A 115,093-nucleotide genomic window follows, 5' to 3' on the forward strand; every position below is an offset into this window, starting at 1 on the left:
GCGGGGACCGGCCCGGGTTGTCGACGACCTCGAAGCGGCGTGCGTCGCCACCGGTTTCGACGCCGTGCTCGCCGAGCTGCCGGACGGATGGAACACCATGGTGGGACCCGGCGGTGTCGGATTGTCCCTGGGCCAGCGCCAACGGCTCGCGCTGACCAGGGTGCTGGCCGCCGACCGCCCGGTCCTGCTGCTGGATGAGCCCACGGCGCATCTGGACGCCACCGCGGAGGCCGCGGTACTGGCCGCGCTCCAGGTACGAGCTCGCGCGGGCGCCACGGTGGTGGTCATCGGGCACCGTCCGACCGTGCTGGCCGCGGCCGACCATGTCGTCCAGGTTCGCGCCGAGCACGCCGAGGTCGTCGGATGAGCACGCGGAACATCGGTCGCACCACGTTGCTGGAAGATCTGCGCCGAATGTGGGCGCTGCTCGAGTTGTCCCACTGGCGGGTGGCGGTGGCGATCGCCTGGGGTGTGCTCGCGTTGGGTAGCGGGCTCGGTCTCGCCGCGCTGGCCGCGTGGTTGATCGCTCGCGCCTGGCAGATGCCGCCGGTGCTGGACCTGAGCATCGCCGTGGTCGCGGTTCGCGCCCTCGGTATTTCGCGGGGACTGTCCCGGTATATGGAACGCCTGGCCACGCATGATGTCGCCCTGCGCGCCATGACGACGGCCCGCACGACGGTCTATCGAACGCTGGCCCGCTCGGACTTCTGGCTGCGTCGGCCGGAGCCGTCGAACAGTGGTGCCGACGGGTCCGGCGCGGGCGGAGGTTCCACTCCGCCGCGCCGGGGTGATCTGCTCGTTCGGGTCGGCAGCGACATCGATGATCTCGGGGCGGTCGTGGTGCGGGTAATCGTGCCCGTCGCGGTCGCCGTCGTGCTCTCGCTGGCCGCGGTCGGCCTGCTGGCCACGATCTCGGTGGGTGCCGCCGCGATCCTGGCGGGCGCGCTCGTGCTGTCCGGTGTCGTCGCTCCGTGGCTGTCGGCCAAAGCGGCGCGTGCGGCCGAGCGCGCCGTGCGCGCCGATCGCGCCGAGTTCACCGCGCGGTCCCTCACGGTCCTCGACCACGCGGCCGAGCTACGCGTCGCCGGGCGGCTCGATGCCGCACTCGACATGGCGGCGGACTCCGCACGCCGGGCCGTCGCTGCGGAGGACACCGCGGCCTCGCACAGCGCTTGGTCGGCAGCTGCCACGCCGCTGTCGATCGGCGCCAGCGTGCTCGGCGCTTTGCTGATCGGCATCACCCTCTACGGCCCCGACGGCGGGACCACAGGTGCGATGACGCCGATGGCGCTCACCGTGCTGGTCCTACTGCCCCTGTCGGCTTTCGAGGCGGTCGGTCCGTTACCCGCTGCCGCGCAGACACTCACGACCGCCCGCGCGGCCCTGCATCGCCTGGCCGGATTCGAAGGCGATCCGGCGACCATGGCCGCGCCGAACCTCGGCACATCGCCGACCACACACACCGCCGCAACGACGGTTACTCGAACCGGCGATGACGCAATCGCCGCTGCGCACCCTCGCGGAGACGATTCGGCGACGGCGACTCGTCCGCTCGAGGATGGAGCGGCAGCCGTGGAGTTCGATGAAGCGGCAGCACCCCGCATGGGTGAGCCGATGGCAGGGCGCTGGATAGGGATGGTCGGTTCGGGCCGTGCGACAGGCGTCCGCGTGCCGGAGCTGCCGGCGGGGCGACGGATCGCGGTGGTCGGGCCGAGCGGCGCCGGGAAGACGACGCTGCTGATGGCATGGGCGGGTCTGTTCGGCACGCCGCGCCCCGGCGTCACCTTCTTCGCCGAGGACGCGCACCTGTTCGGCACCTCGGTGCTGGAGAATCTGCGGGTCGCGCGCGGCGATCTCACCGAGGCGGACGCCGAGAAAGCCTTGCGGACAGTTGGTCTCGGTGCCTGGCTGGACGGACTGCCAGAGGGAGTGCACACCGATCTGGTCGGGGGAGCGGCGGCCGTGTCCGGCGGTCAGCGCCGCCGCATCCTCCTCGCGCGTGCCCTCGTGTCATCCGCTCGTGTGTTGCTGCTCGACGAACCGACCGAGCACGTCGAGGCCGAGGCCGGGGCGCGGCTGCTGCGTGCCCTGCTGGACGTCGACAGCGGACTCGTCGAACCGGATCGCGTCGTGGTCGTCGTCACGCATCAACTGCCTCTGGATCATCGGGCCGACGCGGTGCTGCGTATCGATGCATCAGGGCAGCTGACAACCGATTTCGCGGCCAACGGCACCCGGGGCGGCGCCCCCGATTCCGCCCACCGAGAAATTCCGTTGCCGACCTGCTGACGCCTCGCTAGATTCGTTCGTACACGAGGAAGGAGGTGGTTCGAAGAATGAATATTTCTAGGACACGTGAGGTGGCTGTCCGCTAGCGCCACCGCTGCAGGTGGATTTCGCCCGCGCGAGCGCTGAGCGAATTCCAGGCAGTCACCCGGCCCCCGAGCCCCGGTCTGTCCGACCGGACTCGTGCGTATAACACCGCACCGGTTACGGCTCGGGGGCTGTTCCGCCTCTCCGGGTCTTTAGGCCGTACTAGTTAGGTGCCACACGGGCTGGTGACAGGTCCTGCGTTGGGTGCAGCGTGAGTTCTGGGCGTACCCGGTGAGTTACCTATGTGCTTGCGAAAGCTGTCCCGCCTCTCCGGGTATTCAGGCCGTACCAGTCGGTGCCACCGGATCCGCGTTCAGGTCCTGCGTTGGGTGCCGCTCGAGTTTTGGGCGTTCCCGGTGAGTTACCCATGTGCTTGCGAAATCAGTTGTCGCGTCGGTCTGTAGTGGCACTGCTTCCGTAGCTCAGCGGTATTTACCTCAACCGATGTAGCGCTGCAAGCGGGCCGAGAGGCGGGGTTCGAGGGGGCCGTCGGCTACGACGCGTTCTTCGACGTAGGCCAAGTCGCCGCCTTCGACGATGCCGTAGAGGCGCTTGGCGCCGCCGACGACGACGCCGGACTGGCTGCGGATCACCACATCGGTGGCCAGCTCCCAGGACGACTGGGTCAGCGCCTGTCCGTAGAACAGCTCTACGATGCCGCTGCTGTGGGTGAGCAACAGCTCGATGACCTCGTCGTTGCCGTCGATGCCGACTCGCCAGAAGCCGCTTTCGCGCAGATCGGGACCGCCGTAATTGCCTTCGGCGTCGATGACCCAGGACTTGGATTCCCAGGAGAGGAAGTCGCCGCCGTCATGTGAGACGACGATCTGCTGGCCGAATCGGTAGTCGCCGCGCTCGGGATCGTTGCCCTCGCCCTCGCCGCGCCAGACGCCGACCAGCGGCAGCAGCGCGAGCATCGAGGCGCTCAGATCCGGCCCGAGCCGCAGATTGGCGGTCTCCTCGGGCAGCGGTAGATCCGGCAGGACCGGGATATTGCGTGCGCTGGTCGATTTCGCCCGTTCGGCCGCGTCGGCCACGGCTCGGTCGCCGCTGCGGCGAGCAGCGGTGTCGGCCGGAGCGCTCCCGTTCAGTTGTTCACTCGCTCGCTCGGCCGGATCGGAACCTTCGCTCGCGAGTTCGCTCATGATTCGGTGAACAGCCGGTAGAAGACGTACAGGCCGAACCAGCCGATCAGCACGGCCACAGCCACCAGCAGAATCTCGAAGAAGAGGACCACGTTTTGAAGTTTAACGACACCCGCACCGCCACACGCAAACGGCCCCGGCGCTTCCCTGGAAGGAAAGCGCCGGGGCCGTTCGGCGGGTGCGGTGTGCTACTTGGCGACCGCGACGTCGACGGCGTGGATGCCCGCGCCCTCGGGGCGCACCTCGGCGGAGCCGTTGCCCGCCGAGGACAGCGCGCGCACGGTCCACGCGCCGGGAGCCGCGAAGAACCGGAAGTCACCGGTGCCCGAGGCGACGACCTCGGCGGTGAAATCACCGTTGCCGTCGAGCAGGCGCACGAACGCGCCGCCCACCGGCTGGCCGTCGGTGCTCAGGACGCGGCCGGTGATGACCGTCTCCTTCTCCACATCGACGCCGGCCGGAATGGCCTGACCCTGTGTCGGTGCTGCACACATATTGATTACTCTCCCAACTCGATCGGTGCGCCGACGAGAGAGCCGTACTCGGTCCAGCTCCCGTCGTAGTTCTTGACATTCTGGTGGCCGAGCAGTTCCTGCAGGACGAACCAGGTGTGCGAGGAACGCTCACCGATCCGGCAGTACGCGATGGTCTCCTTCTCGCCGTCCAGCCCGGCCTCTTTGTAGATCTCGGCGAGTTCGGCGTCGGACTTGAAGGTGCCGTCCTCGTTCGCGGCCTTGCTCCACGGCACGTTGATGGCGCCGGGGATGTGGCCCGGACGCTGGCTCTGCTCCTGCGGCAGGTGCGCGGGAGCGAGGATCTTGCCGGTGAACTCGTCAGGCGAACGCACGTCGACCAGGTTCTTGGTGCCGATGGCCGCGATGACCTCGTCGCGGAAGGCGCGGATCGACAGGTCCGGCGCGGCGGCCTTGTACTGGGTGGCGGGCCGGTTCACCGGCTCGGTCGACAGCGGGCGGCCCTCCAGCTCCCACTTCTTACGGCCACCGTCGAGCAGCTTGACGTTGTTGTGGCCGTACAGCTTGAAGTACCAGTAGGCGTACGCGGCGAACCAGTTGTTGTTGCCGCCGTACAGGATGACCTCGTCGTCGTTCGAGATGCCGCGCGCCGAGAGCAGGTCGGAGAACTGCTCCTGGTTCACGAAGTCGCGACGAACCTGATCCTGCAGGTCCTTCTTCCAGTCGAGCCGGACGGCACCCTCGATGTGCCCACCGTCGTAGGCGGAGGTGTCCTCGTCGACCTCGACGAAGACCACGCCGGGGGCGTTGAGGTTCTCTTCGGCCCAGTCAACGGAGACCAGGACATCGGAGCGAGCCATTGTTTTCCTTTCAGAGATGACGTGCAGGGTTCAGTTCGATGCCGGGGACCCGGCGGTGTTCGCGTCAGGGCCGGAGGCGGAAGCTTGCGCAACCTCGGAGGGTTCGCGAACCCCGCCGACCGGACCGGTCCGGCGGAGCCGGGCGACCAGCGGATAGATCTGGCAGCCCAGGCAGATCCCGAACGCCGCGTTCAGGAACGCCGCGAACAGGGCGAAGCCGGCGAATACGGCGCCGACGACTGTGGAGCCGAGCGCGAAGCCCAGCAAGCTGGCGGCCGCGAAGACGAGGCCGAGCAATTGTGCGAACCGCAGCGGAGCCACCGGCTCGGTCGCGCCGGCGGGCGCGAGCCTCGGCGCCACGAACGCGGCGTAGATCCGGCCGTAGGGGTGGCGGCGTGGACCATAGGCGGCGCCGATGGCGAAGGCGATCGCCTGCAGGGCGATCAGCACTGCCGCGGTGACCGCGGAGAACGCGGCGGCGACCAGGACCAGAACGAGGACCCCGGTGGTGACCCACGCGGTGAAACGGGGTCCGCGGACGTCGACCTGGTCGGTGGAAGTGGGAGCTATTCCGGAATTATTGCGGATCTGGGTGGACATTATGCGTACTCCTGCGCTGAATAAGTCTGATAACTGGAAAATTGCCAGTTCGCCGGGGGATCAGGGATCACTCGCGCGGCGGACAGCGGTCGGCGTCAGGGAATTCGGGGAGGCCGACCGATCAGCGGCACAGGCAGCAACAACCACCGAGCCGACACAGATCCACTGTGCGGCGTCGGGTGAGCATCAGCTCGTGGTTGGCAAGCACGGGAAGGAGTTTACCCAATTCCGCGGGGGAATTGGACCCGGGGGGCGTCACATCCGTCGAGAGGCCTTGTCCTCGCAGCTCAGACGGCGCGTCTTCGTTCGGCCTCAGGCGGCCGCGGTGAGTGGCTCCAGCGCGGAGTGCAGATCCGTGGCCTTCGGCACGCCGGAGATGCGGAACCGTTCCCTGCCCTCGACGTCGAAGACGAAGGTGGTCGGCAGCGAGAGCACGTTCAACTCGCGCGCGAGCGCGGGCTCGGCGTCGATATCCACCTCGATGTCCTGCGGCGGTTGCGGCGATCCCTTCAACTGGTCCGTGACATTGGCGACCACCCGGCGAACAGCGGCGCACGGTCCGCACCACTCGGCGGAGAAATGCAGCACCGCGGGACCGGCGCCGGTCACGCCGACGGCCGCGAGCAGTTCGGCGCGCGCCGACTCGGTCAGGTCGATGGCGTTCCCCGCGCGTACCTTGCCGTGACGGCGGCGCAGCAGGACGCCCACGGCCAGCGCGGCGAGCAGTACCACTGCCAGGATGGTGAATGCGGTCATGGTCGGTGCAATCGGTCGAGGTCGATCGTGACGTTCACGCCCTTGCCCTCCACGACGATCTGGCCGCCCTGGGCGGAGACCTTGGTGGGCCGGACACCGAACGGCAACTCCTTGGTGTCGATGGTACGGGTGAACCTGGCGAGCACGGCAGGGCGATCGGCCTCGGTGATCACCGCCACCGGCACGGTCTCGGTGCCGGGGCTGCCGCGATAGAAGCCGGTCGCCACGATCTTCACCTGGTCGCCGTCGAGGAACAGATCGGCCTGCACGCTGACTTTTTCGCCGCCGTACTGCGCGCCGGGGGTCTCCGGCAAGGTGCCGGTGAGCACCAGCGCGCCCGTGGTGGTCATGCCGGAGCCGCCCGATCCGCCGGTCCCGTCGGACTTGTCCGCCGGACGCGAATGCACCTGTAGGTCGGGAATGGTGAACAGTCTGCCGAGCTCGGTGGGCTCCACCCGCAGCCTGCTGTCCACCCGCTCCACGGGGACGCCGCGCAGACTGCCGTCGACCAGTTCGCCCAGCGGCAGCCGCACCCCGGTCAGCGTCGCCTCCAGCGCGGTCTCGCCGGGGATGTCGTCTCGGTTGGCCCGCGCCCGGATCTCGACGTTGTCGTAACGGCTGTCCCACGCCTGGCCGAGGAATGGGAAACCGTGAATCGTCACCTCGGGGTCCGCGGTGAGATCGGCGCCGTCCCGCAGCGCCCGTGACACGCGGTACTCCGAATAGGCGGCGGTGCTGAAGTCGACGACGATCGCGAATCCGGCCAGGCACAGCAGGCCGATGATCAGCTTCCGCATGCTCCCCCGTCTCTCCGGGTCTCGGGCCGCGCCGGTCGGGCGCCGCGCGGCACGCGTTCGAATTCCGCGCCGGGCAATCCGCGGGTGCTGGGGCTGCCCGACGTGTAACCCATGTAGGCACCCTATCGGTTGGCCCGAACCCGGCTCCGGCGTGTCCTCCGGTCCGGGGCCCGACCCCGGAATGCGTGGTCATCCGGGGTTACGCGCTAATCTTGCATCCGATTACCTGTGATTAGCGACGTGGCTACAGCAATGCTGCCGCATCCGCGACGCTACGAGATGGGAGGAGGGCCTGTGGAGCTGCTCCTGCTTACCTCCGACCCCAACCCCGAGTCGGTGTTGCCGTCGCTGGCGTTGCTCGCGCACAATGTGCGCCCCGCGCCAACGGAAGTGGCCTCGCTGCTCGAAGCCGGCACCGCGGATGTCGCCCTGGTGGACGCGCGGACCGACCTGGCCGCCGCCCGTGGGCTCTGCCGTCTGCTCGGCAGTACCGGCTCCTCCGTGCCGGTGGTCGCCGTGCTCACCGAGGGCGGTCTGGTCGCGGTGAACGCCGACTGGGGACTCGACGACATCCTGCTGCCCGGTACCGGACCGGCCGAACTCGACGCCAGGCTGCGGCTGCTGGTCGGGCGCAACGGCGGCGTGGCCAGCCCGGAGAACACCGGCAAGATCACCCTCGGCGAGCTGGTGATCGACGAGGGCACCTATACCGCGCGGCTGCGCGGACGCCCGCTCGACCTCACCTACAAGGAGTTCGAGCTGCTGAAGTACCTCGCGCAGCACGCGGGACGGGTGTTCACGCGCGCGCAGTTGCTGCAGGAGGTGTGGGGTTACGACTTCTTCGGCGGCACCCGCACGGTCGACGTGCATGTCCGGCGGTTGCGCGCCAAACTCGGCAGCGAGTACGAGTCCCTGATCGGCACCGTCCGGAACGTGGGCTACAAGGCGGTGCGTCCGTCGCGGGCCGCGGGCAAGGGCGGCGAACCGGTGAACCTCCCGGACGATGAGAACGAGGGCACCGACGATTCCCCTTTCGCGCCGATCAACGGTTCCGCGCCGTGAGTCCTCGCGGCCGGTGGCCGCGTTCTCTCCGCTAGCCCTCGTATCGCGATCGGCCGATATCGAAATGCGGCCGGCTCCCATGACGTTGCCAGGAGCGGAACTCCGCACGGAGTCCGATGGCTCGAAGAACGGAGGCCGATGAGCGGCGTGACGACCCTGTGGATCGATCGTCCGGACGAGGACATGGCGCGGGCGATCACCGATCTGCTCGCGCGGGCCACGGCCGCCGATGGCGTCGCGCCGATCTCGGAGCAGGCGGTGCTGTCGATGACCTCCGGCGACCACACCGCTGCGCGTCATCTGCTCGCACGGCGCGGCGGCGCGATCGTCGGATACGCGAATCTCGTTCCCGCGCATGGCGAACACCCGGCGATGGCGGAGGTCGCGGTCGACCCGCTCGCCCGCGGTCAGGGAGTAGGTACCGATCTGGTCACGGCCGCGCTCGCGGCAGGCGGTCCAGGCGCGCGGGTGTGGGCACATGGTGATCGGCCCGCAGCCAAATCCCTCGCCGCCGGTCTCGGGCTGCGTACGGTGCGTGAGCTGTGGCAGATGCGGCGGTCGCTGGCTACATCGGAGCTACCCGACCTGGCCGTGCCGGACGACATCGTGCTGCGCAGCTACGCCGGTCCCGCCGACGACGCGGAGTTGCTGCGGGTGAACAAGGCCGCCTTCGCTTGGCATCCCGAACAGGGTGGTTGGACCGAACGCGACATCGAGATCCGCCGCGCCGAGCCCTGGTTCGACGCGAAGGGCCTGTTCCTCGCCTTCGACGCCGCCGCGCCCGGCCGCCTGCTCGGATTCCATTGGACCAAGGTGCATTACGAGGAGCGCCCGCCGCTCGGTGAGGTCTATGTGGTCGGCATCGACCCGGCGGCGCAAGGGCGGGGGCTCGGCCGTCTGCTCACGCTGGCCGGATTGCGCCACCTGCGCGACCGTGGTCTAGCCGAGGTGTTGCTGTATACCGAGGCCGACAATGCCGCCGCGGTGCGCACCTATACCCGTCTCGGGTTCGCTACGGCTCATGTCGACGTCGCCTACGCGGCGGCCGAGGCTGAATAGCAGGCGGCGGACCCGGTGGCCTGGAGTAAAACTGGGGCAAACGTCACATATACCGGGTGCAATCGCGCCGGGCTGTTCACCCTCCGTTCACCCAGGTCGGTCCAACTGTCAACCACATGACCCTACGTTGAGTGAGGGCAGCACACTGCTGCCTGGTGCGCAAGTTCCCCGCGAACAGCACCACATCACCCGTCCGGGCCGGTGAGGGACCGGACGAGTAGAACGCCATTCCGGAGGAATAGTGAATTTCAAGCGCAGCAGCGCCCTCGTTGGTGTGCTGGCCGTCGGCGCCATGACACTCGCGGCGTGTGGTAGCGACGACAACACCTCGACCGACTCGGGGAACGTGGCCAAGGTCGACGTCGCGTGTGGCGGTAAAGAGGCGCTCAAGGCCAGTGGCGCGTCGTCGCAGAAGAACGCGATGGAGCGCTTCATCGCCGCTTACGAGAAGAACTGCGATGGCGCCACGCTCAACTACACCTCGAGCGGTTCGGGCGCGGGTGTGAGCGAGTTCCTCGGCGGCCAGACCGATTTCGGTGGCTCCGACTCGCCGCTGAGCTCGAAGAAGGACGAGCCGAAGAAGGCCGCCGACCGCTGCGGTTCGCCCGCGTGGAACCTCCCCGCGGTGTTCGGCCCGGTCGCCATCACCTACAACATCGACGGCGTGACCGACCTCGCGCTGGACGGCCCGACCGCCGCCAAGATCTTCAACGGTGCCGTGACCACCTGGGACGCACCCGAGATCAAGGCGCTGAACCCGAACGCCAAGCTGCCGTCCGAGCCGATCGCGGTGGTCTTCCGCAGCGACGAGTCGGGCACCACGGACAACTTCCAGCTCTACCTGGATGCCGCTTCCGACGGCGCCTGGGGCAAGGGCGCAGGCAAGGCCTTCGCCGGTGGCGTCGGCGCCGGTTCGAAGGGCAACGAGGGCACCTCGGCCGCGGTGAAGAGCACCAAGAACTCGATCACCTACAACGAGTGGTCCTTCGCGAAGGCGCAGAACCTGTCGGTCGCGCGCATCATCACCCCGGCCGGCAAGGACCCGGTGACGCTGAGTGTCGAGTCGGCGGGCAAGGCGATCGAGTCGGCGAAGATCTCGGGTCAGGGTAACGACCTGGTCATCGACACCTCCTCGTTCTACAAGCCGACCGCGGCGGGCGCGTACCCGATCGTGATGCCGACCTACGAGATCGTGTGCTCGAAGTACGCCGACGCCAACACGGCGAAGGCGGTGAAGGCCTTCCTCACCTCGGCGGTCACCAACGGCCAGCAGGGTCTGGACGAGGCCGGGTACATCCCGATCCCGGAGCAGTTCAAGACCAAGCTGACCACCGCCATCAACGCCATCTCCTGATAGCGAACCCATGACCGTGCACGACGAAGTTGCCGCCGCTGGACAGTCGGATTCGACTGCCCAGCGGGCGGCCGGAGATACTGCGCTCATGCCGAGTAAGCCGAGCACCGAACCGGCCGGAGCCGGGCGCCGTCACAGTCCGCGTGCGGAGATCATCTTCCGCTCGCTGGCCACCGCGGCAGGTGCGATCATCGTCGCCTCCATCGCGCTGATCGCGCTGTTCCTGTTGATTCGAGCGGTGCCTTCGGTACTGGCGAACGACGCGAGCTTCTTCACCAGCGCCGAGTTCAACACTTCCGACGCCGACAACCTACGGTTCGGCATCCGGGATCTGTTCATGGTGACGGTGCTGAGTTCGATCTTCGCCTTGGTGCTGGCCGTTCCGATCGGCATCGGCATCGCGCTGTTTGTCACGCACTACGCGCCGAAGACATTGGCGCGGCCGTTCTCGGTGGTCGTCGATCTCCTGGCGGCGGTGCCTTCGATCGTGTTCGGTCTCTGGGGAATCCTGGTTCTCGCTCCGCAGCTGGAGCCGGTGCAGACGTTCCTCAACGACAACCTGGGCTGGCTGTTCCTGTTCTCGGACGGCAATATCCCGCTGGCCAGCGGTGGCACGATCTTCACCGCGGGCGTCGTGCTCGCGGTGATGATCCTGCCGATCATCACGTCGGTCAGCCGCGAGGTGTTCAACCTCACTCCCCGCGCGCACATCGAAGCGGCCCAGGCGCTCGGTGCGACGAAGTGGGAGGTCGTCCGGATGACCGTGCTGCCCTACGGGCGCAGCGGCATGATCGCCGGGGCCATGCTCGGCCTCGGCCGCGCGCTCGGCGAGACCATCGCCGTGCTGATCGTGCTGAAGACGGCCGCGCAGCCGGGGCAGTGGTCGGTGTTCGACGGCGGCTACACCTTCGCCTCCAAAATCGCCTCGGCCGCGGCGGAATTCAGTGAGCCGCTGCCGACCGGCGCGTACATCGCGGCAGGCTTCGTGCTGTTCGCGCTGACCTTCGTCGTGAACGCGCTGGCGCGTCTGGCCGCCGGCGGAAGGGTGAACGGGTGATGACCACGTCGACATTGGACCGGCCGGTCAAAGCCCCCACCTTCCGGCATGTGAGCCTGAGCCGGCGGGTGCGCAACAATCTCGCGACCGGATTGGTCTGGCTGGCCTTCGGCATCGCGCTGGTGCCGCTGGGCTGGGTGCTGCTCATGGTGGTCACCAAGGGTTTCGACGCCGTGGTCACGGCGAACTGGTGGCAGAACTCGCTGAAGGGCGTGCTGCCCAATCAGTTCGCGGGCGGCGTCTACCACGCGATCTACGGGACCATCGTGCAATCGCTGGTCGCCACGGTCATCGCGGTGCCGCTCGGCATCATGGCCGCGGTGTATCTGGTCGAGTACGGTCGCGGAGCCCTGGCCAAGACCACGACGTTCATGGTCGACATCCTGGCGGGCGTGCCGTCGATCGTCGCGGCGCTGTTCATCTTCGCGCTGTGGATCGCGACGCTCGGGTTCCCGCAGAGTTCGTTCGCCGTGTCGCTGGCGTTGGTGCTGCTGATGTTGCCGGTGGTCGTTCGCAGCACCGAGGAAATGCTCAAACTGGTGCCCGACGAGCTGCGTGAAGCGTCCTACGCCCTCGGCGTCCCCAAGTGGAAGACGATTGTCCGCATCGTGGTTCCGACCGCGCTGCCCGGCATGATCAGTGGCATTCTGCTGGCCATCGCCAGGGTGATGGGTGAAACCGCTCCGGTGCTGGTGCTGGTCGGCTACAGCAAGTCGATCAACACGGACATTTTCGACGGCAATATGGCGTCGCTGCCGTTGTTGATCTACCAGGAGCTGGCCAACCCCGAAGCCGCCGGACGGGCGCGGGTCTGGGGTGCGGCATTGACTCTCATTCTCATCATTGCCCTCCTGTACCTGGCGGCGGCGGTCGTCAACCGGCTGCTCACGCGGAACCGATAGAAGCGGAACGGATTACCGAAAAATGGCCAAGCGGATCGACGTCAAAGATCTGAACATCTACTACGGCAAGTTCCATGCCGTGTCCGAGGTTTCGCTGACCGTACTGCCGCGCAGCGTGACCGCCTTCATCGGTCCCTCCGGCTGTGGCAAGTCCACCGTGCTGCGGTCGCTCAACCGCATGCACGAGGTAACCCCGAACGCCCGGGTCGAGGGCGCGGTGCTGCTGGACGGCGAGGACATCTACGGCACCCAGGTCGACCCGGTCGGCGTGCGCCGCACCATCGGCATGGTCTTCCAGCGGCCGAATCCCTTCCCCACCATGTCCATCCGGGACAACGTGGTCGCGGGGCTCAGGCTGCAAGGTGTGCGCAACAAGAAGGAGCTCGACGAGGTCGCCGAGCGCTCGCTGAAGGGCGCCAACCTGTGGAACGAGGTGAAGGACCGCCTGGACAAGCCGGGCGGTGGTCTCTCCGGCGGTCAGCAACAGCGTCTGTGCATCGCGCGTGCCATCGCGGTGTCGCCCGACGTGCTGCTGATGGACGAGCCCTGCTCGGCGCTGGACCCGATCTCCACGCTGGCGATCGAGGACCTGATCACCGAGCTGAAGAAGGAATTCACCATCGTCATCGTCACCCACAACATGCAGCAGGCCGCGCGCGTGAGTGACCAGACCGGCTTCTTCAACCTGGAGGCGCAGGGCAAGCCGGGCAAGCTGATCGAGATCGACGACACCGAAAAGATCTTCTCCAACCCCTCGCAGAAGGCCACGGAGGACTACATCTCGGGTCGCTTCGGCTGATTCCCGCCACCGAACGCGTCCCGGTCGACGCGGCATAGCACGGCGAAAGTCCTGGGCAGCATGGCTACCCAGGACTTTCGTATGCCTGCCGTCATCGAAACGGAAACGTTGCCAGCCACTCGCCGTGGGGGTTCGGTGTTTCCCGTAGGCAACGCCCGCAGGCGTGATCGGTCGGAATCGGGTATCCGAGCGCCGCCGTGGGCGCCGGCTACCGGAGTCCTTTACCGACCCTACGAATGGCGGGTTCCGGTCGCACAAGGCTCTCGGTTACGACTCGGCATCCGGGTCAGGGGGAAGCACGCCGGTGACCAGGAAGATGACCCGGCGGCCGATTTCGACGGCGTGGTCGGCGAAGCGCTCGTAGTAGCGGCCGAGCAGCGTGACATCGACTGCGGCGGCGACGCCGTACTTCCAGTCCCGGTCCATGAGCAGCGTGAAGAGGTGACGGTGCAGGTCGTCCATCGCCTCGTCGTCCACGTTCAGTTGCGCGGCGCGCTCGGGGTCGCGGGTCTCCAGCACTTCCCTGGCGCCCGCCCCCATGTTCACCGCGATGCGGCCCATCTCGGCGAAGTAGCCGTTGACCGCCTCGGGCAGCGCGTGATTCGGGTGGCGCCTGCGCGCGACCTTCGCCACATGTAGCGCGAGCGCGCCCATCCGGTTCACGTCGCCGACGATCTGGATCGTGCTCACCACCTGCCGCAGATCACCCGCAACCGGGGCCTGCAGCGCGAGCAGGGCGAAGGCCTTCTCTTCGGCGTCCTGGATCAGCTCGTGGATCCGGTCGTACTCACTGATCACCTGCTCCGCCAGAGCGAGGTCGGCCTGGAGTAACGACTGGGTCGCCCGCTCCATGGCCGAGCCGGCCAGGCCGGCCATCTCGCCCAACAGATTGGCGAGTTCGGCCATTTGCTCGTTGTAGATGACACGCATGAAAACTGACACTAGTTCGCCGCGCTGACCAAGTCACGAACATGGAGTGAATGACCGGTGCGAACAGTTAGCGCGTATGTTGCCGCCAGAGGAAACCGCGCCAGGTCCGCGTCGCCGATCCTGCTGCGGAGCGTAGAAAATGTGATCCGCATCGCACAGCCAACGCGATTCTGGGCGGGGGTGCCGGTAGCTTCCGTCCATGGCTGGATCGCTGGTGTTTGCAGTCATCTGCTGTGTGATGTGTCCGGATCTGAGGTCAGGCGACCGGTGTCACCCCGAGAACTCCAGTGATGACCGGCTCGCACAGTCACCACCGAAGTTCGGCTGGAACTAGCTGTAAATGCGGAACCCCCAGGCGTCGCCGTCGCCGAACGAACTGCCGTTGGGGACGAATTCGCACCTGTCGCTTACGCGGCTTCCCTGGTCTTTATGCCACTGACGGTTCCGTTCACAGGTCTGTTCCGTGTCGTACTGCCACCACCCGTCGGCTTGGGCAGGACCTGCGAACAATGCCAAGGCGGCTGCCGCTGCAGTTGCTCCGAAGATTAGTTTGCGTACCACTGAACTCCCCTCCTTGTTGATGATCAACGTTCTGGACGCTAGCACCCGCCGAACCGAGGTATCGACCGAATACTGTTGCGGGATAACGGGACTCGATATGAAGCTGAGCTCTGTCGGTGAGTTGGTGCCTAGCGGAGCGCCCGTCGCCTACTTGCAGATCTCTTCGGCCGCGTTGACGTGTTCCAGGTCCGAGGGCAGCACGGTCGGCGTCGAATCCTTCGAGGTGCTGGTCGCAACGTTGGTGATCGTGTCACCGACCGGGGTCGGTGCCTTCACGGTGACGCCGGTCGTCGAGTCCGCTCCAATGACGACCTCGACGATGCCGCCGAGATCGTCGGCGGCCTCGATGGTCGCGCCGGGGATCGCGGTGGCCACGGTGGCGGCCTCGGCTTCCAGGCCTGCGGCGTAGCGGACCTTCGTCGTCGCGGAGTTGCCGTTGGCGTAATTACCGGTGTTGTAGATCGTGAAGCCTTGGTTGCCGAGCTTGGTGGCGGCCGTGCGCGCCAGACCCTCGTATCCGGAGCCGTTGGACACCAGCAACGAGACGGTGGAGGGATCCACCGCCGTGTATTTCGTCGGTGTCGGCGTGGCCGGGGTAGGAGCGGGTGTGTCCTTCGGGACGGTCGGCTTCTCTCCCGGCAGCGGCTGATCATCGCGGATCGCCTTGAAGATCGCCTTGATGTCGGATTCGCGGGGGATCTCGTTGCCGTAAGAGGTGGTGCCCGCGGTCGGGACGGTGATGAAGGTAACCGTGCCCGCATCGATCTTCTGCAGCGAGCGGCCCAGCATCAGCAGATCCTCGGGCTTGGTCTTTTCGTCGACCACGGTGTGATCGGTGAACTCTTTGATGAAACCGTTCAGTTTGCCCAGATCGAAGAGCACCTTGCTCGCCAGTGCACCGCGCAGCAGCGAAGCGAGGAAGCGTTGCTGCCGGTTGATCCGGTCGTAGTCGCTGCGTTCCTCGCCGTAGACGTGCCTGGCTCGCACATAGTTCAGTGCGGTCTCGCCGTTGACGCGCTGTTTACCCGGCTTCTCAAGGATGGTGCCGAGTACATCGTCGACCAGCGGTCTGGTCGCGCAGACCTCGACGCCATCGATCGTATTGACCATTGTCTCGAAGCCGGCGAAGTCGATGCCGATGAAGTGGTTGATCGACGCGCCGGTGAGACGCTGGATCGTGGAGACGAGGCACGGCGGGCCGCCGAGATTGTAGACGGCGTTGAGCTTGTCGCCCATGGCAGACGGGTACTTCTCGTCGGTGCTTCTGTTTTTCTCATTGTCCCACCCGGTGCACTGCGGCCTGGTCACGTCCAGGTCGCGCGGGAAGGAGACTACGACGACCCGACTTCGGTTCTTCGGGATGTGAACGAGCATGGTGGTGTCGGCGCGGGAGCCCTCGGCGTCGTCCAGCGTGCCTGCGCCGAGCTTGCCGTTGGCGCCTGCGCGCGTGTCGGTACCGACGAGCAGGTAATTCTCGTCGCCGAGCTGGGCATTGGAATCGACGATGTCCTCTGAGTTCTCGTCGAGGGCGGAGACCTGGGTGAAGCTGTCCGAGGTCGACCGCATGTAGCTCCAGCCGCCACCGGTCGCCAGGAGAACCAGGACGGCGACCACCGCCATCCCGGCTCGGCCGATGGTCCGCAGGCGCTTGTTCCGGCGTTCGCGGGCGGCCGCCAGGCGGGATTGCGCGGGTGTGCCCACCGGCTTCGGTTGGGCTTTGCCTTCCTTGGTCGGCCAGCCCGCGCCCTTGCGCTTGGCGCGGGTCGGCTCGGTGAGCGGGGGAAGAACGTCGGTGACTTCTTCGGCCTGTTCCGGCTCCGGGCGGGCGGGGGGACCGGAGCGCTCGGCTGGACGACGGTTCGCGGTGCGCGAGGCAGGGGCGGCGTGTTCGCCCGCGATGTCCTGGACCACCGGAGAACTGCCGGTGGGTCGTGCCGCGGGCGTGTCGGGGGCGCGGCGTGGGCCTGCCGCGGCGCCGCGGCCATTGGCGGCGTCCGGAGGGCGGCGGGCGGGCTCTGGGGAGCGTCGGGGAGCGTCCTGGCGTGGCGCGGGCTCGGCGCGATGGCCTCGTCCCGGTGCGGGGCCCGCGTCCGGTAGTGCCGGTTCGGCGCGGCGGCCACGGTTCGGCGCGTCACCGTCCTGTGGCGCGGCCGCCCTGCGGCCCCTTCGCCCGGCACGCTCGTTGTCGACCCGCTGGACGAGATCCTGGACCGTGAGCGGTGCGGAACCCTGGTCGGGAGTGGCGTCGGTGTGCCGCGAGCGCCGGGACGTCCGTGTGGCGTCTCGTTCGGGGTTATCCGCCGCGGGATACCGCTCCCACGGGGCACGACCTCCGGGCCGTGGCGAACGCCCGTGCCGATCGTCACCCACCAACGAACCTCGCTTTTCGTCTTACTTTCCGCCTCAGCCGTACTCGACCGGCAGCACCGATTCCGCAATGATAACGATTCCGCCACGGCGAGCCACCCGAGTGCGAAACCGGCGAGGTCACAGCGGTGTTTGGCAGCGCGGTTCGCTGCGGGATTGCCCGATCATCCGCCGCTGTGCATCACATCGGCGGCTTGCGGCACCGCTGGATCGTCGGGGTCGTCGAGCCAGCCGTGCGGCAATGCGACCTTTCCCGGCGAACCTTGGCGCCCGCGTGGGCCTTCGGCGTCCTTGGGGAAGGGTGCGGTCGGGTCGAGTTGTCCGACAAGGTCTTCCAGTTGGGTGAGGCTGCCGACGGTCGCGAACGCGCGCCGGAGATCGGCGCCGACCGGGAATCCCATCAGATACCAGGCCATGTGCTTGCGCAGGTCGCGCATGGCTTTGTCCTCGCCGACATGCTCCGACAGCAGCGTGCCGTGCCGATACAGCACGGCGCCGACCCGGCCCAGATCGGGGGCCGCGGGCAGCGGCTCGCCGCGCAGCGCGGCTTGCAGTTCGGCGAACAGCCACGGTCGGCCCAGACAGCCACGCCCGACCACCACGCCATCACAGCCCGTTTCGTCCATCATGCGAACGGCGTCGGCGGCCGAGAAGATGTCGCCATTGCCGAGCACCGGGATTGTGGTGACGGCCTCCTTGAGCCGCGCGATGGCGGTCCAGTCGGCCTGGCCGGAGTAGCGCTGCGCGGCCGTGCGCGCGTGCAGGGCCACCGCCCGCGCGCCTTCGGCTTCCGCGATGCGTCCCGCGTCCAGGTAGGTGAGGTGCTCGTCGTCGATGCCGATTCGGAACTTCAGGGTCACCGGCACGCCCGCCGGTTCGGCCGCGTCCACCATGGCGCGCACGATGCGGCGGAACAGCGTCCGTTTGTAGGGCAGCGCCGCGCCGCCGCCCAGCCGGGTGACCTTGGGCACCGGGCAGCCCAGGTTGAGGTCGATGTGGTCGGCCCAGCCTTCGCCGACGATGATCCGCACCGCCTCGCCGAGCGTCGCCGGGTCCACGCCGTAGAGCTGCATCGAGCGCGGGTACTCGTCGGCGTCGAAGGACATCATGTGCAGCGTCTTCTCGTTACGCTCCACCACGGCGCGCGCGGTGATCATCTCGCACACGTAGATCGAGGTCGGGCTGCCGAATTCCCGGCACAACTTGCGGAAGGCCAGATTCGTGATGCCCGCCATCGGCGCCAGCACGACCGGCGGATCGACCGGATACGGCCCGATCCGCAGCGCTGCCTTCGCCTCGGTAGTCATCGTCACGCCGACCAGTGTCTCATTTCCGCACGTAACTCGGCCGGTACGGGTGGCCGGGTCGGGAAATGTCCTGAGGAGCAATGTCACCGGCTCGAACCCAACGTTCGGACAACGCCGCAAAGCGCCGCCGTCCGAGTCCGGACGGCGGCGCGGTTGCGTCAGTGTGGTCAGCCGACCGTGCTGCCCGCCATCTGGCGCTCGCGCTTGGCGGCTTCGCGGGCGAGCATGCGGTCGCGCTGCTCCTCGAACTTGATCACGTCCTTGGCCAGCTTCTCCAGGAACAGGCCGAGGCGCTCGCGGACCGCTTCGCCGCGCGCGGTGAAGTCGGTGCGTTCGAAGATGCTCCACTTCTTCAGCACCGGCTGGACGACCTCCTCCAGGTGCTGGCGCAGGTCGTAGATGCCGTGCTTGGCCATCAGCACACCATTGCGGCGGAAGTTGGGCATGCCAGCGCCGGGCATCTGGAAGTTCTCCAGGATCAGCGTGATGGCCTCGATGGCCTGGTCGGGCGCGAGGTCGAGGGCGGCGCCGCACATGTTGCGATAGAAGATCATGTGCAGGTTCTCGTCGGCGGCGACGCGCTGCAGCATGCGGTCGGCGATCGGGTCGTCACAGACCTTGCCGGTGTTGCGGTGGCTGACCCGGGTGGCCAGCTCCTGGAAGGTGACATACGCGACGGAGTGCAGGAATCCGGCGTCGGCTTCGGCCGGGGAGGCGAAGCCGTTGGTCATGTGGACCATCCGAGCTTCTTCCAAGGCGACCGGATCGACGCCGCGGGTGACGACCAGGTAGTCGCGCATGACGATGCCGTGGCGGTTCTCTTCGGCGGTCCAGCGGCCCACCCAGGTGCCCCAGGCGCCATCCTGGGAGAAGTTCTCGGCGATCTCCCGGTGGTAAGAGGGCAGGTTGTCCTCGGTGAGCAGGTTGGTGATCATGGCCGCCTTCGCGACCTCATTGAGGCGGGACTGCTCGGGATCCCAGTCGATGCCACCGAGTGCCGCGAAATTGCGGCCGTCGTCCCACGGGACGTAGTCGTGCGGGTGCCATTCCTTTGCCAGAGAAAGGTGCCGGTTGACGTTTTCTTCGGCAACCGGCTCCAACTCCGTCAGAAGCTCGAGTTGAGTCAGATCCCTTGCCATGTATGAACCCTTCAGTGTGTGCGTCCGGTCGTGCTGGTCATCCCAAGGTAGACCGATACCGATGCGGCCATACCTTACGGCACCGTAGGTGTGATGCGAAACGCATCTTTTGGACGATCGATGCCCTGGTGATACTCGTCATACGACGTCTCAGCCGTTCAGTGATCCACACGAGTGTATGGGGTCAGCCCGCACTAAGGGGACTATCGGCGCGCTGTTCGTGGCGTTAGCTCGAGTGCGGTAACGCACAATCCACTGGAATCACAAACGCCCCGCCGCCGCGGACCGCGGTGGGCCGTGCCGTGCACGATCAGGTCCGCGTGCTCCCGAGTGTGGTCGGCGGCGAAGTGGCGTCCTCGCCGCCATCCATTGCTCCCGGACCGGCAGTGCATGCGCGCTCGCGATTCGGGCCACGGACCAACCGGGACCGCTCCTCCACCCGAAGTGCCGGCGAAACCGGTCGCGCATGGCTGAACGAGCCGAGTTCTAGCTCATGCGAACCGCCCATCTCCTCGGCCGGCCGCACCATCCGTTTGCTTCCGCAGGGCACGTGTCCGCCGCCGGACAGTCAGCGCACCTTTGTGCCTTTCCTCACAATCGGACCGGTCGCCACTCGTCGCGAATCCTCATAGCTCAGGCATTCATGGTCGCGGTTCGGCGTTCCGTCCGGTGGCCCGGCGACGGGGCTTGGGGTGCCGTCGGCATCCGAACGGGCATTGGCCGGAGGGCGGTCGGCACGGCTGACGCCCGGGGTGGCATGTGTTCGCTGATGCACGGTGCAAGAGCTGGAGTCGGCATCGGCGTGTCCCCATTAGTAAGGGATAACGAAGCGGAGAACTCCTGAGAAACCAGGTCGGGCGCCCGGATGACCCGGACGCCCGACGAGTGTGCCCCCAGTAGGGCTCGAACCTACGACCTGCGGATTAAAAGTCCGTAGCTCTACCAACTGAGCTATAGGGGCGCGGAGGACCAGTGTAGTGCGATCGGGGGCCGATGCCCCAATCGGGGGAGTTCGTGTCGGTGGGGTGTGGTGGATGGGTGGGGTCGGCGGGCGGTGTGGGTGCGTCGCGCGATGCCGCGGGCGGGGTAACGCGGCGCGCGCAGGCGACGATGCAGGCGGTAAAACATTTGCCACCCAGCTTTGTTCATCTTACCCAGATCTGGATATCATCCAATCATGTTGGCTGACAATGTCTTTGGATTTGCAGGGGGTGAAGGGCCCTGGCCGGGCAAGGCTCGCGGACCGGGTTGGCCGGTGCGGCGTCCGGGGCGATCGGTCACTCGGTCTGCCGGCTGGCTCGGGTGAACATCGCTGGGCCGCTGGCGAATTCACGCGGCCGCCGGACGATGAGGTTCGGTTGCGGAATATTTGCTGTAACGGAAAGCGGAATCGGATGGCTGCCTGACTCTTCGGTTTGCCGCGTGTCGCATCGAGATTCCGGGTACGGTGACGCCTTGGTGAATTCCGAAAGAATCGCCGACTCGGTCGGCGCGACGGAATTCAGCTTGTCGTTGCTGTGTCCGAAGGCGTCGCGGTCGGCTCGGTCGGCCACGGCTCGGCGGAACTCGATGCCGCAGGAGGAGGCAGATCCGAGACGAAGAAATGCCCGGATGCGCACCCCCTGCGGCGCACCCGGGCAGGAAAACTATACCAGCCGGTGCGTTTCAGGTTTTTCGCGAGTTTTCGTACCGAAGGTTTGAAATCGGGCGGAAACCCGGTTTGCAGTATTGATAAAACTCATGAATTCGTGCCAAGGGACCGTTCCTTTGGGAGTGGCTGCTTGGCGGCGAGTAGGCTTCGGAGGCGTTTCGAGCATGGCACGGCAGCAAGAGCGGGCCCGCCGGACACGGGCGGCGATTATCAGGTCCGCCGCCGTTGAGTTCGGGAAGAGCGGCTATGCCGCTGCATCGCTCAACCGCATACTGGAAGGGTCGCGTGCCACCAAGGGCGCCATGTACTTCCATTTCGATTCCAAGGAAGACCTCGCGCGCGCGGTGCTGGAGACCGCCGTGGAGCGCTACCGCGTCTCCGCTGAGCGCTGGCTCGCGCGAGCGGATCTCAGCCCGCTGGACATCCTGCACGGGATGGTCGACGAGATCGCGTTGCGGCTGGAGCACGACATCATCGTGCAAGCCGAGTATCGCCTGATCATCGAGCCGGATTTCTACCGCGACGTGCAAGCGGGCGGCGGGCGCATCCTCGGCCGCACGACCAGGGTGCTCACGGTCCGCGCCATCGACCACGGGCAGCTGCGTGCCGATGCCGACCCCGACCGGTTCACCCGCACGCTGGCGGCGGCGCTGGCCGGTCAGCGGTACATGGTGGACCTGCTCGGCGGTCAGGTCGATCTGCGGTCGCGTTTCGAGGAGGCGCTCGAGGTGGTGGTTGAGGCGATGGCCACCCTGGAGTGGCTGCAGAAGTTCCGCAGCGACGGCTGGGGCGCGCAGGCCCGGTTGGAGGAGCTCGGTTTGGGGCTCTGACCAGCCGGTTTGGGATTCGAGTCCGGTCTGTCATAAGCTATCCCAGCTCCCAACGGACAGCCGTTGAAAGCCGGTCCGGAGAAATCCGGGACGAGCCCCCTTCGTCTAGCGGCCTAGGACGCCGCCCTTTCAAGGCGGTAGCGCGGGTTCGAATCCCGTAGGGGGTACGATCTGCGGATCGTTGGTAGCAGAGCATGGCCCTGTGGCGCAGTTGGTTAGCGCGCCGCCCTGTCACGGCGGAGGTCGCGGGTTCGAGTCCCGTCAGGGTCGCAGTTGAGCGCCGGATATTCCGGCGTTTGGCGTATGGCATTCACCTCGGGTGCCTGCGGCCAGGTAGCTCAGTTGGTACGAGCGTCCGCCTGAAAAGCGGAAGGTCGCCGGTTCGATCCCGGCCCTGGCCACTCCGCTCATCGTCGGCTCATGCTCATGGAGAGCATGAGCCGTTTTCGCTTCGTCATGTCTTGTGGGGGTGCAACCCCCACACCTGCCCGGCGGGCTTCGCCCCGGACCCCCCTTCCAGTGGTTGCGTTGCGCGGGTCGGTCCAGTTCGAGTGTTCCGTGGTTGCATGGGGTGGGCGGTCCCATTCGAGTGTTTCTGCCAGGCCAATCGAATACCGCGATGGGGACACGGTCAGAAGGTCTGGTTATCGGAGTGCGCGACTCGCCGCGCAGGTGGATCATGCAGCCGTGGCGTGCGTCGATCGAGCTGACCGACTCGCTCGCTCGCGGGTGTGGCGAATCGCATAGTGCCGCAAAGGGCTTCATGACAGGGGCGACGGTGGTCCACCGCGGCGCGGGTAGGCTGGCGCGGCCATGTCGATCCTTCTCCTCGCGCTTGCGGGGTTCGCCTTCCTCGATTCGCTGGACGTGCTGCTCATCGGCGTCACCACGGCCGTCGTCTACGACAGCAGGCTGGTTCGGCGCTCGCCGCTGGTCGGCGGTCTGAGCCTGCTTGCGGGCGTCTTCGCCGTCACCACCGCCTTCGGGATCTGCACGATCCTGGGAATCGGCTTTCTGAGCGATCTGGTCGACTTCGAGATCACCCCGGGGGTGCGGTATTGGGGCGAACTCGCTGTCGGCGCGGTACTGATCGCCCTCGCGGGCATTCGGATGACCGGAACGGCTGACCCGAAACGGGGGACGGCATTGCGACGGCAACCCTGGTTACTCGCCGTGCTCGGGGTGGCGATCGGTATCGCGCAGGCGCCGACGGCGGTTCCTTATCTGGCCGGACTCGCGATGATCTCCGCACGCGATCCGCTACCTACCTTGTGGCCGCTGATCATCGTCGCCTATTGCGCGCTGGCATTGCTTCCGCCGTTGCTGATTCTCGGCCTCGCCATGCGGCGCACGATCACAGCGCGCCGTGTGTATCGAAAGGTCGTTCGCATTCTCACCACATATGGACCGACTTCGGTGCGGATACTCTTCGTCGTGTTCGGTGCGGTTCTGATATGCGACTCACTCATCTATTACCGAAGTCTCTGGTAGATCTCGGCAGCGAATTGCGGTCACCGGCACACCGCTACGGATGGGCGAACACGAAATCGGGATGCGGTGCGGTGCTGGGTGGGATGCTGGAGGTATGGCTGAGCGCTGGTATTACTGCTTGAAGCATAAACGAGCCGAACAAGGACGGCAGTGCTGGTTCCGCGATCGAATGGGGCCTTATCCGGACCGGGCGACGGCGGAGCGCGCGCTGGAAATCGCGCATGCCCGCAACGAGCGCGAGGACGCCCGGGATCGCGCCTGGCGCGAGGGGAAGTGACGCGCGCGGCGTCGGAAGTTTGCCTGTGCGGCAATAGATTTCGATCTGTCGCGGTGGATGGCCCGCCGCGCTGAATCGCTCGCGGTGAATTCCCTTGTGGACCGGCGGCACGGCGGGGGAAAGTATTCCCCGGTCCGGCGAAGTTGATCTTGAGGCGCAGGTCGGAGGGCCGAGCGGCGTCGCGCCGGGTGCGGCCGCTCAGCCCGCGGTCAGGGGTATCGAGTACGGTTCTCCAGAACTCGACGAATGCTCGGTGGTCCTGGCGTGGGCTGCGAGCGGAAACCAGGATCAGCAGGGAGGGCGACCCTTGAGGGTTACCGTTGTTGTGCCGACCTACAACGAGCGGGAGAATCTACCGGTTGCGGTGGAGCGGCTGACCACGCTGCCCGTGCCCGACCTGCACGTGCTCGTGGTGGACGACAGCTCGCCGGACGGCACCGGTGAGGTGGCGGACAAGCTGGCCGCCGAGCTGCCGAACGTGGTCGGTGTGCTGCACCGGACCGAGAAGGACGGGCTCGGGCGCGCGTACGTCGCGGGCATCACGCGCGCGCTGGACGAGGGCGCGGACGTGGTGATCCAGATGGACGCCGACCTCTCGCATCCCGCCGAAGTCATCCCGGCCATGCTGGAGAAGCTGACGACCACCGATGCGGGCGTGGTGCTCGGTTCCCGCTACGTCCCAGGCGGTTCGACCGCCGCCGAGTGGAAGTGGTACCGCAAGGCGCTTTCGGCCTGGGCCAACTTCTACGTCAACCTGATTCTGCGCTTGGGCGTCAAGGACGCCACCGCCGGCTTCAAGGCATGGAAGGCCGACACCCTGCGCGCCATCGACGTCGCCTCGATCCGCAGCAATGGGTACTCCTTCCAGGTCGAGATGAACTATCGCACGATCAAGAAGGGCGTCACGATCGCCGAGGTTCCGATCCGGTTCGAGGAGCGAACGCTCGGCGCCTCCAAGATGAGCCTCAAAGTGCAGCTCGAGTCGGCACTGATGCCGTGGAAGCTGCTGTTCGGCCGCACGCTCTGAGCACTACCCATATCCTCAGCCCGAGGACGACCACCGGCGCCGACACCGCGTGCAGGGCCGACCGGGCCAGGGTGGCAGGGGATCGAGACCGCAACGCCGCCGACGATCGCGATCGGGCGATTGGCGGCGGGAAACGCGGCGGGTGGCCGGCGCACACCTGGATGATCACTCGGGCCAGTCCAGGAGCGTGTCGATGAACAGCTGTCGCACCCGCTCTACGTTCTCGTCCAGGTCGTCGGGGTCCCATCCGCTGACATCGATGGGCTCGAGGATCGCCACGTCCACGGTCCCGGGCCGGGCCACCATCGCGTTGCGCCAGCAGATCTCGCCCGCGTTGCGGATCACGACCGGGATCACCGGCACCCCGGCCTGGATCGCGATGTGGAACGCGCCTTTCTTGAACGGACCGACCTCGGGGGTGTAGGAGCGAGTTCCCTCGGGGGACACCGCGATCGACAGTCCGTTTCGCAGGGTTTCCACAACCGGTCGTAGCGCCGCCTTCGCCAGCGCGGTGTTCGAGCGATCGATGAACGTCACCCCGGCGAAGCGCATGAGGGGCCCGAACACCGGATTCTTGGTGAGCTCCTTCTTCCCGATGCCGGTCACGCCGCCGCCGAGCACTTTCGGCACGATGATGATGTCGAACTGGCTTTGGTGATTGAACAGGAAGACGGCCGGTCGTGGTGATTTCGCGTGCTCGGCGCCGGTGACCCGGAGGTGCACCCCGGCTATGCGCAGCGTATTGCGCGCCGCCTGCGCCATCAGTGCGTCGGCCATCTGCTGGCGGTCTTTGGTCGGAGCCTTCGACGCGACGCCGAAGAGCGCGCCGCCGAGCAGTCCGGCGAAGCCGGCCGCGGTGCGGGCGTAGTCGCTCGCGCGCGGAGAGCGGCGCGGCCGGAAGCTCAGCTTCGCCCAGCGACGCCGGTCGGCGATTTCGGCCAATGCGTCATCGGGGTTCACCGCCACCGGATGGCCGACCAGCGACAGCAGCGGCAGGTCGGCGATGGCGTCGGCGTAGGCGTAGCTGCGTTCCAGATCCACGCCCTGCGCGGCGGCGAATTCGGTGACCGCGTCGGCCTTGCCGCTGCGCCACAGCGTCTTTCCGTCGGGGTAGCCGGTCAGCACGCCGTCGTCGGCGGCCATCGGCGTGTAGCGGACGTGCGCTATGCCCAGCTGCGTCGCCGCGGGCAGCACCTGGAACCTGGTCAGCGAGCTGACCAGCAGCACCGTGTGGCCAGCTGCCCGGTGGGTCCGGATCAGCTGCCACGCTTCGGGATACAGGTGTCCGTAGCTGCTCCGCCGGAACAGCTGCCTGCCCAGCTCGTCCAGGTCTTCTTCGGAGCGCCCGGCCAGCACTTCGGTGAGCTGCCGCAGGAACCGCGCGTACTCGCCGTCGGTCATGCCGTTGCGGATGCCGCCGAGCAGTACGTCCTCGGGCTTGCGGCGGCCGAGCGGCAGGCGTCGTCGCCCCGGGCCGTCGATGACCGTGCCTGCGAAGTCGAAGACCGCGGCGACGGTGGGGCCCTGCGGTCCGGAGCGGATGGCGGCGACCGCGGCGTCGAGGTCGGCGGGACGATCGCTCACCGCGGTTCCATGTTGCACGGGTCCAGCGCGACGGCTTGGGCGATGCGGACACCGATGACACGCAGGCGATCGGCGAATTCCGTTCTGCGCTCGGTCAATTCCGCGCGACGCTCCGAGTCGTCCGACACTGTCGCCAAGAGGTCGTAGTTGTCGGCGAGCTTCAACGCGCTGGTGAACAACTCGGTGGAGACCGACTCCGGGCTGTGTAACCGCTGCTGCAGCATCATCTGCTTGCCGACGGCCACGCATTCGGCGATGAACTCCTTGCGGTCGATCGCGTCGCCCGGGTCCCGGGCGGCCAGCCGTTCCGCCACCACGAGTTGCGCGTCGAAGAAGGAGCGCAGTACGCGGTGGGCCATCATGAACCCGGAGGCGGTGAGCTTCCCCAGGATGTCCGAGCTCCGCGTGTCGCGGCGGGTGTGGTTGTACCAGTCCGGGTCCACCAGGAGCATCTCCGCGACCATTTGGTCGGCGAACTCACTGCGCTCGGGGAAGAAGAACTCGAATTTGAGCAGGTCACGCAGCCGGAACGCCTCGTCCCAGCCGGTTTTCAGCGCGTCGTCGTCCGCACCGATGTCGACCCCGGCGAGGATGGACAGCTCGAGAATCGCGCGGTTGACGAACCAGTGCACGGCGCTGTTGCGGTAGAACGCGGCCTCGAGGTGCGCGCCCGATTCGATCGAGTACACCGGTTCCAGCCCGCCCCGGTACACCGTGACGACCTTGGCCAGCGAGAGCTGCTCCAGCACGACGGCCAAGCCCTTGTCGTCGCGCAGGGCGTCGAGTTCGCCGCCGGGCAGCTCGCGTTTGTCGATGTAGCCCAGCACCGGCGCGAGCACGGTACGCACCTCGCCGAGGGTGAGGGCGCGCCCGTCTACGCCCAGCAGCGCGAGGGTGACCAGCGCGTTGACCGTGATCGGCGTGACCGCGTTGATCCCGACCGCGACCTCGAACGCCAGCCGCTGCACGGCCTTGCGTTCCAGCTCGGTGACTTCCGGTGGTTCGTGGTCGCCGACGATCCCGGCTTCGGTGCGGCTCGGCGGGATCGGCTCGATCCGGTGCAGTGGGATGGTCAGCGGAGGGGTGGTGAGTGGGTCACCGTGTGCCGCGAGCCGATCGCGGGCGGACAGCGGCTCGCCGAAGCGCACGTACACGTGCCCGGCGGAGTGTTGCTGGTTGCGGATGTAGCGCGCGAGCCAGGCCAGCCCCTCGGGTTTTTTCGTGCCGCCGACCTGCTCGGTGGCGATGGCGCCGAGTTCGTTGAGCCGCTCGTAGGTGATCGAAACCGGGACCAGCATGACATCGTCGACGCGATTCGTACGTACCGCCGCGGCTAGATAGTTCAGCAAACCGTAGCGCGGCGGGCGCAGCTTCCCGGTGCGGGTACGGCCGCCCTCGAAGTACCACTCCAGGTTGAAGCGCTTGGCCAGCAGGTAGGCGAAGTACTCCTCGACGACGGCCTTGTAGACTTCGTCGTCGCCGAAACTGCGCCGGATGAACACCGCTCCGGTGCGCCGCGCGATCGGGCCGATCGGCCAGAAGCTGAGATTCGCGCCACCGATCACATGGTTCGGCGGAAAGTCGTTGCGGGCCAGTACGTCCCCGAGCACGAACGCGTCGACGTATGACCGGTGCGAAGGCAGGAAAACCAGCGGGAAGCGGCGGTTCAGGTCGCGCAGCCCGGCGAGGCCGGACTCGTCGGAGTCCACCTTCCAAGTCGAGGCGTGCACCGGTCGCATGGCCTGGGTGAACAGATCGGAGACCAGCCTGCTCTGGGCGGCGACGAGTTCGCCCAGTGCTTTCTCCGCGCGGCGGTACACGTCGTGCGGACTCTCCCCGATCTGGTCGGCGATCAGCTCCAGCCTGCGCAGGAAGTCGGGGGAGTCGAGGATTTCCTCGGTGACCAGCCGGGGCACCTTGTACCGGTCGCCGATGATGGTGCGTTCGGCACGTTCGAGCGCCACTACCGCCGCGCGCACGATGGCGCGGGCAAAGGGCTCGGCGGTGCCCTTGTCGAACAGCGCCGCCGCCTCCGGGTTGTTCGCCCGCAGCTCGCTGAGCCGGGCGGGCGCGCCGGTCAGCACGACGTATCGGTCCGGCGACTTGCCGAGCAGCCTGCGCTGCGCCAACCGGTTGGGGTGGCGGGGGTTGGTCAGCAGAGCCAGGTCGCCGAAGGTGACGCGCCGCACCCCGTCGCGTTCCGGTGGCAGCCACAGCACCCGGATCGGCACCACCAGCGGATCGTCGCGCCTGCTGACCAGCTGGGCGGCGACGGCGCCCGCGTCCAGGTCCAGCTGGGTGACCGGGGCGTCGGTGCCGAACTGCGCGCCGATCCCGCCGTCGGCGAGCCACGTGCCGACGAGTTCGCGTTCCACCCCCGATGCGGCCTCGATCAGGGCCACCACCGACTGCGGTGCGGTCCCGGGTCGGGCGGTCGCGGGTGAATCGCCGCGGTGATCGATCATCGATGTTCTTCCCTCCGCAGGTGACGCTCTCCACTATTCAATCCCGCCGGGTCGATTCCGCGCAGGCAGTCGGGGCGGCGAGTTCGGGTGGGCATGGTCCGAGCATTGTGCGTGTGTGGGCGGCCCCGGGGCTCCCCAGTCGCGGTGAGCACAACAGCTTGCGGCGGAAGCAGTGGCCGGTTGACGGCCATGATGACGGGGTTTCTGTTGTGGCCCAGGGGATTACGCCCTAGTCCGCTGGGTGGCGGTTTCGAGATCATGTGGTCCACGGGTTGATCGGGCGGTTCACTGCTGTGGCCGCGAGCCCTCCGTACCGTTATACAGGTAATGCTAACCTTACCTGCACAAGTTAGGTCAGGGTAACCTTTGGAGGATCGTTGTCGACCACGGAACGCCTGCGGGTTGAGTATGTGACCGATCCGGCGGCAGCGATGTCCCAGCTGGCAGGGTCGGATCGGTTCGGCGAGTACGTGATGTACGAGCGTCCGGGGGAATGGGTGTTCGCCGCCGATCCGGTCGGCAGTGTCGAACTCGATGTGTGGGAGCTGCGGGTCACGTGGGAGGGGCAGAGCACGACCAGCCGCTGGGAAGGAAACCCGGCCGGGGTGATCGACCGCGCGCTCGGCGCGTTGCCCCTCGAAGGGCGGAACGCGTACGGCTGGATCGGATTCGAGTTCTGCGCGTGGGCGCTCGACGCCACCGAGTACCTCGATCCGCGTACCGCGCTGGCACACCTGATGATTCCCCGCATCGAGGTGCGCGTGGGCGAATTCGGTGTCCGGGTATCCGGAGCGACCCCTGCCGAGACCGGCGACATCCATGATCTGATCGCGCAGTCGCAGAGCACCGAACTCCCGCGGGCGCACCCGGCCGACATCCGCATCGACCCCACCGGCTACCGGGATCGGGTGTCCGAAGCGGTAGGCGAGATCCAGGCGGGGCGGTACCAGAAGGTCATCCTGTCCAGGAAGGTCGACCTGCCGTTCCCGGTCGATGTTCCGGCCACCTATCGGCTCGGGCGCGCGCACAACACTCCGGCGCGGTCGTTCCTGTTGCGGCTCGGTGGCTTGGAGGCGGCGGGCTTCAGCCCGGAACTGGTCGCCTCGGTGGACGACGAGCGCGTGGTGACCACCGAGCCACTGGCGGGCACCCGCGCCTTCGGTCGCGGCGCGGCGGCCGACCTGGCCGCACGAGCGGACCTGGTCACCGATCCGAAAGAGATCGTGGAACACGCGATGTCGGTGCAGACCTCGTTCGCGGAGATCGCGGCGGTGGCCGATCCGGGCACGCCCGCGGTGTCGGATTTCATGGCCGTGCGTGAGCGCGGCAGCGTGCAGCACCTGGCCTCCACCGTGCGCGGGCGGCTGGCCGCCGACCGGTCCAGCTGGGACGCGCTGGAAATGCTGTTCCCCTCGGTCACCGCCTCCGGTATTCCCAAGCGCGAGGGTGTCGACTCGGTGTTCCGGCTCGATCACGATCCCCGCGGTCTGTATTCCGGTGCGGTGCTGACCGTTTCGCCGACCGGTGCGATGGAGGCGACGCTCGTGCTGCGTGCGGTGTACCAGAACGCCGAGGGCGCCTGGCTGCGTGCGGGCGCCGGGATCGTCGCTCAGTCTCGGCCGGAGCGGGAGTTCGAGGAGACCTGCGAGAAGCTGGGCAGCATCGCGCCCTACGTGGTCAAGGCCTGAGCGGCGAAGCGAACGGGCAGCACACCGATGCCGCGCTGCCCGCCGGCTTTCCGGCCGAGTGCTGCTCACCCCGCGGCGCGCAGCGCCTTCTTGTCGATCTTGCCGACCGCGGTGATCGGCAGCTTGTCGCTGCGGCGCAGCACATCCGGCAGTTTGTAGGTGGCAAGCCCGCGGGCGGCGAGAAAAGTCTTGATCTCGGCGAGGGTGGGCATTTCGCCGTCGACGACGAGAACGGCGCAAACCTTTTCGCCCAGCGCGGGGTCGGGCAGTCCCACGGCGGCGGCATGCCGGACCGCGGGGTGGGCGAGCAGGTGCTCCTCGAGTTCGTCACAGGAGATGTTCTCGCCGCCGCGGTTGATCACGTCTTTGATCCGCCCGGAGACCACGAGATGACCGCTGGGCAGCCGGCGCACCAGGTCGCCGCTGCGGTAGAAGCCGTCCGGGGTGAACGCGCGCGCGTTGTGCTCGGGCGCCCGGTAGTAGCCACGTATCGTGTACGGACCCCGGGTCAGCAACTCGCCCTCCTCGCCGGGCGCGACTTCGTTGCCGTCGCCGTCCACCACACGAATCTCGTCGGCGGGTGACAGCGGCCTGCCCTGGGTGGTGTGCAGCAACTCGACCGGATCGTCGAGCCGGGTGTAGTTGAGCAGACCTTCGGCCATCCCGAACACCTGTTGCAGGGTCGCGCCCAGCGCGGGAGTCACCTCCTTCGCGTTGACCTCGGCCAGCCTGGCGCCGCCCACCTGAAGCAGACGCAGTGAGCTCAGGTCGGCCGCTTCCCATTCAGTGGCGGCACACCAGAGCTGGGCCAGTGGCGGCACCACCGCCGTGACCGTGACGCCGTGCCGCTCGATGGCGGCGAACGCGTTCTCCGGGCTCGGATCGCCGACGAAGGCCACCGCGCCACCGACGCCGACGGTGCCGAGAATGCCGGGGCAGGCCAGCGGAAAGTTGTGTGCGGCGGGCAGTGTCGCGAGGTACACGTCGTTTTCGGTCAATTCGCATACCGCGGCGCTGGAGGTCGCGTTGTAGACGTAGTCGTCATGCGTGCGGGCGATCAGCTTCGGCAGTCCCGTGGTACCGCCGGAGACCAGCATCAGCGCGATATCGCTCGGATCGATCTCGGGCAGCTCGCCGCCCTCGCGCGGAATCGAGTTCAGGTCCGTGAAGGGTCCAGGATCGCCGAGCACCAGGACGTGGCGCAGCGAGGGCACCGCGTCCCGCACGGTCGTGGCCAGTTCGCGGTAGTCGAAATCGCCGACCCGGTCGGCGACGATGTAGCCGGCCGCCTCGGAAAGCCCGGCCAGATGCTCGATCTCGGCCCGCCGGTGCGCGGGCAGGCTCAGCACGGGGATGATCCCGGCCCGCAACAGCCCGAACAGCACGGTCAGGAACTCCGGCACGTTCGGCAGCTGGACCACCACCCGGTCGCCGGGTGTGATGCCCAGCGCGAGCAACCCGTGGGCCATCCGGTCCGCCGCGGCGTCGATCTCGGCGTACGTACGCGGGCCTCCGGCGTCGAGTAGCGCGGGGCGCAGCGGATGCTGTCGTGCGGTCGCGCGCAGCAGTTCACCGAGCGGGCGACCGGTCCAGTACCCGGCGGCTCGATAGTCCGCGGCCGTGTGCGCGGGAAGAGGGACATAGCCGTCGCGATGCGGTGGCGACGCGATGGGTGTCGAAGTCACGGTCTGCCTCACAGAAAGTCGAGCCGAGGGTTACCTTAGATAGGTTAGGCAACCCTATTTCAATGCGATAGGCTACCCGCCGAGCAGTCTCGATCCGCCGGTTTCGGCGGCGACCAAGGAGTGACAGCGCCAGATGGAGTCAGCACAGCGACCAGGGGCCGGGGCGGGGAAAGCGGGAAACGTGGCAGCCGCCGGGTCGGTGGTGGGACGGGACGAAATCCGCGCGGCCATCGCGAACCAGCTGGACATCCCCGCCGACTCGATCGCCGACGACGCCGACCTGATCCAGCTGGGCTTGGACTCGATCCGGACGATGAAGCTGGCCGGAGGCTGGCGCAAGCGCGGCATCGACATCAATTTCGCGCTGCTGGCGGCGAACCCGACCGTGAACGGCTGGCACGGGCTGCTCGGCGGCGCGGATGGGCCGGAGGCTGTCGAAGCGCCGAGCGAGCCGCGACCGGACCAGGCGGAGCAGGACGACGACGCGCCCTTCGCGCTCGCGCCGATGCAGCACGCCTATTGGATCGGCCGTTCCGAGTCGCAGGAGCTGGGCGGCGTCGCGGCCCACCTGTATGTCGAGTTCGACGGCGCCGGGGTGGATCCCGACCGCTTGGAGCGAGCGGTCGAAGCGCTGGTGCGGCGGCACCCGATGCTGCGCAGCCGCTTCCGGCCGGACGGCACCCAGCAGACCATGGCCCGCCCGGGCCGCCCGGTCTGGACACTGACCGACCTGCGCGCACTGTCGCAGGCGCAGGCCCAGGACGCGTTGGAGTCGTTGCGCGACCGCAAGACGCACCAGCGGATGGCCGTCGAGGACGGTCAGGTCATCGATATCGCGCTGACCTTGCTCGCCGACGGGCGGACCCGGCTGCATCTGGATGTCGACATGCTGGCGGCCGACGCGATGAGCTATCGCATCCTGATCAGCGATCTGGCGCGCCTCTACCACGGTGAGTCGCTTCCGGAACAGGGATACACCTTCCGGCGCTACCTCGCCGACCAGCCGAATGGACGCGGCGCCGAGCGCGATCGCGACCGGGAATGGTGGCAACAGCGGCTTCATGAGCTGCCCGGTGCACCGGAACTGCCACAGGCACAGAGTGTTTCGGGCACGAGCCGGACGGTGCGCTATCACCGGTGGCTCGCCCCCGAGGCGAAAGCACGGTTGTTCGAGGCCGCGCACGCACGCGGCATCACTCCGGCCATGGCGCTGGCCTCCGTGTTCGCCGAAACCATCGGAGCGTGGTCGGCACAACGGCGTTTTCTGCTGAATCTGCCACTCTTCCACCGCGAACCGGTGCATCCGCAGGTCGACGGGGTGGTCGGCGACTTCACGTCCTCGGTGCTGCTCGAGGTCGACGTGACCGAGCCGGCCACCGTGACGGAGCGGGCCCGCGCCTTGCAGGCGAGTCTGCACGCCGCCGGTGCGCACGCCGCGTACTCCGGCCTGGAGGTGCTGCGCGATCTGGGCCGCCTGCACGGCGAGCCGGTGCTCGCGCCGATCGTCTACACCAGTGCGCTCAACCTCGGGGAGTTGTTCGCCGACGTGGTCACCGAGACCTTCGGTGAGCCGGTGTGGATCATCTCGCAAGGCCCGCAGGTGCTGCTGGACGCGCAGATCACCGAGGTGCGCGGCGGTCTGCTGCTGAACTGGGACGTGCGCGAAGCGGCCTTCCCGCCCGGTGTGATCGACGCGATGTTCGCGCGGTACATCGACGCGATCACGCGCCTGGCGGGCGACGGCGATCGGGCAGCGGGCTGGGACGCCGAGGCGACGCTGCGGATTCCGGTCGAGCAGGCGGCCACCCGGGCGCGGGTCAACGCGACCTCGGGTCCGGTGAGCGGACGGTCGCTGCACAGCGGATTCTTCGCGAACGCGGCGGCGGAACCCGATGCGCCTGCCCTGATCTGGGAGCCGGACGGCGAGATGTCCTACGGCCAGTTGGCGGCCGAAGCGCTGGCCGTCGCTGGCGCCCTGCGCGAAGCTGGTGTGCTGCCGGGTGATTCGGTCGCCGTGCAGTTGCCGAAGGGGCCGGACCAGATCGTGGCCGTCCTCGGTGTGCTCGCCGCCGGGTCGGTTTATGTTCCGATCGGATTCGATCAGCCCGCGGCCAGGAGGGCGGAGATCCTGCGCACCGGTGACTGTGTCGCCGCGCTGACCGTCGAAGGCGTGGAGATTTCCGGGGTGCGGACCGTCGCCCTCACCGCGGCGCGTCGTCATCCGGAACCGTTGCCGCGTCCGATCTTCGGTTCTCCCGAGAGCATCGCTTACGTGCTGTTCACCTCCGGCTCCACCGGCAAGCCGAAGGGTGTCCAGGTACCGCATCGGGCCGCCATGAACACCATCGACGACCTGAACGAGCGTTTCGCCCTCGGCTCGGCCGACCGCTGCCTCGCGCTCTCGGCGCTCGAGTTCGACCTGTCGGTCTATGACATCTTCGGCCTACTCGATGCGGGGGGCGCGGTGGTGACGGTCGACGACGCGCAGCGCGGCGAGCCCGCGCAGTGGGTGGAATTGGTTCGCCGCCATGGTGTTTCGCTGATCAACTGCGTGCCCAGCCTGCTGGACATGCTGCTCGCCGCCGCGGCGGGCGCGCGCCTGGACTCACTGCGCACCGTGCTGCTCGGCGGGGACTGGGTGGATGTCGCCCTGCCGAGCCGACTGGCGGAGGTGGCGCCGGACTGCCGGTTCGTCGCGCTGGGCGGCGCCACCGAGACCGCGATCCATTCCACGATCTGCGAGGTGGTCGGCGCCGACGTTCCGGCGGACTGGACCGCCGTGCCGTACGGCACTCCCTTGCGCAACGTGCGGTGCCGGGTGGTCGGCCCCACCGGCCACGACTGCCCCGACTGGGTGACCGGCGAGCTCTGGATCGGCGGCGACGGCGTCGCGGCGGGCTACCGCGGCGATCCCGAGCGCACCGCCGAGCGGTTCATCGTCCACGATGGCATGCGCTGGTACCGCACCGGCGATCTGGCTCGGTACCTCCCCGACGGCTGCCTGGAGTTCCTCGGCCGCGCGGACCATCAGGTGAAGATCCGTGGTTACCGTGTGGAACTCGGTGAGGTGGAGAGCGCGTTGCGGTCCGTGCCCGGTGTGCGTCGCGCGATCGCCGCGGTCGTCGGCACCGCGGCGCCCAAGCTGGCCGCCGCCGTGGTGCTCGAGGCGGCCGCCGAGATGACCGTGGCGGCGTTGCTGGACGCCGTCGCGGATCTGTTGCCCGCCTATATGCTTCCCGCTCGGGTGGAGATGCTGCCGGAGCTGCCGCTGACCCCGAACGCGAAGCCCGACCGCAAGGCGATCCACGCGGTGCTGGCGCGCGGCGACGACAACGTCGAATTCATCGCTCCCCGAACCGATCTGGAGCGAGCGCTGGCGGACGTCGTCGCGACGGTGCTGAGCACCGAGCGGGTCGGCGTCACCGACGACTTCTTCGCCCTCGGCGGCGATTCGGTGCTGGCCACCGCCGTGATCGCCCGGGTGCGGGAATGGCTGGACGCGCCCGAAACGGTCGTCGCCGACCTGTTCGCCGCGCGGACCGTCGACGGCTTGGCCGCGCGCATGATCGATCGGGAACGCCAGCAGGGAACGGCAGGACGACTGGACACGGTAGCGGCGCTCTACCTGGAGGTCGCGGCGATGTCGGACGACGAGATCCTCGCCCGGACGTAGCGTCGGCCGCTGCGTCCGAACCGCTCGCTCGGCCGCGGCGCGGACTAAACTCGCCGCTATGACCAGGTGGGATACCTCGAACATCGCCGACCAGAGCGGTCGGACGTTCATCGTGACCGGCGCCAATAGCGGCCTGGGAGCCGAGACGGTGCGGGCGCTGGCCGCCGCGGGGGCCGAGGTGGTGCTGGCCTGCCGGAACCTGGCCAAAGGGGAGCAGGTTGCCGCCGAGGTCGGGGAGCGAGCACGGGTGCGCAAGCTGGACTTGGCCGATCTGGCCTCGGTGCGCGAGTTCGCCGAGGGCATCGACCGGGCCGACGTGCTGATCAACAACGCCGGCGTGATGGCGCTGCCCGAGGGGCGCACCGTCGATGGATTCGAAAAACAGATCGGCACAAATCATCTCGGCCACTTCGCGCTCACCGGGCTGCTGCTGGGCAAGATCTCCGACCGGATCGTCACCGTCTCCAGCGGCGCGCATCAAATGGGCACGATCGAGCTGGACGATCTCAACTGGGAGCAGCGCAAGTACCAGCGCTGGTCCGCCTACGCGCAGGCCAAGCTGGCCAATCTGATGTTCGCCCGGGAACTGCAGCGCAGGTTGACCGCGGCGGGTTCGCGGAAGATCTCGGTGGCCGCGCACCCCGGCTACGCGGCTACCGAGTTGCAGTCGCACACCGAATCCTTCCAGGACACGCTGATGGCGCTGGGCAACCGGCTGTTCGCGCAGAGCGCCGCGATGGGTGCGCTGCCGACTTTGTACGCCGCGACCGACGACGTGGAGCCGGGCGGTTTCTACGGCCCGACCGGGTTCGGCGGCATGCGGGGTTACCCGGGGCCGTCCGGCTCGTCGAAGGCGTCCAGGGACGAGAAGGTCGCGGGGGAGTTGTGGGAGCTGTCGGAGAAGCTGACCGGCGTCACCTACGACTTCACGAAGTAGCCGACCGCTGTCTTCAGGCGTTGTGACGCAGCGCACACAACGCTATGTCACACTCGGGCGAACCACGCCGTCGTCTTTGTGAACCCAACAGGAACGAACAAAGGACGGACATCATGGAACGCCGCTTCGACCTCTACGCCAACCCGGTCGCAGGCAGCTTCGTCAAGCGACTCACCATGGCCTCCAAGGTGATCAGCGACTCCACCCTGCCCGCCGCCACCTACGAGCTGGTCAAGATCCGCGCCAGCCAGATCAACGGCTGCGGCTACTGCACCGACATGCACACCAAGGACGCCGCGCACGCCGGCGAGACCTCGCTGCGGCTCAACCTGGTCGCCGCCTGGCACGAGGCCACCGTTTTCACCGAGGCCGAGCGCGCCGCGCTGGCGCTCACCGAAGAGGCCACCCGCATCGGCGACGGCCGCGCCGTCAGCGACGCGGTGTGGCAGGAGGTCCGCAAGCACTACGACGACGACCAGATCGCCGCCCTCATCGCCGCCATCGCGACGATCAACGCCTGGAACCGGATGAACGTCATCGCTCGCACGCCCGCGGGCGACTATGTGCCCGGCCAGTGGGGGTAGGAACTCGCAGTAGTTGGCGCGACCCGCGAGGTAAGGCTCGCACCGCGTACACCTGCGACGCGATGAACTGCGCAACGCAGCCACATCACCCCCACTCCAGGTTTCGAGCGAAGCGAGACCGAGCATTGCCCGTTCGCGGCCCGGCTCGCGTCCGAGTGGCCGACGCGCAAGCGACGAAGTCGCCACCGGCCGCCCGAGCCAGGCAGGGCCAAGGGCGAACACGCAGCGCCGCAGGCGCTGCAAATTGAACACAGCGTTAAACGCACCACTCCGCGTTCACGGCGTGGTAGTGGGCTGGTACTGTGCCTGACGTGCAGCGCGTGTATTTCTGGTTTAGCAAGCCGGCCCTGGGTGGGCTGGTCTGCGGCAACCACGTGCGCTGACGACATTCCACCCCGAGCCGGATGATGGACCGGCTCGACGGGTTTCACGTCCGTGGGTCGGCCCCGAGAAAAGGAAACCCACGACATGACAACCGCAGCCGACGTCGACGCTCGGCATTCCGATCTGGACGATCAACGCACCCTCAACATCAGCCCGCTGCGCTCGCCGGCGGAGGTGCGTCGCGTGCATCCGATCAACGATGCCCTCGCCGACACCGTCCGTGCGGGCCGCAAGGCCACCGTGGACGTGCTGAACGGCGCCGACGACCGCCTCATGGTGATCGTCGGTCCGTGCTCCGTGCACGACCCCGCCGCCGCCTTGGACTACGCCCGCCGTCTCGCGGCCAAGGCCGCCGAACTCGACGATCGGCTGCACGTGGTGATGCGGGTCTACTTCGAGAAGCCGCGCACCAGTCTGGGCTGGAAGGGCCTGATCAACGACCCGCACCTGGACGGCTCGTTCGACGTCAACACCGGTTTGGGCTTCGGTCGCAAACTGCTGGTCGACATCACCGCGCTCGGGCTCCCGGTGGCGTGTGAATTCCTCGACCCGATCACCCCGCAGTACATCGCGGACCTGGTGTCCTACGGCGCGATCGGCGCGCGTACCGCGGCCAGCCAGGTGCACCGGCAGCTCAGCAGCGCGCTGTCGATGCCGGTCGGCATCAAGAACGGCACCGACGGCGATGTCCAGGTTGCGGTCGACGGTGTGCGCGCCGCGGCGGCGAGTCACGTGTTCCCCGGCACCGACCTCGACGGCCGGTCCGCGCTGATCCGCACCACCGGCAACCCGGACTGCCATGTGATCCTGCGCGGCGGCAGCAACGGCACGAACTACGACGCGGCTTCGGTCGCCGAGGCGTGCCTGCGGCTGGAGAAGTCGTCGCTGCCGCAGCGGGTCGTCGTGGACGCCAGCCACGGCAACAGCAACAAGGACCACAACAAGCAGGTGGATGTGGTCACCGACATCGCGGACCGGCTGGCCGCGGGCGAAGCCGGTGTGGTCGGCGTGATGTTGGAGAGCTTCCTGGTCGCGGGACGTCAAGATCTCACCCTCGGCCGCGCCACCGACCTCACCTACGGCCAATCCATCACCGACGCGTGCCTGGACTGGGAGACCACCGCGCGTCAACTGGACCGGCTGGCCGACGCGGTGCGGCAACGCCGCGTGCGCTGATCAGGAGCCCGGGCTCGCGTCCGAGTGGCCGTCGCTTTCGCGAGGAAGTCGCCAGCGGCGGTTGCTCAGGCGCGAGCCCTGCGGCACCGCGAATCAGGCCGAGCAGATCAATCCCAGCAGATCGCCGGAGGAGATGATGCGGACGTCGAAGCCCGCCTCGGACAAGTGCTCGGTGAGCTTGCCCGGCGGCGGTTTCGGACTGGTCGGCTCGGACGCGTCGGGCGTGCCGTAGCCGTAGAACAGGCACAGTGTGCCGCCGGGTGTCAGTAGCCGCCGGATCAGGGCGAGTTCGGCACTGGGCCTTTTGGTCCAGAACAGGTTGACGTTCACCGCCAGGATCTTGTCGAAACCCCCTGTGCCGGGCCCGATCTCGCCCAGCAGCTGGTCCGGGTCCGCGTTCGCCAGGTCGGCGTGCACCAGGCGAACCCGGCCCGAATCGAGCTGGGCGGCATACTTTTTGCGCGCACGGGCGACGGCCGTGCCGGAACGCTCGACACCGACGATCGTCCCGTCGGTCACCTGTTCGGCGAGGCAGGCGATCGACTCGCTCGAGCCGGGACCGATCTCCAGGACCCGGTCGGCGGGTCGCACTTCCATGGTCCGCACTATCCAGGTGAAGCGCTGGTCGGCTGCCATCCTCGCAATCTACGACATGCCGTCCGCGATGCCGAGTGCCGTCGCGGCCGTCGTCCGGCCGCGGTGGAACTCGGCGGGCCAGCCATCGGCCGGGCCGGGCGGGTCGGTGCGCAGCCGCGCGGCGAGCCAGTGGTCGCGGCGTCGGCCGCGCTGCACACTGCCCAGCCGGGACAGGCCCTCGTACCGGAATCCGGCGCGGCGCGCGACCGCGGCGGACGCGTAATTGCCCACGTACGCGCGCCAGCCGATCCGCTCCAAGTCCAGCCCGTCGGCGCGGAACCCGAAGTCGCATACCAGGTTCACCGCTTGCGTCATCAGGCCGCGCGACCGCTGCGCTGGGATGAGCCAGAACCCGATCTCGGCCGCGCTCTCGTCGCGTTCTCCGAGGCCGACCGTGCCGACGACCGGACCGTCGGGGCGCAGCCGCACGGCCCAGGTGGGGCTGCGAGCCGCCCAGCCGGGGATGACGATGTCCTCGATGAAGGTCACCGCGTTCGCTCGCACGTACGGCACCGGGATGGTCACCCATTCCCCGATGGACGGCTCCTGGCAGCATTCGGTGATGGTGTCCACGTCGTCCATCGTCGGCGCCGACAGCCAAATCGTTCCGTTCGTCAGCACGTGATGGTCCATTCGGCCATGCTGTCACGGACCGGCCCGCCGGATCATCCGGTTTATCCATCGCCCAACGACCGGATACCGCGCGGGAACGTGCCACCGCCGGACCGTAGACTTCCCGGTGATGGTTGCCGCGCTGCTTTCCGACCTGTTCGAGTCACATCGGGCGCATTTGCTCTCGGTCGCCTATCGGCTGACGGGCAGCGTCGGCGATGCCGAGGACGCGGTTCAGGAAAGCTGGCTGCGTCTGGCGGGTGCGCACCAGTCCGAGATCGAGGATCTGCGGGCCTGGCTGACCACCGTCGTGAGCCGCATCTGCCTGGACCGTTTGCGTAGTGCGGCGGCGCGCCGGGAAAGCTACGTCGGCCAGTGGCTGCCGGAACCCGTGGTCACCGCCCGAACACCGTCGACTGCGCCCGACCCGCTGGAGGCGGTGGTGCGCAAGCAGGAGTGCCGATTCGCGGCGCTGGTCGTGCTGGACACCCTGACGCCACCGCAGCGGGTGGCCTTCGTGCTGCACGATGGACTTTCGGTGCCGTTCGACGAAATCGCCGACATCCTCGGCATCTCCGCCGACGCCGCACGTCAGCTGGCCGTGCGCGCCCGCAAGGCGGTGGCGCGGACGCCGCAGCCGGTACCCGATGTCGAGCACGAGGCGGCGGTGCAGCGTTTCCTCACCGCGTTGAGTTCCGGTGACGTGACCGCCGTGGCGGCCGCGCTGCACCCGGACTCGGTGATGATCGGCGACGCCAACGGCACCACGGCCACCGCGGTGAACGTCCTGCACGGCGCGGATCGGATCGCCCGCTTCTACTTGGGGCTGGTGCGCAAGTACGGGCTCGAGGACGCGCCGTCGGTTTACGAATTCGCCTCGGTCAATGGGCAATTGGGCCTTGTGGTCGCCGGGCGTCCGGCCGAGGACGGTCGTGCGGGTTACCCGACCCGGGTTATGGGGTTCACCGTCCGTGACGGATTGGTCTGGGGCACTTACGATCTGGCGAATCCAGCCAAATTGGGCGGGGTTCGGCTGGGTTGAGTCCAGCCGCCTGTCGCCAGCCTGACATCGGCTGAGATGTGTGCAGGCCGGAGACGATGCCGACTCCCGGTTTACCGATCGAGGGCGGGTAGCCCCGGCCAGATGTCGCCGAACCGATCAACCAGGTGCCGCCGACATCGTGCAACAAGTGCAACAGGGACCGCAGTACGTGCCCGACGGCGGGCAAGGTTCGGGTAGGACTCTGTAAAAATTCCGTTTCGAGATATGCCCGCAGCCTGTGGGCCAGAACATAGCGAGGCTGGCTGCCATTGGATCGGCGAACAATTCCGCAGGTGAATTGCCTGGTCAGCGCCCGGAAGAGGCCAGCTATCACTTAGCAACAAACGCTTTCTCTGGGCTAGTCTCCGGGTATGTCCTCGCAACCCCAGACCGTTGCCCGCCTGCGCCCCTTCGCCTCGACGATCTTCGCCGAGATGACCGAACTCGCCGTCCGGCACGACGCGGTCAACCTCGGCCAGGGATTTCCCGACACCGATGGGCCCGCGAGCATGCTGGAAGTGGCGCGCCGCGCCATCGCGGACGGCTTCAACCAGTACCCGCCCGGGCGTGGCGTGCCGGTGCTGCGCCGAGCCGTCGCCGACGACCGAGCCCGGCGCTACGGGACCGACTACGACCCGGACACGCAGGTGCTGGTGACGGTGGGGGCGACGGAGGCGATCAGCGCCGCGGTGCTGGGCCTGGTGGAACCAGGTCAGGAGGTCGTGCTGATCGAGCCGTATTACGACTCCTACGCCGCGGCGGTGGCGCTGGCGGGCGCACGGCGGCGCACGGCCAGGCTGGTGGCCGACGGTGACCGGTTCGTCCTCGACCTCGACAGTCTGCGTGACGCGATCACCCCGGCGACCCGGATGCTGATCGTCAACTCGCCGCACAACCCGACCGGCACGGTGCTCGGCCGCCAGGACCTCGAGGCGATCGCCGAGATCGCCTGTGAGCGTGATCTTCTGGTGCTCACCGACGAAGTCTACGAACATCTGGTCTACGACGGGGCCGAGCACATCAGCTTGGCCACTCTGCCGGGCATGGCCGAGCGCACGATCGCAGTGTCCAGTGCGGCAAAGACTTTCAGCGTCACCGGATGGAAGACCGGCTGGGCGTGCGGCCCCACCGACCTCATCGACGGCGTGCTCGCGGCCAAGCAGTTCCTCACCTTCGTGGCGGGTGGTCCGTTCCAGCCCGCGGTCGCGCACGCGATCAACCATGAGCTGGGTTGGGTCGCCAAGTTGCGGGATACGTTGTCCGAGAAGCGGCTTCGCCTCTCCGCGGCTCTTGCCGACACCGGACTGGGCGTACAGACCAGTGCGGGCGGGTATTTCGTCTGCGCCGACATCACGCCCCTCGGCGCCGCGGACGGTCTGGCGTTCTGCCGGGAACTGCCGAAGCGCCTCGGCGTCGCGGCGGTGCCGGTCAGCGTGTTCGCCGACGACACCGCCGCCTGGAACCACCTGGTGCGTTTCACCTTCTGCAAGCGCGACGAAACCCTGGACGAGGGCGTCCGCCGGTTGCGCCTGGGTTGACCGCTACCCGTCACGTCAGGCCGACGACGCGCCGACCCGGCCGAGATGCCGAGCGAAGAACCGGGTCGCGCTGTCGACCTCGAACCTGGGCACTTCGCCATGACCACCCGCGTTGGCGTGCAACGTCTTTTCCTTCGAAGCGAAGGCATCGAACAACGCCAGACCGGATCGACGGTCGACCAGCTCGTCGTCCCACTGGAGCAGGAATTCGATCGGGGCGGTGATCTGTGCGGCCGCCTCGGTCAGGGATTCATGCCCGAGACAACCGAAGACCGCCGCGCTGATCCTGGGTTCGACCGCCGTCAACGGCACCCCCATCCCGGTGCCCTGCATGATGCCCCAGAAGCCGACCGGTCCTTCGGCGCCGATCTCCGGTAGTTCCTGCGGGGCGTCCAGGGTCGCCTGCCATTCCGGCACGGCACGTTCGGCCAGGTAGGTGTGCAAACCGGCGATGATCGGGCCGATCGGGTGGCACAATCGGTCACCTTCGGTGGCGGCGCCGACGTGCGCTGCCTCACGTCCTGGTGCTGAGGGGCCGGAAGTGTGACATGCTTGCTGGTGAGCACGAGCTGTTGAAGTGATCGCTCGGCTTGCTACAGAAAGCAATACAAAGTAAATGACGCAAGGCATTGTGAAGTGGTTTAACGGCGAAAAGGGCTTCGGGTTCATCGCGCAAGACGCTGGCGGTCCCGACGTTTTCGTTCACTACTCCGAGATTTCCGGCTCCGGGTTCAAGTCCCTCGACGAGGGGCAGCGTGTCGAGTTCGAGATCGGCCAGGGCCAGAAGGGTCCGCAGGCCCAGAGCGTCCGCGCCATCTAGGAGCTGACAAACCTGAAACCCGCGCCACGGCGCGGGTTTCTTGCTTTTCCGGGCCTGCTGGCGCCCTGCATTCACCTGCGCCCCGGCCGGACGTGCCGGTTGTTCCCGGGTCGGGCAGAGCGCGGGACAACCTCACCCCAGGCAGGTCGGCCACATCCCGCATCGCACGCCCGATACCGTGCCCAGCGCTCACCGGCCTACTCCGCACTTCCTGAAGCTTCCCAATTCCGAGCCCTCGCCGGTGCTCGCGCCAATGCCACTCGATGCCGCACCCGCTACTGGCAGGGCTGATCGGGCCGCGACGGCGCCAGAAATTCTGCACTGTCGACTGTAGACATTCTGGGAGACGCGGTATACAGTCGCTGTCGTTGGAGATGCAAAGTCTGGTTGGCCGGGCAGGTGAACTGCCCGGAAGCAAGATCCACCGTCCCCTCCGGCGGAGAAGAGAACCTGGTGCAGTCGGCCGGGCCGCCGGAGGGGATGACGAAATACCTCAGGCATGTCCGTCGATGCGGGAGGTGGTCGCTGAGATAGTTACCAATACCCTCCGCGCCCGGGAAGAAGTGTCGGGCGCGGTGTTCGACGCCGACTCTGCGGGTCGGCAGATGGAATTGAAATCAAACCCCTCGATCCCGGGCCCCGGGCGCATAGCGCGCCGGGGCCTGGCGGCGTTGACCCCCGAGAGGTGTTGTGCAACAACCCGAACCGAATCCCGTTAGCGGCTCCGGTGCCGCGGACCGGCTCGATGACGAGGACTACCCCGCTTACAGCATGGGCCGGGCCGCGGAAATCCTCGGCGTCACCCCCGCCTTCCTACGCGGCCTCGACGCTGCCGAACTGCTGACACCCCAGCGCTCGCAGGGCGGGCACCGCCGCTACTCCCGCTACCAACTGCGTATCGCCGCCCGGGTCCGCGCGCTGGTCGACCAGGGCACACCGCTGGAGGCGGCGTGCCGGATCATCGTCCTCGAAGACCAGCTCGCCGAAGCCCTCGAACTCAACGCCGAACTCTCGCGACAAGATCCACCCGCACCGGACCCGGACAGCTGACTTCAACAGCCGCCGCACCGGGTGCCGAGTTCCGCCCACACCGTTTTGCCGCCGCCGTGGTAGTCGACACCCCAGCAGGTGGCGATCTGGTCGACCAGCATCAACCCGCGGCCGCCGCTGTGGTCGGGCCGGCGGATCTGTGCTTGCGCGGGTGAGGCGTCATCGACCTCCACACGGAACCGGCCGTGGCCGGCCACGATCAACCGGCAGCCGCGCGGTGCCCGGGCATGGAGGACAGCGTTGCTGGCCAATTCATCGCACACCTGCACCGCGTCCTCGACCTCGATACCGGCGACATGCTCGAGCAGGCGCCGTACCGCGGCCCGCACCTGCCCCAACGACATGACCTCGAGGTCCAACTCGACAACAGCGCCGTTCACGCGTTGATCGGCACGTGCCGGATTCAGTGTCGAAGCGCCCACCCTGCACCCCTCCTCCCGCTCGCCCAGTACCCCGACCTCCGCCGGGAGACAGCACTACCTTGGCGACGGCATACCCCCGCCATACCACGCGAAAACCGCCGCCGCGTCCACCACCACACTCCTCGCACGCCGGTGAACCTGACAGCGGCCAGTGAAACTCCCCACGGACGGCCAGTTCCGATTCGTAGGTGGTGAGTTCGCGTATGGCATCCGGCCACGGAGCCTCCGCGAAAACTCGTTGGCGGACCGCGGTGACCACTGCTACTTTTCCGGAGGCCGTGCGAGAGAACGAGGAGGTGGTATCCGTGAACGCAGTATCGACATGGGTGCTCCCCTCTGGGGTCACGGTCGGGCGATAGGTCGTCCGGGAGCGCCGTTCACGAGCACTCCCGAAAGGCACGACCATGCAATTCACTGCCGAACAGCGCCTCGACGACGGCGTCCTCGAGCGCGAATTCACCCTCGGCGAGATCCCCGGCATCCTGTGGACGCCCGGATCCGCATCCGCACCGGCGCCGTTGATCCTGGTCGGCCACCCCGGCGGACTGTGTCAGATGTACCCCCGACTGGTGGCCCGGGCCCGGCACGCCGCGGCGGAGGGCTTCGCCGCGGCCACCATCGAGCTCCCCGGTAGCGGTGACCGGCCCCGTTCGGCCGCCGCCGAGCAGGCCCGCGCCGACCTGCACCGGGCGCTGGAGGCCGGTGAGCCGGTCGACGACGAGATCGTCGACCGGCTCGTCCTGCCGCTGGTCGAAAAGGCGGTCCCGGAATGGCGGGCCGCCCTGGACGCCCTCCTTGCGCTGCCCGAGATCGGCGGCCCGGTCGGGTACGCGGGAGGGGTGATCGCCATCGGCATCCGGCTGGCGGTGGTCGAGCCACGCATCTCGGCCGCCCTTCTGTTCGCCGGGAGTTTCGTGCCCCGCACCATGTTCGAGGAGGCCCGGCAGGTCACCATTCCGCTGCAGGTCCTGCTGCAGTGGGACGACGAAGGAAACGACCGGCAGTTGGCCCTGGACCTGTTCGACGCCTTCGGTTCCAAGGAGAAGACGCTGCACGCCAATATGGGCGGGCACACCGGCGTCCCGCAGTTCGAGGGGGACGACGGGAACCGATTCTTCGCCCGGCACCTGACGTGAGGCCGGCCCGTCGGGCCGGCAGCAGACGATAGGAGCTGTCAGCCAGGACGCCGCTTCATCGAGGACGGGTCCCGGCCCTCCTCGATGGCGGTGGCCAGCAGATGCATAACCGCCCCGATCGCGGCGGTACCGGCCATCGGCGGTCCGGCCGGTCGGGGCGGCGCGTCTCAGGATCGACGTCGGTGAAAATCCCGCTATAGCTGCCCGCCAAGTGGCCGCGAGTGGGGAATTCCAACTGGCCGCTGACAGTGAATCAGAGCTGACCACCATCTTGAAGGATGGCTTTTACACGCGGAGCAATTCCGCCACCCCCTGGACCGACGACCCGAGATAGCAACCTGGACCGCGCCGCCGTGTGTCGCGGAAAGGAACGCCGCGGCCGAACACTTCGCAATGCGAGGTGCGGTTCGTCGCCGGTCAGGCGGGCGCGGGGCGGGTGCGGTCGGTAGCGAGCAGGGCGGCGATGGCGCCGAGCATGGTGCCGGTGATGTAGCGCTGCGTACGCAACCACAGGGGCCGCTTGGTGAGGAAGGTCGCGAGGCCGCCCGCTCCGAGGACGATCAGTCCGTTCACGGTGAGCGCCACACCAATCTGCACCGCCCCCAGGCACAGGCTCTGCAACCACACTTTGCCGTGCTCCGGCGTCACGAACTGGGGGATCAACGCCATGTACATGATCGCGATCTTCGGATTCAGCAGATTGGTAACCAGGCCCATCGTGAACAGCCGCCGCGTCGGATCGGCCGACAGCGCCGCGGGCGCGAACACCGAAACCCCACCCGGCCGCAACGCCTGCCACGCCAGCCACCCCAGATAAGCGGCCCCAGCCAGCTTCACCGCCATATACAAGCCCGGCACCACCGCGAACACAGCTGTGATCCCAGCAGTCGCCGCCGCCAGATAAACCCCGAACCCAGCCGCCACCCCACCCAACGACACCAGCCCGGCCCGCCGCCCCTGCGACACCGTCCGCGACACCAGATACATCATGTTCGGCCCGGGCGTGAGCACCATCCCCAACGCCGCCACCGCAACCCCCACCACCGCCGCCATCTCGATCATGCCCCCGATCCTCGCCTGTCCGGTTCCCCGCCGTCTCGGTCCAGTTGGCGGTCGCTGGTCCTCCGGGCGAAGGCATCCTTCGCGAGTGGCACATGGCTGCGGCGAAACGCGAGAAGACCTCTCCGTGGCGTGCCACTCGCGGGAGATCCGGTGGCTCGTCACGCCGCAAGCAGTGTTCGCGCCCGTTCGTTGAAGTCGGCGACCAAGGGATGTGGCCCGAATGCCATCATGCGTTGCCGTACGTCACGGACCGCTTCCACAGAGCGAGAGGACTTGACCCTCCGGGAGAGATCCAGAGTCCGCAGACCGGCGGCGTGGGCGGCTTCGAGGTCACGCTTTTGGATATGTGTGACGGCCAGGGCCGCATGGGACAGCGCGCCGCGCCGCGCCCGATTCTGACTGCGGGCATATGAGATTGACCGGCGCGCGTGCGGTTCGGCTGCGTCCGGCTGTCCGAGATCACGAAAGGCGTTCGCCCACTCGCCACAGATGTACGCCTCATCGATGAACCGCGCCCATTCCGGCTCTCGGTCGGGCTCGACAACGGCGAAGGCGCGCTCTGCGGCGTTGATGGCGTGCGCGACGCCACGCTTGTCGCCCATGACTGCCAGCGACCGCGCTTCGAGCGTCCACAGGTCCGCCAGGCAGGCGGGCGCATTCACCTTCGACAAACCTTGGCGACCGGCCTGCGCAAGTCGTCGGCCTTCGTGCGGATGCCCCAGCAGCGTCGCCTGATCCGCCATCCCGGCGAGCACGTGAGCCCCGAGCGCGGGGTCTCGCGACTCTTCCGCGAGGCGGAGCGCCTGAATGAGATACCGCTGTGCCGCACCGTGCTCTCCGTTATCGAACGCCATCCACCCAAGAAGATAGGTCTGTTCTGCTGCCGCACCGTACAGCGCCAAACGGACTTCCTCGGTGTGCGTCCGTCGCAGCAGCGGGTACACGTGCTCGTTCATGTATGCCGCCAAGACGAGGCGGCCTGAGCCGCCGCCTTGGAAGATGTCCATCTCCTGGAACGTACTGAACATGTTCTGCACAGCGGTGACGTCCCCGAGACGCACCCGTTGCCGTTCAACGGGGAGTTGGTCGAGCGTATTGAGCAACCAGTCCCGGGACGGTCCAACCGCCGCGACGGCCGCAAACGACGCCGTGGTCAGGAATTTCCTACGATCCACGTCTGCTCTCCCAAGGTCTGCGACTGCTTCGACTGTCTGTGTCCACGATGGGTGGTAGACGAGTGCACGGTCAACGGTCGACGCGTCGCCTAGACCGAGATCGTATGTCGTCACGCGGTAGCCGAACCGCGCGGAGAACAAGTCAGCGAGAATCGCCGGAACCGGCGGGCGGGGATGCTCTCCCTCGTCCACCCAGCGACGCACGCTCGACGCGTCCGGCCTGATCTGGGGTTCGCCCCATTCGATCGCGAGGGCACGCACGCGGCGCGCCAGTTCCCCACGGCTCCAACCTGAACGGGCCAGCCACTCGGAAAGGTGCATGTTCGGACTGTCCATCACACCTGCCATTTCGTCACCGGGAGAGGTCGATCCACCACCTTTCAACACCCGCTGCGACCTTACTCTTGGCGCGTCCGAGGTGTGTGCTGAATGCGCGTCCGATCGAGAGGTTCTGTCCCATCTCCGGGGACCATTTCAGGGGGATGGCGGTGACGGGCGCACCCAAGGCCACCGATACAAGCAGAGGTCTTTCCGATGGACCACATAGCTTTTGGGGACACGCCACTGTCCCGCGTCAACTACTACCGGCAGGTGTGTGACCTGCCCGCAGTCATCGACCCGCCCTGCATGGGCAGGATCATCATGAAAGCAACCCACGTTTGGGGCATCATCATGCCCGCCCCACTCGGCGCGGCAGTCAGAAACCATATGCGGCAACAGCATCCGAACGTTGGGCCGATCATGTCGCACCCGCGGTCCGAGCGGTGGACCATCCTCACCAGACCCGACCTGCCGGACGAGGTACGGCTGTTCGCCGAGCTGTATCGGCTGAACGTGTCGATCGTGCGGACCGGAGGGACGATCGCGCTGCCGAGCCCGGATCAGCGGTCGGCGCATTTGCGGCTGTGGGTCGAACCGCCGAAGTGTCCGTTCCGCCTGTCTGGCCTGGTTGTGGTCGACGCCATCCGAGCCTGCGCCGGACCCGGCAAGCCCCCGAGGACGGCGGCGCGTGTCTGAATTCAATCTGCCCAGGTCGCTGCGGTTGTCGGAGTGCATCGGCGCTGTCTTCCGGAACACAACCGACACGCTGATGTACGTCGGCTGTCCGCAGTGCCGTCACGTTGCCCCGGTACATGACGACGTGATCAGCGAACACAGAGGCGTGTTCGGCCGCGAATGCTCTACCGCCGGGCTCCGCGTGGTCGATGACAGGTCCGATTTCGTGATCGGCGGTGGACGGTGATCGGCAGCGGTGAACCCACAGACCCGCACACGTCCCCCAGACCTACCGAGACCGATGTCCGCCTCAGCGTCTTCTGGCACGGCCTGCACCTCGAATTCGCCGCCTGCACGACAGCCGCGCGGGCATTCGTCAAGGAATGGAGGACAACCCACTACAGCGACGCGGTGGAAGTCTTTCCGGACGGCGCGGAGGGCCTTCCCCGCCTTCCGTGCGAACGGCTCTACCTTGAGCCATAATCCGAGAGGATGCCTTGCTGGCCTGCGCTGTCGTTGTCGGCACGTGCGAGGCCGGACGTCGCCCGGCGGGCAGTGACTTGCGGTTGCGGCAGCGGCGGTGTGGTGGCGCATCGGCATTTCCGACAGGCGGTCGGTCAGGCCTGTGGGCAGCTCATCCTGGCTGGCTCTGTTGCGGCTGCTTCCTCTGATTGTGGCTCTGGGCAAACGTTAACCAACGCAACGACTCTCGCGTCCTTATACTCAATGGCCGTGCATTGGGGTGTGGTGGCGACGGTGAGTGCCAGTTCGACTGCCGCGCTTGCTGCGGTGATCTTCGGCTGGCTTACAGTTCTCCGTGCACAATACGAGCGCGTGCTGAACGTCGTTGACTACATCTCGTCTGATCGAGTCGCGGAGGCTCGTCACCAGCTCGGATCCGTTATCTATGACAGGGGCGGCATCGTGACGTCCAGACAAAGACGGGAAACCCTCGAGAATCTCTTTGTGGTTCTGTGGGCCGCCCGTCGTGTTGCAGTCGTCCGCGAAACCCTGCCCCGGATCGCGCGGAACAACTCGCCGTGGTCGGGACCTCATCGACTGCTGCGAAAGAGCACCGAAGACTGGGTGAAGTTCTGGGTTCGGTACTACGAGGTAGTGGCAAACGAGACGGGCGCTGACACCGCGGGCTCGGACCGAGGGCTGATCGAATTGGCTATCGCGTGGGGTTTGACTGATCGGAGCGAAGCCGAATTCGTAGCTTCCAACCGGTTGCGTATTGCTGGGTCCAGCGCAGTAGCCGGAACGGACGGCAGAGTCGGATACGACCACCCTGTGGCCACGCCACCGGATATCCTTCCGCTGAGGCTTCCCGATCCTCCGACACCCTCTTAGTCGTCGAGCTGATCGGGATCTTTGGGATGGAGCAATGCCTGACAGTGAGGCGTCGGGCTAGTGGCGGAGCCGGTTCGCCGCCTCCCCGGCCCCTCTCGGTCCAGTTGGCGGTCGCTGGTCGTCGTCCGGGGGAAGACACCGCGCCCTTCCGTTGTTACATCCAGTCGCTGCCATGCCCCATGTCGCCGAGAGGGCCCGGTAACCTGCGGGGTTGTCGGTGGGGTCGGGGAGAATGGCGGGGGAATCGATACGAGGAGGGACTGTGACCGACGGTCCGCTGATTGTGCAGAGTGACAAAACGCTGCTGTTGGAGGTCGACCACCAGTTGGCCGACGCGGCGCGGCAGGCGATCGCGCCGTTCGCCGAGTTGGAGCGGGCGCCGGAGCATGTACATACCTATCGGGTGACGCCGCTGGCGCTGTGGAACGCGCGGGCGGCGGGGCACGATGCCGAGCAGGTGGTGGACGCGCTGGTCAGTTTCTCCCGGTACGCGGTGCCGCAGCCGTTGCTCGTCGACGTGGTCGACACCATGGCGCGCTACGGGCGGTTGCAGCTGGTCAAGCATCCCGCGCACGGATTGACGCTGGTCAGCCTGGATCGCGCGGTGCTGGAGGAGGTGCTCCGGCACAAGAAGATCGCCCCGATGCTCGGCACGCGCATCGACGACGACACGGTGGTGGTGCACCCGTCCGAGCGCGGCCGGATCAAGCAGATGCTGCTGAAGATCGGCTGGCCCGCCGAGGACCTCGCCGGGTACGTCGATGGCGAGGCGCACCCGATCGAACTCGACTACGTGACCGACGGCTGGCATCTGCGCGACTACCAGCAGATGGCCGCCGACTCGTTCTGGGCGGGCGGGTCCGGCGTGGTCGTGCTGCCCTGCGGTGCAGGCAAGACGATGGTCGGCGCGGCGGCGATGGCCAAGGCGAAGGCGACCACGCTGATCCTGGTCACGAACACGGTGGCGGGCAGGCAGTGGCGCCGCGAACTGCTCGCGCGCACCTCGCTCACCGAGGATGAGATCGGCGAGTACTCCGGCGAACGCAAGGAGATCCGCCCGGTCACCATCGCCACCTATCAGGTGATCACCCGCCGCACCAAAGGCGAATACAAGCACCTGGAACTGTTCGACAGCCGCGACTGGGGCCTGGTCATCTACGACGAGGTGCACCTGCTGCCCGCCCCGGTCTTCCGGATGACCGCCGATCTCCAGTCCCGCCGCCGCCTCGGCCTGACCGCGACCTTGGTCCGCGAGGACGGCCGCGAAGGCGACGTGTTCTCCCTGATCGGCCCGAAGCGCTACGACGCGCCCTGGAAGGACATCGAGGCCCAAGGGTGGATCGCCCCCGCCGAGTGCATCGAGGTCCGGGTCACGCTGACCGATGCCGAACGGATGACGTACGCGACCGCCGAGCCGGAGGAGCGCTACAAATTGTGCTCCACCGCGCACACCAAAATCGCCGTGGTGGAGTCGATTCTGGCCCAGCATCAGGACGCGCCGAGCCTGGTCATCGGCGCCTACTTGGAACAGTTGGACGAACTCGGCGCCGCGCTCGACGCCCCGGTGATCCAGGGTTCGACGAAAACCAAAGAGCGCGAGGAACTCTTCGACGCGTTCCGGCGCGGGGAGATCCCGGTGCTGGTGGTGAGCAAGGTCGCGAACTTCTCCATCGATTTGCCGGAAGCGTCGGTGGCCGTGCAGGTCTCGGGCACCTTCGGTTCGCGCCAGGAGGAGGCGCAGCGCCTCGGCCGGTTGCTGCGGCCGAAGCACGACCGCGGCCAGGCCCATTTCTACTCGGTGGTCGCCCGCGACACCCTCGACGCCGAGTACGCCGCACATCGCCAGCGTTTTCTCGCCGAGCAGGGGTATGCCTACCGCATCACAGATGCCGACGACTTGCTCGGCCCCGCCATCGGATAAGCGGAGACAATTCCTCCGCAAGCTGTGCTAGGAATGAGGTCGTGCGACGCTTCGAATTCGCGGTGGACCGCAGGCATGCCCACGCGGTCAACGAAGTCTTCGCCGACCTTCGACGCCTGCGCCTCATGGCGATCGCCGCCGCGGTGGTCGCGGCGACCGGAACGGCGTTCCTGATCTGGCTGGACCACACCTGGGCGTATCTGCTCGCGGTCGCGTTCGCGCTCGGTGCGGTGACCGCGCTGTGGGTGGCGCTGTGGACGCCGCGGCATTCCAGCATCGACAAGCTCTACGCGGACGGCGAGCTGGTCCCCGCGGTGGTCTCGGAGACCTACCCGTCCGGTGTGGTGCTGCTCGCCCTGGTCGACGTGTCCACGCCGGAAACGGGGGATCCGCGCTACGCCCTGGTCACCAGGAAGGTCCGCAGCCTGCCCGGCCACCAAGCCAAGGCGGGCGAGCGGGTGCCCTCGGTCGCGGTGCGCACCGACCGGGCGCCGCGGCAGGTGGGCGAGCGCTGGCAGTCGGTGAGCGCCATGCCGATCGCTTGGGGCACCACCGACGGGTCGGTCATCGCACGCGCCCGCGCCGCGATCAGCGAGGTGGAGTGGCGGCTGCTCACCGACAATCTCGCGCTGGCCGACAAGGTGCGGCGCACCGCCACGAAACGACTGCTGCTCGATCCGCACCAGCTGCCCGGTGAGCTCGGCTCCTGAACCTGTTGCGAAGTCCCGGTTTTCCGGTTGCGGGTATGCCTACACTCGGAAGATGCTCCCAGCGTCCAATTTGCTGGCGTTCATCGCCGCCGCGGTCGTCATCATCGTCGTGCCCGGCCCCGGCGTGCTGTTCACCGTCGGTCGCGCGCTCACCCTCGGTCGGCGGGCGGCGCTGCTCTCGGTGCTCGGGCATGCCGCGGGCGTCTATGTCGCGTTGGTCCTGGTCGCGATCGGGCTCGGCGCACTGCTCACGACGTCGGCGCTGGCGCTCACCGTGGTCAAGTTCGCGGGCGCGCTGTATCTGATGTATCTGGGAATCCAAGCTATTCGCCAGCGCGGGGCGTTGCGCGCGGCGCTTGCCACCACGGTCGAACCGACGCCCAATGCGCGGGTGCTGCGCCAGAGCGCGATCGTCGGGCTGACCAATCCCAAGGCGATCGTCTTCTTCTCCGCGGTGCTGCCGCACTTCGCCGACCCGGCCAGCGGCTCGTTGTCCTGGCAATTCCTCCTTCTGGGCACGGTCTTCCTCGCCATCGCGCTCGTTTCCGACAGCGCGTGGGCCCTGCTGGCCGCCTCGGCCAGGTCCTGGTTCGCCCGGTCGCCGCGCAGGCTGGAGGCAGTCGGCGGAGCGGGCGGTGTGATGATCTTCGGTGTCGGCGCGTCGGTGGCGTTGACCGGCAGCGCCGACTGAAGCGGCTACCATCCTGCGAGGTCGGTGCGTCGGCACCGAAAAGTGGTGGGGTTGCAGAGGGGTGGTCGTTCGTATGAGGTTGTCCGGCTGGATGTGCGCCGCGGTCGCGTGTGCGTTCGTCGCCGTGTCGTCGCCGCCCGCGCACGCCGACTCGTCCGCGGACCCGCTCATCGGCGCGCCCGGCCTGGGTGATCCCTATTACCCACTGGACGGCAACGGCGGCTACGACGTTCAGCACTACCGCGTCGGCATCGACTACGACCCGCCGAGCCACCGGCTCACCGGATCCACCGAGATCTTCGCCAACGCCACCCAGGCGCTGCGCAGATTCAACCTCGACTTCGCCGGGCCGGAGGTGCGCATGGTGTCGGTGAACCACCTACCCGCCGCGTTCGAACGCAACGGCGAGCACGAGTTGACCGTCACGCCGATGCTTCCACTGCTGCCCGGCCTGCCGTTCGTCGTCACCGTCGACTACGCGGGGCCCGCCGCGGACACCGCAGGCGAGGGATGGACCTTCGCGCCCAGCGGCGGCGCGTTCGTCGCGGGGGAGCCGCACTCGGCGACGAGTTGGTACCCGCTCAACGACACCCCGCTGGACAAGGCCACGTTCGAGCTGCACGCCACGGTCCCCGCGGAATGGGAGGTGGTGTCCAACGGTGTGCGAACCGAGAACGTGGTGAGCGATGACAAGCGGAGGGTTGGTTGGGTTACCACCAAGCCGGTGCTCGGCTATCTGACCACCGTCGCCATCGACAAGTTCGACTTCCTCGAGCAGCGCCGTGCCAATGGCACCCCACTGGTCAGCGCGTTCGCACCGAACGCGGAAAGTCACCACCGCGAGACCGAGCAGCGTCTGCCGGAGATCCTCGATTTCACCGAAAATCTTTACGGCCCCTATCCGTTCGAGACCGCTGGCGGCATCTACCTGGACGCCGATATCGAGTTCTCGCTGGAAACCCAGACCCGCCCCATCTACGCGCCGAAGAGCGACCTGCAGACCGTCGTGCACGAGATCGCACACCAGTGGTGGGGCGACTGGGTGTCGGTGCGTCACTGGTCGGACATCTGCCTCAACGAGTGCTTCGCCAGCTACACGGCCGACTACCTGTGGCCCGAGCGGATGGAAGGCAAGGACGTCGACGAGGACTACCGCGAGACCATAAGCAAGCACCACGACAATGCGAAGTTCTGGGACATTCCGCTGGAAAACCCTGGCGCCGGAAAAGAATTCACCTCGGTCTACTACCGCGGCCCGTTGTTCCTGCACGCGCTGCGCAAGCAGACCGGCGACGCGGTGTTCTTCCCGGCCGTGCGGGACTTCCTCGCGGCACACGCCTACGGCAACGCCTCCATGCCGGAGTTCCGCGCGTTCGTGCAGTCCAGGTCGCCTATAGACCTGACCGGTTTCTTCGACGCGTGGCTCAACCGCACCGAGCCGCCGCCAGAGGAGTATCTATTCCCGGAGGCGCTACGGGGCTGAGGGTGCGCGATCAGGCGTCATCGACGCGCTGGCGCGCTTTCGTCACCCTGCGTTCGGCCCGTTCCAGCTGGCGTTGTGCGGCGTGCAGGTGCTCCTTCGCCGACCGCTCGGCCGACTTGCGGAACTGCCGCTGTTCTTCGGCATGCGTGAGTTCGTCGCGCAACGCGCCGACGCGCGCTTCCACGTCGGACAGTGCCCGTGCTGCGTCGTCGAGCGCCGCTTGTGCCGAAGCACGTTCCGCACGAGCGGATTCGAGTGCTTCCCGGGCGTCCTCCAGTTCTCGGCGCGCACTGTCGTCCGCCTTCGGCTCCGACGGTGCGCGTTGCGGTGTCGCCGGTTCGGGCACCGCGAGCAGATTCGGCCCGCTCGGCCCGAAGCCTTCGTAGCTCGCCGCCGTGGCGAGCGTTCCCGTGCGCAGCCGTTCGGCCACGTCGGACTCGGCGAGGGCCGCCGTCAACGTCTGGCCGACCTCCCGCACGACACCCTCACCCACCGGGTGTCCGTGCTCGGCGGCCAGCGCGCCCGCCTTCTTGGCCAGCGCGTTGACCAGCTGCTGCCGCTGGGCGGTCAGGCTGCGCAGCTGCTCGGCGGACAGCTCTCGCTGTGCCGCGGCCAGCGCCGCACCCAGTCGCAGCAGGGCGTCCACGTCGTCGGGCGCCGCGCGGGCGAGCAGATTCGCCGTCCACGCGGACAGGGTGGGTTTGCGCAGTTTGCCGATCGCGGTCGCGAGCTGCTTGTCGCCCGCCTTCTTCGCCGCGGCGACCCGGTCCGCGCGGGCGGCGACGAAGTCCGCGGGAGCCAACCCGTACAGGTCGTTCGCGACGTCCTGGACCGTCATACCGACCAAGCGTAACGACACGGTCTCGCGCAGCGACACAAACCGCATGCTGGACAAAAGTCCAGTCGGTGAAATGCGAAAGGCGTTGCTAGTGAATTACTCTGCGTTCCAATTGCTCGGCCGTCTGGTACCCACCATCATCGGTCTGTCACTCCTCGGGCTCTTCGGGCTGCATATGTGAGTGACACACCCTGCGGCCGCCGTGGTCGTCCAGGTATCCTCACCGCGTTCACGGGCCCCGTGAACGTGTTCGGTGAGAGAGGTTTACAGGTGAAGTTTCCAGGAGCGAGGCTGCTGGCACGCGTTGTGCTCGCCCTCGTCGCGGTAGCCGCAGTGGTGGTCACGGTGGCCGGATGTTCGTTGATCGGGGACGCGGGCAAATCCGACACCGCCAAGGCCGAGGTCGGCGACTGCATCAACGTCATCGAGGGCTCGGCGGTCGATTCCAAGACCGAGCCGGTCGACTGCTCGTCGGACAAGGCCGTGTACAAGATCGCGCAGTCCTACGACAAGAAGACCGACTGCGCCGCCGACTACACCTCCTACGAGGAGACCGTGGGCGGCGGGACCACCGCGTTCCTGTGCCTGGCGCCGAACTTCAAGGAAGGCCGCTGCTACAACGAGAACAGTGCGACCGGATACAAGCACGTCGACTGCGGTTCCCCGGAAGCGACCTTCCGCGTGCTGAAGCGGATCGACGGCCAGGCCGACGAATTGCTGTGCAGCGATGACGCCGACGGCTTCCGCCTCATCGAAACCGACCCCAAGGCGACCTTCTGCACGGCCAAGCCGAAGAACTGATCACTCCAACAGGGCAACCGACGCGATCCGGTGCAGCGTGAAGTGCCGGACCGCGCCGGTCACCGGGTCCAGCGCGTCCAACTGCCCATTGCCCACCTTCAACGGCTCCACCACCCGCTGCGTGGCGACCCCCTGGGCGTCGACGTAGCCGATGTTCACCGACCGCCGCACCCGCGCCGCCAGCTGGAGCAGGGCGAGGGTCGCCGCGGTATTGGTCCGGGTGCCGTCCGGGCGCAAAGCGTGACCCGAGCGGGCGCTCGCGGCGCGTTCCCCTGCGCGTAGTTCCGTGACCAACGACTCCAGCTGCTCGGCGCTGGGCGGCGCCGGGCGATACGGCTGCCGCGCGGCGGGCCGCACCGCGATTCGCGCGCCGCGCGGGCGCAGATCGACGATCGCGCCCGCCGAATCCTCGCCCGCGGGCGCGAAACCGGCCGCTCGCAGCTGTTCCAGCACTTCGCTCAGCGGCGCCTGGGCGATGGCGACGGTCGGCGCGATGGACCGCAGCGCCAGCGCATTCGCTACCGGCGCGGACAGCACCTGTGCGAGCAGTGCCGGGTCGTCGGTGCGAAGGAACGACTGCGCCATACCCGCGCGCAGCTGACCGTGCCGCCGCGCCACGTCGTCGATCAGGTAGGAAAGAGCCTGCGGGATCGGCGTCCGGGAGTGCTTGGCGAACAACGCGTGTAGTTCGGCCGCGGACAAGCCCGCGTCGAGGGCGCGGCGCACCGAGGACTCACTGATCCGATACACCGTTGCCGCACCGGCCGATTCGACGTCGGCGACGAGAGCGATGCCATGCTGAAGGTCCGTTGTCAGCGGGCCGGGAGCGATCACCGTCAGATCCGCTTGGACCAGCACGTGATCGACCGGCTCCGGCAGCGCCGCCTCCATCTCCGCCTCGGCGGCGGTCACGTTGGTCGCCGCCCCGCACACCAGTGCCCGCGCCGCTGAGCCGAGCGCGCCGCGGCCGACGAAGCCCATCGCCGCGGCTTCGGCCAGGGTCTGCTCGACCACCTCCGGCCGGAAGTTGCGGCGCCTGCGCGGCTGCCGCCACGCCAGCACCCGGCCGATGTCCGCCGGGTCCAGTGCGGTGCCGGACGGATACTCCGCGAGCAGGCTGAGGATGGTGTGCCGGTCGCGCGGGGCGTGCGGGGTGCGCAGCTCCAGCGATAGCGCCGCCAGCGGCTTGTCGTTGGCGTCGCGCATACCGATCATCCACGGCATCCGGTCCAGGTCGAGCCAGGTGAGCGCGAGGGTGGCCCACCGCCGCGCCGGTGGCGCCTGAAGCCACGCGTCGACCGCGGGGGTCGGTGCCCAGAAGTCCTCGGTCGCGTCGAAGTCCGGTGGCGGGTCCGGCAAACCCTTCTCCAGCAGTTTCGCCGCCGCCAGGAGTTCGACCAGCAAACCGGCCCTCGGCTCGTCGATACCGGCCTGCTTGGCGATGCGGCGCAGTTCTCGCACACCCAGTCCGCCTGCACGCAATGCCGGGGCGGGGACCTGGCCGAGTACCTCGAGCACATTCGCGCAGTGCCGAAGCAGCTCGCCCACTTCGCCCGCAGTGACGGCGTTGACCTCGGTGGGTGCGAGTTTCGTGTGACGCGGCTGCGGTGGAGTCAGCGCATGCGGGTGGGTGACCGGTTCCCGGCGCAGCACTTGGCCGACCGTGACCGGCAGTTCGACGGTCTCGTCGTCGATCCAGTGCAGCAGTCTGCTCGCGAGCAGCCGCTGAATCGGGCGATCGGCGGGGGTGCCCGGTGCGGCGTCTCTGGTACGTCCGCGTGGGCCGGTCGTGGCCAGCTTGTCCAGCAGAGCTCGTTCGGCGGGAGCGAGTTCGGCGAGGGCGGCGACCACCTCGGGTTCGGTGAGCGCGTCGGGAATCTCGGTCGCGCTGCCGATCGGCCACGGCAACGCCTCGGCGGCCGTGGGGATCAGATGCCACCGCTGCTCGTCATCGAGCCATACCAGCGCGCGTGCGGTCAGGCGCTCGAGCGCCTCGTCGATCGCGGCGGGGGACACCCGTTCGCTCAGCTGCACGTGCAGGTCTTCGCTGCGCGGCGGACCACCGCCCGTGGTGTGCGCGCCCTTGGCTGTGCGCGTGCCCTGCAGCGCAAGGGTTTCCAGAATGGCGAATTCGAGCGTGTTCAGGTCCTCAGTGGCGCGCAGCACCGAGGCGCGCTGTTCGGTGCGGGCGGCGAGCACGGCCATCGAGGAGGGCAGCGGCACGGCCAGGTCGGGCCGAAGCTGCAGCAGCGTGACGAGCTGGGCATCACTACGGCCACCGAGCCATCCGGCGAGGGAGTCGGTCGCGGTCATCCCATCCACCCTACGACGCCGGTCCGGGCCAAGCGCATCCGTCACGCGACGACTGATTTCGTGAGCACATGGGTAACTCCCCGGGTACGCCCAGAACCCGAGCGGCTCTCAACGCAGGACCTGAACGCAAATCTTGCGCCACCTGACTGGTACGGCCTGAATACTCGGAGAGGCGGCACGGCTAGCATGGGGCCGTGGTGAACAAATCTAAGAAATCCTACGTCGACAACGGCTGGCCGAAGGTCGCCGACGGTGACCACGCGGTCACCGAGCTCTCCTCGGCCCGCTCCGGTGGTCTCTCGCCCTACGGCGAGGACACCGAGTTTCCGGTCCCCGCCGAGCAGCTGCCCTACATGCACCCGAACACGGTGATCAACCGCTGAGCGCGCCGGAACGTTCTCGACTACAGAGAAGGGCCCCGCATCCTCGTTGATGCGGGGCCCTTCTTCACGAGCGTGGCGGTCAGGACGGAAGCAGACCCTTGTTCGCCTCGTAGAAGTTCACGATCGCGGGGTCGAGCGTGACACCGCTCGCCTTGGCGGCGTTGATGAAGTCGATGGCTTCCTTGGGCACCTGAACGCCCTGGGCCTGCACGACCTCGATGGCCCTGTCGACCGCGGAGAAGACCTGCTTGGAGCTGTCCTGCGGTGCGGACTGGGCGGCCTGCGGAGCAGGGTTCCAAGCCGGGGTTTCGGTGGTGGCGGGCGCGGTGCGCGGTGTGGGCGCGCTGCTCAGGCCGAGCTTGGAGGAGCAGGACGGCCAAGCGCCCCAGCCCTGCGAGGCGAGGACCTTCTCGGCGACCGCGATCTGCTGTTCACGGGAGGCCTGGTTGGCGGAGGCGGCGTACTCCTGGCCGCCATGGGAGCGCCAGGTGCTCGGCGAGAACTGCAGCCCACCCTGGAAACCGTTGCCGGTGTTGATACCCCAGTTGCCGCCGGCCTCGCACTGAGCGAGTCGATCCCAGTCGGAGTCGGGTGCCGCGCTGGCGTTGCCTGCGAATGCCACACCGGCGGTGCCGATGATGGCGCCGGTGACGGCAACCTTGGCTACCGTGCGGCCGGTCGAGCTTGGCTTGCGATGGCGTCCACTCATATCGGGTTCGTCTTCCTCTCGGCGCACCTGCGACGTCTTCGGTTCGGGTTCGGACTGAGAGGTCGTCCGTTCCGCCCTCGCCCCTTACGTTTATGTCGGGGTCCAGTACCCGCGGGGCAAGGTTCGGTGCGGCGGGCCGGTGGTTGCCGGGTGTCCCGGCTGGGTAAGACGGTACGACGAACCGCGGGAAAAATCACTATTTGGTAACCGGCGTGTACGGATCGGTCTCGACGCGGTCTCGAGCACTGTAAAGCGCCTTAGTGCAGCTAGAAAGGCTGCGGTTGCGGCTGTGATGTGCCGTCACCGCCCTGTGACCTCCTCGTTATGTGACGAGGATCACAGCTATGAGTGGGTAACGATCGTGCCGGGTAACCGGTGTGGTGCGCCGGAGGCGGTACCTCCGGTTCAGCGTGATCTCCGGCCGGAACGCAGTGCGAACACGAGGGCGAGGACGAACCCCAGCGGCGCGAGTAGCGCGCCGAAATACAGCCACAGCCCCGGCTCGCCGTCGGTCAGCACCGGAGTGGCGAAGATGGCGACGATCGCCAGCAATCCCAGCGCGAACAGGCAGAGCGCGAGCCGCAGCAACCAATCGCCGCGGTGCCGCGGCGCGCCCTCGGATGGCGTCGGAGTAGAAGAGTTCGTCACGGCTCGACGGTAAAACTGATGTGCTTGCGTTATTCGCGCCGGGGTAGACTCGATAGCAACCGCGTCCCGCAATCGTGCTGGGCGCGTTCTTTTCGCACAAGAAAAGGACCGGTCGCGGCCCCGCCGCGGGACCGGACCGGCAGACGGATGTGCTCGGGCCGTAGGGGTCCGAGTTTTCGATGATGAACGGGTGAGCGCAGTGCCGACCGGCAGGGTGAAGTGGTACGACGTCGAAAAGGGCTTCGGCTTCCTTTCCCAGGACGAGGGTGAGGACGTCTACGTCCGCTCGTCCGCGCTGCCACAGGGCGTCGATGGCCTCAAGCCCGGGCAGCGCGTCGAATTCGGCATGGCCGCGGGGCGTCGCGGCCCCCAGGCGCTGAGTCTCAAGCTGCTGGAGGCGCCGCCGTCGGTCCGGCAGGGCCAGGAACGCAACGCGCGCAAGGAACCTGCCGCGCGCAGGCACACCCCCGACGAGCTGCACGGCATGGTCGAAGACATGATCACCCTGCTCGAGGCGAAGGTGCAGCCCGACCTGCGCAAGGGCAAGTACCCGGATCGCAAGACCGCACAGCGCATCTCGGAAGTCGTCCGCGCCGTGGCCCGCGAGCTGGACCACTAGCGGGGTTCGTCAGCGCCTGCGGCGCTGCGTGTTCGCGGCCCCTTTGTGGCTCGCGTCCGAGCGACCGCCGCTTGCGACTGCGTCGCTTGCGTGTCGGCCACTCGGTCCGCGGTGAATCAAAGACTCCGCAGTTCCTGGGCGACAAGCGAATCGACGAGGTCGTTCATCTCCTCGACCAGTGCCGCCGCGCCGCCGCGGTGGGCGAGGTTGCGCATTTCGAGGGGATCTTCCTGACGGTCGTAGAGTTCGTAATCGAATTCGCTCCGTGGCCCAGCGATGTGTTGGGGCGTCGAGTAGCGGGCGAAGCTGTAGCGGGGTGTGATCGCGCCGCGCAGGCAGTATTTGACGCCGGGTACCTGGCCGCCACTGGATTTGGCGTCGGAGGTGACGAGGATGGCATCGCGGACGATGCCGGTCGGGTTGATCAGCAGCGGGGTGAGGTCTCTGCCGACGATCGGACTGCTTGCGGTTGCGTCGGTACCGGCCAGCGCCGCCAAGGTAGGCACCAGGTCGACGTGCGACGTCAGTGCGGTGGTGGTGCTTCCATGCGTGGCGGGGTTTCTGGGGTCGGAGATGACCAGGGGCACGCGGTTGTTCTCGCGGTAGATCATCGCTCCCTTCTGCCGTAGTCCGTGCGCGCCACCGAGTTCGCCATGATCGGCGACCCGGACCACCACGGTGTTGCCCGCACCGCCGCTGTGGTCCAACGCGTCGAGGACCTGGCCGAGCAACTCGTCCGTGCGGCGTAGCAACTCCAGATACCAATTGCCCCACTGCCGCCACTGTGTGCGCCCGAGAGGCGAGTCGACCTCGTTGGGCATGAGCCCGCCGACGGCCTCGTTCATGGTGCGCCAGACCGTCTGCACTTGCGGCTTGGTCGACAGGTCGGATTCGAAGTTCGGCGGTATGTCGGCGCCGTAGTCCGGCACGTCCTCGAGCCGGTAGAAACGCGGGCAGTACATCATGTCGTGCGGGTTGACCATGCTCACCACGCACAGCCACGGTTCGGGGTCGTTGCCGTTTCGCCGTAGCCAATCGACGGCGTTTCGGACTACGCCGGGGTCCTCGTGTGTGCCCTCGTTCGGGCCGCCGCCGGACAGGATGTCGTAGGCCTCGTCGAATCCGTAGGCCGACAGCGCGGTGCTGTCGGTGCCGACGGGTTCGGACAAATGCCATTTCCCGACGTACGCGGTGCGATAGCCGGATTTCTTCAGCACCGTCCCGAGAGTGGGGATCGTGGTGTCGAGGTTGGGGCTCCATGCGTGCATCGGTCCGAGGGCCGCGCCCATCAGGTCATTGCCGCGGACGTTGTCGGTCATCCCATTGACCGGAGCCTGCAATCCGGTGAAGAAGGCCGATCGTGCCGGCGAGCACGGGGCCGTCGGCGAATGGTGCATGGCGAACCGCACGCCGGCGGCGTCCAGCCCGGCGCGGACAGGCAGCGTGAAGCCTGCGGGCAGAACGACATCCGCACGCTCCTGGTCGGTCATCAGCACCAGGATGTTCGGCCGCGATGCCGGGGCCGCGGCGGCCTCGGCGCCGAGGGTGCCGCGCAGGACCGGCACCGCGGCGGACGCGGCGGCCATCATCGCGAGAACCTGACGTCGATTCGGTGCAGATGGACGAGCGGGCGCGAGGGGCTGATCGGGGGTCGATGGGGACACGGGGTTGGACCTTTCGAAGACGGCGGAACGGCCGCATCCACTGTAACTGATGAATTGACGAAATCGTTCAGTTGGACTTTTCGGTGGTGGTGAGCGTCGCGATACTGTGCAGTGGTGTCCCGAGCCGAGACGACGTCCACGACCGCACGCGGAGAGCAGACGCGGCGGTCGATCCTCGATGTCGCCAGTCGCCGGTTCGCCGATCAGGGTTTCCGCAACACCTCGGTGGCGGCGGTGGCACGGGAACTGGCTTTGGCGCCGTCGGCGGTGTATTTCCATTTCGCGGACAAGGAGGCTCTCTTCGTCGCCGCGTTCGATCGCGATGTCGCTCGATTGTGCGACGACGCGCTGGCCCAGCCGGGGCCGATGGACGCCGCTTACTGGCAGGAGGTCGTCAGGCGGTTCGTGACGCGGCTGGCCACCTACCCGCTGGTGCATCGCGTACTCGCGGGCCGCGAGCCGGGACTGCTCGCCCGACTGGTCGGTGGCCCTGTACCGCAACGTATTCGGCAAGCGCTCGAAACCTCGCTGCGCGCCGGTCAGCAGTCCGGGGATATCGCCGAAGATCTCGATCCCCGCGACACCGCGATGGCGTTGGAAGCCATTTTCACGGCGGTCATCATCACGGTGGTGCAAGTCGGCGGCAGCGGCAGCTCGGAACGCATCGACGCGGTCGGCCGCTTGGTGCGGGCTGCGATCACAGCGAAACGTTCGAGCTGACCGGCAGGTCCGCCCAGCGCGGCAAGGGGGCTACGCGAAGAGGCTTGCCGACGAGACTGCGGTGGGCACCATGGAAAGCTGTTTACGCCGTGCTGATCGACCAGGTGGCGTGCGGAAGGTAGAACTCCTTGCCCGTTTCGTCCCGCGCGAGGATCGGGAGCTGGAATTCGACGCCGATGAGGCGGAGATCGGGCTCCGGTTTCGACTCGATGGTGAGTGCGAGGGCGCGGTCGGGGTAGTCGTTGCGGCTGATCACCCGGTCGACCTTCTCGCCGGACGGCAGGATGTAGACGAGCTGCGCGAGCCAGGGAGCGTCGGCGACCTGCTTCGGCAGCGACAGCTGCAGGGGGTAGCCCGCGGGGACGTCCAGTTCGACGGTGCGGCCACGGTGGCAGTCCGGCGTGTCGGGAGCGCAGGCCAGCGTCGCGAACAGCGTGCCTTCCACGGTGTGCTCGGGCAGGATGCTGCAATTCTGCATGGTCACCGCGCAGTAGCTGAACGGCCGGACGGTGACCGTCTTCCCGTGCGCGTAGGCGGTGAGGGTGACGTCCGGCTCGTCGGCGTTGCGGATCAGCACCGCCAGCACGCCGACGAAGGCGACGGTGAGCACGAGCAGGGCGGCCGCGACCAGCGCGACGATCGTGCGTGCGTTGAGCTTGCTCACCAGATCGGGTCTCCTTGCCCTCGTTGGATGCGTGTGGTGTCGTCGCCGTGCCGCGGGGCGTGGCCGTGCGCACGGGTTGTGCTCGCCGGGTGCCCGTGTGGCCGGACGGGCACCTCTTGCTCCGCGTGCTGCGGCCGGTTGCCGCCGAGGCCGGGCAGCAGCGAGTGTCCTCGGAAGCTCACGAAAGTCTGCACCAAGCCGATCACGAGTATCGCGGTGATCACCGCGAAGCCCTTCCAGTAATCGGTCGGCAGCAGCACGCCCGCCGCCCCGCCGACAACCCAGCTGAGCTGCAGAACGGTCTCCGACCGCCCGAAACCGGAAGCGATCGACTCGGGCGGCAGGTCGTCCTGGATCGCGGCGTCCAGCGAAACCTTGGCCAGCGCGCTCGTCGCGGCGGCGACCAGTGCGGCGACCGCCGCACCGAGCAGATTGTTCGCGAATGTCGCGAAGAGCGCGACGAACGCGCACGCCGCGGTGCAGCCGAGCACGACCAGCGAGGGCTTACCGAGCTTGAGCCGGGCGCCGGTCGCGTTGCCCGTGAAATTGCCGACGGCCGCGGCCGCGCCGACCACGCCGAGCATGGCGGCCTGCTGCACCGGACGCTGCTCGGTCGCCTTGGCGACGAACGCGACGTAGAAGGTGAGAAACCCGGTCAGCACGCGGATCGCGCCATTGCCCCACAGCCCGGTCACCACCGCGCGGCCGAGCGGCTGCCTGCGCTTGCGCGGCGGCACCGTCGACTCCTTGCCGGAGGAGAGCACCTGGGTGTGCGCGTCGGCGCCGTGATAGCTCAACGTCGCTGGCACCTCACCTTCGGTGACCTCGACCCAGGACGGGATGCGCAGGCTCAGATACGTTCCAGCGCAGGCGATCAGTGTGGCGAAGACCAACGCGCCGTTGGAGCCCGCGATGGCGGCGGCGAGCCCGGCCAGCGCTCCCGCGCCGATGGTGCCGCCGACCAAGCCGAACACCGTGAGCCGGGAGTTCGTGCGGACCAGATCGATATCGGGCGGCAGCACGCGCGGCGTCACCGCGCTCTTGAGCACGGAGAACGATTTGCTGCCGATCATCATGCACAGGGCGAGCGGATACAGCCCCCAGGTGTCGAACTCGATGATCAGGACCACCGCGAGCACCGCTCGCAGCGCGAACGAGGTGGCCAGCGCCAGCCGGCGGCCGCGCTGCAGGCGATCGAGCAGCGGACCGATCAGCGGCGCGATCACGGCGAACGGCGCGATGGTGATGAGCAGGTACAGAGCGACATTCGTCTTGCTCTCCGCGGTGGCGCTGGCGAAGAACAAGGTATTGGCCAGTGCCACCGCGATGGCCGCGTCGAGGGCGAAGTTCGCCATGGTCGCGTAAGTGAGCGCCGTGAGTCCCGACTTGTCCGCGCCGTCGGCCTTGGCCGCGCGCTGGAAGGTCGCGATGCCCTTTTCGGTGAGTTCCCGGCCGCGCATGGCGGCAACGCGGGTAACGGTGAGCTTGCGGGGGACGCGCTGCGCGCCGGGCCGATCCGCGGCTTCGGGCGGTTCGACCTGCTCCTGGACGAGGGTCTCGGGATAGTCGGGTTCGGTTCGGCTCGGCGGCTCGGTGTGCCGGGGCGGTGGCGGGCGACGCGGGAAGACGCGTCGGGGCGTGGGATCGGGCGACTCCGGCTGCTCGGTTTCGTTTCCGCGCGGCAAGCGTTTGGTCGCGGGATTCTCCGGTGTCCGCGGCGTTTCGGCACGTCGGTCCGGCGACCTCGGTTGGTCGTACCGTCCGGCGGTAGGTTCCGCTTCCCGTCCGAGCGGTGGCAGCGGCCTGCGGCGGCGCGGCGCGTTAGGTGGCGGGTATCGGTCGAAACCGGGGTGCCGTTGGTAGGGCGGAGACTCCTCGCCTTCCCACCGATCACGGTCGGGACCGGAAGGTTCGCGGGGAGTAGTCACGCCTCCAATTCTGGCGTACTCCCGCGCTGGGCGTTCACTCGCGCTCCATGGCGGCGCGTACGGTCGGCGTCGTTCACGCCGGAGTGAAGCGGACTTCGAACATGGTCGGCCAGTTCTTGCCCGTGATCAGGAATCGGTCGGTACCGGGCAGTTGGGCGATGCCGTTGAGCGCGTCGGCGCCGGCTCGCGCGGTCGCGGGGAGCAAACCGGTGGCGTCGATGGCCGCCGAGACGTGGCCGGATTCCGGGTCGATGCGCAGGATGGTGTCGGTGGGCCAGTCGTTGGCGTAGACCGACCCGTCCGCCGCGCACTCGAGCTCGTTGAGGCGCGCCTTGTTCCAGCTGGTCAGAGTGACCGATCCGGTCGCAGCGAAGGTGACCGGATCCCGGAAGGTGAGCCGGTCGGTGCCGTCGCTCATCACCAGGCGCCCATTCCGGAAGCACAGACCCCAGCCCTCGCCGTCGTAGCGTGCCCTGCCGCGTTCGGCGAGCGTGGCAGGGTCCCTGGCGATGGCCACGCCGTCATGCCAGGTGAGCTGCCAGAGGGTGGCATCGGCGAGGGTGATGCCCTCCCCGAAGTAGGGCGCGGGTAATTCGGCCCTGGCCAGCTCCTCGCCGGTCGCGAGCCGCGACGCGCGCACGCTCGACGCTCCGGCCAGTCCGGTGCCTTCGTAGAGGATGTCGCCGCGCACCTCCAGTCCCTGGGTGAACGCCTGCCGATCATGTGGTCTGGTGCCGACTACCTCGATTTTCATCCTGGGTGGCGGGTCCTCGGCGGCGCCGCATCCGCCCACGACGAGCACACCGACCAGCACACTGATGGCCAACCGACGCCGATTGCGCTTCATACGGCAAAATGTAGGCCGTGAGCGCAGTTTCTGTTTCGGAGTCCGGCGTGCGGCCGATCCTGGCTGATGCCGTCGACTTGGCCCGCCGTGCGCTCCTGGCGTTGGAACCGTTAGCGGTCGGGGCGTACCTGGGGGTGATCGCCGAGGACGAGAGCTCGGCGACGCACCGATTCGAAGCCACGCTGCCCGGCTATCGCGGCTGGCAGTGGGCGGTTGTCGTGGCTGCCCCGCCGGGGGCCGACTACGCGACGGTCAGCGAGTCGGCGTTGTTGCCCGGGCCCGACGCCTTGGTCGCGCCCGAATTCGTGCCATGGGAGCAGCGGGTTCGTCCCGGTGACCTCGCGCCGGGCGATCTGCTCGCGCCGCCCGCCGACGATCCGCGCCTGGTTCCCGGTTATGTCGCGACCGGCGATCCGGTGGTCGACGAAGTCGCCTACGAGGTTGGCCTCGGCCGCACCAAGGTGATGAGCAAGGAAGGTCGCGAAGAGGCCGCCGAGCGCTGGTACGCCGAATACGGCCCCGATTCCGAGATGGCCAAGGCCGCGCCGGGCACCTGCGGGACCTGCGGCTTCTATCTCCCGCTGGCCGGGTCGCTGCGCGCCGCGTTCGGCGTGTGCGGCAACGCCATGGGCGCCGACGGGCGTGTGGTCCATGTCGCCTACGGCTGCGGCGCCCACTCCGACACCGTGGTGCCCAGCGGTAGCGGCTCCCCGCTGTACGAGGCGTACGACGACGCGGCGATCGAGATGATCTCGCTGGAGCCGGAGCGCGCCCAGTCCGCGTCTCGTGTGGCCCAGCAGGCGTCCGCCGAGCCCGCGGGCGAGCAGCCAGCGGTTGAGGTCACGAGCGATAGGTCCGGCGGCGCTGTCGCCGAGCAGGCCGAGGACGTCTCCAGCGCGGCTGTGGCCGAGGGCGTCGCCATTGCCGAATCGAGCGCCGTGTCCGCCGAGACCGTAACCGAGTGGCCAACGGCGGCGTCGGACTCGGCAGAGTCCAGCACGCCCGGGTCGAACGACGCCGTCTCGACCGCGGCCGGGCCGGGCGTAGTCGAGGGGCAGCGCGTCGACGTTGCGGCAGACGGCGTGATCGAGCCGGGTTCTGAAGGCACCCAGCCGGGCCCCGACGAGCAGCGGGGGACCGAGGCCGAGTCGGCTTCTATCGAATCGGTTTCCACCAGTCCGCAGGCGACCGAATCCACCGCAGCATCAGGGGCGGTCGAGTCCCAGAGCGCGAGCGACTCGTCGGCGGGTGCAGGCGAGCTTGGTTCCGCGGATACACGGTCGGCTCCCGTCGGGGCATCGGACAGTGCGACCGACTCAGGAGCAGCTGAGTCGGACTCGGCCGAGTCGAACGCAGGGGTGGCGAGCGCAGCCGAGCCGAGCGCAGTGGAATCGGATTCGTCCGATGCCGATCCGGCTGAGTCGGACGTGGCCGGGACGGACGCGGGCCAGTCCACCGTTGCGGCGACCGTGGAGCCCGCTTCTGGATCGGAATCCGGCGCGCCCGAGACTTCGGCCGCCGAGCCGACCGGGATCGAAGAGGCTGGTGCCCAAGCCGGTTCGGATATCGAGCAGGCCGGTGCGGCAGAGGCGCGGCCGGAGTTCCCGTCATCGCCGCGGAGCTGACCGCGGCCGCCGATCCGTTCGGCACGTGGGCGCTGCGCGCGGCGGTGCTCGCCGCATGGCGCGATTCGCCGACGCGGTTGCGTGAGGACGCCGCCACCGAGAAAGACCTGGTGCGCGCGGGCTACCGCGACCGGCTACTGACCGAGTTGGCGCAGAACGCGGCCGACGCCGCGGGTAAGGCGGGCATCGCCGGTCGTTTGGTCGTCCGGCTCGACGGCCGGGATCTGCATGTCGGTAATACCGGCGCGCCGCTGGATGTGTCCGGCGTGCATGCGCTGACCGCCCTGCGTGCGTCGGGGAAGGCCGAGACCGGCACGGTGGGCCGGTTCGGCGTCGGGTTCACCGCGGTGCTCGCGGTGAGCGACGACATCGAGGTGCGCTCGACCAGGGGATCGCTGCGGTTCTCCCGCGCGCGAACCATGGACGCCCTGCGCCGCAACGAGATCCGGGTCCCCGCCGTCGAAAGGGGCGAATTCGCCCCTCCGGTGCTGCGATTGGCTTGGCCGATCCAGGCGCAACCTGCCGATGGTCTGGACACCGAGGTCGTGCTGCGCTTACACGAGGATGTGGACGCCGACGCACTGCTGGCCGCGATGCGCCTGGAAGCCGTCGACCTGCTTCTGGAACTGCCCGCCTTGCAACGCATCCGCATCGGCACGGACGAATTCGTCAGCAGTGACGAGGACATGGGCGACGGCATGCACGAGGTGTACGTCGACGGCCCTGGCAGCGAACAGCGGACCTGGTGGCAGTACCGCACGCCCCGCGCCCGCTGGCTGCTGCCGGTGCACGACGGTAAGCCGGTGGCCGCGGCCGCGGACGTCCTCCGGGCGCCGACCAGGTCCGATGAGGAACTGTCGCTGCCCGCGCTGCTCATCGCCGATATCCCGATGCAACCGGATCGCCGGAGATTATTGCCCGGCGCCCGCCTGGGCGAGTTGGCCGAAGGGTATGCGGATTTCGCCCGCGCTCTGCCGCCGCGCGACCGCCTCGTGCTCGTCCCTGCGCCCGGTTTCGCCCGGAGCGAGGCCGATGGTCTCCTCCGCGAAGCTCTGATCCGCGAATTGCAGACTCGCCCTTGGCTTCCCGTCGTTGCCGGCGGCGACCTGCCGGTTTCGGCGAATGACGTGCCGGGCACCGGGCTGGAAGCCGCGGAAAGCGCCGAAGTGCCCAGTGGATCGGAGGCTGAGTTCGGCCTCGGCGGTACGCCGCCAACCGTACGGCAGGCCCATGCCTTCGACGTCGCGGTTCCTACCCGGGCATCCGTTTTCACCGGTCTGACCGCGGAATTGGCCGAGCTGCTCGAGGATGTGATCGGTCCGTTGGTGATCGCGGACCTCTCCGGGCGGGCCCAGGCCGAGGCTATGGGTGTGCTGGACGTGCACCGGATCGGATTGGCCCGCCTCGCGGAGTTGTCGAGCGGGCTGGAGCGCCCCCCGGCGTGGTGGCGGTCGTTCTATGCGGCGTTGGAGCCCTTCGTGGTCGATCCCCTCGCGGCGGAAGAACTCGGGGCGCTGGCGGTGCCGCTGGCCGACGGCAGGCTCGTCACCGGTCCGCGCACGGTGGTGCTGGACGACCACCTCGAGGTCGCGATCCCGGTGCACTGGGCAAGGCTGGCGCATCCGGAGGCGACACATCCGCTACTGGCGCGGCTCGGTGCGCGGTCGGCCACCGCCGAGGAACTGTTGAGCGATCCGGCCTTGCGCGCCGACCTGGAGGACCACCCCGGCGATCCCGACACCGCCGACGCCGTCCTTCGTCTCGCCGCGAACGCCGACCAGGCCGCGTTGCCGTCCTGGCTCGGGCTGCTCGAATTGCCCAGCACCCAGGGCGAAGCGCGGTCCGCCGACGAACTGCTGCTGCCCGGTGCGCCGCTGCGTGATCTGCTGGTGGCGGACGCGCCGTTCGGGACGGTCGACCCCGAGCTGGTGGATCGTTACGGCGCGGACGCGCTGCGCGCCATCGGCGTGGGCTGGGATTTCAGTGTGCTCGTCGAGGCCGATCCGACCGGACCGGACCACGATCTGGACGACGAGGAACGCTGGTGGTCGACGCTGCCGGACGATCCGCCGGAGCTGGCCGCGGTCCGCGACCTCGACCTGGTGGACGACGCCGCGTGGCCGGAGGCGTTGCGGCAGTTGGCGGCAACACCGCGGACGCACCGCCTGCTGGCCGACGCCGATGGTTACACCGCGTGGTGGCTGCGCGGATACGCACGGATCGACGGCACCCCGCTGGGGCTGTTCCGCCATCCCGCTGACACCGAATTCGCCGGACTGCTACCGGCTTTCGCCGTGTCGGACGTCGACCCCGACGCTTTCCGCGCCGTTCTGGCGAACCCGGACGCGATCACCGACGAGCTGGCTGCCACGCTGCTGGAAGCACTCGCCGACCCGTCCAAAACGCCGGTGCCGGAAACCGTTTCGCGTACCCACGCCCGTTTGTCCGCTGCCGTCGCCGCGAACTTGCTGGATCTCACCACCCTCGACCCGCCCGATCGCGTGCGCGCGCTATCCGGCGCGGTGGTCGATCCGGGCGACGCGTTCGTCCTCGATCAGCCGTGGTTCGGCCTGGCCGTGCCGCCGGACCGCTTGGTGGTCGGCGACGCCGAAACCGCTTCGGCCCTGGCGGCTTTGCTCGATCTGCCGCTGCTCTCGGAGGCCGTCACCGCCGAGGTCGTCGACACGGGGCGCCGGACTACCTGGGCGGTGGAACCGCTGGGCGTCGTGCTGCGCCAGCTGTTCACTCTGCCCGCGCAGGACGGCGAGCTGGTGCTGCACGAGGATCTACTGGTGCGGTTGAGCGGCGCGATCGAGTCCACGGTCGCGGTGCCCTGGTGGCGTGCCGGCTCGACCGTCCACGTCCGTGCGCCGCGGCTGCGCAGCTGAGCCGCGGCCTACTGCTCGGCGTAGCTGGTGATCATCTCGCTCAGTAGATCCAACTGCCCGCGTACGCTTTCGCTGTCGTTGTCCACCAGCCAGCGCAGCACGACACCATCGATGACGTTGAGGGTGAACCGGCTCAGCGTATGCACCGGGACCGACCACCGGGTGGCCGTCGCGTCGCGTGCGTGCTCCAGGATGTCGGCGACGGTGGAGTCGTTGAAGTTGTACTGCTCGCGCGCGATCGCGAGTTTCGCCGGAGTCTGTTCGCCTTCACGCAGCGCGTAAGTAGTCGTTTCGTAAGTGAGCAGCTGTCGTTCCGGAGTGGCTTCTATGTTGAGCCACATGAGTTCCAGTCCGGCGCGAACCAATTTTTGAAGAGCTTCTTTTCCACTTTCGACGTCTTGCCAAACCGCTTCGTTCGCGTCGACGGAATCGCGCAATTCCATAGACAACGCTTTGACCAGCTCGGTCATCAGCGCGTCCTTGTTTTCGAAACAGTAATGCACCACACCGAGCGAGACACCGGCCGCCTGAGCGACATCGCGCGTGGTCACGCCTGCAACGCCCTTTTTTTCGGCAAGGCCGATCGCGGCCTCGATAAGGTGGGCCCGTCGTTCTTCGACGCTCAATCGGGAGGACACCCAAGGGAGTTAAGCGCGCACTGCGCGTGCAGTCAATTCGCGGACCGAAAAATTTGGACTGGACGAGTGACCAGTTGTGTGGTTCGCTGCATCGGACGGAAGGGAGACGGGTATGCCGGTGGCGCGCAGAACTGTTCTGGCCGGAACGGCGATCGGTTCGGCGACGCTCGCGGCCGCCACGGTGCCGGGGATGAGCGACGCACTCGGCGCTCCTGCGGGTGCCGCGCCCGATTCCGGCGGTTACGAGATCGGCATCGGGCTCTCCGACATCACCGGACCGGCCGCCGAATGCGGCATGATGGGCTACTCCCAACTCGAGCAGCAGACCGCGGGCATTCACCTGCGTCCGCGGGCCAGGGCGTTCATCATCGGCGGTGCCGGGCGACGGATAGTCTTCGTGGTCGCCGAGAACGGCATGATCTTCCAGTCCGTGCACCAGGGTGTGCTGACCGAATTGTCCCGGCGCTTCGGTGACCTGTACACCGAGCAGAACGTCCTGCTCACCTCGACGCATTCGCACGCGACCTGCGGTGGCTCCAGCAACGACTATGCCTACAACCTGTCCATCCTCGGCTTCCAGCAGCAGGTGTACGACGCCGAGGTGAACGGGATCGTCGAGGCGATCGCCGCCGCGCACGCCGATCTCGGCCCCGGCTCGCTCGCGCTCGGCCGCGGTGAGCTGCACGACGCGAGCGTGAATCGCTCCCGGGTGGCCTGGGAACTGAATCCGTCCGAGGACAGACAACACTTCCCCGATGCCATCGATCCCGCGGTGACCGCCCTCGCCCTGCGCAAGGGAGGCGCTACGGTCGGGACGATCACCTGGTTCGCCACCCACAACACCTCGATGACCAACGCGAACCGCCTGATCAGCTCGGACAACAAGGGTTACGCCTCGTTCTCCTACGAGCACATCGAGCACGGCGTGCGCTACCTGGATGGCGAGCCGTCGTTCGTCGCCGCCTTCGCGCAGACCAACGCGGGCGACATGTCCCCGAATCTGAACCTTCGGCCGGGTTCTGGACCCACCGAGGACGAGTTCGACAACACCCGCATCCTCGGCGAGCGGCAGTACCTGGCATCCAAAGAGGCCGTGGCTCGGGCACGCTCGATCGCGGGACCGGTCGACGCCGTGCTCTGCTACATCGACCTGGCCGACATCGCCGTGGACGGTCGTTTCACGCCCGATGGCCGCCCGCATCGCACCGCACCGGCCGCGGCGGGTGTTTCGCTCGTCGCGGGCAGCGTCGAGGACGGCCCAGGCCTGCCCGGCGGACCCGTGCCGGAGGGTGTGCGCAACCCGTTCCTCGAGTCGCTCGGCGATCCCGCGCAGCCCGCACCGGCCTGGCTGGCGGATGCGCAGGCCCCCAAGGTGATCGCCGCGCCGCTCGGACTGCTGCCTCCGGTCGCATGGGTGCCGAATGTATTGCCGATTCAGCTCCTTCGCATCGGTGAGCTCTATTTGGCCGCCGCGGGAGGCGAATTCACGATTACGTCCGGTCTGCGGATCCGTCGTGCCGTCGCGCAGGCGCTGAACGTTCCGCTGGATCAGGTGCTGATGCAGGGTTACGCGAACGCCTATCACGAATACGTCACGACGCCAGAGGAATACGACTCCCAGCAGTACGAGGGCGCGTCGACACTGTTCGGCCGCTACACGCTGTGCGCCTATCAACAGGAATTCACCCGTCTGGCTACGGCATTCGCCGCCCGGCAGCAGGTGCCGCGTGGCCCGGCGCCGCGCGACGTTTCGCATCTCCAGCCGAATTTCCAACCCGGCGCCGGACCGGATGTCGCCGCGCCCGGCCGTGGTTTCGGCGATGTGCTCGTGCAGCCCGGCCCGTTCTACGGCCGGGGCGGCCGGGTAGTGGCCGAATTCGTATCGGCGCACCCCAAACACGACAACCGCCGCAATGGCACGTTCTTGGAAGTGCAGCGCAGGAATGCCTCCGGCGAGTGGGTGCGGGTGGCCAACGAGGGCGAGTGGGCGGTGAAGTTCTTCTGGAGCAAGCACGGCGCGGCGACGTCGATGGCCCGATTCACCTGGGAGATTCCCCTCGACGCCGTTCCGGGTCGCTACCGTTTCCAGCACTACGCGACCCGTCTCGGTCTCGACGGCGCGCTGCACCCGTTCACCGGGATCACCGACGAATTCGAGGTGGGCGGGCCCTGACCCGGCCGGCTACAGACCGGTCTGCGCGCCCTTGTCGCCGCGTCGCGCCCCGCGGCGCTGGACCAGATAGATCACGAGGGCGAGCACGCCGACCACGAGCCCCATCAGACAGACCGGGCGCGCCGCCTCCCACCGGTCGCCGACCATCCACACCACCACGGTGGCGAGCAACCACAGCGCGCTGCCGACCGCGAGGACGGGGCGCGGATCGGTCAGCCGCGGTGGAAGTTGCGGGACATTCTGCGGCACGCACCCAGCCTAATGGGCGCGGCCGGTCCGCACTCTCGTGCCGTGCCGTGCCGAAAGCGGAGGCAGCCGCGCCGCCGGACGTAGTCGTCGGTAGGCCGCCGAGCAGCGGCGAGGTGGTCCTCCAGCGGCGAGAACCGGCCTCGCCGTGCGGCGGTCGGCGTATCGTTTGCCACTGTGACAACGCCATCGGATCTTCGAGCCCTCGCTGGTGAGCTCTCGCTGGCGGTCGTTCGACTGACGCGACACCTGCGCGGACGTCGTGCCGACTCGCAGATCTCGCTGACTCAGCTCTCGGCGCTCGCGACGCTCGCGCGGGAGGGTGCGATGACGCCAGGGGCCCTGGCGGCGAAGGAGCGCGTCCAGCCGCCGTCGATGACCCGCGTGATCGCGTCGCTCACCGATCTCGACTTGGTGGAGCGCAATCCGCATCCGACCGATGGCCGTCAGATCATCGTCTCGTTGTCTCCGGCGGGGCGTGCGCTCATCGCCGACGAAACCAGCGCCCGCGAGGCGTGGATGACCGAACAGCTGTCCGCGCTCACCGAGGACCAGCTCGTCGTGCTGAGCCGCGCCGTGGCGATCATGAAGCAGATCGTCGCGGAGTCGGAATAGCGGTCAGGCCCGCAACGAGATTCGTCATGCTCGTCGCCGCGACATCGGGTCAGTGTCCGGTGCGGATGAGCCGGACACTGGTCTTGGTGCCCCACCACAGCAGCCGGGCCGTGCTCGCCAGATAGAGGACGAACGCAGGATAGACCAGCACGCCGTAGTCGTCGGACCACCTCGGCAGGTGGGTGAGCTGCGTGCCGGCGGCGACGAGCAGCAGCAGCCCGAGCACCACCGCGATCGGCGCGAGTCGCGCGGTGTCCTGGTCGGCCGGTGGAGCTGGGCGGTCGGTCATGGTGGAGCCCTCCTGGTGAGGTCGGCTCGGCGCCATATCGAGGCGCGGGGGCACTGGCACGTCAGTTACCTTCTAGCTAACTTTCGCACTTGGACGCCGTTTCGTTAACAATCTGTGACATAGATCACTATTCTGACGTCAGAGCTGAATGAGCCGAGGTGGCTGAGCCGAAGCGGCCGCGCTCCCTACCGAGCCGCGAAGGGCTGATCACTGTCCACGATCTCGCGGCCGAGGGGGAACAGCGAGATCGGTATCAATTTGAGGTTGGCCCAGCCGAACGGGATGCCGATGATCGACACGAACAGCGGAATACTCGTCAGTAGGTGACCCAGCGCCAGCCACCATCCGGCAACAATGAACCAGATGATGTTGCCGATCAGCGAGCCCGCCCCCGCGCCGGGCTTCTCCACCGTGGTCCGGCCGAACGGCCACAGCACATAGACCGCGATCCGGAAGGACGCGATCCCGAAGGGAATGGTGATGATCAGGATGAAGCAGATGATCCCAGCCGCGATGTAGCCCAGCGCCAGCCAGAACCCGGCGAAGATCAGCCACAGGATGTTGAGAACCAACTGAATCGGCTTCATGACACCAGCATGCCAGCCCCGCGCCGATTCGGACATCGTCGTCCTTCCCGGCGGCGGGGCGCGGGCCGAGGTCAGAAGAACCAGCCGAGTACCGCGTCCCGCTCGGCGCGAAAGGCGTCCTCGAACGCGTGCAGGTGGGCGGAATCCTTGGCCCGCAACCGGTTCGCCGCGGCGAACAGCCGGGCGGGGTACGCGCCGAAGTACATGCTGCCGAGGACGTCGATGCCGAGTTCGATGTCGGCGGCACGGTCGGTGGGTTCGCAAACCGCCTGTCCGTCCCGCGCCCGCAGCGCGAAGGTGCCACCCGCGTTACGGAAGGGGTCGCTCACCTCCAGCACCACATCCAGGTCGCCCGCGTACGCGCGCGCGGCCAGCGCGGCGGGAATATCCATGAGGCGCAGCCACAGTCCGTCGTAGCGGGCCTTCGTGCGCACGAGTCGCGGGTCGGTGAGCAGGTAGGGCAGCGGGTCGTGGTCGGTGAGAACCGCCTCGACCTGGTCGACCAGATCCAGTCCGAGCAGGGCCCGCCAGAGCGCCGCGTGCGCCTCCGCGGTGACCGCGCGCAATTCGACGACCTCGACCGTTCTCGCCCGGTCGGCGGAGTGGAAGCGATAGAGCGCGTAGCCGTCGGCGTGCAGCAGCGCGAACAGGTCGCTGCCGCCGTCGCGAAAGCGTTGCGGGTCGTCGAACAGGATGTCCCAGCTGGCGGTCGGACGCACCTGCGCGGCAGGCACCAACCTGCGCCAGCGGTCGTAGATCGCCTCCGCCGCCGTGCGCATGTCGCTCGGAGCGCGCAGCGTGACCCCGCCCAGGTCCGGTGCCGACGGCAGGAATTCGGCGAATCGGCGCTCGATGGCCACCGCGTTCTCCCGCGTCGCCGGGCCGTAGCCGAAACGGCCGTAGATGCCGCCCTCGCTGGCGGTGAACATGGTCAGCGGCAGGCCCGCCGCCTCGATGCGCCGGTGCTGTTCGGTGTACATGGCGCGGAGGATGCCGCGCCGCCGATGCGTGGGCGCCACGCCGACACCGGCGATGCCGCATACCTGCACGGTCCGGTCGCCGGGCACGGTCACCGTCAGGGTGGTGGACTGGACGTGCCCGACGAGCTGTCCGTCCGCCACCGCGACGATCGAATTCCGCTGCGGAAACAGCAGCGGTACCCGGTCCAGCTCGGCCGGGTCGTAGCGGGTGCCGAAGGAGGTCTCCACCAACGTCATGATCGCGGGCCCGTCATCCTCGACGGCGGAGCGAATCGTGATTCCCGGAGCGGTCATACCTCGACCATCCCACGTTCCCCCGCGCGACCGCATCGGATTTTCCTCGCGTCGGCGACTGCGGAGCGAACGTCGATTCGGTCCTGGTGGGAGCCGCCCGGCAGGATGGAGCCGTGGCCGAAGTGATCGATATCGATGATCCCGCCGACCCCAGGGTCGATGACTTCCGCGATCTCAAGTCGGCCGACCGTAGACCCGATCTGCCCGGGCGCAAGGGACTGGTGATCGCCGAGGGCGTCGTGGTCGTGCAGCGGATGCTCGATTCACGATTCGCCCCGATCGCGCTGCTCGGTGTGGAGCGCAGGCGCGCCGAACTGGCCGACGACCTCGTGGCGGTCGATGCTCCGTATTACCGCGCCTCGGCCGAGGTGATGGCCGAGGTGGTCGGCTTCCATCTCAATCGCGGCGTGCTCGCCATCGCCCGGCGTCCGGTGGAACTCGATGTGACCGAGGTGATCGAGCAGGCGCGGACCGTCGCGGTGCTCGAAGGCGTCAACGATCACGAGAACCTCGGCGCGATGTTCCGCAACGCGGCCGGACTCGGAGCTGATGCGATCCTGTTCGGTGACCGCTGCGCCGACCCGCTCTACCGCCGCGCCGTGCGGGTGTCGATGGGTCATGTGCTGCGGGTGCCCTTCGCTTCCGTGCCCGATTGGCCGAGTGGACTGGATATACTGCGGCGCAAGGGATTCCAGATCGTCGCGCTCACCCCTGATCCGGTGGCGGTGAATCTGGCGACGGCGATGACGGGGGAGCGAGTGGCTTTGTTGCTCGGGGCCGAGGGCCCGGGACTGACCGAGGAGGCCATGCGGGCCACCGACATCCGGGCGCGCATCCCGATGTCGCCCGGCACCGACTCCCTCAATGTGGCGACCGCGGCGGCCATGGCCTTCTACGAGCGGGTGAGGACCGCGTGACCGGCCCGTATCGTGCGTACCCGTCCTACCAGGACCCGACGCCATGGGGCGCCGGGCTCACCGTGGCGACCATGGTGGCGCTGCTGTCGGCGGTCGCGGTGTACTCCTTCGGCGCCGCGTTGGCCGAGGTGCACCCGGTACTCGCGGTGGCGGTGAATCTGGTCGCGGCGGGCGGCGCCGCGCCTACCGCGTGGCGGTGGCGCTTCGCCCCGGTGACCCGGTGGGTGGTCGGCGGCGTCGCGGCGGGTGTGCTGCTCGGATGGGCGATTCTGCTGATCGGCGCGCTCGCTGCGTGATGGGCGCAGCCGGACGCGGCCGGCCTGCTAGAGGACCCGGTCGTGCCCGCGCAGCCAGCCGAACAGGCCCCGCTTGCGCTGGGCCGCATGCGTTTCCCCGTCGGCCGGGACCCGTCTCGCGGGCTCGGGCGCGTGGCCCTTGGGGTAGAGCGTGAATCCGCAGACGGGGATATCACCCGGCACGAGCGCCCCGGATGCGGCGGGTGCACGGTAGTGGAAGCCGAGCCATTCGTTATTGGCGGTGTCGGCGAAGTCGGGCGGATCGAACGGCAGCGTCTGCGGGTCGGGCAACTCGCCCGCGCGCCACCGGACCGGATGCTCGCCCGCCCAGTACGGCCGCTCCCACACCAGCGGAAGTCCCTCGTCCTCCAGGATGTTCACCCGGGTCGAGCTGAACGACCTGCGGAGTTCCCCGCGCTCCCAGTGCGCGAACGCGCCCCAGCCGTGCTTCGCGTCGAAGGACACCAGGTAGGTGTGTTCGGAGGCCAGCGGGCGCACCAGCAGCTCAGGGAGCTCGGTCGGATGGATGCGCGCGGCCTGCACCGAACACAGCACGGTTACGCCGGGATAGCAACCGATGTACACCTGACCGGCTTCCGGGCCCGCGCAACCGGCGAGCGTACCGACCATGATCGGCCGTACATCGCAGTCGTCGTGCAGTTGCTTCGCCAGTGCCAGTGCGGCTTCCGGGTCCGGGTCGTGGTTCGCGCGCAGGACCGCCAACGGATCGGGTGCGTCGACATACCACAGCGACGAAGCCTTAGAAAGCATGTCCGGCACCTCCCGATAGTTGCACGAAATCAACTCCGCGAACTTCGAGCAACGCACAGTGGTGCCGATCAGCCGCACCACTGCGGTGACCTACTCGGCGCCGACGCACGTCGTCGACCACCCCAAAAACTTACTCGCCTCGGACTAACTACGTTGTGGCTTCGCACCGCGAACACGAAACACGCGACGTGCCCAGCTGCTGTGTGCCGACGCGTTCCCATCCTTACTCCCGCACCGGTGTAGCCAACAGCTCGACATCGAACGGGCGATAAAGCATCGAATCGTCACTACTGATTTCGTGAGCACATGGGTAACTCGTCGGGCACGCCCATAACCTGAGCGGCACCCAACGCAGGACCTGAACGCGAATCCCCCGCCACCCAACTCGTACGGCCTGAAGACCCGGAGAGGCGGGGGAGCCCAACTCAGTGGCCGGAGCTGCGTACTCCGAGCAGGACGTCCTCCCAGGACGGCATCGGAGCCTTGCCGCGCTTGCTGCGGCTTGGCTTCGCAGGAGTCTTGGCCGCGGGCTTCGCGGGCTCCTCGGCGGCGGGTGTCGGCGCGGCGGGTGCGGACGGTGCGGTGTCCGCGGCAGCGTCGGGGGTCGTTGCCGCGCCGGACGTCGTTGCCGCGGCGGCGCCGTTGGCGGGCGCCGTGTTACCGGCGGCGGGAGCCGTGGTGCTCGACGCGGCGGGCGTCGCAGCGGTGCCCGCGGTGATCGCCGCGGAGCTGCCTCCGGCCGCGACGGCGCGCTGTTCGTAGTACTCGTCCAGGGTGGGCTGGGTCTGGCGGCTCGCCGGGCGCGTAGGCGGAGTGGGCGGCGCGGGGCGGGGTTCGGCCACCGGCTCCGGTTGTGCCGCGGCCGGTTCCGGCTCGGCGGGCAGGATCGTCGCCAGCCCGCGCAGCGCGCGGCCGAAGTCCGGGTCGATCAGATCGGAGGCCGGGTCGTCGAGCGGGGACACCGAGCCGCCGTGCGCGTCCGGCTGATAACGCCAGTGCGCGGCGATCTCGGAACGCCCGTTCTGCCACTGTAATTGGGCGACCCAGTACCCCTTCTCGTCTTTCCAGGCGTCCCACTCGGCGCCCTCGATGTTGTGCCCGCGCGCGGTGAAAGCGGCGGTGACCACGTCGATGAGCGTTTCCACGGCGGGGCCGTCGGGACGCACGGGGTGCGCTTTCTGGGCGAGTTCGGCGGCACGGGCCCGCTCGAGCAGAACCGGATAGGCGAACCGCTCCACGCGGCTGGCCGGCATTCCGGATTCTTCGGTGACCTGTTCCACGGAGGCCCCTGCGCGAATACGGGCCTGGATATCGCGGGGACGCATAGTTGCTTCCATTTCGATCTCAATCTGGCCGAATCGGGCAAGGTCTCCGCGCGCGGCGGCTCGCAGTTTGTCGTCGGCGGGAAGCCGGAACTTCTGACCGGACTCGGTGTCGATACACACGATGTGCGTGGAGTCGGGCGTCACCCCGATCACTCGAAGCTCACGCACCGTTACCTCCTTATCGCGTCGACTCGCGACACCGCCCACTTTTCGAAACAGTAGTGCACATCTGAGATTCATGGGGCAGGACACGCGGCACGGAAATCGCCAGCGCGACTCCCGTGCCCCGCTAATCTGCTCTATTCGCCATCCCGCGCCTAATTTTTCGGCGTGTCGATCCCGGGCGTGTTGCGGCCGTTGGGCCGAAATGCGCGGGGGTCAGCCGAGATTCTGCACGACCCAATCGATGGAACGGGTCAGCTGGCTGATGTCGTCCGGATCGATCGCCGGGAACATGCCGATGCGCAGCTGGTTGCGGCCCAGCTTGCGGTAGGGCTCGGTGTCCACGATGCCGTTGGCGCGCAGCACCTTCGCCACCGCGGCCGCGTCGACCGACTCGGCGAAGTCGATGGTGCCGACCACCTGCGAGCGGTGCGCCGGGTCGGTGACGTACGGGGTGGCGTACTCGCTCGACTCGGCCCAGGAGTACAGCCGCGACGAGGAGTCCTGCGTGCGCTTGACCGCCCAATCCAAGCCGCCGTTGGCATTCAGCCACTCGATCTGATCGGCGAACAGCAGCAGGGTGCCAAGGGCCGGGGTGTTGTAGGTCTGGTCCTTGGTGCTGTTGTCGATCGCGATCGGCAGCGACAGGAAATCGGGCGTCCAGCGGCCCGACGCCTTGATCTCCTCGACCCTGGCCAGCGCGGCGGGGCTCATCAGCGCCACCCACAGGCCGCCGTCGGAGGCGAAGCACTTCTGCGGTGCGAAGTAGTAGACGTCGGCGTCGGTGATGGTCACCGGCAGACCGCCGGCGCCGGAGGTGGCGTCGATGGCGATCAACGCGTGCTCCGAACCCGCCGGACGCTGCACCGGGATGGAGACACCGGTGGAGGTCTCGTTGTGCGCCCAGCCGATCAGGTCCACCGACGGGTCCGACACCGGCTCGGGCGCGCTGCCCGGCTCGGCCGAGACCACGATCGGGTCGCCGATGAACGGGTTGCCCTTCGTCACGGCCGCGAACTTGGAGCTGAACTCACCGTTGGTCAGATGCAGCGAGCGCTCCCGGACCAGGCCGAACGCCGCGGCGTCCCAGAACGCGGTGGTGCCGCCGTTGCCGAGCACCACCTCGTAGCCGTCCGGAAGGCCGAACAGGTCGCGCAGACCCGAGCGCACCCGCGCGACCACGTCCTTGACCGGCTTCTGCCGATGCGAGGTTCCGAACACCGAGGCGCCGACGTTCACCAGCGTCTGCAGCTGCTCCGGGCGCACCTTGGAGGGGCCGCAGCCGAACCGTCCGTCGGCGGGCTTGAGATCGTCGGGAATGGTCGGAAACGCAGAGGTCATGGCGAACAGGGTAGTCGGTGGTGTCGCTGTGACGTCGCCCACACTCCGGCTAACGTAGGCGCCCATGGGCATGCCGTCGGCTAACTCGGGGTGGCGACTGCGCGAGCGGATGCGAAATATCCGGCTGCGCGGCGCGACGGTCTCGGATTCCATGCGCCGGGAGTTGCTGATTCGCGGGGACCCCGGGTCGGCGACCGTTCTCGGCGTGCGTCCGCGGCGCACCGAACCCGGTCATGTGTTCTGGGTCCGGGTACAGCTGGACGGGGAGTTCCCCTACGAGACCCGGGTGCGCCAACGGGTTACGGAAGGCGACCTGGAGTGGATGCAGCCCGGCGACGTCGTGTGCTGCCGGGTGGACCCGGGCGACCGCGGCCGCCTGGTGCTGTACGTGCCCGACATCGAGGAGTCGGGACGGGCGAGCATCGCGAAGATTCTCGCCGACGGCCGCCGCGCCGACGCCACCGTGCTCGCCGCCGCACCGGTCGCGGCCGACTACTCCGGCCGCGACGACCCCGTGCTGCGGCTCGACCTCGAACTGCGCGCCTGGGACGAGGCCGAGCCGTGGCGGGTCCGCCTGGTCCAGCCGGTGCCGCTGACCGCCATCGGTCTGGTCGACCTCGGCCAGCACCTGGAAGTCGCCTTCTTCGAGGTCGACCGTGGCGAAACCGTCGCCGTCGACTGGGCCGCCTCGCTCGAGGAGTGAAGCACCATTCGTGCGCTGTCGGCTACGTGTGGGCGACCGACGCCCAGCCCTCGACATCCTCGGGCTTGCGGGGACCGGGCCCGGTGTAGATGGCGGCCGGGCGGACCAGCTTGCCCAACTGCTTCTGCTCCAGGATGTGCGCGCACCAGCCCGCGGTGCGGCCACAGGTGAACATGGCAGGCATCATGTGCGCGGGCACCTCGGCGAAGTCCAGGATCACCGCGGCCCAGAACTCCACGTTGGTCTCGATGGCGCGGTCCGGACGCCGCTCGCGCAGCTCGGCGAGCGCGGCCTGCTCCAGCGCGGCGGCGACCTCGTAGCGCGGGGCGGCCAAGCGCTTCGCGGTGGCGCGCAGCACCCGGGCGCGCGGGTCCTGTGCCCGGTATACCCGGTGGCCGAAGCCCATCAGCTTCTCTTTGCGGTCCAGGATGCCCTTGACCAGCGCACGTGCGTCGCCGGTCCGCTCGACCTCTTCGATCATCGGGAGCACGCGCGCGGGCGCGCCGCCGTGCAGCGGACCGGACATGGCGCCGATCGCGCCGGACAACGAGGCCGCCACGTCGGCGCCGGTCGAGGCGATCACCCGGGCGGTGAAGGTGGAGGCGTTCATGCCGTGCTCGGCGGCGGAGACCCAGTAGGCGTCGATGGCTTCGGTGTGGCGCGGGTCGGGGTCACCCTTCCAGCGGGTCATGAAGCGCGCGGTGACCGTGGTGCACTCGTCGATCTTCTTCTGCGGGACGGCGGGCTGGTAGATGCCGCGCGCGGACTGCGCGACGTAGGACAGCGCCATCACCGAGGCGCGGGCCAGGTTCTCCCGCGCGGTCTCGTCATCGATGTCCAGCAGCGGCTGGTAGCCCCAGATCGGCGCGAGCATGGCCAGGCCCGCCTGCACGTCGACGCGCACGTCACCGGTGTGCACGGGCAGCGGGAATGGTTCGGCCGGCGGCAGGCCCCGGCCGAACGATCCGTCGACCAGCAGGGCCCACACGTCACCGAAGGTCACCTGGCTTTCCACCAGGTCCTCGATGTCGACGCCGCGGTAGCGCAGCGCGCCGCCGTCCTTGTCGGGTTCGGCGATATCGGTGGTGAAAGCAACCACGCCCTCCAGGCCACTGACGAAATCGCTGGGGACGATGGCCTGCCCACCGGAAACCGCGGGGCTGGTAGTCATGTTGCGACTCTCCTTGCACTTGGGTCGCACGTTCTCGCCGATGGGAAGATGTCGGATTTGACGAGCACATGCCGATCACCAAAACCTTAGACCCTCGCTACCCCGGAGTAACGTCTGGCCCATGCGTGACCTGGACAATTCACCTCGCGGACCGGAAGCCGCCGACTTCGCGCCGACCACCGATCTCGCCGCCATGCGGGTGGACTACGGCGGGCTGCCGCACGGCGGCAACGAGGACGTCGACCTGGACGAGACCTGGCTGGCCGGCGGTTGGGAGCCGCTGCTGCGGCACTGGATCGAACAGGCCACCGCGGTCGGCATCGCCGAACCCAACGCCATGGTGCTGGCCACGGTCTCGGTCGTGGACGGCACACCCCGGCCGGTCGCGCGAACCGTGCTGTGCAAAGGGCTCTCACCCGAAGGTGTGATCTTCTACACGAACTACGACTCGGACAAGGGCGCCCAGCTGGCCGCCGTCCCGTACGCCGCGGTCACCTTCGTCTGGCCCGCCCTGGGTAGGCAGGTGCATCTGCGCGGCACGGTGGAGCGGGTGCCCGCCGAGACCACGGCGGCCTACTGGCGATCCCGGCCGCGGGACTCACAGCTGGGCGCCTGGGCGTCACGCCAGTCCAAGCCGATCGGCTCGCGGGCCGAACTGGACCGCACGCTGGCCGAGGCGACCGCGCGATTCGCCGACGTCGACGAGATCCCGGTGCCGCAGCACTGGGGCGGATTCCTGCTCCGCCCCGACGAGGTCGAGTTCTGGCAGGGGCGCCGTGGCCGGCTGCACAACCGGATCCGGGTGCGTATCGCGGACGACACGTCCACGGTGGAACGCTTGCAACCCTGAGGCATTCCCACCCCACGCGTGAGAATTCTCGCGTCGAACCCGGCAAGTGGACTGGATACGCTGCGGCCGGTGAAACTGCTCGCCGACACGACCCCGTTGCGCCATCCGGACTTTCGACGCCTGTGGACCTCGGGCATCGTCACCATGATCGGTGCGCAGCTGTCCATCGTCGCGGTGCCGCAGCAGATCTTCCAGATCACCGGCAGCTCCGGCTATGTCGGCCTGGCCGGGTTGTTCGGCCTGGTGCCGCTGATCGTGTTCGGCCTGTGGGGCGGCGCGCTCGCCGATGTGCTGGACCGGCGCAAACTATTGCTGATCACCAATTCCGGCACCGGGCTCACCGCGCTCGCCTTCTGGCTGCAAGCGGCCGCCGGGGTGGACAACGTGTGGATCGTGCTCGGCCTGCTCGCGGTGCAGCAGGCGTTCTTCGCGGTGAACCAGCCCACCCGCAGCGCGACCATCCCGCGCCTGCTGCCGGAAGGCCAACTGGCCGCGGCGAATTCGCTCAACATGACGGTGATGCAGTTCGGTGCGATCGCCGGGCCGGTGCTGGCGGGCGCGCTCATCCCGATCGTCGGCCTCGCCACGCTCTACCTGGTCGACGCCATCGCACTGCTGGCCACGCTCTGGGCGGTCTGGCGGCTGCCCGCCCTGCCGCCGACCGGAACGGTACGGCGCGCCGGGTTCCGCACGGTGCTGGAGGGTTTCGGGTACCTCGCGACCCAGCGGGTGCTGCTCGCGTCGTTCGCGGTGGACGTGATCGCCATGGTGTTCGGCATGCCGCGGGCGCTCTTCCCGCAGATCGCGCACGAGACCTTCGGCGACCCGGTCACCGGCGGCGTCGCTCTCGGTTTGCTGTTCGCCTCGATGTCGGCGGGCGCTGTGCTCGGCGGCGTGTTCTCCGGCTGGATTCCGCGCATCCGCCGCCAGGGCCTCGCCGTGCTGGTCTGCATCGCGCTGTGGGGCCTGGCCATGGTCGGATTCGGTGTCGCCGTCGGGTTCACCGGGCACGGGCTCGGCCTCGGCGCGGGGCTGTGGATCGCGCTGGCCTGCGCGGCCTTCGGTGGTGCGGTAGACATGGTCTCGGCCGCGTTGCGCGTCACCATGCTGCAGACCGTCGCCACCGACGACCTGCGCGGGCGGCTGCAAGGCGTGTTCACCGTGGTTGTCGCGGGTGGCCCGCGCGTCGGTGATGTTGCCCACGGTTTCGCGGCGGCGAGCCTGGGTACTGCCGTGGCTGCCGCGGGTGGAGGTGTGTTCGTGGTGGTGGGCGTAGTGATCGCGGCGATCGCCTTTCCGGCGTTCACGCGTTACCGTGTCCGTCGCGCTCCTGCTGAAATAGCCGTCTGAAGTGCACCGCTAACGCCGGGCGACCGGGCGCCGACGTGGCCGCGAAACCTCACCGCGCCAGGATGTGTCTGTGAGCCGCGGCAGGACTACCCTCCGGTATTGTCCGCGTCGGTGGACGGCTAGCGTTGAGGCAAGCGCATCGCGCGCCGACCCGCGCCGGTGCCTGTGGTTCTAGCCTGAGAGGGATCCTTCCGTGCCCGCTGAGAACATGATCAACGTCGACGACGACGCCAAGCCGGTCCTTTCCTATCCCGGCGGGGAGTTCCCGATGACGGTCGCCAAGGCCGCCGAGGGCAACGACGGGATCGAGCTGGGAAAGCTGCTGGCCAGCACCGGGTACGTGACGTACGACCCGGGCTTCATGAACACCGCACCGACCAAGTCGGCCATCACCTACATCGACGGTGAGGCGGGCATCCTGCGCTACCGCGGTTACCCGATCGACCAGCTCGCGTCGGCGTCCACCTTCATCGAGGTCAGCTACCTGCTCATCTACGGCGAGCTGCCCACCCATGCCCAGCTCGACGACTTCACCAACCGCATCCGCCGCCACACCCTGTTGCACGAGGACCTGAAGCGGTTCTTCGACGGCTTCCCGCGCAACGCGCACCCGATGCCGGTGCTGTCCTCGGCGGTGAACGCGCTGTCGGCCTACTACCAGGACTCGCTCGACCCGCGCGACCCCGAACAGGTCGAGCTATCCACCATCCGATTACTGGCCAAGCTGCCCACCATCGCGGCCTACTCGTACAAGAAGTCGGTCGGCCAGCCCTTCCTCTACCCGGACAACTCGCTGAGCCTGGTGGAGAACTTCCTGCGGATGACCTTCGGCTTCCCTGCCGAGCCCTACGAGGTCGACCCCGAGGTCGCCGCCGCCCTCGACATGCTGCTCATCCTGCACGCCGACCATGAGCAGAACTGCTCCACCTCGACCGTGCGCCTGGTCGGCTCGTCCGACGCCAACCTGTTCACCTCGGTGTCCGGCGGCATCAACGCGCTGTGGGGCCCGCTGCACGGCGGCGCCAACCAGGCCGTGCTGGAGATGCTCGACGGCATCAAGGCCAGCGGCGGCAACGTCAAGGAGTTCATCCGCAAGGTCAAGAACAAGGAAGACGGGGTGAAGCTCATGGGCTTCGGACACCGCGTCTACCGCAACTACGACCCGCGCGCCTCGATCGCCAAGAAGCACGCCGACGCCATCCTCAGCAAGCTGGGCGGCGCCGACGAACTGTTCGAGATCGCCCAGGCCCTGGAAGAGGCCGCGCTCACCGACGACTACTTCATCCAGCGGCGCCTGTACCCGAACGTCGACTTCTACACCGGCGTCATCTACAAGGCGATGGGCTTCCCGACCCGCATGTTCACCGTGCTGTTCGCGATGGGCCGGCTCCCCGGCTGGATCGCGCACTGGCGCGAAATGCACAGCGAGCCTTTGAAGATCGGCCGTCCCCGGCAGATCTACACCGGCTACGGCGCCCGCGATTACCGCGAAATCACCAACCGCTGACCGAATTCCCACACCATCTATCGAAGGGGATAGCCGAATGACCAAACCGGAGATCGAGTTCCAAGCAGGGCCCGCGCCCACCGAGCTGGTGATCAAGGACATCATCGAAGGCGACGGCAAGGAAGCCGTGCCCGGTGGCACCGTCGAAGTGCATTACGTGGGTGTCGAATTCGAATCCGGTGAGGAGTTCGACTCGTCCTGGAGCCGGGGCGAGTCCATCACCTTCCCGCTGCGCGGCCTGATCCAGGGCTGGCAGGACGGTATCCCTGGTATGAAGGTCGGCGGCCGCCGTCAGCTGACCATCCCGCCGGAACTGGCCTACGGCCCGGCCGGTGCGGGTCACAAGCTCTCGGGCAAGACGCTGGTCTTCGTGATCGACCTGCTCAGCGCTAATTGATTTCGGCGGCGCCGGTGGCGCCGCGTGAGTGGCCCCGTGATCCGGTTCTGGAGCACGGGGCCATCGTCTTACTTCCGCAAGATTTCCACCGGGTCGGTGAGGGCCAGCGCCAGGGCGGATTGCTGGGTGCCGGTGCGTTGCGGGAGGGCGGCGACGGCCTTGTCGGTCTGGGTGCTCAGGTTGTCGACGATGTTCTGCAACTGGGTGACGCCGCCGGTGAGCTGGCCGATGGCGCCGACCAGTTGAGCGCCGCCCTGCTCGGCGAGTTGCGGCAGGCCCTCGGCCAGCTTCGCGCCTTCGGACAGTTGGGCGCTCGCGCTGGTCAGGCGGTCGACGACAGTGCGGAGCAGGGTGCCGAGATCGGTGTCCGGGTCGACCGCGTCGCCGACGAGCGAGCCGAGGCCGGTGAGCTGGGCGCCCGCCTGGCTGGACACGCCGCGCAGCGCTTCGAGTTTCCCGATGATGTCGGCCAGCGCCGGATCGTTCGCGAAGGGCAACGCGCGCAGCAGCGGCAGAATCTGGTCGAGTCCGCCGCTCACCGTATTCGCCGTCCGTTCCACCTGCGCGATCGTGATGCCGGTGGAATCCAGCGCCGCGGCAAGTTGATTCGCCTGCGCGGCGGCGCCGTCCACGGTCGAGTTCAGCAGCGCGATCGCCGAAGTGAGTTGTACTGAGCCTTGGCGGGCGAAGTCGAGGAAGCCGAGCAGCTGATCGGCGCCGGAACTGAACTGGCCGGCGCCGGCTGCGGCCGCGTCGACGCCCGCGCCCAGCAGTTGGGCGGTGAACTGCACCTGCGACATCTGTGACCGAGCCTGCGCGACAGCGGTGAGCGCGGCGTCCACCCCGACTGCGCCGATCCGGCGCGTCACCTCGGTCACAGCGCCGTTCACCAGGTCGGCGTCGGCGTCCTGGTGCGTGTCCACGGTGACCTGGGCGCGCTTGGGCTGCGCTCCGGCAAGGCTGCCGATGGACTCGGTGAGGTCGGCGGGCAGGGTGATGACCGCGGCGTAGTCGTCGACGCTCGCCTCGCCCGGCGTGGTGGCGGACCACTCGTAGCCACCGGCCTCCTGCAACGCCTTGACGACGCGCGCACCGGTCGGCCCGGTATCGGCATTGACCAGGGCGATTGCCCTCGGGGCCCGATCGGACCCGGTATACGCGGCGATTCCGGCGCCGAGCCCTCCTGCGGCGAGGAGAGCAACGGCGAGAAGGGCCCAGCGGGCTCGTTTTCCGATCACGTCCGCAGACCCTAACCACGAGTTATGGCCGGGCCCTTGGCGTTTCTTTGAGAGTTGGCTAAGGGGACGTGCAGCGCCGCGGGCGCTGCACATCAAACACGATCCGGAAGGTCGAGGACGAGGCGGATGCCGCCGAGGGTGCCCTCGTCGAAATAGGCTCGGCCGCCATGTAACAGGGCCTGCTGGGCGACCAACGCGAGGCCGAGGCCGGAGCCGCCTTTGCTGGCCTCGCTGCCGCGGAAGAAGCGGTCGAAGACGGCTTGGCGCTCGTCCGGCGGGATGCCGCGGCCGTTGTCGTCGATGCTGATGACGATGTGGCCGTCCGGCCTCCGGTGCGCGGACACCAATGCCTCGGTGGCTCCACCGTGCTTGACCGAGTTGGCCAGCGCGTTGTCCACCGCCAAGCGCAGCCCGGCGGGCAGACCGCGGGTCACCAGCTCGGCGTCGGAGTCGATGCGCACGGTGAGGCCGGGGAAATGCCGCATGGCGTCGTGCGCGGCCTGGTCGCACAGATCACCGACATCGGTGGCGACGTGGTCGCGCTCGTTGGTCAGGTCGCCGGTGGCCAGCCGCTCCAGCGCCGCGAGTGTCGTCTCCACCCGGCCCTGGCTGCGTTGCAGGTCGTCGAGGATCTCCGAGCGCTGCCCCTCGTCGAGATCGAGGGTGCGCAGCACTTCCAGGTCGGTGCGCATCGCGGTGAGCGGGGTGCGCAGCTCATGGGCGGACACGGCGGCGAAGTCGCGCGCGGTCTCCAGCGCGGCGGCGGTCTCGGCCTGCGCCTGATCCACCCGGCGCAGCATGGTGTTGACCGCGTCGGCCAGTTTCTCCGCCTCGTGCACGCCCGCACCCTCCACCGGCGGCTGTGCATCCCGCGGATCGGGGAACGCGCTGCGCGCGCCGACCTGTCGGGTGAGCCGGACGATCGGGCGCACCGCGGCACCCGCGAGCAGCCAGCCGAGCCCCGCGGCGGCCGCGATGGACAGCAGGGCGCCGCCGAGCACCCATCGCTGCTGCTCCGCGGTAGCTTCCGCCGCACCCGCGGCGGGGATACCGAGCGACACCACCCGTCCCGCGGGCTGATTCTCCGTCGTGGTGAGAATCCGGTACGGGGTCCCGCCCACCGTGACGGTGCGGGAACCGGTCGGCAGCGCGGGCAGCTCGGTGGTCGTACTGGCGACGACGGCGCCGTTGTCTCGGACGGTCACCGCCATGTCGTTGTTCAATCCGGTCAGGCTGATGAACCGGACCGCGATCTGCGGCTCGATCAGCACGATGCGCGCCGCGATGGCGAGTTGCTGGTCGGACTGCTGCACGTTGTTGCGCTCGATGGCGCGGATGCTGATCAAGCTGATCAGCGTCACGATGACGATCGCGCCGGCGGCCGCGGCGCCCGCCACCCGGGTACGCAGCGAAAACGACCGTCGCCGCCGGGTTTTCGGCGATGCGGTGGAAGCTGGGGCCGCGCTCATTTCGGTGCTCGCAGCACGAATCCGACGCCGCGGATCGTGTGCAGCAGCCTGGGTGTGTCGCCCACCTCGAGCTTGCGGCGCAGGTAGCCGACGAAGACGTCCACCACGTTGGTATCGGCGGCGAAGTCGTAGCCCCACACCAGTTCCAGCAGGCGTTCCCGGCTCAGCACCACGCCGACGTTCCTGGCCAGGGTGGACAGCAGCTCGAATTCCCGCTTGGTGAGCTCGATCTCGCGGCCGTGCAGCAACGCGCGGTAGCCGGCGACGTCCACCTCCAGCGGGCCGACGGTGATCGCGCCCGGGGTGGCCGGGGCAGGTGTGTCGGACCGTCGCCGCAGCAGCGCCCTGATCCGAGCCACCAGCTCCTTGAGCACGAACGGCTTGATCAGGTAATCGTCCGCGCCGGACTCCAAGCCGGAGATGCGATCGTCCACCGACGCGCGAGCGCTGAGCACGCAGATCGGCACCTCGTTGCCCATCGCGCGCAATGCGGTGACCACGCCCGCGCCGTCGAGCACCGGCATGTTCATGTCCAGCACGACGGCGTCGGGCGCGTGTTCGCTCACGGTGCGCAGGGCCTGCGCCCCGTCCCTGGCGACCAGCACCTGGAAACCGGACAGCCGCAGCCCGCGCTCGACCGACGCGAGCACGTCCTCGTCGTCGTCGACGACCAGAACGGTCGGGCTGGATGTCGCCACGACTCCCCCGCCTCTCCGGGTCTTCAGGCCGTACAGATCAGTCGGCCGGTGGGCCGGTTAGTACGTTAGTAGTTGTGGCAGGACTCGGCCACGGTGCGGATGGTGTCGCGCAGCTGTGCGGTTCGCGGGTCGGTCTCCGCCTCGCGCACCGCGTCGGGGTTCTCGTCGATCGCACGCTGCAATTCGGCGCGCCGCTGCTGCACCGGCTGATCGAATTTGCGCTGCAGTTCGGCCTTCTGGGCCGGGTTGGCGTCGAGCATCGCGGCCAGTTGCGGCGCCTTGGCGTGCAGTGCGGCGTCGACCTGGGCGAAGGAGCAATCCGAGGTCAGCAGCGGCTCGGCGAGTTCCATCGGGCCCGCGCTCGCGATCGCGGGACTCAGGAACACGGCGATCGTCGCGAACCCGCCCGCGGCGAGCGCGGCGACGGCGGGACGGCCTACGGAACGCTTCATATGTGTTGCCTCCAGATCATCGAGTGGTTGCGGTGCGGTCTCGAGGCTATTTCGAACGGCTGGCACCGAGATGAACGTCCTCTGTGGAAACTCTGAGGACGCGCGCGCCAGGCGGTGCAATCACGATGGCGCAACGGGATCCACGTCAGGGGGCCACCACATTGTCGGGATTATCGGTGCTGTCCCGCGCCGGTCCCGGCCACTCCGGACGCGCCGCGCGGATCTGCTCCTCCAGCGCCTCGAGCACTCCGGGATCCTCGATGGTGGATGGCACCTCGAACGTCTCGCCGGAGGTGATCTGCCGGATGGTTTTGCGCAGGATCTTGCCGGACCTGGTTTTCGGTAGCGCCGACACGATGATGACGTCGTGCAGGGTGGCGATCGGGCCGACCTGGGTGCGCACCCGCTCGATCAGTTCGTCGCGCAGCTGCCGCGGATCGATCTCGACACCGGACTTGAGCACCACGTATGCCACCGGCCGATGGCCCTTGAGTTCGTCGGGCAGGCCGATGACGGCGCATTCGGCGACCGTGTCGTGACCGGCGATGGCGGCCTCAATGCTGCCCGCGGAGAGCCGATGTCCGGCCATGTTGATCACGTCGTCGCTGCGGCCGAGGACATACAGGTAGCCGTCCTCGTCGAAGTAGCCGGAGTCACCGGTGAGGTAGTGGCCGGGATAGGCGGACAGATAGGAGCGCTCGTAGCGGGCGACGTCGCGCCATAGTCCGGTCAGCGTCCCGGGCGGCAGCGGTAACCCGATGACGATATTGCCCTCGGTGTTGGCCGCCACCGGGTTACCGGAGGAATCCAGCACGCGCAGCCGATAGCCCGGCACGGGCACCGAGGCCGAGCCCGGCTTGATCGGCAGCTGCTGCAGGCCCAGCGGGTTCGCGCAGATCGGCCAGCCGGTCTCGGTCTGCCACCAGTGATCGACGACGGGACAGTCGGAGCGGCCGGCGAGCAGGGTCTCGTGCGCCCAGGTGTAGGTGGCCGGGTCGAGACGTTCGCCCGCGCAGAACAGCGCGCGCAGCGAGGACAGGTCCCGGGCGCGGGCCAGCTCCGCGCCGGGGTCGGCCTTGCGGATGGCGCGCAACGCGGTCGGGGCGGTGAACAGCACGTCGACCTTGTATCGGTCGACCACTCGCCAGTACGCGCCCGCGTCCGGCGTGCCGACCGGCTTGCCTTCGTACAGCAGCGTGGTCGCCCCGACCAGCAGCGGCGCGTAGACGATGTAGGAGTGGCCGACCACCCAGCCGACATCGGATGCGGCCCACATCACCTGGCCCGCGTCGACGTTGTAGATGTTGCGCATGGACCAGGCCAGCGCCACCGCGTGGCCGCCGTTGTCCCGGACCACGCCTTTGGGCTTCCCGGTGGTGCCGGAGGTGTAGAGGATGTACAGCGGATCGGTCGCCGCGACCGGTACCGGGTCGGCCGGTGGTGCGTCGCGTACGGCGTCGTCCCAGTCGAGCCACTGCGCGGCCACGGTTTCCGTCGAGCTCGGTAAGTATTCGGTAGCGGGCTGCGGTGGCGCGAAATGGATGGTCTCGAACTGCGACCGCTGCTTGACGATCACGGTGCGCGGCGCGGTGGTGGTGGCGATATCCAGAGCCTGCAACACGATCGGCGGATACTCGATCTTCCGGCCCGGCTCCAGTCCGCCGGACGCTGTGATGATCAACACCGGCTCCGCGTCATCGATGCGGGCGGCCAGCTCCGGCGCGGCGAAGCCGCCGAACACCACCGAGTGCACCGCGCCGATGCGCGCGCAGGCCAGCATCGCGATCACCGCCTCGGGGATCATCGGCAGGTAGATCACCACGCGGTCGCCCGCCGCGACACCGAGCCGCAGCATCGCTCCCGCGAACCGGGACACCTCCGCGAGCAGCTCCGCGTAGGTGTAAACGGCGCTGGCGCCGGTCATAGCGGAGTCGTATATTAGTGCGGGCTGATCGGCCCGACCGGCATCCCCGGGGGTGGTCGGATGCACGTGCCGGTCGAGCGCGTTGAAGGAGGTGTTGAGTCGGGCGTCGGGAAACCATCTGGCCACCGGGCGAGCGCTGGTGTCGACGATCTGGGTCGGTGGCACCTCCCAGTCGATCGCTTCGGCCGCGCCGGCCCAGAACTCGGCGGGATCCACCAAGCTGGTCTGATAGGCCGGTCGATACTCCTGCCGCACGTTCAAACCCGTGACTCCCTAGCCTCGCCTCGATGCCCGCCTCGATAGATCTGGTTGATTGTGGCAGACTTCACGCGACGCCCGGGTGGGTGCCGCGACCTTTGGTTTTGCCTGGAACTGGCAGGTCAATGATCGCGACATCACGCCGGGGCACCCAAGAAGTTATTGATCCGTTAGAATCTGATGTCACTTATTTGGGCCGTCGTTAGGACGCAATTTCTCGGCCAGCCGCAGTTCTCGGCCAGCTCCACCTGTCGAGCCATGCACACGATCGTGGAGGCTCGGCTGATGGTGCTCGGTAGAGGCCAGTTTGGAAAGTGAGTGGGACATGCGTGACGCCGCTAGGTCCGGCAGTAAGCGCTGGGCGCTCGGCAACTGGGACCTGCGCTGGAAGGTGACGGCGGTACTCGCCGTGCCGCTGGCGGTCGCGGTCGGGCTCGGCGTGTCCAGGATCTCGTCGGAGTTCGCGGAATCGAACCGGCTCGCCGACATCTCCGAGAACGTGGCCGCCATCCCGGTGGTCACCGGCCTCAGCGCGCAGACCGCGACCACCGCGGCCTCGCAGATGATCTCGCTGGGGACCAACCAGTCCGTCGTGACCGATCAGAACCTCGCGGATCTGGACAAGGCGATCGCCAACGCCGAGAAGTCGATCGGCAAGCTCGACGGCGTGCCGGGCGCACGCGAGGCCATCGACAGCATGCTCACCCAGGCCAAGGGCGTGCGTGCCCAGGGCAAAGCGGTCACCACCGGCCCCCCGTCGGACACCCTCGCGCTGATCGACCGCGTCCGCAACGACAGCGTGCGCATCGTCGAGAACACGGTCGGCCAGGTCAGCGACACCGCTGTGGACGTGGCCAAACTGCGGCTGGTCGACTCGCTCAACACCCGTGCCGCTCTGGTCAACGAAGTCGCGGCCTTCCCCGAGGTGCTGCGCAGCCAGCAGGCCGGCGTACAGAGCTTCATGATCGCGGCCAACACCGAGCGGGCGCTGCTCAACGTGCTCGCGCACCGCTTCTCCGACGGCGACACCTCGATCGCCGACCTGCGCGCAGGCATCGACACCAGGATCGCGCTGCTCACCAGCCCGCAGTCCCAGGCGGGCCAGCTCCCGGTCGGTGACCTGAAGAAGTCGCTGACCGACAGCCTCGCGGTCTACGAGCACGTCGTCGGCAAGGCCACCAAGGACATCGACTCCGCGATGCAGTCGCTGGTGTCCACGGCCCAGCGCGACGCGTGGACCTATACCGCGGTCGTCATCGCGACCATCCTCGCCGCGCTCCTGCTCGCGGTGTTCGTCGCCCGCTCGATGATCGTCCCGCTGCACCGGCTGCGCTTGGCCGCGTTGCGCGTGGCCGAAAGCGACCTGCCGCAGGAGGTCGCCCAGCTCCGCAACGGCGCCGCGCCGGAAGAGGTTCCGCTGGAACCGATGCCGGTGCGCAGCACCGAGGAGATCGGCCAGCTCGCCCGCGCGGTCGACGACATCCACGGCCAGGCGCTGCGTCTGGCGAGCGAGCAGGCGAAGATGCGTTCGCAGGTCAACGACATGTTCGAGACCCTGGCGCGGCGGTCCAAGTCGCTCGTCGACCATCAGCTCACCCTCATCGAGGCGATGGAGTACGACGAGAAGGACCCGCGCCTGCTGGAAAACCTGTTCCGGCTGGACCATCTCGCGGCTCGTATGCGCCGCAACGGCGACAACCTGCTCATTCTCGCGGGTACCAGGCAGCGCCGCGCCAAGTCCGCTCCGGTCGAGATCGCCGACGTGCTGCGTGCCGCGATCTCCGAGGTCGAGGACTACGAGCGCGTGAAGCTCGGCGCCACGCCGCGCGGTTCGCTGAAAGAGCCGGCCGCCTCCGACCTCGCACACCTGTTCGCCGAGCTGTTGGACAACGCGCTGCGCGCCTCGCCGCCGGAGACCGACGTCAAGTTCACTTTCGCGCAGGCACACGACCAGGGCCTGCTCATCGAGGTCGCCGACCGTGGCATCGGTATGCCGCCCGCGGAGATGGCCGACATCAACCGGCGCCTGGAGCAGACCGCCGAGCCAGGGCCCGACACGGCCCGCCACATGGGTCTGTTCGTGGTCGGCAGGCTCGCCGAGCGGCACGGCCTCACCGTGCGGTTGCGCCCGACCTTCGACACCGCTCGCGATCCAGGCGTGACCGTGACCGTGCACGTGCCGGTCGGACTGATCGTCGCGGGTAAGCCGATCGCGGGGCAGCCCGTCACCCCGCAGCCCTCGCCGCAGCCCGTCAAGCCGCAGCGTCCGTCGGCGCCGTCGTCCATGCAGATGCGGGCGGTCACGCGCACTCCGGGGGGCAATGTCATGGTCACCGTGGATCCCGGGGTCAGCGGCCCCATTCCGGTCACCGACTCCGCGGCCCCCGCGCCCGCCGCGCCGCCCAGCGCGCCGGTTCCCACCGGTCCTGGCGGTCTGCCACAGCGGCAGCCGGGTACGTCCATGTCGTCCGGTTCGCGTTCGGACGGACAGCAGTCGGGCGCGAGCCTGCGTTCCGCGCCGGGCCAAGCGGCCGGCGGTCCCCAGCGCGGCAAGCTCGCCGCGGCCAACCTGCCCAAGCGCACTCTCGGTCCCGGCGGTCCGCCGCCGCGTCAGCCGGGTGGTCCGGCGGAGCAGGCAGGCTCGGGTCTGCCGCAGCGTGAGCCGAACTCGGGTGAACTGCCGCAGCGGCAGCCGGGCGCCGCCGGCGTGCCGCAGCCGAGCGTCGGTCTGCCGCAGCGTCAGCCGGGATCGAACGGTGTTCCGCCACGCGACGCGTCGTCGAACGGCTTGCCGCAGCGGGAGTCGGCGCTGGGTGGTTTGCCGCAGCGTGAGTCGGCTTCTGGTGGTTTGCCGCAGCGTGAGTCAGCGTCGGGCGGCTTGCCGCAGCGGGAGTCGGCGCTGGGTGGTTTGCCGCAGCGTGAGTCGGCTTCCGGTGGTTTGCCGCAGCGGGAGTCGGCGCTGGGTGGTTTGCCCCAGCGTGAGCCGGGCGCCACGAGTCTGCCGCCGCGCGAGCCGGGCGCCACTGGCTTGCCGCAGCGTCAGCCGGGGTCGAACGGTGCGCCGCAGCGTGAATCGGCGCTGGGTGGTTTGCCGCAGCGTGAGCCGGGCAGCACCGGCCTACCGCCCCGGCAGTCCGCGCCGAACCTACCTCAGCGCGACGCGACGCCCGGCGGTTTGCCGCAGCGCGATTCCGGCGCCCACAGTCTCCCGCAGCGCGAATCCGGCAACGGTTTGCCGCAGCGCGAACCGAGCTCGGGTGCGTTGCCCTCGGTCAACGGACTGCCGCGACGGGAGTCGGCCGCCGGCGGCCTGCCCCAGCGTGAGTCGGCGTCGGGCGGTTTGCCGCAGCGTGAGTCGGCGCTGGGTGGTTTGCCGCAGCGTCCGCCGGCGCCGGCGAGCCCAGCACAGCGGGAGAGCGGGTTGACCGGCCTGCCGCAGCGGCAGCCGGGCGCCCAAGCGCCGCAGCGTCAGCCCGTGCCGCCGGGAATCGGTCTGCCGCAACGCGATCGCGGTGGTCAGCATGCCGCGAGCGGTGAGCAGCCGGCCACTACGACCGGGCGTGATCCCGGCAAGCACAGCTACCGGTCCAACCCGGCGAAGACGGCCTCGTTCTTCCAGACCAGGCTGCAGCCCGCGGCCGAGTCGGACTCGTCGATGGGATCGACGCCGATCTTCGCCGAAATGATGTCGGCATGGCTGTCGGATCCCAGCTCGGATCGCTCGCAGATGGCCGCCTCCTTCGAGTCGCCGGGCGACGAAGGGTGGCAGGCGGCTCGCCGGGCGAGCGAGGCGCAGCCCGAGACGCGGACGGCTGCCGGGTTGCCGCAACGCAATCCGGGCGTAAGGCTTGTCCCGGGTGGTGTCAGCGGTGTGGCCGATCGGGCGCCGCGTCGCGATCCAGAAACGATCAGGTCCAGCTTGAGTCGTCACCAGCAGGGCGTCCGGGATGGCCGCGCAATGAGAGCAATGAACCTAACCGGAGATAAAGGAGACCGATGAACCCCGATCTAGGTGGTACGAACCGTCAGCTGGATTGGCTGGTTTCGAACTTTGCCAACGAGGTTCCTGGCGTAGCCCATGCCGTCCTGGTCTCGGCTGACGGCCTACTCATGGCCGCGAGTGCCCAGCTGCCCGTCGACCGCGCCGAACAGCTTTCGGCCGTGACGGCCGGTCTGGCCAGCCTGTCAGTCGGCGTCTCGAATCTATTCGAGGGCGGCACCGTGCTGCAGTCCGTCGTCGAGATGGAGCACGGCTACCTGCTACTCATGGCTGTCGGCGACGGTTCCTATCTCGCGGTGCTGACCAACACTTCGTGTGACATCGGTCAGGTCGGCTACGAGATGGCTCTGTTGGTCGAGCGGGTTGGCCAGACTGTTCAGGCCACGCCACGCGTCACGATGGGTTCCTGATGGTGGGATGGACATAGAAGATCACCGCGTGGGAAGCGCCGAGCCGAGCCTCGTACGCCCGTACTCGCTGACCGCGGGCCGGACCAGGCCTGCGGTCGAGTTGGCGTTGGAAGCCCTCGTCGCATCGCATCCGGTCGCCCTCGAGCGGCAGTTCGAACTGACCAACATCGAGACGTCAATCGTGGAGTTGTGCAGAGAATCGCCGTCCGTTGCCGAGGTAGCAGCCAGACTGGGTATCCCCATTGGGGTGGCCCGCGTGCTCGTAGCCGACCTGATCGAGGCCGGACACGTGCGCGTTTCGGCGACATTGAAAGACGATTCCAGCGACGATGAACGTCGCGAGCTGATCGAAAGGGTTCTCAGTGGACTCCGGCGTATTTGATTCGACGGCACAGGTCGACACCCGCACCAGCAAGCCGACATCGGCGAAGATCGTGGTCGCGGGTGGCTTCGGCGTCGGGAAGACCACGTTGGTCGGTGCCGTCTCGGAGATCGTTCCGCTGCGCACCGAGGCGTTGGTGACCAATGCCAGTGCCGGGATCGACAACCTGACCGGCATTCCGATGAAGTCCACCACCACCGTGGCGATGGACTTCGGCCGCATCAGCCTCGCCGACGATCTGGTGCTGTATCTGTTCGGCACGCCCGGCCAGTATCGATTCTGGTTCATGTGGGACGACCTGATCCGCGGCGCCATCGGCGCCGTGGTGCTGGTCGACACCCGCAGGCTGGAGGACAGCTTCGCGGCCGTCGACTACTTCGAAGCGCGCAACCTACCCTTCCTGGTGGCGCTCAACGAGTTCGACGACGCACCGCGGTACCCGATCGAGGACATTCGGCAGGCGCTCGCCGTGCCCGCCGATGTGCCGATCCTGTCCATTGATGCCCGGCGCCGGGAGCCCGCCAAGCAGGCGCTGGTGGCGCTCACCGAGTACGCCCTACGCAAGGTGATGCAGGGCTACTGAGTGCTCGCGCGGCACGCCGACGCGCCGGGTAGGGCCGGATAGGCTCGCCCGGTGCGTACTTCGGCGCGGGAGTTTCTGGGGCAACTGCTCGATACGGACTCGTTCGTCAGCTGGGACCGGCCGCCGGTGACGGTGGCCGCGACCCCGCGCTACCGCGAAGCCTTGCGGGCGGCGATGGTGGCGGCGGGTACCGATGAATCCGTGCTCACGGGGGAGGGGCTGCTGCGCGGTCGTCGCGTGGCCGTGATCGCCTGCGAGTTCGGATTTCTGGCCGGTTCGATCGGCGTCGCCGCGGCGGAGCGGATCGTCGCGGCGGTCGAGCGTGCCACCGAACTCGGGCTGCCGCTGATCGCTTCACCGACCTCCGGCGGCACCCGGATGCAAGAGGGCACCGTCGCGTTCGTGCAGATGGTGAAGATCGCCGGTGCGGTCGCGGCGCATAAATCGGGTGGTCATCCCTACCTGGTCTACCTGCGAAACCCCACGATGGGCGGCGTGTTCGCCTCGTGGGGTTCGCTGGGGCACATCACGTTCGCCGAGCCCGGTGCGCTGATCGGGTTTCTCGGCCCGCGGGTCTACCAGGCCCTGTACGGCAAACCGTTTCCGGAAGGCGTGCAGACCGCGGAGAACCTGTACCATCGCGGCGTCATCGACGGCGTGTTGCCGATACCCGTTTTTCGTCGCATCGCCCACCGCGCGCTGAGCGTGTTCAGTGGCGTCCAGCAGCCCGATTCGACTGCGCTACGAGATGCCGCCGTGCGGGCGATTGCTGCGTCTCCTCCAACGTTGCCGCCAGTGGCAGCGCCTACGGAGGCTGCGGCTCGTGATTCTATTGGGACACAACAATTCCGGCGTGCGGATTCGACGAGTCGATCCGGGGACAATCCGGTGTGGCAGTCGGTCTTGATCTCGCGGCGTCCGCAGCGGCCGGGCATTCGCGATCTCTTACGTCATGTGACGCAAAGGGTTCCGCTCAGCGGCACCGGCCAGGGTGAATCGGATCGAACCGCGGTACTCGCGCTGGGACGTTTCCGTGGGCAACCGTGCGTGGTATTCGGGCACGACCGGCGCGGTCAACAAGGCGAGAACACCATGGGTCCAGCCGCTCTGCGTGAGGCGCGGCGCAGCATGGCGCTTGCTCAGGAGTTGCGGCTGCCGCTGGTGCTGGTCATCGACACCGGGGGCGCGGCGCTCTCGAAGGAAGCCGAGGAACGGGGTCTCGCACCCGAAATCGCCCGCTGCATCGCGGATCTGGTGACGTTGGACACCCCGACCGTCTCGGTGCTGCTCGGCCAGGGCACCGGCGGTGGCGCGCTGGCGCTGCTGCCTGCCGACCGGGTACTCGCCGCAACGCACGCCTGGCTGGCTCCGCTGCCGCCGGAAGGGGCGAGCGCCATCGTGTTCCGCGACACCGACCATGCTCCGGAACTCGCTGCGGCCCAAAGGATCAGCGCCGCCGATCTGCTCGCCGACGGTGTGGTCGACCGCATCGTGCCTGAGCTTCCTGATGCCGCGGACGAGCCGGTGGACTTCGCCCGCCGAATAGTCGCGGCGATCGCGAACGAACTCGCCAACCTGCGTGCCCGGCCGGAATCGGAGGTGCTCGCTGCGCGACAGGCGCGCTACCGGAGATTGGGATTGCCCGGCGCCGCGAAGTGATCATCGCGAAGCGCCCGAACCTCCAGGTCATCCAGCAAATTGCAGGCCAACACACCCGAGCGCGTGATTGACGGTTCGCCGCCGCACTTCTACCGTCGGAATGTGACCTTCAGAAGCGAGACCAGCACCGTTCCCCCGATCGTGCTGAACGACGGGAACGTGATCCCGCAGCTCGGCTTCGGCGTGTTCCAAGTGCCCGCCGACGATGCTTTCCCGGCGGTCACCACCGCGCTCGAGGTGGGCTATCGCAGCATCGACACCGCCGCGATCTACGGGAACGAAGAGGGCACCGGTCGTGCGATCCGGGAATACGGACTGCCCCGGGACGAGATCTACGTGACGACCAAGCTGTGGAACTCCGATCAGGGCTACGACTCCACGCTGCGCGCCTTCGACGCCAGCCTGGCCCGGCTCGGCTTGGACTACCTCGACCTCTACCTCATCCACTGGCCGGTCGCCGCGGCGGGCCGGTTCATCGATACTTTCCGCGCCTTTCAGGCGCTGAAGTCGCAGGGGCGGGTCAGGTCGATCGGCGTCTCGAACTTCACGGTCGCGAACCTGCAACGGCTCATCGCCGAAACCGGCGAGATCCCGGTGGTGAACCAGATCGAGCTGCACCCCAGGTTGGCGCAGCGGGAACTGCGTGAGTTCCACGCCGCGAACGCGATCGCCACCGAGGCGTGGAGCCCGCTCGCTCAGGGCACCGTGCTCGACGACAGCACCATCACCGCGGTGGCCGCCGAAGTCGGTCGCACGCCGGCGCAGGTGATCATCCGCTGGCATTTGCAGCTGGGCAATATCGTCATCCCGAAGTCGGTCACGCCATCGCGGATCGCGGAGAACTTCGACGTGTTCGGCTTCGAGCTCACCCCGGAGCAGATGAACGCGATCACCGCGCTGGACAGCGGTTCGCGCACCGGTGCGGACCCGGATACGTTCACCGTGGACTCCCCCGCCGCACCCCCCGCCCCCCATCAACTGGGCAACTGATTTCGTGACGACATGGGTAACTCACCGGGCACGCCCAGAACCCGAGCGGCACCCAACGCAGGACCTGTACGCAAATACTGCGCCACCTAACTAGTACGGCCTAGATACTCGGAGAGGCGGGCCAGCACCAGCTGATCTTTCCTATGGCAGAGTGAAGGAACCAGACGGACGTTCAGCTGGGGAGGTCGCATGCTCGGGGTCAGCCGCGATGGTGACGTGGTCACCATCGAACTTCAGCGGGAGGAGCGCCGCAACGCGCTCAATTACGAACTCGTGACACGGCTGCGCGAAGCCGTTCTCGCCGCCGTCGCCGACCAGGCGCGGGTCATCGTGCTGACCGGGCGCGGTTCGGTCTTCTGTGCCGGCGCCGATCTGTCCGGGGTGTACTCAGGTGATTTCCTGTCCGGCCTGCTGGAGATGCTGCACGCTGTCGAATCGGCGCCGATCCCGGTGATTTCCGCGCTCAACGGCGCCGCGATCGGTGCGGGCGTGCAGCTGGCGCTCGCCTCGGATCTGCGGGTGATGGCGCCGGAGGCGTATCTCGCGATCCCGGCCGCGAAGTTGGGCATCACGGTGGACCGGTGGACCGTGCGCAGGCTGGCCGCGCTGATCGGCGGCGGTCCGGCCAGGACCGTGCTGCTCGGGGCGGAGCCGATCTCGGCCGAGGATGCCTACACCTTCGGGTTCGCCAACCGGGTCGGCGGTCTCGACGACGCGCAGGCCTGGGCGAAGCAGATCGCGGCCTTGGCGCCGCTGTCGCTGCGCCACATGAAGCTGGTGCTCAACGACGACGGGACGCGTGATCCGGACACTGCTCAGCAGCGCGCGGCGCTGGAGGCGGCATGGACGAGTGAGGACGCCAAGGAGGGACGTTTGGCCAGGCAGGAAAAGCGCGCCGCGAGGTTCGTGGGGCGATGATGGGCATTCGACGTATCGCGGGCGCCGCAGCGGGTGCGCTCGGCATCACGTGGGTGGCCCGGGCGGTGTGGGGTATCCCATCGGCGATGGGCGCTTCGATCTCGGCGATCCAGCCCTACGCGGCGGGCGCGACGAGCTACCGAAATCGTCAGTTCCACAACACCGAACCCAGTAGCCAGGTGGTCGCGGGTTCGGCTCCGTCGCTGTTGATCTCGGCACTGACCCAGCGCAACGCGGGCAGGCCGCGCGCAACCATTCCGCTGCACACTCCACGGCCGCCGAGTGCGGCGGCCGCTCTCGCCGTCACCTGGTACGGCCACGCCACGACGCTCATCGAGATCGACGGGTACCGGATCCTCACCGATCCGGTCTGGAGCGAACGGGTTTCGCCCTCGGCGCTGGTCGGGCCCGCACGCATGCACCCGGTGCCGCAGCCGCTGTCCGAGCTGCCCCCGGTCGACGCGGTGATCATCTCGCACGACCACTACGACCACCTGGACAAGGAGACCGTCCGGGAACTGGTGGTTGGGCAGAGCGCGCCTTTTCTCGTGCCGGTCGGCATCGGCGCGCACCTGCGGCACTGGGGTGTCCCGGAGGATCGGATCGTCGAATTGGATTGGGGTGCTTCCGTCTCGCTCGCCGGACTGGGCCGGGATCGGGACGGCACGGATCTGACCCTCACCTGCACCGAGGCGCGGCATTTCTCCGGACGCGGCCTGCTCCGCAACACCACACTCTGGGCTTCGTGGTCGATCGTCGGTCCGACGCGGCGGGTCTACTTCGGCGGCGACACCGGATACACGAAGGCGTTCGCCGCGGCGGGCGCGGCGCTCGGTCCGTTCGACCTGACGCTGCTGCCCATCGGCGCCTACGACGCGCGCTGGCCGGACGTGCATATGAACCCCGAAGAGGCGGTCCGGGCGCACGCCGATCTGTGCGCCGGCGATCCCGGCCACGGGCTGCTCGTGCCGATCCACTGGGCGACCTTCAACCTCGCCTTCCACGGCTGGTCGGAGCCGGTCCGGCGGATGGTGGCGGCGGCCAGGTCGGCGGGTACCTCCGTCGCGGTACCGATGCCGGGTCAGCGTGTGGACCCGATGAGCGCGCCCCCTGGGGATTCCTGGTGGGAGAATGTTGGTTGAACGACTCCGGCTAGTTGGCTACAGGAAGGATGGACGGCGATGAGTTTCGCGGACACGCTCAAAGGCCTGGTCGGCAAGGGGAAGGACGCGGCGGCCAAGAACGCCGACAAGATCAACCACGGGATCGACAAGGCCGGTGACTTCATCGACCAGAAGACGCACGGCAAGTACACGGACAAGATCGCCAAAGGCAAGGAGGCCGCCAAGAAGGTGGTCCCGCCGGATCAGTCCGGGCCGCACGCCTGAGCCGACGGCGGAGACCGTCGTGGGGTCTCCGCCGCTACACTGCGAATATGGTGGCCCGCCGCGAGTTCGGTGGTATCGAGGTTGAGCTGAGCAACCTCGACAAGGTGCTGTACCCGGCCACCGGCACCACCAAAGGCGAAGTCATCGCCTACTATTCGGCGATCTCACCCGCCATGCTGCCGCACATCGCGGGACGAGCGGTCACCCGGAAGCGCTGGCCCAATGGGGTGGACGAGCCGTCCTTCTTCGAGAAGAATCTCGCGTCGCACGCACCGTCGTGGGTGGAGCGTCGTACGATGCGCCATTCCGACCGCAAGGTCGTCTACCCGCTGATCGATTCCGAGGCCGGTCTGGCCTGGGTCGGTCAGCAAGCGGCGCTGGAAGTCCATGTGCCGCAATGGCGTTTCGACGACGATCGGATGGGTCCGGCGACCAGGTTGGTCTTCGACCTGGATCCGGGCGAAGGAGCGGGCCTCGCCGAATGCGCCGAGGTAGCGCTCATGCTGCGCGACATGGTCGAGGGGATCGGGTTGCATGCGTTCCCGGTCACCAGCGGCAGCAAGGGCATTCACCTCTACGTGCCCTTGGATCGGGAACTCAGCCCGGATGGCGCGTCCACCGTGGCCAAGCAGGTGGCCACGAATCTGCAACGGCTGCATCCGGATCTGGTCACCGCGACGATGGCGAAATCGGCTCGGGGCGGGAAGGTCTTCCTGGACTGGAGTCAGAACAACCCGGCCAAGACCACCATCGCGCCTTACTCGATGCGCGGGCGGCAGCAGCCGAACGTCGCCGCGCCACGTAGCTGGAAGGAGATCGAGAACCCCAAGAAGCTGCGGCACTTGCGGTTCGACGAGGTACTCGCCAGGTACCGGGCGGATGGCGATCTGCTCGCGGAGCTGGACCCACCGCTAGCGCAGGGCGACTCGGAGCGGAGCGGTTCGGACGCGTTGACGAAGTACCGGTCGATGCGGGACCCGACCCGTACGCCCGAGCCGGTACCGCCCGAGCCCCCCGAGCCGGGCGCGAACAACCGTTATGTGGTGCAGGAGCACCGTGCGCGCCGGCTGCACTGGGACGTGCGGCTGGAGCGCGACGGGGTGCTGGTGTCCTGGGCGGTGCCGAAGGGGCCGCCCACCTCGCCGGATCAGAACCGGCTCGCGGTGCACACCGAGGACCATCCGCTGGAGTATCTCGATTTCCATGGCGCCATCCCGAAGGGCGAGTACGGCGCCGGCGAAATGACGATCTGGGATTCCGGCACCTACGACACGGAGAAATGGCGTGACGACGAGGTCATCATCCAGTTCCACGGCAAGCGTTTGACCGGGCGGTATGCGCTGATCCAGACCAACGGCAACCAGTGGCTGATGCACCTGATGCGTGCGCAGAACGGCGCCGAGGATCGGGACGAGCCCGGTGCCGGGCGGATCATCCGGCCGTCGAGCGCGTCTTCGCCGCTTCCGCGCGGGCTGGCGCCGATGCTGGCGACACCAGGAGACGTCGCCGAGCTCGACGCCGACGAGTGGTGCTTCGAGACGAAGTGGGACGGGTTCCGGCTGATCGCCGAGATCGATTCCGGTGCGATCACCTTGCGCAGCCGGGCGGGGAACGTGGTCACCGATCGCTATCCCGGGATCGCGGTGTTGGCGCGGGAACTCTCCGGGCACAGCGTGGTGTTGGACGGTGAGGCGGTGGTCTTCGACGATCACGGCGTCGCCAATCTCGGTCTGCTGCAGGCCGGTGCGGCGCGAGCGGTGTTCGTCGCCTTCGACGTGCTGTATCTGGACGGCACCTCCCTGGTACGCAAAAGATATTCCGATCGCCGCCGAGTGCTGGAGGCACTGGCCGCGAACGCCCCCTCGATAGTGGTGCCGCCGCGACTGGACGGGCCGGGTGCGGCGGCGCTGCGCTACAGCCAGCAGCACGGCTTGGAGGGTGTGGTCGCCAAACGCAAGGATTCGGTGTACCTGCCGGGCAAGCGCGGGCATTCCTGGGTGAAGCAGCGCAATTGGCGTACCCAGCAGGTGTTGATCGGCGGCTGGCGGCGTAGCGGGGCACGGAATTTCAAATCTCTGCTGGTCGGCATTCCGCACGACGGGCGGTTGTACTACGTGGGGCGGGTCGGTACCGGTTTCAGTGAGCCGGACATGCGGGATCTGGCCGCCCGGCTGCGCAAGCTGGAACGAAAGACCTCTCCGTTCGACAACGACCTCACCGCCGAGGAGCGCAAGGAGGCGGTGTGGGTGACGCCGAAACTCGGCGGCAGCGTGCGGTTCATGAATTGGACCGAGGCGGGACGGTTGTGGCACCCGGCGTGGGTCGGCGAGGCACCGGGCGTGCGTGACGCTAGCCCGCGAGCAGTGGGGTGATGGTCGCGATATCGGTCACCAACGCGTGGCCTTGGAATTCGAAGTCATCGTAGGCGCGCGCCATAGCCGCTTTGTCCCGGCCGCCACAAGCATCGCTGATCACCACCGGGACGAAACCGAGATCGGTGGAGTGCGTCACTGTGGGGGCGATGCCGATCTCCAGCGCGACGCCCGCGATCGCGTAGGCGCCGATGCGCAGGTCGCGCAGCATCGAGGCGAGTGGGGTGCCCTCGAACGCCGACATCGACGTCTTGTCGAACACCACCTCGTCCTCGCGCGGCCGCAGTTCGGGGACCAGCTCGAAGGCCGGAGTGTCGCGCTGCAGGATGAACCGCACCTTGTCCACCGAGTCCACCTGCTGCCAGTTCATCGCCATGCGCAGCGCGAAGGCGCCGCTGAGGCGCTCGGGCAGGAAGAAATGGCGCAGGAAGACCACCGGGTAGCCACCGGAGCGCGCCGCGTCGACCACCTGCACCACGCGTTCGATGATCTCCGGGCCGTCCGGCAGCTGGCCGAGCACGCCGACCTGCATGTCGTAGACGAGTACCGCCATCCGGTCCGGGGCGCACACGTCGGCGAGCCCTTCGGGGATGTCCAGTCCGTTGCCATGCCGCATGCTCGGCTACTCCTGTTCGTCGCGCCCGCGCTGCGGGCTGGCGGTACCTGTCGGTTATTCGATTGCGCTAGGGGCTTTTTCGGATCACTGTAGCCAGCCGCGGCGGACATCCGCGGCGATGGGTATGACCTCCGATCGACCGTTGCCGGGCGGATGATACGGCAGTAGCGTTGATGACCAGAGGCGGGAGTGAGTCGGCGCCGACGGCACCCGCGCACTGTGGCCTCGCTGGAGTGGGGAGGCCCTGATGAAGGATATTCACGCTGCGCCTGTCACCGAGCAGACGCGTAATCGCCCTGCGCGCGCGGCCGTTCTGCGCGCCATGCTATCCGCCCTGGTCGTTCTGATTCTCGGTTGGGGCTGCCTTCCCGCGGCGTCCGCCGAGCTGCCGCCCCCGGACCACGACCCGTTCTACGCGGCCCCCGCCGACCTCGGCTCGTTCTGGAACGGCGCTGTTCTCGACGCGCGTCCGATCGCGTTGTTCGGCCTGCCCCTGCCGATTTCGGCATGGCAGGTGAAGTATCGGACCACCGACTCCAGCGACCGCCCCGCGGCCTATGTGGCGACCGTGCTGGTGCCGATGCTGCCGTGGCTCGGCCCTGGAGCGCGGCCGTTGCTGTCGTATCAGGTCCCCGAGGACAGTCTCGGCACCCGGTGCGCGCCGTCCTACGCGCTGCGCGGAGGCTGGGATACCGGCGCGGTCAATACGCTGATCGATACGCCGTTCATGGCGGAGGCGCTTCGGCGCGGGTGGGCGCTCGTGGTCAGCGATTACGAGGGACCGCAGTCCCGGTTCCTGGACGGGGTCAACTCCGGACGCGGTGTGCTGGATGGCATCCGGGCCGCCCGCGACTTCCCTGCGGCCGGACTCGGACCCGGCACTCCTGTTGGCGCCTGGGGTTATTCGGGCGGGGCTTTCGCCACGCTGTGGGCCGCGCAGCTACAGCCGGAGTACGCGCCGGACGTTCGGTTCGCCGGCATCACCTCGGGTGGCGTTCCGGCGGATTGGCCGGCGATCGCCCGCCGCGCGGACGGCACCGTGCAGGCCGGGCTGGCATTGCTCATCCTGTTCGCCATCGCCCGCAACGATCCCGGCGCGGGCGTGCTGGAGTTGCTCAACGATCGTGGGCAGGCGGCGCTGATCGAAAACAGCGCTGCCTGTGGGTCCGATCTCGTGCCCAAGTACCTCGGGGCGCGCGTTGGCGACTTCACCACGGTTCCGGACCTCCTGTCGCATCCGGCCTTTCTGGCCGCCACCGACGCACAGGAACTCGGCGGCAGCGCGCCGACCGTGCCGACCTACCTGTACCACAGCATCACCGACGACGTGATTCCCGTGGCGGGATTCACCGACCTGATCGGTCGTTACTGCGCCCAGGGAGCGAACCTCACTTCGGTGCACTCGATGCTGCCCACCCACAATCCGGCGGCGATCGGCGAGGCGCCGGGGGCGATGAACTTTCTCGCGGACCGGTTCGCGGGGATACCGGTCGCTCCCGGGTGTCATTCGCGATAGGTGGGATCGGCGAGTCAGTTCTGTGGACGGCCGGTGGTGTCCATCCACTTGGTGGTCCCCGGTGCGGCGTTGAGCGTGCTGAGCAGGTCGATGCCTGCGACGATCAGGGTCGGTCCACCGGCGACGATGGTGCCGATGATGGCGCCGATGCCGGCACCCGCGACGACACTCGCGATCACGGTGGGACCGCCGATGATTCCGGTGAGCCCGACCAGCGCGCCGATCACCGTGCCGATGAAACCGCCGACAGCGGTGGCGATGCCGAACTGCGAAAGAAACGCGTTCATCGCCTGCTGGTTCTCATATGGCGACGCGACCGCCGTGGCGGCCGGACGCGCCTGCGCCGCGTCCTTGACGACGGCCAACTCGAGTACTCGGCCCGCGTCACGCACGGCGTGCGGCATGGGGTACTCGAGCCCGTCCTGGCGGAAGGCCAGTGGCAGTGTGAGCGCGACATTTCCGGATTCGTCCTTGATGTCGACGGCGTCGCCGCGCACGTCGAACGTGCCCGCGGTGAGCGTCGTGACGATCCGGTTCCCGATCAGCCGCGCCTCGTACCCGATATTCGGGACCGGCGCCGTGGCCGGTTCCGCATGCGCGGCGCCCGCACCGACCGTTAGCGCCGCGACGAGTGGCACAACCGCGGCGGTGACTTTCCGGAGAATCATTTCCCTGGTTTCCAATCTTCATCAGGTTTGTAGCAAAGAGAACGCGGAACGCGCTGAAATTCCTTCCCCCACTGGCGCGTACATCCGTGATGTGATCCAGAAGACAGCTACTTCCGAGTGATAACTGTACTGCGAGCGGAAGAGTTTAGATCACGAATTGAGAGGGTAATCTTTCATCTTTTTCCGCGCTCGATCCAGTTATAGCTCATGGCTATTCGGTGGTTGAGGTTCTCGCAGAACCGGTCAGCGCCATCCTGGCATCGCGGCGTTGTCTCGCGTCCAGCGTGCCATCGACCTGCCCACCTCGGTTCGGCGCATACCGGCGCCATGAATTTCGTCAGAAACCGAGATGGATAGCAATCAGCCAGCATCTGGTATGGACCCCGCTCGCCACAGGTGCGGCTGGAAACTCACTCGAGGCATCGTGAAACCGAACGCTTTCCCTTTTAGCGGCCGGGGGAGCCTGCCTTTCAGTCGGCCCGGGGTGACGGCATGCCCGGCATTTCCGGTACTCAGACCAGCAGGTGCAGGGCAACGGCGCCGAGGCAGGCCGCGACGACCACGGCTAGCGCGAAGGCGTCGCGACGGCCGGGAGAGCCCGGATGGGCGGTGAGTTCACCGGTTCCGCCACGGGCGGTGATCGCCTCGCCGAGTTCACCGGCGCGGCGGGTGGAGACCGCCATCGACGCGGTGAGGATATCGATGAGGGGGTTGTCGGCGGCGCGATACAGCAGGCTGTCTTTGGGACGGAGACGGCGGGCCGCGCGCAGGACCCGGATTTCCTCGATGAGCAGGGGAAGACCGCGGAGGGTCAGTGCGACGACGACGGCCCATTCGTCCACGGGGACCCGGAGTTTGCGCAACGGCGCGCCCAATTTGGCCAGCGCGGGTGCGATCTCGCCCATCGGCGTGGTCCACGCGATGAGGAACGAGGCGGAGACCACGATCAAACCGAACGTGACAACCTGCGCGTAGCGCAGCACCGCCGTGCCGCCGACCGGCACGTTGATCAGTGCTCCGACCGCGAGCAGCGCCCAGAACCACCACGACAGACGCGGCAACGTGCCGAGCGGCAACCGGGCGGCCACGCCGACGAAGACCAGGAAGACGATCATCACGCCGAGCACCGGCCAGGACGGCAGGAACATCAGCAACAGACTGATCAGGAAAACCCCGATCATCTTGGTACCCGCCCACAGCCGGTGCACCGGACTGTCGACGGGAACTCGGCGCAACAGCACCGCACTCATCGGGAACCTCCGTGCTCCAGTCGCCACGCCGCGTCGCCGGGCGGACGCAGCGCGGCGGGCCGGGAGTCGGCGGACGCGCCGGCGTTGCTCGGGATGGCTTCCCTCGCGGACTCGGCCGCCAGAATGCGTCCGGACCGCAGTTGCACCGTGCGGTCGCACACCGCTGCCATGTCGGCCACGTCGTGCGAGATGACGATCAGCGTCAGCCCGGAATCACGCAGCTGCGCAAGCAGTTCCACGATATCCGCCCGGCCCTCCGGGTCGAGCCCGGCGAGCGGCTCGTCGAGCACGACCACCTGCGGATGACTGGCCACGATCGCCGCCAGCACCACCCGTTTGGCCTGGCCGCCGCTGAGCTCCTCGATGGAGCGGGCGGCCAGCGAGCGGTCCAGCCCTACCGCGTCCAGCGCCCGCCCGACCGCGCCCGAGCCGGTCGCCCGACCGCCCCAGTCCGCGATCTCCGCGCCGACGGTCTGTTTCTGCAACTGCAGGCGGGAGTATTGGAATGCCAGCTCCACCCGCCCGATCTGCTTGGTGATCGGCTTGCCGCGCAGTTCACAACGACCGGAACTCGGCTCGATCAGCCCGGCCATGATCCAGGCGAGAGTGGATTTGCCCGATCCGTTGCCGCCGACCACCAGCAGCGCTTCGCCGCGCCGGACCGACAGATCGACGCCATGCAGGGCAGCCGCTTCCCAGGGGGTCGCGCGGTTGTAGGTGTGCCCGACGTCGCGCAGCTCGAGGATCGGCTCGCCGATCGGCCTGCGCCGCGCGTCGCGCACCGGGCGCGGCCACGCGGGCAGGTGCGCCACGGAGCGGCCTGCGGCCAAGTGGACGACGCGGTCGGCCGCGGCGGCGTCGGCTTCGTGATGGGTGACCAGCACCACGGCCATCGGGTGTCGCTTCGGCAGCGCAGCGAGCAGTTCCACGAGTTCGCGGCGCCCGTCCGGATCGATCATCGAGGTCGCCTCGTCGGCGATCAGCAGCGCGGGGCGGCGGGCCAGCGCCGCGGCGACGGCCAAGCGCTGCTGCTGCCCGCCGGACAGCGTGGCGGTCTCCTTGCCGCCCATCCCGGCGAGCCCGACTTCGCCGAGCAATCCCTCCACATCCACGTCGGCGGCGAGTTCGGGCGGCAAACCCCAGACCACGTCATCGGCGACGAGCACGCCCAAGGTCTGGCTCTCCGGCCGCTGCATCACCAGCGCCGTTCCACCCAGGCGCCCGAGCCCGGCCGACCCGGGACGCAGCACCGATCCCGAGGTGGGCGGCAGGCCGGCGAGCAACCGCGTCAACGTCGACTTGCCCGATCCGTTGTGCCCCACCACCGCGACGAATTCGCCGACACCGACGGTCAGGTCGATGTCGCGCAGTGCGTCGTGCGCCGCGCCGGGATAGCGGAATCCGGCGCCGCGCAGCGTGACCGGTAGCGGTGCGATGGGCCGGTCGTCGTGCGGCGCGTCGAGCCGGTCCCGTCCGGGCAGCCAGGCGAGCCGGTCCAGCACCGAGCCGAGCACGTACCAGGAGAACAGCCCGGTGGCGACCATGCCCAGTGCGACGCTGCCACCGACCCACGCCCACCACCAGCGCAGTACGGAGTCGGCCAGGTCGGCCGCGGCCTGCCCGAGCGGTTCCAGCTGCGCCTGGCGTGCGGCGAGTTCCTGGATACCGCGTGCGGCGTTGCGGATGTTGTCGAACAGCAGGTTGCGCGCCGCCGAGAGCAGCAGCAGCGATCCGACGGCGAAGGCCGCCCAGGCCAGGCCGGTCAGCAGTGCGAGGCCGGACACCGCCACGACACCGCCGCCGCGCCGCTTGACGATGCCGATGATGCCGCCCGTCGTCGCCGAGGCGACCAACCCGGTCGCGGGCACCATGCCGGCCGCGACGAAGGTGACCAGCGTGGCGGCGATGGTCGCGGTAACCAACGTGCGCAGCCGGTAGCGGTGCGCGATCAGCCCCATGGGTACGGCGGCGACCAGCTGCAGAGCGGCCGCGAACGGAATCACCGATCCGATGGTGACCAACCCGACGGTGGCCCCGCCGAGCACGGCGCCGGTGGCCAACTCGATCGGGCGCAGCGGTCCCCGCTCAGCCGGTTCGCCCGCATGGGCCAGTCCACTCACAGCACAAGTCTGCCAGCCTTGCGAGCAACGTCGGGTTTCAGCGAATTCGCGCAGTTCAGCGGTGCTCGGTCGATCAGGAGACCGGTGTGAGGGTGTAGTGCGCGGGGTCGAGGTGGCGGGTGCGGCGGCGGTAGCTGGTCTGCGAGCCGGGCCAGTTGTTGGTGATGCGGCCCGCGGAGTTGCGGTACCAGCTGGAGCAGAAGTTCCATGGCGTGCGGGCCAGCCGTTGCTGGAGGGCGGTGTTGTAGCGCTGCTCCACATCCGCGCGCACGTCCAGGCAGTGGCCGGGGTGGTCGGCGAGCAACTGGACGGCCTGACGGATGTAGCGGGTCTGCGACTCGATCATGTAGATGATGGAGCCGACGCCGAGATTGGTGTTCGGCCCGTAGACCAGGAACAAGTTCGGAAAATCCGGCACCGCGATGCCGCAGTAAGCGTGCGCGCCGTCGGCCCAGGCGTCCGACAGCTTGCGGCCCGCGCGACCGTGGATATTCATCGGCCAGAGGAATTCGGTGCCCTTGAAGCCGGTGCCGTAGATGATCACGTCCACCTCGTGCACCACCCCGTCCGCGGTGCGCAGGCCCTCGCGGACGATCTCGGTGATCGGGGTGGTCTCCACCCGCACGTTCGGCCGGGTCAGCGCCGGATAGTAGTCGTTGGAGAACAGGACGCGCTTGCAACCGATCGGGTAGTCCGGGGTGAGCTTGTCCCGCAGATGCGGGTCATCGACCTGCTTGGCCAGGTGCCAGGCGGCGATGCGGGCCACGATCCGCGTGATCGCGGGTAGCTCGACCAGCCCCAGCGAGAAGAATTCGGCGATCGACCACCAGCCGAACCGTTCGATCAGCAGCGCCCCCGGCACCCGGGCGAACAGGCGGTGCTGGATCGGCGAGTAGTCGGTGTCGAATTTCGGGATCACCCAGGCGGGGGTGCGCTGGAACAGCGTCAGGTGCGCGACTTCGGGCTGAATTTCCGGGATGAACTGAATGGCGCTGGCCCCGGTGCCGACGCAGGCGACGCGTTTGCCGGTGAGATCGACGTCGTGGTCCCATTCGGCCGAATGGAACGACGGGCCCGCGAAGCTGTCCAGGCCCGGGATGGCTGGCATGGCCGGGCGGGACAGCTGGCCGACCGCCGAGATCAGCACGTCCACGATCCGGGTCTCCCCGTCGGCGGTGCGGACCGTCCAGTGGCCGGTGGCGTCGTCGAATTCCGCGTCGGTCACGGTGGTATCGAACCGGATCGCGTCGAGCACGCCGTGCCGCTCGGCGACGCCGCGCAGG

At 68.1% G+C, this 115,093-nt stretch carries 101 protein-coding genes and 4 tRNA genes (2 of these 105 cut by a window edge); 57 read left to right on the plus strand and 48 right to left on the minus strand.

Annotated elements, in window-relative coordinates:
• Positions 1-367 carry the final stretch of an ABC transporter ATP-binding protein/permease gene (locus tag ACWPXK_RS05745; RefSeq protein ID WP_454194925.1) on the plus strand. It extends 1,682 nt beyond the left edge of the window, so the window shows 367 of its 2,049 coding nt (coding positions 1,683-2,049); its start codon lies beyond the left edge, outside the window; the stop codon is at positions 365-367.
• Positions 364-2,289, plus strand: coding sequence for a thiol reductant ABC exporter subunit CydC (gene cydC, locus ACWPXK_RS05750; RefSeq protein ID WP_454194926.1), 1,926 nt, complete (start codon positions 364-366; stop codon positions 2,287-2,289). The genes ACWPXK_RS05745 and cydC overlap by 4 nt, the downstream gene beginning before the upstream one ends.
• A gap of 521 nt (positions 2,290-2,810) precedes the next feature.
• On the opposite strand, the gene ACWPXK_RS05755 is transcribed toward cydC, so the two are convergent.
• From ACWPXK_RS05755 to ACWPXK_RS05780, 6 genes are all read right to left on the minus strand, one after another.
• The gene (locus ACWPXK_RS05755; RefSeq protein WP_454194927.1) at positions 2,811-3,518 is read right to left on the minus strand and encodes an FABP family protein; all 708 of its coding nucleotides are present in this window, start codon (positions 3,516-3,518) and stop codon (positions 2,811-2,813) included.
• 188 nt (positions 3,519-3,706) lie between these two features.
• Complete coding sequence (locus ACWPXK_RS05760; RefSeq protein WP_040773727.1) at positions 3,707-4,012, minus strand: DUF1416 domain-containing protein; 306 nt, start codon at positions 4,010-4,012, stop codon at positions 3,707-3,709.
• Between the two features lie 5 nt (positions 4,013-4,017).
• Positions 4,018-4,851 carry a sulfurtransferase gene (locus ACWPXK_RS05765; protein ID WP_454194928.1) on the minus strand — a complete coding sequence of 278 codons (834 nt, stop codon included), beginning with the start codon at positions 4,849-4,851 and terminating at the stop codon, positions 4,018-4,020.
• 30 nt (positions 4,852-4,881) lie between these two features.
• Entirely contained in the window at positions 4,882-5,451 is a 570-nt protein-coding gene (locus ACWPXK_RS05770) for a DUF4395 domain-containing protein (protein ID WP_454194929.1), read from the minus strand.
• Between the two features lie 312 nt (positions 5,452-5,763).
• Entirely contained in the window at positions 5,764-6,207 is a 444-nt protein-coding gene (locus ACWPXK_RS05775; protein WP_454194930.1) for a thioredoxin family protein, read from the minus strand.
• Positions 6,204-7,004 (minus strand): LmeA family phospholipid-binding protein, encoded by an 801-nt coding sequence (locus ACWPXK_RS05780; RefSeq protein ID WP_454194931.1) that lies wholly within the window; start codon positions 7,002-7,004, stop codon positions 6,204-6,206. Before ACWPXK_RS05780 ends, ACWPXK_RS05775 begins: the two co-directional genes overlap by 4 nt.
• A 294-nt stretch (positions 7,005-7,298) precedes the next feature.
• Between ACWPXK_RS05780 and ACWPXK_RS05785 the strand changes: the two genes are divergently transcribed.
• From ACWPXK_RS05785 to pstB, 6 genes are all read left to right on the plus strand, one after another.
• Complete coding sequence (locus ACWPXK_RS05785) at positions 7,299-8,066, plus strand: winged helix-turn-helix transcriptional regulator (protein ID WP_454194932.1); 768 nt, start codon at positions 7,299-7,301, stop codon at positions 8,064-8,066.
• Between the two features lie 138 nt (positions 8,067-8,204).
• Positions 8,205-9,125: a mycothiol synthase gene (gene mshD, locus ACWPXK_RS05790; protein ID WP_454194933.1), complete on the plus strand. Its 921-nt coding sequence runs from the start codon at positions 8,205-8,207 to the stop codon at positions 9,123-9,125.
• Between the two features lie 241 nt (positions 9,126-9,366).
• Positions 9,367-10,479, plus strand: coding sequence for a phosphate ABC transporter substrate-binding protein PstS (pstS, locus tag ACWPXK_RS05795; RefSeq protein WP_454194934.1), 1,113 nt, complete (start codon positions 9,367-9,369; stop codon positions 10,477-10,479).
• Positions 10,480-10,567: 88 nt separating this feature from the next.
• Positions 10,568-11,536 carry a phosphate ABC transporter permease subunit PstC gene (gene pstC, locus ACWPXK_RS05800; protein WP_454194935.1) on the plus strand — a complete coding sequence of 323 codons (969 nt, stop codon included), beginning with the start codon at positions 10,568-10,570 and terminating at the stop codon, positions 11,534-11,536.
• Positions 11,536-12,438, plus strand: a complete 903-nt coding sequence (gene pstA / locus ACWPXK_RS05805) for a phosphate ABC transporter permease PstA (RefSeq protein WP_454194936.1) — start codon at positions 11,536-11,538, stop codon at positions 12,436-12,438. Before pstC ends, pstA begins: the two co-directional genes overlap by 1 nt.
• 22 nt (positions 12,439-12,460) lie before the next feature.
• On the plus strand, positions 12,461-13,237 hold the full coding sequence (pstB, locus tag ACWPXK_RS05810) for a phosphate ABC transporter ATP-binding protein PstB (protein ID WP_454194937.1): 777 nt from the start codon (positions 12,461-12,463) through the stop codon (positions 13,235-13,237).
• Positions 13,238-13,504: 267 nt separating this feature from the next.
• Here pstB and phoU read toward each other — a convergent pair whose 3' ends face one another.
• From phoU to ACWPXK_RS05840, 6 genes are all read right to left on the minus strand, one after another.
• On the minus strand, positions 13,505-14,167 hold the full coding sequence (phoU, locus tag ACWPXK_RS05815) for a phosphate signaling complex protein PhoU (protein WP_454194938.1): 663 nt from the start codon (positions 14,165-14,167) through the stop codon (positions 13,505-13,507).
• A 708-nt stretch (positions 14,168-14,875) separates the two neighbouring features.
• Positions 14,876-17,098: an LCP family glycopolymer transferase gene (locus tag ACWPXK_RS05820; protein ID WP_454194939.1), complete on the minus strand. Its 2,223-nt coding sequence runs from the start codon at positions 17,096-17,098 to the stop codon at positions 14,876-14,878.
• A 161-nt stretch (positions 17,099-17,259) separates the two neighbouring features.
• The gene (dusB, locus tag ACWPXK_RS05825; RefSeq protein ID WP_454195466.1) at positions 17,260-18,402 is read right to left on the minus strand and encodes a tRNA dihydrouridine synthase DusB; all 1,143 of its coding nucleotides are present in this window, start codon (positions 18,400-18,402) and stop codon (positions 17,260-17,262) included.
• 167 nt (positions 18,403-18,569) lie between these two features.
• A complete protein-coding gene (locus tag ACWPXK_RS05830; protein ID WP_454194940.1) occupies positions 18,570-19,541 on the minus strand; it encodes an acyl-ACP desaturase in 972 nt (323 codons plus the stop codon).
• Between the two features lie 888 nt (positions 19,542-20,429).
• A tRNA-Lys gene (locus ACWPXK_RS05835) sits at positions 20,430-20,502 on the minus strand.
• A gap of 316 nt (positions 20,503-20,818) precedes the next feature.
• A complete protein-coding gene (locus tag ACWPXK_RS05840; protein WP_454194941.1) occupies positions 20,819-21,094 on the minus strand; it encodes a hypothetical protein in 276 nt (91 codons plus the stop codon).
• 262 nt (positions 21,095-21,356) lie between these two features.
• On the opposite strand from ACWPXK_RS05840, the gene ACWPXK_RS05845 reads away from it, so the two are divergent.
• From ACWPXK_RS05845 to ACWPXK_RS05875, 7 genes are all read left to right on the plus strand, one after another.
• Positions 21,357-22,022, plus strand: coding sequence for a TetR family transcriptional regulator (locus ACWPXK_RS05845; protein WP_454194942.1), 666 nt, complete (start codon positions 21,357-21,359; stop codon positions 22,020-22,022).
• Between the two features lie 94 nt (positions 22,023-22,116).
• Positions 22,117-22,189, plus strand: a tRNA-Glu gene (locus tag ACWPXK_RS05850).
• A 29-nt stretch (positions 22,190-22,218) separates the two neighbouring features.
• Positions 22,219-22,292, plus strand: a tRNA-Asp gene (locus ACWPXK_RS05855).
• A gap of 57 nt (positions 22,293-22,349) precedes the next feature.
• Positions 22,350-22,423 (plus strand) — tRNA-Phe (locus tag ACWPXK_RS05860).
• A 412-nt stretch (positions 22,424-22,835) separates the two neighbouring features.
• Complete coding sequence (locus ACWPXK_RS05865) at positions 22,836-23,513, plus strand: GAP family protein (RefSeq protein WP_454194943.1); 678 nt, start codon at positions 22,836-22,838, stop codon at positions 23,511-23,513.
• Positions 23,514-23,607: 94 nt separating this feature from the next.
• Complete coding sequence (locus ACWPXK_RS05870; protein WP_454194944.1) at positions 23,608-23,790, plus strand: hypothetical protein; 183 nt, start codon at positions 23,608-23,610, stop codon at positions 23,788-23,790.
• A gap of 307 nt (positions 23,791-24,097) precedes the next feature.
• Positions 24,098-24,817, plus strand: coding sequence for a polyprenol monophosphomannose synthase (locus ACWPXK_RS05875; protein WP_454194945.1), 720 nt, complete (start codon positions 24,098-24,100; stop codon positions 24,815-24,817).
• 165 nt (positions 24,818-24,982) lie between these two features.
• Here ACWPXK_RS05875 and ACWPXK_RS05880 read toward each other — a convergent pair whose 3' ends face one another.
• Positions 24,983-26,401 carry an HAD-IB family hydrolase gene (locus tag ACWPXK_RS05880; RefSeq protein ID WP_454194946.1) on the minus strand — a complete coding sequence of 473 codons (1,419 nt, stop codon included), beginning with the start codon at positions 26,399-26,401 and terminating at the stop codon, positions 24,983-24,985.
• Positions 26,398-28,866 (minus strand): glycerol-3-phosphate 1-O-acyltransferase, encoded by a 2,469-nt coding sequence (locus tag ACWPXK_RS05885; protein WP_454194947.1) that lies wholly within the window; start codon positions 28,864-28,866, stop codon positions 26,398-26,400. Before ACWPXK_RS05885 ends, ACWPXK_RS05880 begins: the two co-directional genes overlap by 4 nt.
• 377 nt (positions 28,867-29,243) lie before the next feature.
• Here ACWPXK_RS05885 and ACWPXK_RS05890 point away from each other — a divergent pair, with 377 nt between their 5' ends.
• Positions 29,244-30,554, plus strand: a complete 1,311-nt coding sequence (locus ACWPXK_RS05890) for a salicylate synthase (protein ID WP_454194948.1) — start codon at positions 29,244-29,246, stop codon at positions 30,552-30,554.
• 65 nt (positions 30,555-30,619) lie between these two features.
• On the opposite strand, the gene ACWPXK_RS05895 is transcribed toward ACWPXK_RS05890, so the two are convergent.
• Positions 30,620-32,239 (minus strand): (2,3-dihydroxybenzoyl)adenylate synthase, encoded by a 1,620-nt coding sequence (locus ACWPXK_RS05895; RefSeq protein WP_454194949.1) that lies wholly within the window; start codon positions 32,237-32,239, stop codon positions 30,620-30,622.
• A 133-nt stretch (positions 32,240-32,372) separates the two neighbouring features.
• Here ACWPXK_RS05895 and ACWPXK_RS05900 point away from each other — a divergent pair, with 133 nt between their 5' ends.
• From ACWPXK_RS05900 to ACWPXK_RS05915, 4 genes are all read left to right on the plus strand, one after another.
• Positions 32,373-35,912, plus strand: a complete 3,540-nt coding sequence (locus ACWPXK_RS05900; protein WP_454194950.1) for a non-ribosomal peptide synthetase — start codon at positions 32,373-32,375, stop codon at positions 35,910-35,912.
• Positions 35,913-35,970: 58 nt separating this feature from the next.
• Positions 35,971-36,849, plus strand: a complete 879-nt coding sequence (locus ACWPXK_RS05905; protein ID WP_454194951.1) for an oxidoreductase — start codon at positions 35,971-35,973, stop codon at positions 36,847-36,849.
• A 113-nt stretch (positions 36,850-36,962) separates the two neighbouring features.
• Positions 36,963-37,433: a carboxymuconolactone decarboxylase family protein gene (locus ACWPXK_RS05910; RefSeq protein ID WP_454194952.1), complete on the plus strand. Its 471-nt coding sequence runs from the start codon at positions 36,963-36,965 to the stop codon at positions 37,431-37,433.
• A gap of 468 nt (positions 37,434-37,901) precedes the next feature.
• The gene (locus tag ACWPXK_RS05915) at positions 37,902-38,993 is read left to right on the plus strand and encodes a 3-deoxy-7-phosphoheptulonate synthase (protein ID WP_454194953.1); all 1,092 of its coding nucleotides are present in this window, start codon (positions 37,902-37,904) and stop codon (positions 38,991-38,993) included.
• A 93-nt stretch (positions 38,994-39,086) separates the two neighbouring features.
• Here ACWPXK_RS05915 and ACWPXK_RS05920 read toward each other — a convergent pair whose 3' ends face one another.
• Positions 39,087-39,629 carry a class I SAM-dependent methyltransferase gene (locus ACWPXK_RS05920; RefSeq protein ID WP_454194954.1) on the minus strand — a complete coding sequence of 181 codons (543 nt, stop codon included), beginning with the start codon at positions 39,627-39,629 and terminating at the stop codon, positions 39,087-39,089.
• Positions 39,630-39,638: 9 nt separating this feature from the next.
• A complete protein-coding gene (locus ACWPXK_RS05925) occupies positions 39,639-40,262 on the minus strand; it encodes a GNAT family N-acetyltransferase (RefSeq protein WP_454194955.1) in 624 nt (207 codons plus the stop codon).
• A gap of 109 nt (positions 40,263-40,371) precedes the next feature.
• On the opposite strand from ACWPXK_RS05925, the gene ACWPXK_RS05930 reads away from it, so the two are divergent.
• A complete protein-coding gene (locus ACWPXK_RS05930) occupies positions 40,372-41,283 on the plus strand; it encodes a sigma-70 family RNA polymerase sigma factor (RefSeq protein ID WP_454194956.1) in 912 nt (303 codons plus the stop codon).
• 371 nt (positions 41,284-41,654) lie between these two features.
• On the plus strand, positions 41,655-42,821 hold the full coding sequence (locus ACWPXK_RS05935) for a pyridoxal phosphate-dependent aminotransferase (protein ID WP_454194957.1): 1,167 nt from the start codon (positions 41,655-41,657) through the stop codon (positions 42,819-42,821).
• A 15-nt stretch (positions 42,822-42,836) separates the two neighbouring features.
• On the opposite strand, the gene ACWPXK_RS05940 is transcribed toward ACWPXK_RS05935, so the two are convergent.
• The gene (locus tag ACWPXK_RS05940) at positions 42,837-43,298 is read right to left on the minus strand and encodes a hypothetical protein (protein ID WP_454194958.1); all 462 of its coding nucleotides are present in this window, start codon (positions 43,296-43,298) and stop codon (positions 42,837-42,839) included.
• A 139-nt stretch (positions 43,299-43,437) separates the two neighbouring features.
• On the opposite strand from ACWPXK_RS05940, the gene ACWPXK_RS05945 reads away from it, so the two are divergent.
• Positions 43,438-43,641, plus strand: a complete 204-nt coding sequence (locus ACWPXK_RS05945; RefSeq protein WP_195129817.1) for a cold-shock protein — start codon at positions 43,438-43,440, stop codon at positions 43,639-43,641.
• Positions 43,642-44,331: 690 nt separating this feature from the next.
• Positions 44,332-44,691, plus strand: coding sequence for a helix-turn-helix domain-containing protein (locus tag ACWPXK_RS05950; RefSeq protein ID WP_454194959.1), 360 nt, complete (start codon positions 44,332-44,334; stop codon positions 44,689-44,691).
• Between the two features lie 2 nt (positions 44,692-44,693).
• On the opposite strand, the gene ACWPXK_RS05955 is transcribed toward ACWPXK_RS05950, so the two are convergent.
• Positions 44,694-45,113: an ATP-binding protein gene (locus ACWPXK_RS05955; protein ID WP_454194960.1), complete on the minus strand. Its 420-nt coding sequence runs from the start codon at positions 45,111-45,113 to the stop codon at positions 44,694-44,696.
• Between the two features lie 404 nt (positions 45,114-45,517).
• Between ACWPXK_RS05955 and ACWPXK_RS05960 the strand changes: the two genes are divergently transcribed.
• Complete coding sequence (locus ACWPXK_RS05960; protein WP_454194961.1) at positions 45,518-46,249, plus strand: alpha/beta hydrolase; 732 nt, start codon at positions 45,518-45,520, stop codon at positions 46,247-46,249.
• A gap of 417 nt (positions 46,250-46,666) precedes the next feature.
• Here the strand turns inward: ACWPXK_RS05960 and ACWPXK_RS05965 are convergent, their stop codons facing one another.
• Together ACWPXK_RS05965 and ACWPXK_RS05970 are read right to left on the minus strand one after the other, a co-directional pair.
• Complete coding sequence (locus ACWPXK_RS05965; protein ID WP_454194962.1) at positions 46,667-47,311, minus strand: LysE family translocator; 645 nt, start codon at positions 47,309-47,311, stop codon at positions 46,667-46,669.
• Positions 47,312-47,469: 158 nt separating this feature from the next.
• On the minus strand, positions 47,470-48,834 hold the full coding sequence (locus ACWPXK_RS05970; protein WP_454194963.1) for a hypothetical protein: 1,365 nt from the start codon (positions 48,832-48,834) through the stop codon (positions 47,470-47,472).
• 393 nt (positions 48,835-49,227) lie between these two features.
• On the opposite strand from ACWPXK_RS05970, the gene ACWPXK_RS05975 reads away from it, so the two are divergent.
• The 6 genes from ACWPXK_RS05975 (at position 49,228) to ACWPXK_RS06000 (ending at position 55,640) form a co-directional block, all read left to right on the plus strand.
• On the plus strand, positions 49,228-49,503 hold the full coding sequence (locus tag ACWPXK_RS05975) for a hypothetical protein (RefSeq protein WP_454194964.1): 276 nt from the start codon (positions 49,228-49,230) through the stop codon (positions 49,501-49,503).
• Positions 49,504-50,214: 711 nt separating this feature from the next.
• Positions 50,215-50,835 (plus strand): hypothetical protein, encoded by a 621-nt coding sequence (locus tag ACWPXK_RS05980; protein ID WP_454194965.1) that lies wholly within the window; start codon positions 50,215-50,217, stop codon positions 50,833-50,835.
• A 262-nt stretch (positions 50,836-51,097) separates the two neighbouring features.
• The gene (locus ACWPXK_RS05985) at positions 51,098-52,756 is read left to right on the plus strand and encodes a DNA repair helicase XPB (protein ID WP_454194966.1); all 1,659 of its coding nucleotides are present in this window, start codon (positions 51,098-51,100) and stop codon (positions 52,754-52,756) included.
• A 41-nt stretch (positions 52,757-52,797) separates the two neighbouring features.
• Positions 52,798-53,466 carry a DUF3239 domain-containing protein gene (locus tag ACWPXK_RS05990; protein ID WP_454194967.1) on the plus strand — a complete coding sequence of 223 codons (669 nt, stop codon included), beginning with the start codon at positions 52,798-52,800 and terminating at the stop codon, positions 53,464-53,466.
• A 52-nt stretch (positions 53,467-53,518) separates the two neighbouring features.
• Positions 53,519-54,157: a LysE family translocator gene (locus ACWPXK_RS05995; RefSeq protein WP_454194968.1), complete on the plus strand. Its 639-nt coding sequence runs from the start codon at positions 53,519-53,521 to the stop codon at positions 54,155-54,157.
• Between the two features lie 73 nt (positions 54,158-54,230).
• The gene (locus ACWPXK_RS06000; protein ID WP_454194969.1) at positions 54,231-55,640 is read left to right on the plus strand and encodes a M1 family metallopeptidase; all 1,410 of its coding nucleotides are present in this window, start codon (positions 54,231-54,233) and stop codon (positions 55,638-55,640) included.
• A 10-nt stretch (positions 55,641-55,650) separates the two neighbouring features.
• On the opposite strand, the gene ACWPXK_RS06005 is transcribed toward ACWPXK_RS06000, so the two are convergent.
• Positions 55,651-56,478 carry a hypothetical protein gene (locus ACWPXK_RS06005; RefSeq protein WP_454194970.1) on the minus strand — a complete coding sequence of 276 codons (828 nt, stop codon included), beginning with the start codon at positions 56,476-56,478 and terminating at the stop codon, positions 55,651-55,653.
• Between the two features lie 270 nt (positions 56,479-56,748).
• Between ACWPXK_RS06005 and ACWPXK_RS06010 the strand changes: the two genes are divergently transcribed.
• Entirely contained in the window at positions 56,749-57,279 is a 531-nt protein-coding gene (locus ACWPXK_RS06010) for an LppU/SCO3897 family protein (RefSeq protein ID WP_454194971.1), read from the plus strand.
• On the opposite strand, the gene ACWPXK_RS06015 is transcribed toward ACWPXK_RS06010, so the two are convergent.
• Positions 57,280-59,592, minus strand: a complete 2,313-nt coding sequence (locus tag ACWPXK_RS06015) for a helicase-associated domain-containing protein (RefSeq protein ID WP_454194972.1) — start codon at positions 59,590-59,592, stop codon at positions 57,280-57,282.
• A 194-nt stretch (positions 59,593-59,786) separates the two neighbouring features.
• Here ACWPXK_RS06015 and ACWPXK_RS06020 point away from each other — a divergent pair, with 194 nt between their 5' ends.
• Positions 59,787-59,975: a hypothetical protein gene (locus tag ACWPXK_RS06020; protein WP_039795086.1), complete on the plus strand. Its 189-nt coding sequence runs from the start codon at positions 59,787-59,789 to the stop codon at positions 59,973-59,975.
• Between the two features lie 79 nt (positions 59,976-60,054).
• On the opposite strand, the gene ACWPXK_RS06025 is transcribed toward ACWPXK_RS06020, so the two are convergent.
• Complete coding sequence (locus tag ACWPXK_RS06025) at positions 60,055-60,684, minus strand: resuscitation-promoting factor Rpf1 domain-containing protein (protein WP_454194973.1); 630 nt, start codon at positions 60,682-60,684, stop codon at positions 60,055-60,057.
• 405 nt (positions 60,685-61,089) lie between these two features.
• Positions 61,090-61,332: a hypothetical protein gene (locus ACWPXK_RS06030; protein WP_454194974.1), complete on the minus strand. Its 243-nt coding sequence runs from the start codon at positions 61,330-61,332 to the stop codon at positions 61,090-61,092.
• A gap of 199 nt (positions 61,333-61,531) precedes the next feature.
• Here ACWPXK_RS06030 and ACWPXK_RS06035 point away from each other — a divergent pair, with 199 nt between their 5' ends.
• The gene (locus ACWPXK_RS06035) at positions 61,532-61,951 is read left to right on the plus strand and encodes a cold-shock protein (protein WP_454195467.1); all 420 of its coding nucleotides are present in this window, start codon (positions 61,532-61,534) and stop codon (positions 61,949-61,951) included.
• A gap of 116 nt (positions 61,952-62,067) precedes the next feature.
• On the opposite strand, the gene ACWPXK_RS06040 is transcribed toward ACWPXK_RS06035, so the two are convergent.
• A complete protein-coding gene (locus tag ACWPXK_RS06040; RefSeq protein WP_454194975.1) occupies positions 62,068-63,540 on the minus strand; it encodes a sulfatase-like hydrolase/transferase in 1,473 nt (490 codons plus the stop codon).
• 189 nt (positions 63,541-63,729) lie between these two features.
• Between ACWPXK_RS06040 and ACWPXK_RS06045 the strand changes: the two genes are divergently transcribed.
• Positions 63,730-64,335, plus strand: a complete 606-nt coding sequence (locus ACWPXK_RS06045) for a TetR family transcriptional regulator (protein WP_454194976.1) — start codon at positions 63,730-63,732, stop codon at positions 64,333-64,335.
• An 82-nt stretch (positions 64,336-64,417) separates the two neighbouring features.
• Here ACWPXK_RS06045 and ACWPXK_RS06050 read toward each other — a convergent pair whose 3' ends face one another.
• The 3 genes from ACWPXK_RS06050 to ACWPXK_RS06060 form a co-directional block, all read right to left on the minus strand.
• Positions 64,418-64,999, minus strand: a complete 582-nt coding sequence (locus ACWPXK_RS06050) for a DUF2771 domain-containing protein (protein ID WP_454194977.1) — start codon at positions 64,997-64,999, stop codon at positions 64,418-64,420.
• Positions 64,996-66,927, minus strand: a complete 1,932-nt coding sequence (locus ACWPXK_RS06055; protein WP_454194978.1) for an MFS transporter — start codon at positions 66,925-66,927, stop codon at positions 64,996-64,998. The genes ACWPXK_RS06050 and ACWPXK_RS06055 overlap by 4 nt, the downstream gene beginning before the upstream one ends.
• 73 nt (positions 66,928-67,000) lie before the next feature.
• A complete protein-coding gene (locus tag ACWPXK_RS06060; RefSeq protein ID WP_454194979.1) occupies positions 67,001-67,774 on the minus strand; it encodes a glutaminyl-peptide cyclotransferase in 774 nt (257 codons plus the stop codon).
• Between the two features lie 17 nt (positions 67,775-67,791).
• On the opposite strand from ACWPXK_RS06060, the gene ACWPXK_RS06065 reads away from it, so the two are divergent.
• Entirely contained in the window at positions 67,792-69,399 is a 1,608-nt protein-coding gene (locus ACWPXK_RS06065) for a DUF3027 domain-containing protein (protein WP_454194980.1), read from the plus strand.
• 44 nt (positions 69,400-69,443) lie between these two features.
• Positions 69,444-72,287 carry a sacsin N-terminal ATP-binding-like domain-containing protein gene (locus tag ACWPXK_RS06070; protein ID WP_454194981.1) on the plus strand — a complete coding sequence of 948 codons (2,844 nt, stop codon included), beginning with the start codon at positions 69,444-69,446 and terminating at the stop codon, positions 72,285-72,287.
• Between the two features lie 8 nt (positions 72,288-72,295).
• Here ACWPXK_RS06070 and ACWPXK_RS06075 read toward each other — a convergent pair whose 3' ends face one another.
• Entirely contained in the window at positions 72,296-72,913 is a 618-nt protein-coding gene (locus tag ACWPXK_RS06075) for a TetR/AcrR family transcriptional regulator (RefSeq protein WP_454194982.1), read from the minus strand.
• A gap of 124 nt (positions 72,914-73,037) precedes the next feature.
• Between ACWPXK_RS06075 and ACWPXK_RS06080 the strand changes: the two genes are divergently transcribed.
• On the plus strand, positions 73,038-75,098 hold the full coding sequence (locus tag ACWPXK_RS06080; protein WP_454194983.1) for a neutral/alkaline ceramidase: 2,061 nt from the start codon (positions 73,038-73,040) through the stop codon (positions 75,096-75,098).
• 9 nt (positions 75,099-75,107) lie between these two features.
• On the opposite strand, the gene ACWPXK_RS06085 is transcribed toward ACWPXK_RS06080, so the two are convergent.
• Positions 75,108-75,347, minus strand: a complete 240-nt coding sequence (locus tag ACWPXK_RS06085) for a DUF2530 domain-containing protein (protein ID WP_454194984.1) — start codon at positions 75,345-75,347, stop codon at positions 75,108-75,110.
• 174 nt (positions 75,348-75,521) lie between these two features.
• On the opposite strand from ACWPXK_RS06085, the gene ACWPXK_RS06090 reads away from it, so the two are divergent.
• Positions 75,522-75,959, plus strand: coding sequence for a MarR family winged helix-turn-helix transcriptional regulator (locus tag ACWPXK_RS06090; RefSeq protein WP_454194985.1), 438 nt, complete (start codon positions 75,522-75,524; stop codon positions 75,957-75,959).
• A gap of 49 nt (positions 75,960-76,008) precedes the next feature.
• Here ACWPXK_RS06090 and ACWPXK_RS06095 read toward each other — a convergent pair whose 3' ends face one another.
• The 3 genes from ACWPXK_RS06095 to ACWPXK_RS06105 all read right to left on the minus strand — a co-directional run bounded on the left by ACWPXK_RS06095 (position 76,009) and on the right by ACWPXK_RS06105 (position 78,109).
• Positions 76,009-76,248, minus strand: coding sequence for a hypothetical protein (locus ACWPXK_RS06095; protein ID WP_454194986.1), 240 nt, complete (start codon positions 76,246-76,248; stop codon positions 76,009-76,011).
• Positions 76,249-76,433: 185 nt separating this feature from the next.
• On the minus strand, positions 76,434-76,835 hold the full coding sequence (locus tag ACWPXK_RS06100; protein WP_454194987.1) for a YccF domain-containing protein: 402 nt from the start codon (positions 76,833-76,835) through the stop codon (positions 76,434-76,436).
• A gap of 71 nt (positions 76,836-76,906) precedes the next feature.
• The gene (locus tag ACWPXK_RS06105) at positions 76,907-78,109 is read right to left on the minus strand and encodes a GNAT family N-acetyltransferase (RefSeq protein ID WP_454194988.1); all 1,203 of its coding nucleotides are present in this window, start codon (positions 78,107-78,109) and stop codon (positions 76,907-76,909) included.
• A 113-nt stretch (positions 78,110-78,222) separates the two neighbouring features.
• Between ACWPXK_RS06105 and ACWPXK_RS06110 the strand changes: the two genes are divergently transcribed.
• Both ACWPXK_RS06110 and ACWPXK_RS06115 read left to right on the plus strand, forming a co-directional pair.
• A complete protein-coding gene (locus ACWPXK_RS06110; protein ID WP_454194989.1) occupies positions 78,223-79,026 on the plus strand; it encodes a TrmH family RNA methyltransferase in 804 nt (267 codons plus the stop codon).
• On the plus strand, positions 79,023-79,322 hold the full coding sequence (locus tag ACWPXK_RS06115) for a DUF2537 domain-containing protein (protein ID WP_454194990.1): 300 nt from the start codon (positions 79,023-79,025) through the stop codon (positions 79,320-79,322). The genes ACWPXK_RS06110 and ACWPXK_RS06115 overlap by 4 nt, the downstream gene beginning before the upstream one ends.
• A gap of 27 nt (positions 79,323-79,349) precedes the next feature.
• On the opposite strand, the gene ACWPXK_RS06120 is transcribed toward ACWPXK_RS06115, so the two are convergent.
• The 3 genes from ACWPXK_RS06120 to serC all read right to left on the minus strand — a co-directional run bounded on the left by ACWPXK_RS06120 (position 79,350) and on the right by serC (position 82,921).
• Positions 79,350-80,093: a DUF6928 family protein gene (locus ACWPXK_RS06120; protein WP_454194991.1), complete on the minus strand. Its 744-nt coding sequence runs from the start codon at positions 80,091-80,093 to the stop codon at positions 79,350-79,352.
• 425 nt (positions 80,094-80,518) lie between these two features.
• Positions 80,519-81,586 (minus strand): septation protein SepH, encoded by a 1,068-nt coding sequence (sepH, locus tag ACWPXK_RS06125; RefSeq protein WP_454194992.1) that lies wholly within the window; start codon positions 81,584-81,586, stop codon positions 80,519-80,521.
• A gap of 210 nt (positions 81,587-81,796) precedes the next feature.
• Entirely contained in the window at positions 81,797-82,921 is a 1,125-nt protein-coding gene (serC, locus tag ACWPXK_RS06130) for a phosphoserine transaminase (RefSeq protein WP_454194993.1), read from the minus strand.
• A 64-nt stretch (positions 82,922-82,985) separates the two neighbouring features.
• Between serC and ACWPXK_RS06135 the strand changes: the two genes are divergently transcribed.
• Positions 82,986-83,624: a hypothetical protein gene (locus tag ACWPXK_RS06135; protein WP_454194994.1), complete on the plus strand. Its 639-nt coding sequence runs from the start codon at positions 82,986-82,988 to the stop codon at positions 83,622-83,624.
• A gap of 22 nt (positions 83,625-83,646) precedes the next feature.
• Here the strand turns inward: ACWPXK_RS06135 and ACWPXK_RS06140 are convergent, their stop codons facing one another.
• Positions 83,647-84,795 carry a citrate synthase 2 gene (locus ACWPXK_RS06140; protein WP_454194995.1) on the minus strand — a complete coding sequence of 383 codons (1,149 nt, stop codon included), beginning with the start codon at positions 84,793-84,795 and terminating at the stop codon, positions 83,647-83,649.
• Between the two features lie 121 nt (positions 84,796-84,916).
• On the opposite strand from ACWPXK_RS06140, the gene pdxH reads away from it, so the two are divergent.
• From pdxH to ACWPXK_RS06160, 4 genes are all read left to right on the plus strand, one after another.
• The gene (pdxH, locus tag ACWPXK_RS06145) at positions 84,917-85,645 is read left to right on the plus strand and encodes a pyridoxamine 5'-phosphate oxidase (RefSeq protein ID WP_454194996.1); all 729 of its coding nucleotides are present in this window, start codon (positions 84,917-84,919) and stop codon (positions 85,643-85,645) included.
• A gap of 69 nt (positions 85,646-85,714) precedes the next feature.
• Positions 85,715-86,995, plus strand: coding sequence for an MFS transporter (locus ACWPXK_RS06150; protein WP_454194997.1), 1,281 nt, complete (start codon positions 85,715-85,717; stop codon positions 86,993-86,995).
• Positions 86,996-87,203: 208 nt separating this feature from the next.
• The gene (locus ACWPXK_RS06155) at positions 87,204-88,502 is read left to right on the plus strand and encodes a citrate synthase (RefSeq protein ID WP_454195468.1); all 1,299 of its coding nucleotides are present in this window, start codon (positions 87,204-87,206) and stop codon (positions 88,500-88,502) included.
• 37 nt (positions 88,503-88,539) lie between these two features.
• On the plus strand, positions 88,540-88,899 hold the full coding sequence (locus ACWPXK_RS06160; protein WP_454194998.1) for an FKBP-type peptidyl-prolyl cis-trans isomerase: 360 nt from the start codon (positions 88,540-88,542) through the stop codon (positions 88,897-88,899).
• Between the two features lie 68 nt (positions 88,900-88,967).
• On the opposite strand, the gene ACWPXK_RS06165 is transcribed toward ACWPXK_RS06160, so the two are convergent.
• The 5 genes from ACWPXK_RS06165 to ACWPXK_RS06185 form a co-directional block, all read right to left on the minus strand.
• Positions 88,968-90,137 carry a hypothetical protein gene (locus tag ACWPXK_RS06165; protein WP_454194999.1) on the minus strand — a complete coding sequence of 390 codons (1,170 nt, stop codon included), beginning with the start codon at positions 90,135-90,137 and terminating at the stop codon, positions 88,968-88,970.
• 92 nt (positions 90,138-90,229) lie between these two features.
• Positions 90,230-91,606: a sensor histidine kinase gene (locus ACWPXK_RS06170; protein WP_454195000.1), complete on the minus strand. Its 1,377-nt coding sequence runs from the start codon at positions 91,604-91,606 to the stop codon at positions 90,230-90,232.
• The gene (locus ACWPXK_RS06175) at positions 91,603-92,304 is read right to left on the minus strand and encodes a response regulator transcription factor (RefSeq protein WP_454195001.1); all 702 of its coding nucleotides are present in this window, start codon (positions 92,302-92,304) and stop codon (positions 91,603-91,605) included. Before ACWPXK_RS06175 ends, ACWPXK_RS06170 begins: the two co-directional genes overlap by 4 nt.
• Positions 92,305-92,369: 65 nt before the next feature.
• Positions 92,370-92,756 carry a hemophore-related protein gene (locus ACWPXK_RS06180; RefSeq protein WP_454195002.1) on the minus strand — a complete coding sequence of 129 codons (387 nt, stop codon included), beginning with the start codon at positions 92,754-92,756 and terminating at the stop codon, positions 92,370-92,372.
• A 145-nt stretch (positions 92,757-92,901) separates the two neighbouring features.
• Entirely contained in the window at positions 92,902-94,941 is a 2,040-nt protein-coding gene (locus tag ACWPXK_RS06185) for an AMP-binding protein (RefSeq protein WP_454195003.1), read from the minus strand.
• A gap of 322 nt (positions 94,942-95,263) precedes the next feature.
• Between ACWPXK_RS06185 and ACWPXK_RS06190 the strand changes: the two genes are divergently transcribed.
• From ACWPXK_RS06190 to ACWPXK_RS06235, 10 genes are all read left to right on the plus strand, one after another.
• Complete coding sequence (locus ACWPXK_RS06190; RefSeq protein WP_454195004.1) at positions 95,264-98,938, plus strand: ATP-binding protein; 3,675 nt, start codon at positions 95,264-95,266, stop codon at positions 98,936-98,938.
• Complete coding sequence (locus tag ACWPXK_RS06195; RefSeq protein WP_011207200.1) at positions 98,935-99,348, plus strand: roadblock/LC7 domain-containing protein; 414 nt, start codon at positions 98,935-98,937, stop codon at positions 99,346-99,348. The genes ACWPXK_RS06190 and ACWPXK_RS06195 overlap by 4 nt, the downstream gene beginning before the upstream one ends.
• A gap of 7 nt (positions 99,349-99,355) precedes the next feature.
• Positions 99,356-99,730 (plus strand): DUF742 domain-containing protein, encoded by a 375-nt coding sequence (locus ACWPXK_RS06200; RefSeq protein WP_014981573.1) that lies wholly within the window; start codon positions 99,356-99,358, stop codon positions 99,728-99,730.
• Positions 99,711-100,313, plus strand: a complete 603-nt coding sequence (locus tag ACWPXK_RS06205; protein WP_174371998.1) for a GTP-binding protein — start codon at positions 99,711-99,713, stop codon at positions 100,311-100,313. Before ACWPXK_RS06200 ends, ACWPXK_RS06205 begins: the two co-directional genes overlap by 20 nt.
• A 51-nt stretch (positions 100,314-100,364) precedes the next feature.
• On the plus strand, positions 100,365-101,972 hold the full coding sequence (locus ACWPXK_RS06210) for a carboxyl transferase domain-containing protein (RefSeq protein ID WP_454195005.1): 1,608 nt from the start codon (positions 100,365-100,367) through the stop codon (positions 101,970-101,972).
• Positions 101,973-102,074: 102 nt separating this feature from the next.
• Positions 102,075-102,962: an aldo/keto reductase gene (locus ACWPXK_RS06215; protein ID WP_454195006.1), complete on the plus strand. Its 888-nt coding sequence runs from the start codon at positions 102,075-102,077 to the stop codon at positions 102,960-102,962.
• Positions 102,963-103,151: 189 nt separating this feature from the next.
• Complete coding sequence (locus ACWPXK_RS06220) at positions 103,152-103,880, plus strand: enoyl-CoA hydratase (RefSeq protein WP_454195007.1); 729 nt, start codon at positions 103,152-103,154, stop codon at positions 103,878-103,880.
• Positions 103,880-105,022, plus strand: a complete 1,143-nt coding sequence (locus ACWPXK_RS06225; RefSeq protein ID WP_454195008.1) for an MBL fold metallo-hydrolase — start codon at positions 103,880-103,882, stop codon at positions 105,020-105,022. Before ACWPXK_RS06220 ends, ACWPXK_RS06225 begins: the two co-directional genes overlap by 1 nt.
• Before the next feature lie 39 nt (positions 105,023-105,061).
• A complete protein-coding gene (locus tag ACWPXK_RS06230) occupies positions 105,062-105,268 on the plus strand; it encodes an antitoxin (protein WP_454195009.1) in 207 nt (68 codons plus the stop codon).
• A 47-nt stretch (positions 105,269-105,315) separates the two neighbouring features.
• Positions 105,316-107,640 carry an ATP-dependent DNA ligase gene (locus tag ACWPXK_RS06235; protein WP_454195010.1) on the plus strand — a complete coding sequence of 775 codons (2,325 nt, stop codon included), beginning with the start codon at positions 105,316-105,318 and terminating at the stop codon, positions 107,638-107,640.
• Here the strand turns inward: ACWPXK_RS06235 and ACWPXK_RS06240 are convergent.
• On the minus strand, positions 107,618-108,256 hold the full coding sequence (locus tag ACWPXK_RS06240; RefSeq protein ID WP_454195011.1) for a cysteine hydrolase family protein: 639 nt from the start codon (positions 108,254-108,256) through the stop codon (positions 107,618-107,620). The two genes, ACWPXK_RS06235 and ACWPXK_RS06240, sit on opposite strands and share 23 nt — an antisense overlap.
• Before the next feature lie 247 nt (positions 108,257-108,503).
• On the opposite strand from ACWPXK_RS06240, the gene ACWPXK_RS06245 reads away from it, so the two are divergent.
• The gene (locus tag ACWPXK_RS06245; protein WP_454195012.1) at positions 108,504-109,772 is read left to right on the plus strand and encodes a lipase family protein; all 1,269 of its coding nucleotides are present in this window, start codon (positions 108,504-108,506) and stop codon (positions 109,770-109,772) included.
• Positions 109,773-109,786: 14 nt separating this feature from the next.
• Here the strand turns inward: ACWPXK_RS06245 and ACWPXK_RS06250 are convergent, their stop codons facing one another.
• The 4 genes from ACWPXK_RS06250 to ACWPXK_RS06265 all read right to left on the minus strand — a co-directional run.
• On the minus strand, positions 109,787-110,440 hold the full coding sequence (locus ACWPXK_RS06250; protein ID WP_454195013.1) for an ammonium transporter: 654 nt from the start codon (positions 110,438-110,440) through the stop codon (positions 109,787-109,789).
• A gap of 512 nt (positions 110,441-110,952) precedes the next feature.
• A complete protein-coding gene (locus ACWPXK_RS06255; protein ID WP_454195014.1) occupies positions 110,953-111,690 on the minus strand; it encodes an energy-coupling factor transporter transmembrane component T family protein in 738 nt (245 codons plus the stop codon).
• On the minus strand, positions 111,687-113,810 hold the full coding sequence (locus ACWPXK_RS06260) for an ATP-binding cassette domain-containing protein (RefSeq protein WP_454195015.1): 2,124 nt from the start codon (positions 113,808-113,810) through the stop codon (positions 111,687-111,689). The genes ACWPXK_RS06255 and ACWPXK_RS06260 overlap by 4 nt, the downstream gene beginning before the upstream one ends.
• Before the next feature lie 73 nt (positions 113,811-113,883).
• A protein-coding gene (locus ACWPXK_RS06265; RefSeq protein WP_454195016.1) for a flavin-containing monooxygenase crosses the window boundary here: on the minus strand, positions 113,884-115,093 show its 3' portion. It continues 257 nt past the right edge of the window; only the last 1,210 of its 1,467 coding nucleotides appear in the window; its start codon lies off the right edge, out of view; it ends in the stop codon at positions 113,884-113,886.

This window comes from Nocardia sp. Marseille-Q1738, assembly GCF_965283145.1.

Excerpts from the sequence above, each read along its gene's own strand:
- ACWPXK_RS05925 (WP_454194955.1), bottom strand. The coding sequence starts at position 40,262 with ATGGACCATCACGTGCTGACGAACGGAACGATTTGGCTGTCGGCGCCG.
- ACWPXK_RS06095 (WP_454194986.1), bottom strand. The coding sequence starts at position 76,248 with ATGACCGACCGCCCAGCTCCACCGGCCGACCAGGACACCGCGCGACTC.
- mshD (WP_454194933.1), top strand. The coding sequence starts at position 8,205 with ATGAGCGGCGTGACGACCCTGTGGATCGATCGTCCGGACGAGGACATG.
- ACWPXK_RS06120 (WP_454194991.1), bottom strand. The coding sequence starts at position 80,093 with ATGCTTTCTAAGGCTTCGTCGCTGTGGTATGTCGACGCACCCGATCCG.
- ACWPXK_RS05885 (WP_454194947.1), bottom strand. The coding sequence starts at position 28,866 with ATGATCGATCACCGCGGCGATTCACCCGCGACCGCCCGACCCGGGACC.
- ACWPXK_RS06225 (WP_454195008.1), top strand. The coding sequence starts at position 103,880 with ATGGGCATTCGACGTATCGCGGGCGCCGCAGCGGGTGCGCTCGGCATC.
- ACWPXK_RS05965 (WP_454194962.1), bottom strand. The coding sequence starts at position 47,311 with ATGATCGAGATGGCGGCGGTGGTGGGGGTTGCGGTGGCGGCGTTGGGG.
- ACWPXK_RS05830 (WP_454194940.1), bottom strand. The coding sequence starts at position 19,541 with ATGGCAAGGGATCTGACTCAACTCGAGCTTCTGACGGAGTTGGAGCCG.
- ACWPXK_RS05935 (WP_454194957.1), top strand. The coding sequence starts at position 41,655 with ATGTCCTCGCAACCCCAGACCGTTGCCCGCCTGCGCCCCTTCGCCTCG.
- ACWPXK_RS06025 (WP_454194973.1), bottom strand. The coding sequence starts at position 60,684 with ATGAGTGGACGCCATCGCAAGCCAAGCTCGACCGGCCGCACGGTAGCC.
- pstB (WP_454194937.1), top strand. The coding sequence starts at position 12,461 with ATGGCCAAGCGGATCGACGTCAAAGATCTGAACATCTACTACGGCAAG.
- ACWPXK_RS05865 (WP_454194943.1), top strand. The coding sequence starts at position 22,836 with ATGTCGATCCTTCTCCTCGCGCTTGCGGGGTTCGCCTTCCTCGATTCG.
- ACWPXK_RS06240 (WP_454195011.1), bottom strand. The coding sequence starts at position 108,256 with ATGCGGCATGGCAACGGACTGGACATCCCCGAAGGGCTCGCCGACGTG.
- ACWPXK_RS06180 (WP_454195002.1), bottom strand. The coding sequence starts at position 92,756 with ATGAAGCGTTCCGTAGGCCGTCCCGCCGTCGCCGCGCTCGCCGCGGGC.
- ACWPXK_RS05915 (WP_454194953.1), top strand. The coding sequence starts at position 37,902 with ATGACAACCGCAGCCGACGTCGACGCTCGGCATTCCGATCTGGACGAT.
- ACWPXK_RS05920 (WP_454194954.1), bottom strand. The coding sequence starts at position 39,629 with ATGGCAGCCGACCAGCGCTTCACCTGGATAGTGCGGACCATGGAAGTG.
- ACWPXK_RS05845 (WP_454194942.1), top strand. The coding sequence starts at position 21,357 with ATGGCACGGCAGCAAGAGCGGGCCCGCCGGACACGGGCGGCGATTATC.
- ACWPXK_RS06230 (WP_454195009.1), top strand. The coding sequence starts at position 105,062 with ATGAGTTTCGCGGACACGCTCAAAGGCCTGGTCGGCAAGGGGAAGGAC.
- ACWPXK_RS06235 (WP_454195010.1), top strand. The coding sequence starts at position 105,316 with ATGGTGGCCCGCCGCGAGTTCGGTGGTATCGAGGTTGAGCTGAGCAAC.
- ACWPXK_RS06250 (WP_454195013.1), bottom strand. The coding sequence starts at position 110,440 with ATGATTCTCCGGAAAGTCACCGCCGCGGTTGTGCCACTCGTCGCGGCG.
- ACWPXK_RS06195 (WP_011207200.1), top strand. The coding sequence starts at position 98,935 with ATGAACCCCGATCTAGGTGGTACGAACCGTCAGCTGGATTGGCTGGTT.
- ACWPXK_RS05870 (WP_454194944.1), top strand. The coding sequence starts at position 23,608 with ATGGCTGAGCGCTGGTATTACTGCTTGAAGCATAAACGAGCCGAACAA.
- cydC (WP_454194926.1), top strand. The coding sequence starts at position 364 with ATGAGCACGCGGAACATCGGTCGCACCACGTTGCTGGAAGATCTGCGC.
- ACWPXK_RS06040 (WP_454194975.1), bottom strand. The coding sequence starts at position 63,540 with ATGATGGCCGCCGCGTCCGCCGCGGTGCCGGTCCTGCGCGGCACCCTC.
- ACWPXK_RS06080 (WP_454194983.1), top strand. The coding sequence starts at position 73,038 with ATGCCGGTGGCGCGCAGAACTGTTCTGGCCGGAACGGCGATCGGTTCG.
- ACWPXK_RS06000 (WP_454194969.1), top strand. The coding sequence starts at position 54,231 with ATGAGGTTGTCCGGCTGGATGTGCGCCGCGGTCGCGTGTGCGTTCGTC.
- dusB (WP_454195466.1), bottom strand. The coding sequence starts at position 18,402 with ATGACTACCGAGGCGAAGGCAGCGCTGCGGATCGGGCCGTATCCGGTC.
- ACWPXK_RS06220 (WP_454195007.1), top strand. The coding sequence starts at position 103,152 with ATGCTCGGGGTCAGCCGCGATGGTGACGTGGTCACCATCGAACTTCAG.
- ACWPXK_RS06170 (WP_454195000.1), bottom strand. The coding sequence starts at position 91,606 with ATGAGCGCGGCCCCAGCTTCCACCGCATCGCCGAAAACCCGGCGGCGA.
- ACWPXK_RS05780 (WP_454194931.1), bottom strand. The coding sequence starts at position 7,004 with ATGCGGAAGCTGATCATCGGCCTGCTGTGCCTGGCCGGATTCGCGATC.
- ACWPXK_RS06190 (WP_454195004.1), top strand. The coding sequence starts at position 95,264 with ATGCGTGACGCCGCTAGGTCCGGCAGTAAGCGCTGGGCGCTCGGCAAC.
- ACWPXK_RS05910 (WP_454194952.1), top strand. The coding sequence starts at position 36,963 with ATGGAACGCCGCTTCGACCTCTACGCCAACCCGGTCGCAGGCAGCTTC.
- pstA (WP_454194936.1), top strand. The coding sequence starts at position 11,536 with ATGACCACGTCGACATTGGACCGGCCGGTCAAAGCCCCCACCTTCCGG.
- ACWPXK_RS06135 (WP_454194994.1), top strand. The coding sequence starts at position 82,986 with ATGGGCATGCCGTCGGCTAACTCGGGGTGGCGACTGCGCGAGCGGATG.
- ACWPXK_RS06060 (WP_454194979.1), bottom strand. The coding sequence starts at position 67,774 with ATGAAGCGCAATCGGCGTCGGTTGGCCATCAGTGTGCTGGTCGGTGTG.
- serC (WP_454194993.1), bottom strand. The coding sequence starts at position 82,921 with ATGACCTCTGCGTTTCCGACCATTCCCGACGATCTCAAGCCCGCCGAC.
- ACWPXK_RS06100 (WP_454194987.1), bottom strand. The coding sequence starts at position 76,835 with ATGAAGCCGATTCAGTTGGTTCTCAACATCCTGTGGCTGATCTTCGCC.
- ACWPXK_RS06155 (WP_454195468.1), top strand. The coding sequence starts at position 87,204 with ATGATCAACGTCGACGACGACGCCAAGCCGGTCCTTTCCTATCCCGGC.
- ACWPXK_RS05930 (WP_454194956.1), top strand. The coding sequence starts at position 40,372 with ATGGTTGCCGCGCTGCTTTCCGACCTGTTCGAGTCACATCGGGCGCAT.
- ACWPXK_RS06140 (WP_454194995.1), bottom strand. The coding sequence starts at position 84,795 with ATGACTACCAGCCCCGCGGTTTCCGGTGGGCAGGCCATCGTCCCCAGC.
- ACWPXK_RS06245 (WP_454195012.1), top strand. The coding sequence starts at position 108,504 with ATGAAGGATATTCACGCTGCGCCTGTCACCGAGCAGACGCGTAATCGC.
- ACWPXK_RS06200 (WP_014981573.1), top strand. The coding sequence starts at position 99,356 with ATGGACATAGAAGATCACCGCGTGGGAAGCGCCGAGCCGAGCCTCGTA.
- ACWPXK_RS05765 (WP_454194928.1), bottom strand. The coding sequence starts at position 4,851 with ATGGCTCGCTCCGATGTCCTGGTCTCCGTTGACTGGGCCGAAGAGAAC.
- ACWPXK_RS05960 (WP_454194961.1), top strand. The coding sequence starts at position 45,518 with ATGCAATTCACTGCCGAACAGCGCCTCGACGACGGCGTCCTCGAGCGC.
- ACWPXK_RS06255 (WP_454195014.1), bottom strand. The coding sequence starts at position 111,690 with ATGAGTGCGGTGCTGTTGCGCCGAGTTCCCGTCGACAGTCCGGTGCAC.
- ACWPXK_RS06005 (WP_454194970.1), bottom strand. The coding sequence starts at position 56,478 with ATGACGGTCCAGGACGTCGCGAACGACCTGTACGGGTTGGCTCCCGCG.
- ACWPXK_RS05900 (WP_454194950.1), top strand. The coding sequence starts at position 32,373 with ATGGAGTCAGCACAGCGACCAGGGGCCGGGGCGGGGAAAGCGGGAAAC.
- ACWPXK_RS05995 (WP_454194968.1), top strand. The coding sequence starts at position 53,519 with ATGCTCCCAGCGTCCAATTTGCTGGCGTTCATCGCCGCCGCGGTCGTC.
- ACWPXK_RS05760 (WP_040773727.1), bottom strand. The coding sequence starts at position 4,012 with ATGTGTGCAGCACCGACACAGGGTCAGGCCATTCCGGCCGGCGTCGAT.
- pstC (WP_454194935.1), top strand. The coding sequence starts at position 10,568 with ATGCCGAGTAAGCCGAGCACCGAACCGGCCGGAGCCGGGCGCCGTCAC.
- ACWPXK_RS05755 (WP_454194927.1), bottom strand. The coding sequence starts at position 3,518 with ATGAGCGAACTCGCGAGCGAAGGTTCCGATCCGGCCGAGCGAGCGAGT.
- ACWPXK_RS05770 (WP_454194929.1), bottom strand. The coding sequence starts at position 5,451 with ATGTCCACCCAGATCCGCAATAATTCCGGAATAGCTCCCACTTCCACC.
- ACWPXK_RS06105 (WP_454194988.1), bottom strand. The coding sequence starts at position 78,109 with ATGACCGCTCCGGGAATCACGATTCGCTCCGCCGTCGAGGATGACGGG.
- pdxH (WP_454194996.1), top strand. The coding sequence starts at position 84,917 with ATGCGTGACCTGGACAATTCACCTCGCGGACCGGAAGCCGCCGACTTC.
- ACWPXK_RS05905 (WP_454194951.1), top strand. The coding sequence starts at position 35,971 with ATGACCAGGTGGGATACCTCGAACATCGCCGACCAGAGCGGTCGGACG.
- ACWPXK_RS06160 (WP_454194998.1), top strand. The coding sequence starts at position 88,540 with ATGACCAAACCGGAGATCGAGTTCCAAGCAGGGCCCGCGCCCACCGAG.
- ACWPXK_RS05970 (WP_454194963.1), bottom strand. The coding sequence starts at position 48,834 with ATGGCAGGTGTGATGGACAGTCCGAACATGCACCTTTCCGAGTGGCTG.
- ACWPXK_RS05775 (WP_454194930.1), bottom strand. The coding sequence starts at position 6,207 with ATGACCGCATTCACCATCCTGGCAGTGGTACTGCTCGCCGCGCTGGCC.
- ACWPXK_RS05945 (WP_195129817.1), top strand. The coding sequence starts at position 43,438 with ATGACGCAAGGCATTGTGAAGTGGTTTAACGGCGAAAAGGGCTTCGGG.
- phoU (WP_454194938.1), bottom strand. The coding sequence starts at position 14,167 with ATGCGTGTCATCTACAACGAGCAAATGGCCGAACTCGCCAATCTGTTG.
- ACWPXK_RS06015 (WP_454194972.1), bottom strand. The coding sequence starts at position 59,592 with ATGACCGCGACCGACTCCCTCGCCGGATGGCTCGGTGGCCGTAGTGAT.
- ACWPXK_RS05975 (WP_454194964.1), top strand. The coding sequence starts at position 49,228 with ATGTCGCACCCGCGGTCCGAGCGGTGGACCATCCTCACCAGACCCGAC.